The organism is Vibrio profundum (assembly GCF_050337555.1).
GTDB lineage: Bacteria > Pseudomonadota > Gammaproteobacteria > Enterobacterales > Vibrionaceae > Vibrio > Vibrio profundum.
In genome coordinates this window covers 115,344-230,686 of sequence record NZ_JAKJTA010000007.1, presented here as the reverse complement: position 1 = coordinate 230,686, position 115,343 = coordinate 115,344, and the positions used below count along the sequence as shown (strand labels likewise).

Genomic DNA, 115,343 nt, shown 5'->3' with positions numbered 1-115,343 from the left:
GAAATCGAGAAAACGGTTGGATTGAACCAAGTGTTTCAACAACTGACGGATCTCGGTGTACAGGTACTATCGATGAGAAATAAAGCCAACCGTTTGGAAGAACTCTTCGTGGATATTGTGAAACAAAAAGGGGAGGAGGCGTAGTCATGTACCGTTTATATTGGACTGCATTTTGTAGTTTAGTGGCAAAAGAAATCAATCGTTTTACTCGTATCTGGATTCAAACGCTTGTCCCACCTGCCATTACCATGACACTGTATTTCGTGATTTTTGGTAGCTTGATCGGCTCTAGAATAGGCCAAATGCATGGCTTTAGCTACATGCAATATATTGTTCCTGGGCTGATCATGATGTCGGTGATTACCAACTCTTATTCCAATGTTGCCTCTTCTTTCTTTAGCGCAAAATTTCAGCGTAATATTGAAGAATTGCTTGTTGCGCCGGTTCCTACCTATGTAATTATTTTTGGTTATATTATGGGGGGGGTGGTACGCGGCTTGTTAGTGGGAACCATAGTGACTTGCGTGTCGTTATTCTTTGCTCATTTGCATGTGCAGCATTGGGGAATTGTCATTGCGACCGTATTTTTGACTTCGGTGGTGTTTTCTCTGGGTGGTTTAATCAATGCGGTGTTCGCGCGCACTTTTGATGACATCTCTATCGTACCCACTTTCATTTTGACGCCTCTAACTTATTTAGGGGGCGTGTTCTATTCCATCAACTTACTGCCTGAATTTTGGCAGACTGTGTCAAAAATAAATCCTATCGTGTATATGGTGAATGCTTTCCGTTATGGCTTTTTAGGTATTTCCGATGTAGGGATAGGCACATCGTTTGCTATGTTGTTTGCTTTTGTGATTGCTCTTTATTCTTTGGCGCATTATTTGGTCGCTAAAGGGGTAGGACTGCGGACTTAATAGTTTGTTATAGAAAATAAAAATTGTTATAGAAATAAAAAGGCCGACATAATTGTCGGCCTTTTTATTGATAGCTGAGATTCATTTCTAGCGAGTCGTAGACAGCTACTCGATGTTTTCTTTACTGGCAGCTTCGACTGTGTCGGAAGGTTCATCCTTCGCTTCAGTTTGCAGCTCTACCAGTTGGTTGTCTATTAAGCGTGCCTGACCTAAATAGGCCGACATTAATATAACCGCTTGCTCTGAGTCGGCAGTGATCGCTTGCAGCGTTCTTGAATCACGAATATAGATTTCATCTGGCTGCAAACCTGCTGCGCGCAACTGATCGCTGGCATCTTCAACGATAGATGCGTACTCGTCACGGCCACTACGAATTGCACTACTGATCCAGCGCATCGTACGAGCCAATACAGGCGCACGTTGGCGCTCGTCAATCGTTAGCATGTTGTTGCGAGAGCTCATGGCGAGACCGTCCATTTCACGGACAGTCGGTACGCCTATGATGTTGATATCCATCGCAAGGTCTTGCGCCATTTGCTTGATAACGGCCAACTGCTGGAAATCTTTCTCACCAAAACAAGCAACATTCGGTTGTACGATATTGAATAGCTTAGCAACGATAGTCGCCACACCACGGAAATGGCCCGGACGTGAAGCGCCTTCCAAAGTATGTGATAACCCTGGCACTTCGACGAAAGTTTGTTTTTCCAATCCTAGCGGGTACATGATGTCGGGCGTTGGTGTGAACAACACGTCAACGGCTTCGGCTACCAACTTTTGCGAATCTTCTTCCAGAGTACGCGGGTAGTTACTTAGATCTTCTGCTCGCTCGAATTGCATCGGGTTGACAAAAATACTGGCAACTACCACGTCTGCGTTTTCGCGCGCTTTGCGAATCAGAGTCAAGTGACCATCGTGTAAGTTGCCCATGGTTGGGACAAAGCCGATTCTTAGCCCTTCTCGTTTGTATTGCTGGATCCGCTCTCTCAGAGAAGAGATATCAGTAAAAGTTTGCATGGGTCTATCCTCTAAGCAATGGTATGGGCTTCACCAGGGAAGGCACCGCTTTCAACTTCTTCAATATAGAGAGACACAGCTTGACGCATATCACCCGCTTCGTCGAGGAAGTTTTTTGAGAACTTCGGCATGTAATTCGCTGAAATCCCAAACATATCATGCATAACTAGGATTTGACCGTCGGTTGCATTACCGGCACCAATACCAATGACTGGAATGGTTAACGCCTCTGTGATGCGAGCCGCTAATGCTGCAGGTATACACTCGAGTACCAGAAGCTGTGCGCCAGCGGCTTGTAGCGCAAGCGCGTCTTCTAGAATTAAGTCTGCCTTGTCTTGCTCACGACCTTGGACTTTGAAGCCGCCAAATATATTGACTGACTGTGGAGTTAGGCCAAGATGAGCACAAACAGGAACGGCGCGTTCGGTGAGCGCTTTTACTGTCTCAACAAGCCAAGCACCGCCTTCTATTTTGACCATATTTGCGCCAGCTCGCATTAAGGTTGCGGCATTTTCACAAGATTGCTCAATATTGGCAAAGCTCATGAACGGCATATCAGCGAGTAGCAATGCATTTTGGCTACCAGCTCGCACACAGCGAGTGTGGTAAGCAATCTCATCAATCGTCACTGGTAGGGTATCAGAGTGTCCCTGTAGTACCATACCTAGTGAATCCCCAACTAATAGGACAGGCATGTTTTGGTTTTCAAACAATTGAGCAAAGCTGGCGTCATATGCTGTCGCCGACGCAAACTTACGACCTTCTTGTTTCCACTTAACAAGGTCGTTGATCGTGATCTTTTTCATTCAGTGTCCTTAATCGGAGTTGGCTATGGTTGCCAAATATTGAGTCCGTTGCGCTCTATACTTTTCAGTAACTCTTCAAGATGACTTCCATCAGGGAGGCACAAGTTCGGCGCTATTTCGGCTAGAGGGTAGAGCACGAATTCGCGTTCTTTCATCCCATAGTGGGGGATGGTTAGCCTTGGCAGATCAATCGTGTGATCGCCATATAAGATGATGTCTAGGTCGAGTGTCCTCGGCCCCCAACGCTCATCTTTACGGACTCGCCCGTGCGTATTCTCAATCGACTGAGTCTGATCAAGTAGCTCGAGCGGAGTTAATTGAGTCGTGATTTTTACGACGGCATTAATATAATTAGGCTGGTCTTGCGGCCCCATAGGGCTACTCGTATACAGCTTGGAAGCGCGGGCAAACTCAGACTTAGGCAGTTGCTTCAACGCTTCTATGGCCTGCTGCGCTTGAGCAGCAGGATCCGAGAGATTACTACCGACAGCAATGTATGCAGCAATCATTATTCTGCCTTGCTTTTCGTTTTCTTCCGGTAGTTTCTACGACGGCGATAATTTGGTTTTCCTTCATCATCACCTTGCAACGCCATTTCTTGTTTTTTCTCACGGCTAGCTTGTTGGAACGTGTCCCACCACTTGGCTAGCTGTTCGGTCTCGCCTTGTTCGATCTCACCGCGCATGACTAGGAAATCAAACCCAGCACGGAACTTATTCAGTTCCATTAAGCGAAATGCTCGCTTACCGCTGCGGCGTGGCAGGCGAAGTTGCAATTGCCAAATCTCGCGAACTGTCGCAGTGTGGCGTTTAGGAATTGCAATGGTTTTTACTTGCTGATCAAGCACAATGTTGCTGGCTTCCATTACGGCGTCGTAATAAGACAGCTTGCGTTCAGTAACCAATTTATCGGCCAGACCAATCATCGGATACCACAACATCGCAGCAAACATAAACGCAGGATTGATGCGTTTACCTTCTTCTGCGCGAAGATCGGTGGAGTCTAACACAATATCGAGCATTTGTTCTGTGTGGCTCGAATAATCTTCAGTGAAGTGCTCGGAGACTGTCGGGAACAGTTGCTGGAACAGGTCATACTCACGCATTAGGTGATAGGTTTCTAGACCATTACCTGATTGCAGTAGTTTCAACGATTCTTCATAAAGCCTTGCTGCCGGAATGTCTTTTAGCAGGTGTGCTAGATTTTCAATCGGAGCGGCGGTTTCTTCTTCAATGTCAAAATCGAGTTTACAAGCGAAGCGAACGGCTCTTAGCATTCGCACCGGATCTTCACGATAGCGGACGTCAGCATCACCAATCAGGCGGATCAGTTTGTCTTCAAGATCTTCTTTGCCTTCGGCATAATCATGAATGCTGTAGTCGGAAATGTTGTAGTACATCGCATTGATGGTGAAGTCGCGGCGTTCGGCATCTTCGTCGATAGAACCATAGACGTTATCGCGTAATAACATGCCTTCTTTTGATTGGGCTGAAGTATGTTTACTTGGCGTTTGATGGTGGCCACGGAAAGTGGCCACTTCGATGATGTCGCGGCCAAACATAATATGAGCTAAACGAAAACGGCGACCGATCAAGCGGCAGTTACGGAACAAATGTTTGATTTGTTCTGGTGTGGCGTTGGTCGCAATATCGAAATCTTTTGGAGTATGTCCCAACAATAGATCGCGAACACCGCCTCCGACTAGGTAGGCTTCGTAGCCAGCACCAGTTAGGCGATACAACACTTTTAATGCGTTGTCGCTAATATTCTGGCGCGAGATATTATGCTCTTGGCGAGTAATGACGTTTAACGCCAAATCTGTGTATGCATTAGACTCGTAAGGAGTACAGTCGTTTCTATTCATCTGCTCTAAAATTGTAGGTTGAGCCCGCTAAGTGTTCGGCGCTAGGCGACAATTGGGTCAATATTGGCCTAATAATAACTTACGAAAGGCCATTTGAGAATCGTGGCGTGATCTCGATCGCTTCAGGAAGTTGATGTAGATCCCAATGTTGACAGCCCCATGTGACTAATTCTGCCACGCTGGCTTCATACATACTTTGTTCCATGTTGAAACCTAACACCTTCATTGCTCTGATTAAATCCTTTTTTGGATCGTCTAAGCTTATCGCTGTCGCATGGTTTTGTTTCGACAATTTATTGCCATTTTCATCCAAAATTAGCGGCAAGTGAAGATAGCTAACGAGGGGAGCATCGAGGGCCTGGTATAAGCTGATCTGCCTTCCTGTGGGTTCAATCAAGTCAGCGCCGCGCACTACTTCAGTGATACCTTGCTCGATATCATCAATCACAACGGCTAGATTGTAGGCATACAATCCATCTCGACGTTTGACGATAAAATCTTCTTTCGCCTGCGCTTCTGGAATCGGTATCTGGCCGTGTTTTTGATCCAGAAATGCCATCACAGGTGAGTCAACTTTTAATCTCACTGAGCATTGTTTGGGGTTGCTAGGGATTGCCTCTCGGCAGGTTCCTAGATAATAACCGCCAGAGGCTTTAATTTGTTTGCGACTGCATTGACAATAATAGGCGTGCCCAGAGGTAAGCCAGGCATCAATATGTGCTTGATAAAGGGCGTGGCGCTGGCTTTGATACGCGATCTCGCCATCCCATTCAAGTTGATAGGCTGCTAAGGTTTTGAGTATTAATGAGGCGGCACCTGGCATTTCTCTCGGCGGGTCAAGATCTTCAATTCTGACTAGCCATTGGCCTTGTTGGGATTTTGCTTGGAAGTAGCTACCGAGCGCGGCAACAAGCGATCCAAAATGTAGCGGGCCAGAAGGAGAAGGAGCAAAGCGGCCAATGTAACTCATAATTCTCTCGATGCGGTCGTCAAAATAAGCGGTCGTCAAAATAAAAAGGGAGCTTACGCTCCCTTTTTTCGTTTCGCGATTAAACTAGCCTTGTAGCTGCTTCTCTTTGATTTCTGCAAGTGTTTTGCAGTCAATACAAAGGTCTGCGGTTGGTCTAGCTTCTAAACGGCGAATACCGATTTCGACCCCACAAGATTCACAGAAGCCAAAGTCGTCTTCTTCAATCTTGGTTAGTGTTTTCTCAATTTTCTTGATCAAACGACGCTCACGGTCTCGGTTACGTAGCTCTAAGCTAAACTCTTCTTCTTGAGAAGCGCGATCGACCGGATCTGGGAAGTTGGCGGCTTCGTCCTGCATATGGTGCACAGTGCGATCGACTTCTTCCCTAAGCTGGTTGCGCCATGCGTCTAAGATTTTTGTAAAATGAGCCAGTTGCTCTGATGACATGTACTCTTCACCAGCTTGCTCTTGGTATGGCTCAACCCCTGCAATGGCTAGGATGCCTAGCGCTTTTTTCTTTGATTCTGGCATGCAGCATCTCCTACTAACACCTAGTCAACTGTCAAATCACTCGCTAATTTTAGGCGGGTATCTATAACAAAAACACGTTATAGAGGCAATTGCTAACGTATAAACTTGTTGTCACTGTGAAGAATGCAGCACTTTTAATTACTGACAAAATCAACACGTTTGACGAGCTTCATTTCCAAATGCGAAATGTGTGCCAAGTAGCACAACACTTCTACCCCTTGTTCAATAGCGAGATTCAACAAATCTGAATAACTGGCGTCTATATGGTGTGCGGCAGACACTTTTTCAATGCCTGAATGCAAAACTGTGAATAAAAGTACCGCTCTTTTGCCTTCATTCGCCATTTTTGTGAGCTCTCGCAAGTGCTTTTGCCCACGTGTGGTCACTGCATCAGGGAAAAAGCCATGCCCTGTTTGTGGGTCCGGCAGCAAGGTGACGCTTTTCACTTCAATATAGCAGTCAGGGTGTACATCGTCGCTAAGTAAAATGTCAATACGGCTATTTTCGTCGCCATATTTGACTTCGGTTTTTAATTGCTGATAGCCAGTGAGCTCCTCAATTACACCATTTTTAATGGCTTCGACGGCCAGTTGGTTGGCGCGCGCTGTATTGATGCAAATGTGGTGGTTGTGCTGGGTTTCAATAAGCTCCCAGCTATTTGGGTATTTGCGCTTGGGGTTATCGGAGGTAGAAAACCAAATTTTACTCTTTGGTTCGGCGCACCCCGTCATTGATCCAGTGTTAGCGCAGTGAATAGTGCGATTTGTGCCGTCGTTGAGCGTGACGTCGGCTAGAAAACGTTTGTAGCGCTTTATGAGAGTTGCAGACTCAAGTGGGGGATTGAAGTGCATTTCATTACTGTTTTTATGTACAATAGTTTGTCCATTTAAGCATAAGAGGCCACCCTTGTCACAACTGCCTATTGAAGCGGTACTTGCCGATCTGTTGCACGCCGTACGCCAGCAATCACAAATTATTCTGCAAGCGGCTCCCGGCGCTGGTAAGTCAACCCATTTTCCTCTGACTTTGATTAAGGAGGGGATTGTGAGTGGTAAAATTATTTTGCTTGAACCTCGGCGATTGGCGGCAAAATCGATCGCGCACTACCTTGCAAAGCAGCTTGGTGAGTCTGTCGGAGAGACTGTGGGCTATCGTATGCGCGGTGATACTCGGGTGGGTAAACATACACGGCTTGAAATCGTTACCGAAGGCGTGATGACTCGTATGCTCCAGCAAGATCCTATGTTGGATGGGGTGGGTATGCTGATTTTCGATGAGTATCACGAACGCAGTATTCATGCTGATCTTTCTCTAGCACTGGCGCTTGAAATTCAGCAGGCGTTGCGTGAAGAGCTCAAAATTGTCGTGATGTCGGCGACACTGGATGCGCAGGCGCTACAGGCGCTGATGCCTGATGCTGCTTATATTCACAGCCAAGGTCGCCAGTTTCCAGTGGAGACTCGCCACCTGCCTCTTGGACGAAATGAGTATTTAATGACGGCGCTGGTGCGCCATATTCATTCACTGGTGCGCCATGAGTCAGGGTCTATTTTGGTTTTTTTGCCATCAACGGCGATGATAAAGCAATTGGCAGAGCGGCTAGACGACGATTTGCCTTCTGTTGATGTTCGCCCTTTGTATGGTCAGTTACCACTGCTTCAGCAGCAGCGTGCGATTGCCCCCGCCCCTGATGGACGGCGAAAAGTCGTGCTGGCAACCAATATTGCTGAAACATCTCTGACCATTGAGGGTGTCAGGGTGGTACTCGACACGGGATTGGAGCGGGTGGCTAAATTCGACTTGAAAACAGGTATCACCAAATTAGAGCAAGTGAAAATAGCTCAGTCTTCGGCGCAGCAACGAACCGGGCGTGCTGGGCGTACTGAGCCGGGCGTATGTCTGCGTTTATACAGTGAGAGTCAATATTCACAACAGCCGGCAGTACCACCACCAGAGATACTGCGCGTTGATTTGGCGAATTTAGCCATGGAACTCGTTCAGTGGGGTGTCGCTGATGGCAGTGAATTGTGTTGGCTAGACGTACCACCTCAGAAAGGTCTTGAGCAGGCTAGGCAATTGCTTAGTATGCTGGGCCTATTGGATAAACAGAGCCGCTTTACAACACAAGGTTTACAGGCTTACCAACTGGGGCTTGAGCCTAGACTTGCTGCAATGCTGGTGAAATCAAGCGATGAGTTGCTTGGTTGGTATCATACGGCATTAGTCGCGGCAGCTTTACTGGAGCAACAAAATAAGCGTTCAGTTGATTTTGGACAACTACTGTCACTTTTTCTCGATCGCCGTCATCCCCAGCAGAAAATGGTACTCGACCGAATTCATCGCCTTGCCGACAAAATGCAACAAGCATTCGAGATCCGCGAGGTTTCTGCTCACTATTTACCGCTCGTTTTGAGTTTGGCCTATCCTGATAGGATCGCGCAAAAGCGCCATCAACAAGTCGGAAAGTATGTTTTGGCTAACGGGCATGGCGCTGAAGTGCGCGTGGAAGAGCCTTTATCGGATGAAGAGTATCTTATCGCGGTTGATCTGATGCGATCTTCTTCTAATGCTAGCCAAGTGCACCTCGCGGTAGCGTTGGATATGCAAACCTTACGTGCCGAACGCCCTGATTTGCTGAAAAAACAAGAAATCGTGGAGTGGAGTGAACAAAAAGGCCGCTTGCTTGCTGAGTGCCGTGAATGCATTGGTCAGTTAGTCTTATCTCGCTCGCCATTGAAAAAACCTTCTTCTGAGCAGTACCGTCAAGCTCTGTTAAATTATGTGCGAGAGAATGGCTTGGCGAGCTTGAACTGGTCGGTGAGCGCTAGCGCTCTACTATCTCGTATACGCTGCGCGATTGAATGGCTGCCAGAGCTTGAGTGGCCCGCGATGGATGAGGAGAGCCTGCTGGAGGAGTTACCTCTGTGGTTAGATCCTTATTTGAACGGTGTCACCAATTTGAGCCAATTACAGGCGGTCGTGCTGGAAGATCCGCTACTTGCTCGTATAGGCTGGGAATTACAACAAACACTGAATGAACATTTACCAGTGCATTACCTGCTACCGACAGGCAATAAAAAATCGATTCGTTACCAAGAAGGGCAGCAGCCAGTTCTGTCCGTGCGTTTGCAAGAAATGTTCGGCGAACGATGCTCGCCAACGATCGCGAGAGGAAGAAAAATCTTGCAGCTTGAACTCCTGTCTCCGGCGCAGCGCCCACTGCAAGTGACGCAAGATCTTGCCGGCTTTTGGCAAGGAGCCTACAAAGAGGTGAAAAAGGAAATGAAAGGCCGCTATCCAAAGCATGTTTGGCCAGATGATCCTGCTCAGCACCAACCGACCAGTAAAACGAAACGGCAGTTGAACCGATGACAAAAAAGGTAATGCCGAAAAAGACTCCGGCAAAAGGAAAAAGCGCCACAAAGTCTGGCGAAAAAAACAAATCTAGCGCCAAGAAGAAAGCCAAGGCGAGCAACCAAGGGCCGAGTAAAACTTGGCGTCAGCGTTTGTGGAGCGTTGGCTGGAAGCTTGCGGCTGTGGGAGTGGCGGTTCTTGTTGTCTCGGGTATTTATTTAAATAGTTTGGTGAAGCATCGATTTGATGGCCAGTTATTTGATTTGCCGACCGTGGTGTACGCCCGAATCTTGTACTTGAATCCAGGGGATAAGCTCACGATTCAAGCGATGCGTAATGAACTAAACGCATTGAATTATCGCAAAGTTCGCCACCCACGCCACCCAGGGGAATATTCCTCTTCCTCGACCAAAATAGAACTGTATCGTCGTCCATTTGATTTTTCAGACGGGCCAGAAGCCGCTCGTCATGTAATGCTGTACTTTAATAATCAGGGCCTGCAACGCATTCAATCACTAGATGAAGACGCTAACCTTGGCTATTTACGCTTAGATCCTAAAATGCTGGGTATGCTGGAGAAAAATACCGATCAGCAGCGATTATTTTTGCGTAGAGAGCAGTTTCCTGAAGTTTTGGTCGACGCTCTGCTGACCACAGAAGATCGCAATTTCTATAAGCACGAGGGAGTGTCTCCGGTTGCGATATTAAGGGCGATGGCTGCTAACATTCGAGCAGGGCATACCGTGCAGGGCGGAAGTACCTTAACCCAGCAGCTGGCGAAAAATCTCTTTTTATCTCGCGACCGGACTCTCTGGCGTAAGCTGCGCGAGGCTTATATTGCGCTGATTTTGGATTATCGCTACAGCAAAGATAGGATTCTCCAAGCTTACTTAAACGAAGTGTACTTAGGTCAAAGTGGCTCGGAAGCGATTCATGGCTTTGCGCTTGCTTCGCGCTATTACTTTGGCCATCCGATCAATGAATTACGTATTGATCAGCTTGCTATGTTGGTGGGCATGGTGAAAGGACCTTCGTATTACAATCCGGTTCGTTTCCCTGAGCGGGCTCTGCAACGGCGTGATCTAGTGCTGAAATTAATGCTAGAGCACGATATTTTGACGGTGAAGCAGTACAAGCAAGCCGTCAATCGACCACTTGACGTTCAGGCCTCTCCTCATATTGCTCAGCGCCAACCGGCTTATTTTCAGCAGTTAAAGTTAGAGCTTCGAGAGAAACTGGGGCGTCAATTCCAAGCAGAAGCGGGCATTCATGTCTTTACCTCGCTAGACCCTGTTGCTCAGCTGGATTTAGAGAAGGCAGTGGCGAGAACGGTCCCTCGTCTTGGTAAGGTCAAAAGTAAATACTTAGAAGCCGCTGGGGTAGTTGTTGATAGGCACTCTGGTGAAATTCGTGCCATGGTTGGCGGCAAGCGTGTCGGCTATGATGGGTTCAACCGAGCGCTCAACGCCAGTCGCCAAATTGGCTCTTTGGCTAAGCCTGCTGTCTACTTGACCGCTTTGCAGCAGCCCGATAAATACACCTTAGCAAGTACGCTGCACGATCAGCCGATCAGCTTGAAAGATCATAAAGGTGTGGTATGGACACCGCGTAATTTTGATCGCAAATATCGCGGTGATGTGCCGCTTTATGAGGCGTTGGCCCACTCGATAAATGTTCCGACGGTAGAGCTTGGCATGGCGCTAGGCATCGACTCGGTGGTAAAAACATTTGAAAAGTTAGGCGTCGATAAGAAAGAGATCATTGCCGTTCCTTCGATGTTTTTAGGATCGTTTAGTTTAACTCCAGTACAAGTGGCGCAGATGTACCAAACCTTGACCAATTCAGGTAAGAAAGCGCGTCTATCCGCTCTACGTTCAGTGGTCGATTTAGAGGGTAATCTGCTTTATGAATCGATTCCAAGTGTCACTCAAGCTGTGAATACTCAAGCGGCTTGGCTCACGACGTATGCGATGAAAAAAGGCGTGTTAGAAGGTACGGGGCGCTATTTAAATCAGCTATTTCCGAAGGCGGCACTGGCTGGGAAAACTGGCACCAGTAATGATACTCGAGATAGTTGGTTTGTGGGTATCGACGGCCGAGAAGTGACCACTATTTGGGTTGGTCGCGATGACAACAAACCTATCTATTTGACCGGTGCAAGCGGCGCTTTGAGGGTTTATGCCCAATACTTGAAATACCGAGTACCAGAAAAGTTGGAATTACCTTGGCCGAAAGGGATGACCACATTAGGTTATGACCACCAAGCGAATGGCGATCTGAGTTTGGACTGCTCTGCGGACTTTAAGCTGCCCGTGTGGGATGCTAACGGCACAATAAAAAAAGCTTGTCGCCAAGGTGTCACGGGGTGGCTGAAAGGTTTGTTGGATTGGTAGCTAAGGAGTACACCATCTGCATTCACAACTTCGGCATTCATGACTTTCGTATACATGACTTCCGTATGCATAGCTTCCGTGTTCATAACTGAAGAGTGGCGCCTAAATGTACGACAGGGACATATAATGCTTTCTTATTATTAACTTTGTTATCAATTCGCAGTGGATGATTTTAGGTGTCTTAAAACGTAAAAGTCAATACAGTTTAGCGTCAACTTGTTAGCTAGGTCATAGTCGCTTGATTTAATAGTGGCGCTAATTTTGCTATGCTGCGGGCACAGTTTGGCCTCTGTTTACTATCACTTCAGTGAGAGCCACGTTGTTATCCTGATGTTGAGGCAATGGATTAGAGAGCCAAGTTTCCACGGACGTTCACTCCCATATTAATAAGTAGAGGAGGAACCGCAATGAGAGGAAAAAGTCGTGCTAGAAGCCTATCGTAAACATGTTGCCGAACGCGCAGCAGAAGGGGTGGTTGCCAAACCTTTAGATTCAGAGCAAGTCGCTGGACTTGTCGAATTACTAAAATCTCCCCCTCAAGGTGAAGAAGAATACCTACTTAATTTATTAGAAAATCGTATTCCACCCGGTGTGGATGAAGCGGCTTATGTTAAAGCGGGTTTTCTAACGGCGATAACGAAAGGGACGGTTTCGTCACCTATAGTTAGCCGTGAAAAAGCGGCACAGCTTTTAGGCACCATGCAAGGTGGCTACAATATTGAGCCTTTGATTGCCTTGTTAGATGATGCCGACCTTGGTCCCATTGCTGTTAAAGCCCTATCTCATACTTTATTGATGTTCGACGCTTTCTACGATGTTGAAGAGAAAGCGAAAGCGGGCAATGCGTTTGCTAAGCAAGTGATGCAATCTTGGGCCGATGCAGAATGGTTCCTATCGAAACCTGAGTTACAAAAAAAGATCACGTTGACCGTATTTAAAGTTAGCGGTGAGACCAATACTGATGATTTGTCCCCTGCACCCGATGCATGGTCACGTCCCGACATTCCAGTACATGCGCTCGCTATGTTGAAAATCGAACGTGATGGTATTAAACCTGATCAAGCGGGGCAGATTGGTCCAATTAAGCAAATTGACGCGCTGAAAGAAAAAGGCCATCAATTAGTTTATGTTGGTGATGTCGTGGGGACGGGTTCTTCACGTAAATCAGCGACGAACTCAGTACTTTGGTTCATGGGTGATGATATACCTAATGTTCCTAACAAGCGTGCTGGCGGCTATGTCCTTGGCGGTAAAATCGCTCCTATTTTCTTCAACACCATGGAAGATGCTGGCGCGCTACCTATTGAGGTCGATGTCAGCAAGCTGAACATGGGCGACGTGATTGATGTTTACCCATTCGAAGGTAAGGTTTGCGCTCATGATAGCGGCGAAACATTGGCAACATTTGGCCTGAAAACCGATGTGCTGATTGACGAAGTACGTGCTGGTGGACGCATTCCATTGATCGTTGGTCGCGGCCTGACAGACCGTGCACGTGAAGCGCTTGGCTTAGAAGCGTCTGAGGTTTTCCGTCGCCCAGTTGCTGTGGTTGATACAGGTAAAGGCTATACGCTTGCCCAAAAGATGGTTGGTAAAGCTTGTGGCGTAACGGGAATTCGTCCGGGCACTTACTGTGAGCCGAAAATGACCACAGTGGGCTCGCAAGATACCACGGGTCCAATGACTCGAGATGAACTTAAAGATCTCGCTTGCTTGGGTTTCTCGGCTGATTTGGTGATGCAGTCTTTCTGTCATACCTCGGCATATCCTAAGCCAGTGGATGTTAACACACACCACACCCTACCTGACTTTATTATGAACCGCGCTGGTGTTTCGCTTCGTCCGGGCGATGGCGTTATCCACTCTTGGTTAAACCGCATGTTGCTACCTGATACGGTTGGTACTGGCGGTGATTCACATACTCGCTTCCCACTCGGTATCTCTTTCCCTGCGGGCTCTGGCTTAGTTGCCTTTGCTGCAGCGACGGGCGTTATGCCGTTGGATATGCCTGAGTCTATTTTGGTGCGCTTTAAAGGCGAGATGCAGCCGGGTATTACGCTGCGTGACTTGGTTCATGCAATTCCTTACTACGGAATTAAGCAAGGCTTATTAACAGTTGAGAAGTCGGGTAAGATCAATGAATTCTCTGGCCGCGTGTTGGAAATCGAAGGGGTTGAGCATCTAACCGTTGAGCAGGCCTTTGAACTTTCTGATGCGTCTGCTGAGCGCTCCGCTGCTGGTTGTACTGTGAAGCTGTCAGAACAGTCCATTGAAGAATACTTGAAGTCGAATATCACCATGTTGAAATGGATGATTGCTGAAGGTTATGGCGATCGCCGTACAATTGAGCGTCGTGTGAGCAGCATGGAGCAATGGTTGGCTAAGCCTGACTTAATGGAAGCGGATCGCGACGCAGAATATGCGCACGTTATCGAAATCGATCTGGCGGAGATTGATCAACCTATTTTATGTGCACCAAACGATCCGGATGATGCACGTCTACTGTCTGATGTGCAAGGCACTAACATCGATGAAGTGTTCATTGGTTCATGTATGACGAATATCGGCCACTTCCGGGCGGCGGGTAAACTGCTAGAGAAATTTAATGGTCAGTTAGATACTCGTCTATGGGTTGCACCGCCGACTAAGATGGATAAAGATCAGCTCACTGAAGAAGGTTACTATGGCATCTTTGGCCGTGCAGGAGTACGCATTGAAACTCCTGGCTGCTCTTTGTGTATGGGTAACCAAGCACGCGTTGCTGACAAATCCACAGTAATGTCGACCTCAACACGTAACTTTCCGAACCGCTTGGGTACAGGGGCGAATGTTTATCTTGCTTCTGCCGAGTTGTCAGCTGTGGGTGCAATCCTTGGTCGTATTCCGACGAAAGCGGAGTATCTAGAGTACGCGAAACAGATCGATGCCACGGCAGCGGATACTTACCGCTATCTGAATTTCCATCAAATGGCGGAATATACAGAGAAGGCCGATTCGGTTATTTTCCAAGAGCCGGTTTAGTTTAAAACTATTCAATTAGTTATCTAAAGCTCAAGTAGTTAATCAGAACTCCAGTAGATAATGAAAACTAAAATAGATAATGAAAACTAAAATAGTTAATTAGAACTTAAGTAGTTACCTCAAACGCCTCTTCGGAGGCGTTTTTTATTGCCTAAGGCTAAGCATTATTCATACAGACGAAGCTGTAAGAAGCGTTTATACTGTGCGCCTTTTTGGCGAAATGGGCGGCAAGCAATGGAATATGAATTTATCCGTAATACTTTGATGAGAGAGTATTATGTGAAATGCACTATGGGGCATGAAGTGTTAGCCCGATGGCTGCAAGAAGAAATAGGCAAAGACAAGGATAAGATCCAGCAGGTGATTGAGCTGATTGATTTGGCCAAACAAAACCCTGCCCGCCAATATCGTCACCTTGGAAAAGAAACTCATATATTGATTGAAGATCATGAAGTTCACACACAAGAAAACGGCTTAGATCAAGAAGTTGAACTGATCGAAGATTTTAATCTTTATGACAGTGAAAGCTCATCAGTGTGTGGCTTAATTGACTTTGAATCTTTGGTTGTTAATTGGCTTGATTTCATTTCTCAGCGCTAAATTTTATTCTTTCTTCTCCCACCTAAGCCTCCACCCTCCCCATCATAGTGAATTCTAAGAAGTTGCATCAGGATTGTGATTTTTCTGTTCCATTTTGGTGCAACTGACGGCTGTTGAACCCTTATCTTATTTAAAAACTCATTAATATTCAGTGTGTTGTATTTGTGGCACAACCTTTGGATTCTGTTTGTGAAACTGGAACGGGTGACACAAAGGGAATGTGATGAAATTGATTAATGCGATTATTAAGCCTTTTAAGTTAGATGATGTGCGTGAAGCGCTATCGGATGTCGGCATTGAAGGGATGACAGTAACCGAAGTGAAAGGGTTTGGCCGTCAAAAAGGCCACACTGAATTGTACCGCGGTGCTGAGTATCAAGTGGACTTTCTACCAAAGGTTAAACTCGAAATTGCTACACAAGCGGACAATGTCGACCAAGTGATCGAAGCCGTCACCAAGGCTGCACATACTGGAAAAATCGGCGATGGAAAAATATTTGTATACGATTTGAGCCAAGCAGTCAGAATCCGAACAGGCGAGTTAGATTCGGAAGCTTTGTAAGTATTTTAGAGTTATAGGACGAGGATGATTTAAATGGACATTGAACTAACGAAAACAGTGGTAGATTTGCGCTACGCACTGGATACATTTTTCTTTTTGATTTCAGGTGCTTTGGTTATGTGGATGGCAGCGGGATTTGCCATGCTTGAAGCGGGTTTAGTTCGCTCGAAAAATACCACCGAGATATTGACGAAGAACTTTTGCCTATACTGTATTGCTTGTATCACCTATCTAGTGGTGGGTTACAACATTATGTACGTCAATAACGCGGAAGGTGGCTGGTTGCCATCATTTGGTACGCTTATTGGCACGCAGGCGGAAGGTGCCGATCACTCGCTGTCTTCGGATTTCTTTTTCCAAGTCGTGTTCGTTGCGACAGCAATGTCCGTTGTATCGGGTGCTGTGGCTGAGCGAATGAAGCTTTGGTCTTTCTTAGTATTCTCTGTTGTGTTGACCGCCTTTATCTATCCAATAGAAGGGTATTGGACTTGGGGTGGTGGCTTCTTGTCACAAGCGGGCTTCAGCGACTTTGCGGGTTCAGGTATCGTGCATTTAGCCGGGGCAACGGCAGCTTTAGCGGGAGTTCTATTGCTTGGTGCACGTAAAGGTAAGTACGGTAAAAATGGTGAAATTTACCCAATTCCAGGGTCGAATATGCCATTGGCCACACTCGGTACCTTCATTCTTTGGTTTGGCTGGTTTGGTTTCAACGGCGGCTCCCAGCTGATGATTTCAGACTTTGAAAATGCCACCGCCGTGGGCGATATTTTCTTAAACACTAACGCAGCCGCTGCTGCAGGCGCCATCGCGGCCTTGTTTGTTTGTAAGACCACGTGGGGTAAAGCGGATTTAACCATGATCCTCAATGGTGCATTGGCCGGTCTTGTGGCAATCACTGCCGATCCATTGTCTCCGTCTCCGCTATTTGCCGTTGCGATTGGTGCGGTGTCAGGTGTGTTGGTGGTATTTAGTATTGTGCTGCTTGATAAAGTGAAAATCGACGATCCAGTAGGCGCGATTTCAGTCCATGGAGTGTGTGGTCTATTTGGCTTGATGGCAGTGCCATTGACTAACCCAGATGCCACTTTTGGTGCTCAGTTACTTGGCGCTTCGGTAATCTTTGCCTGGGTATTTGGCGCAAGCTTAGTGGTGTGGATGATTATTAAAATGACCATGGGCATCCGCGTTACTGAGGACGAAGAGCTAGAGGGCATGGACATGCATGACTGCGGTGTCGGCGCTTATCCGGAGTTCGTTTCACTGAAGTAACGATTCCACGAATACAATCTTTTATGAAGCCCACTGCAAAAAGTGGGCTTTTTTGTGAATGTTTTTTGGCGAATTTAATGATTGTACTTATACTAATAGAATTGATAAACATTCTCATTAGCATTTAAGGACGAATCCAATGCAGAAATGGCTCCTCATTTTTCTGGCAGTTACTGGCATGCTGACTAGCTCAATCACTTTTGCTGAAGAAGTGAATGTCTACAGTTATCGGCAGCCTTTTTTGGTTAAGCCAATGTTTGATAAATTCACTCAAGAGTCGGGTATAAAGGTCAACGTTAAGTTTGCCAAAAAAGGACTGGCGGAAAAGTTGATTCAAGAAGGCGAGTATAGCCCCGCGGATGTCATTTTGACGGTTGATATTAGTCGTCTTGCTGAACTGACGGATAGAAATCTCGTTCAGCCGGTTGATAGTGAGATACTCGAAATAAACATCCCCGCTCAATATCAAGACACGAAGAACCTTTGGTTTGCGCTGACGACCAGAACCCGTTCTGTTTATTCTTCCCGAGATCGGATAGGAAAGTTGGGTCAAGAGTTTCGCTATGAAGATCTCGCCAGTCCACAATTCAATGGTCGGATTTGCACTCGAAGCGGCAAGCACCCCTATAACGTCTCCTTGGTTTCAGCCATGATTGCGCACAATGGCGAGGCGGCGACGAAGAAGTGGTTGGAAGGCGTTAAGGCTAATTTGGCACGTAAACCACAAGGTAACGACCGTGCTCAAGTGAAAGCGATTAAAGAAGGGTTGTGCGACGTTTCTTTAGGGAACAGTTATTACTTGGGAAAAATGGTGAATGATGACAAGCAAAAAGTTTGGGCGGAAGCGGTATACATCAATTTCCCGAGCCAGACGACCGATGGCACTCATGTAAACATCAGTGGTATGGCATTGGCCAAGTATGCGCCGAATAAAGACAACGCGGTTAAGCTGATGGAGTTTTTATCTGGTGATCAGGCGCAAAAAATGTACGCAGAAATCAACTACGAATACCCTGTGAAGCCTAATGTGCAGCGCTCAGAGCTGGTGGCATCGTGGGGGGATTTTAAAGCGGATGGCATATCTCTCAACGAGATAGCCGCTCATCATAAAGAGGCAATTAAATTGCTCGATGAAGTGCAGTTTGACTTGTAGTCCGTTTTACCAAAAGGAGTGAATTAGTGGTATGAGCCGGATTAGCTTGCCGTGGACATTGGCCAGCGCAGGCACCTGCACCTTGTTGGTGCTGCCTATTTTGGCCATCGGTTATACTGCATTAAGTGGTGGCGACGAGGTGTTTGCACATCTATTCGCGACTGTAATGCCGACTTATATCTCTAATACTGTGTTACTGACTGCTGGTGTGATGATATTGGCAGCTGTGTTCGGCGTGCCTAGTGCTTGGTTGATTGCCAAGTGTCAATTTCCCTCCGATAAGGTATTGCAGTGGCTGCTGGTATTGCCGTTAGCCATGCCGAGTTACATTGTGGCGTATGTTTTCACCGATTGGCTAGATTTTGCAGGCCCAGTTCAAAGCGCACTTAGAGCTTGGTTTGGTTGGCAGGCAAGAGAGTATTGGTTTCCTGATATTCGCTCTCTTTATGGCGCCTGCTGGATACTGGCTTTGGTGCTATATCCTTATGTCTATCTTCTTACCCGCGCGGCATTTTTACAGCAAAGCAGCGCATTGACGCACTCTGCTCGCTTACTCAATTGTAATGCTTGGCAAACCTTCTTTCGAGTTTCTCTGCCGTTGGCACGCCCTGCGATTGCGATTAGCTTAACCCTAGTGGCGATGGAAACCGTGGGTGATTTTGGCACGGTGAGTTACTTTTCACTTAATACGCTAACGACGGCGGTCTATGATACTTGGCTAGGTTATGCCAGCTTAAGCGCCGCAGCCAAAATATCCTTACTCATGTTAATTGTGGTGATATTTTTTATTAGCGCAGAGCGATACAGTCGACGTAGGCAGAGGTTGTTTCAACCTCATATCGAAATTAGCCGCGGACAGAAAGTTCGCCTATCTGGTTGGGCGAAATGGTCAGCATTGTTGTGGTGTTGGGGGCTGGTGATATTGGCATTTTTGCTGCCCTTGATGCAACTTGCCATCTACGCCTATCACTATTTTGTTCAAAGCTGGACTGCGGAATTTCGCCAGTATGCACTCAATAGCCTGACAGTCTCAGTTGTGGCGGCAATCCTGGCCGTTTTTGTGGCACTAATCGTGAACTTTTGTCATCGGCTCCAGCCGAGTGTCGCGAGTCAGATATGGATGCGAGGCGCAGCCATGGGCTATGCAGTTCCCGGGACGGTACTGGCAATCGGTGTCATGATCCCTGTCTTGTTCGTCGATCACGTTCTCAATGATGTGGCCAAATGGATGGAGTGGCAGCGGCCGGGGTTGTTGTTGTCCGGCTCTTTATTTGCGTTGGTGTTTGCCATGGTTGTGCGTTTTTCTGCTGTGGCGATAGGCAGTGTGGAAAGTAACCTTAAACAAATACCGCCATCGCTTGATATGGCCTCAAAAACTTTGGGCTGTAACTCCAATCAGATGCTGTGGCATATTCATTGGCCACTGATTCGGCGTGGTGCCTTGATTGCATTTTTGTTGGTGTTTATCGAATCGATGAAAGAGCTCAATGCTGCATTGCTACTCCGGCCATTTAATTTTGAAACACTGGCGACCTACGTGTTTAATTACGCATCTGATGAGCAATTGGAACTTGCAGCAATGCCTGCAATGCTATTGGTGTTGGTTGGTCTTATCCCTTTAGTGCTGATCAATCGTTCTCTAGAAGGAGGGGTAAAATGACGCAATGTTTGCATATTCAGGATTTGGTTTGCGGTTACGGGCGGCAAGAAGTATTAAAGCAAGTGTCACTGGAGATTAACCATGGCGATATTGTTTGTTTACTGGGTGCCAGTGGATGTGGCAAAACCACATTATTAAAAGCGCTTGCGGGTTTGCTTCCTGCCGCGAGTGGAAAAATTACCTTACAAGGTGAAACAATCACCGATGACCAATGGCAGTTGCCCCCAGACAAGCGCCATATCGGGATGATTTTCCAAGATTACGCTTTGTTTCCTCACCTTACTGTCGCAAAAAACATTGCGTTTGGTTTGCGCCACCTAAGCAAAAGCCTGCAAGGAAACAAAGTGACAGAAATGTTAGAATTGGTTCAATTGAGCGCACTTGCCGAGCGTTATCCTCATCAACTGTCAGGCGGACAACAGCAGAGAGTTGCGATTGCTCGCTCACTGGCTAGTCAACCCGATCTATTATTGCTTGATGAGCCATTTTCTAATATCGACGCTCAAGTTCGGCACCAATTAGTGGTAGAAATGCGTCAACTATTGAAACAACAAGGTGTGACGGCCGTTTTTGTTACGCACAGTAAAGAAGAAGCGTTTGCTTTTGCCGATCAGCTAGCGGTCATGAATCAAGGGGAAATTGAGCAATATGGCCCAGCTTCGCAACTTTATCATCACCCAGCGAGTCGCTTCGTTGCCAATTTTTTGGGCGGTGGAAGTTATCTAGCGGCAACACGTATCTCGGAGCACGAATTTTCGACAGAGCTGGGTAAAGTCACGGCACGGGCACAAACCGATATTGCGATTTCAGCGCCGTGTGAAGTGCTGTTACGTCCGCAGCAGATCCAACTCAATGTACAGCACAATAGTGACATTCGTGTGATAGAACAGCAGTTCATGGGCGATCATTGTCGGTATGTGATCGATATGAAAGGCAATAAAATGCTGGCTAGTGCGTCTGAGTCATTGGGAATAGGTCAAGGCGTGTCGGTATCTCTTGCAGGCCAGCTTGCACTGGCCTTTTAGTCAACAGAGCTAACAGTCAACAGAGTTAAGAGTTAAGAGTTAAGAGTTAAGAGCCAACAGAGCTAAAAGTGAGCTATCATGCTTTGGCTTGGTAGATGGCAAACTTGCTGGTTTTGCTTGGGGTTTGGCACTGGCCAAAAGCCTGTTCGATAATTGGCGGGTATTTCAAAAAACTGTTGGCAACGATATAAAGCTCGCCCCCAGCCTTTAAATACTGAGGTGCACCAGCCAGTAATGTTTCTGTCGCGCTATAGCTAGTATCCAACCCTGAATGAAACGGCGGGTTGCTAATTATATAGTTTAAGCCCGTTGGAATATCGGAGTAGACATCAGATGGGACAACTTGCGCGGACAAGCCATTTGCCGCTAAGGTTTGTTTACTGGACTCAATGGCCAGTGCGCTTACATCGCACATTGTGAGCTCAATGCCCGGGTTCAAACTTACCATCACTGCTCCAATCACGCCGGCACCGCAGCCGAAGTCGAGCACTTTACCTTTGAGTTTGGGTAAGTTGTCTAGTAGCAATTGGCTCCCAATATCAAACTCACCGTGGCTAAATACGCCCGGAAGGCTTTTAACGGTAATCGTGATATCGTTATATTGCACAGAATAGGTTTTGAACCAATCGCTAAGAGAAAACGGCGCAGAAGTTTCACTGCACAGGCCCCAGTAAAATGAGCAGCGACGAGCGGAATCGTATTTTTTGATTTGGCCGTATGGCGCGAACATTTTCTCAATGCTTTTAACGCCCGAACGATTTTCTCCCACCACAACGATTTCAGTACCCGGCCCCAATTTTGCCATCAGCATGGCGAGTAGAAATTGCGCCTCGGCTTTGGCTTTGGGCCAGTACAACAACACTAAATCGGCTTTGCTTTGTGCATCGAATTCAGCGGCAAAGTGACTCGTGACTGAGCTGTTGCTGTTTAGCTGCCGATGGTAGCCATAATGGGTGGTAAAAACGCTGACCGATTGGCAGTGTTTGGCCAACTCAATTGGGAACATGTCTTCCGCTTCACCAGCCACAAGCACGTGTTTATCGGCAAAGTATTCGAGTTGACGTTGAGCGATTTGGCTAGGGGCGGTGTAGGCTGACATATTTGGGCGCATCGTTGCTGAAAAAAGAGGCGTGATTCTCGCACAATCACGCCTGTTGCGCTATACCCTATCGATTGTTCTGATCATCAAGAAAATGGGAAAACTCTTCTTCATACATTTTGAAAATCACCATAGTAATAGCAAAAATCAATGGCCCGTAAATAAGGCCAATCAGGCCAAAGAATTGCAGGCCACCAAGCAAAGAGAAGAAGATCATAATGGTGTTCATTCCTGCGCTGCCTTGCATCAGGTATGGACGCAGTAAATTATCAATAGAACCAACGACGGCCAAACTCCAAACCATTAAGAAAATCGCCCAGCCCGTATCACCTGTGACGTATAAGTAAATTGACGCAGGGATCCAGATTAACGCGGTGCCAGCCACTGGCACAAAAGAAGCAAACGCCAGCATGGTGCCCCAAAAAAGGCCCGGATAACCGGCCATCCACATACCGAAGCCCCCTGCAACGCCTTGCGCTAAGGCGGTGAGAAATGATCCCATTACGGCAGACTTGGAAACGTTTTCGATTTCATCGAGCAGCTTATCTTCTTGAGATCGCGATAAAGGAAGAATATGGCGAATTGCATTGATCACTTGCTCGTGATCTCTCAGCAAAAAGAACAGCACAAATAACATCAGCAAGAAATTAACTAAAAAGCTGGTGGCATCGCCTAACACTTTAGCGCTCATCCCGACAATGTGGGTGCCAAAAGAGGTCGCGAATTGAGCGACTTTCTGTGCAAGTTCTTGCGGTGCAATATTCACTGTGGGTAAGTATTGATTGACCAGAGACAGTACCTTACCCACCAAAGGGTGACTGATCATGGTATTTAAGCCGCCATGTGAACCCCATTGGTAGAGATTTTGCGAAAATATGGCCCCTTGATTGGCGATAGAGCTGAACACGAGCACTAAAGGTAACACTATGATGAAGGTCAGTATGGTGCAGCTAAGAAGAGACGCAATATTTGGATGCTTAGGTAGTTTTGTTTCTATCCAGCCGTGTATCGGTGATATCAGTAGTGAAATAATGAATGCCATTACAATGGCGTTGATATAGGGCTGAACCAACAGGTAGCACGCGAAGGCAGTGGCCAAAAGCGCAATGATAATGACCCATTGAGTGGGAGACATAGTGAGTCTTCTTGGCATTTTACGGAGCCTTGTAGTGAAGTAACTTAAATATATAATGACTGCTAAACAAAGCGTTATCAAACGACTTATTTATATCGATAGGGAGCAGGCGATGGGGTGCTGCAGTCAGAAGGAGTCTTGTTGCAATAAGCGGGGAAGTACACCGCGATCGCTAGGTAGAAAATATTGGCGATGGATACCCCTAGTTTGCTTGGCAATACTGGTTGGCATCTATTGGCACTCACTTTTTGAAATAGAGCTTCCGGCATCAAAAAGGGCTGCGAGGCAGCCCTTTGAACTGAACAATACTGAGGCTTAGCTTTCAGAAGCTAAGAGAGCAAAGCAGTGATCAGCGGCTTCTAAAGTCGCCGCAATCTCTTTTGAACTGTGTGCAAGTGAGGTAAAGCTTGCTTCAAATGCTGATGGCGCTAAATACACACCGTGTTGCAGCATTAGATGGAAGAAACGTTTAAATTGTTCCACATCGCATTTTGCTACGTCTTCATAGCAAGACACTTTCTCTTGGTCAGTAAAGAAGAAACCAAACATCCCGCCCACTTGGTGAACAAGCAGTGGAATGCCGTGCTTATCAGCCAGTGACTTAAACCCATCAGACAGTTGCTTAGTTTTCGCCGCTAAGCGTTTGTGATTGCCTTCTTCCTTTAGCACGTTTAGGCAAGCGTAACCCGCTGCCATTGCTACTGGATTACCAGATAAAGTACCAGCCTGATACACAGGACCCGTTGGCGCAATATACTGCATGACGTCTTTACGACCACCAAACGCGCCGACAGGCATGCCTCCACCAATTACTTTACCTAGTGTGGTTAGGTCTGGTTTGATGTTGTAGTGCTGCTGTGCGCCGCCAAGAGCGACGCGGAATCCAGTCATGACCTCGTCAAAGATCAATAGTGCACCGTGTTGATCGCAAATCTCACGCAATCCTTCATGGAAGCCGTTTAGCGCTGGAATGCAGTTCATGTTACCCGCAACAGGCTCAACGATAATACAGGCGATTTGACCGTCATTAGCCACAAACAGTTCACGCACAGAGTCGAGATCGTTGAAGCGAGCGGTTAAGGTGTGCTTCGCAAAGTCTTCAGGTACACCTGGAGAGCTAGGCTGACCCAGTGTTAGTGCCCCTGAGCCAGCTTTGACTAATAAGCTGTCAGCATGGCCGTGATAGCAACCTTCGAACTTGATGATTTTGTCACGGTTGGTGTAGCCACGAGCTAAGCGAATGGCGCTCATGGTCGCTTCAGTACCTGAGCTGACCATGCGTACTTGTTCCATTGATGGCACAAGCTCTGACACCAATTCTGCCATGTTGATTTCTAGTTCGGTAGGCGCGCCAAAACTTAAACCGCGCTGAGCGGCATCGATAACCGCTTCACGAATGACAGCGTGGTTGTGGCCGAGAATCATTGGTCCCCATGACCCAACGTAGTCAATATACGCTTTACCATCGGCATCAAAAATCAATGGCCCATCAGCACGCTCGACAAAGATAGGTGCGCCGCCGACGCCATTAAAAGCACGTACGGGCGAGTTAACGCCGCCTGGAATAGTTTTCTGTGCTTTTTGATACAGTTCAGATGATTTGGTCATGGAATTATCCTCTGTTGATTGCTCGGACCAAGTGACGGGCATTGTACCCCTGTTACTAGTAACCCAAAAATGTTTTGTGCATGAATGAACGGATTTTTCTGCCCTGAAGACAAATAACTCAGCAGCGAAAAAGATCTTGCCCAATACTTGAGAGAGTCGATTAGTTGTGGTGAATACTTGAACGAAACACTCAGGTATTAGATAATCAGGCCATTCAGATACAGCTAATCCTCCCTTCCGGCCTATTTAAAGTGAAGGGAACACACGAGTGAGAGAGGTCGTCGTGAGTGAAATAAATGTGCCCCTGTCGTTTTCAGACGCAGCAGCAACACGAGTTAAAACCCTGATCGCGGAAGAAGAAAATCCAGCGTTGATGTTAAGGGTGTATATCACAGGAGGCGGTTGCAGTGGCTTCCAATACGGCTTTACTTTTGATGAAAAAACCAATGAAGGCGACAGCACAATTGTAAACAGTGGAGTGACCTTAGTGGTTGACCCAATGAGCTTGCAATATCTCATGGGTGGCAAAGTGGACTATACCGAAGGCTTAGAAGGCGCGCGTTTCTTTGTCGACAACCCAAATGCGACCACGACTTGTGGCTGCGGGGCGTCATTTAGCGTTTAGCCCCACATTGCTCGAGCTTCCACCTAAAGGATGTAGGTGGAGCTGAATGCGATAATTGTTTCGCATCAGCCTTGAAAAGGGATTTTTATGCCAATATCGCATTTCGCACGCAAGCTGTCTTCACGCCCTTGGTTAGTGTCCATTCTGATTGTGTTTGCGTTGGCGATTTGGCTTAGTTTGGGCGAGGTGAACTCGCAGCAAGCCCCATCACCCCCTCCTGCTTCTGTCGTGCCTCTTGCTAAAGTGGCTTACCAAACTTTTCATTCCCAACCGACCCAGAATAGCGTTGAATTATATGGCCGAACTGCGCCAGATAAGCACGCGAATATCGCCGCGCAATACGCTGGACAAATAGTCTCACTCGCCGTACGTAAAGGTGATGCGGTGCAAGACAAACAGCTACTCGCCAAGATCGATACTGGGGACTTGAGTATTCAATTGGCGCAAGCCAAAGCGATGCGCAAGGTGAAAGAACAAGAGTTTCGAGCAGCTAAGTCGTTAAAAAAGCGTGGCCTACAAGGTGAAGTGGCCTTTTTTACCGCTGAAGCGGAGCTAGTCCAAGCGAAAGCTAATGTGCAAAATGCGCTGAAAAACCTCTCTAATACTAAAGTCACCGCTGCATTCAACGGCATTGTCGACAATCTGCATATTGAGCTTGGCGATTATGTCTCGGTGGGCGATCCTATTGCGCACTTGATTGACATTGAAAAGCTGGTGATTGAAGCGGATGTGAGTGAAAGGCAGGTGCAAGCGCTGAAAGTCGGGCAAGTCGCAAAGCTCCTCTTTGTTGATGGCCGCCGCGCGGAAGGCTCGGTGCGATATGTTGCTAAGGTTGCTTCCCCAGCGACCAATACTTTTCCCGTGGAAGTTGAAGTCGATAACCCCAAACAAGCGATCCCCGCAGGGGTGAGTGTGGAAGTAGCGTTGGTGCTTCCTGCTATTCCGGCCATCAAAATCACGCCTGCCATGCTAGCGCTGGATGAAGCCGGCAACCTAGGCGTAAAAACCCTGCAAGGTAGCCGAGTTCAATTTGTACCGATCCAGTTGGTTAAAGCCAGCCAAGATGGTGTCTGGCTTTCTGGGCTCGGTGAGAACGTACAAATTATTACGGTAGGGCAAGGGTTTGTTCGTGATGGCGATGAAGTCACGGCGATAGAAGATCAAGGTTCGGCTGGCAAGTCGGCAAAGTAGCCAGAGGAAAAGTATGTACTCACTTATTGACGCAGCTTTATCTCGCACACGCACTATGCTGACCTTGCTGGTGTTTATTCTCGTTGCAGGTATTGCGACTTACATTACCATCCCGAAAGAATCTAGTCCCGACGTTACCATTCCGATTATTTACGTTTCGCTTACTCACCAAGGCATTTCCCCCAGTGATGCCGAGCGTTTGTTAGTGCGCCCTGTTGAGCAGGAACTGCGTTCTATTGAAGGGGTGAAAGAGATGACCGCCAGTGCGGCCGAAGGCCACGCTTCAGTGACGTTAGAATTTAGCGTTGGGGTCAACCTCGATGAAGCGATGGCCGATGTCCGTGATGCGGTTGATTTAGCCAAACCAAAACTCCCTGCCGATACAGAAGAGCCATCAGTAAACGAAATCACACTGGCTTCGGTAGAGCCCGTCCTATCTGTTGTGCTCTATGGCACAGTACCTGAACGTTCGATAGTTAAAATAGCCCGCAAGCTGCGTGATAAATTAGAGAGCTATCGCCAAGTTTTGGAAGTTGATATCGCGGGCGATCGAGAAGATATTCTCGAAGTTCTGGTCGAACCGCTCAAGATGGAAAGTTACGGTTTAGATCAAAGTGATATCTACAATCTGATTTCGCTCAACAACCGAGTGGTGGCCGCGGGCTTTATTGATACGGGCCATGGCCGATTTTCTGTGAAAGTCCCTTCGGTGTTTGATTCACTGACCGATTTACTGGAGCTGCCCGTTAAAATGGATGGCAAGCAAGTGGTGTCGTTTCGTGATGTGGCCAGCGTGCGGCGCTCTTTTCGCGATGCGAATAGCTTTGCGCGTATGGACGGTAAGCCCGCTATCGTTCTAGATGTGAAAAAGCGTGCGGGTGAAAACATTATAGAAACCGTCGATTTGGTGAAACAAGTTTTGGCCGCTGCCCAGCAGCGAGAGGATTGGCCGAACAACTTGTTGGTCAAATACACTTGGGATCAATCGAAAGACGTCAAAATCATGCTCAATGACCTACAAAATAACATTTTGTCAGCGGTCATTTTGGTGGTGATTGTGATCATTGCGATATTGGGCATGCGTACAGCATTGTTGGTTGGTGTGTCTATACCGGGATCGTTTTTGACTGGGCTTTTGGTGTTGTCGGTCTTCGGTCTTACGGTAAATATAGTGGTGCTGTTTGCGTTGATTATGGCTGTCGGTATGTTAGTGGACGGAGCGATTGTCGTCACCGAGTTTGCCGATCGGCGCATGCAGGAAGGAGTGGAACGCACGCAAGCTTATCGTGACGCCGCCAAACGCATGTCGTGGCCGATTACCGCCTCAACAGCGACGACATTGGCCGCATTTGCGCCGCTGATGTTTTGGCCAGATATTACGGGTGAGTTCATGAAGTACTTGCCGCTGACGCTGATTGCGACCTTGTCAGCATCTTTGATGATGGCGCTGCTGTTTATCCCTGTTTTGGGTAGCATGATTGGACGGCCTCAGCAGGTAAGCGCTGCCAATAGGGAAAGAGTGATTGCCTTGCATGAGGGTGATTTCTCTAAAGCGCAGGGACTGAGTAAGTTCTATTTCCGAGTCTTATCATTTGCGGTGACGCATCCATGGAAAATCTTATTGAGTGCTATCATTTTGGCGGTGTTGGTTGGTGTGGGTTACGTGAAGGCGGGGTTGGGCGCGGAGTTTTTCCCTGAAGTTGATCCACCGTATTTTACCATTAAGGTACGCTCGCACGGCGATCTGTCGATTCAAGAAAAAGATGCCATTATGAGTCAGATTGAAAATATGGTGCTGCATCACAAAGAGTTCGACAGCGTGTATACCAAAACCGGTGGTGATGATGGCATTGGTCAAATTCAAATTACGCCAGTGGATTGGCAGTATCGACGCCGAATTAAAGCCATCATCGAAGAGTTAAAGCAAAGCATCGATCAATTTGCTGGGGTGGAAATTGAGTATAAATTCCCTGACGCTGGGCCGCCTACCGAACATGATATTGAAATCGAGCTGACCTCTAGCCAAGTGAGTAATTTGGATGGCGCTGCGAAGCAAATCCGCCACTGGGCCGATGGTTATCCGGCGTTCACTAACTTGAGTGATACTTCAAACAAAGGCGGCATTGATTGGCAGGTGGATATTCGACGTGACGATGCTTCTCGTTTTCTTGCGGACGCAACGTTGGTGGGCAATACCGTGCAATTTGTCACCAACGGACTGCGTTTGGGAGATTATCTACCCGATGATGCGGATGAAGAAGTTGATATCTTGGTACGTTACCCAGAGCACAAACGCGATATTGGCCGTTTTGATCAGCTGCGAGTGAAAACTCCGGTAGGTTTAGTGCCGATCACTAACTTTTCTCATATCGTACCTAAACCTAAGCAAGACACCATTCAGCGCCGCGATGGCCAGCGAGTGATCAAAGTGGTGGCGGATATGAAAGATGGCTACAACCTTGCTTTGCAGCTACCAAAAATCAAACAAGCCTTGAGTGAGCTCGATTTGCCCGTCGGGGTGTCATATCTGCTGCGGGGACAAAATGAAGAGCAGCAAAACGCGTCGGCGTTTTTACAAAAAGCGTTTTTGATTGCACTGGCCGTGATGGCGCTGATTCTCATCACCCAATTCAATAGTTTCTATCAAGCGCTGTTGATCCTCAGCGCCGTTATTTTCTCGACGATCGGCGTATTTGCTGGCCTGCTTATTTTGCAAAAGCCGTTTGGCATCATTATGTCGGGGATCGGGGTGATCACCTTGGCTGGTATTGTGGTGAACAACAACATCGTTTTGATTGATACCTACAATCAATTGATCAAACGCGGCTTGGATAAACGCGATGCGATTCTTCGCACAGGCATGCAGCGTTTGCGTCCAGTGCTTTTAACCACCGTCACCACGATTTTAGGGTTGATGCCGATGGTGCTGGAGATGAATATTGATGTGATCAACCAGAAAATAGAATTTGGCGCACCGAGCACTCAATGGTGGTCACAATTGGCTTCGGCAGTGGCAGGGGGGCTTGCATTTGCCACCTTGCTGACCTTAGTGTTAACCCCTTGCTTACTGATGCTTGCACGTGATAAACGCAAGTCCGCTGAATCGGTAGACGAAGAAGATACTCAAGAAGAGGCGCCCGCCGATGTGGATCATCCGCAGTGAAGTAGTTGCAGTGGATAAGCAGCAGTAAATCTATACCTGAGGTAGGCCTTGTGAGAGCAAAGTAGAGCCGCTGCCTACCGCTAAAAAACGACTGTTTTAGACTATTTTATTGGTTACGTGAAAACAATAAATGACTGTATTGCTCTAGCTTATCTAAGCGCTGGCGCGCATTGGCGACGAAAGTGCGTTTCGCCTTGCCCGTTAAAGATTTTGATTGAGGCAATCGTACGGTTCTTGGGTTTTTGTGTACGCCATGCACCAAAAATTCATAGTGCAAGTGAGCGCCCGTTACGCGACCAGTGCTGCCGAGTGTGCCTATAGCTTGGCCCTGTTTGACTCTTTGCCCGGTGCGCACTTTACGCCGTTTTAAATGCAGATATTTGGTCACATAGGTATTGCTGTGTTTGATAAACACGTAATTACCGTTGTATTGGCTGTAGCCAGATTTGGTGACGACGCCATCACCAGCGGCCCAAATGGGGGTGCCCACAGGAGCGACATAATCGGTACCGCGATGGGCGCGGACTCTGCCTGTGACTGGGTGCAGACGACGAGGGTTGAAGTTTGAACTGACGCGACGAAAATCGACCGGAGATCGCAGGAAATCTTTGCGCATAGCGCGGCCATTTTCGTCGTAATAATGGCCAGTTTTATCATCAAAAATGGCTTTAAAGGCATCGCCTTGGTTGTTGAATTCGGCGGCGATGATTTTGCCGTGGCCGATGACCTCTCCTTCGACGACTTTCTCTTCATACAAAATTTTAAAGCTGTCGCCCTTACGAATGTCGAGAGCGAAATCGATATCCCAGCCAAAGATCCCAGCCAGCGCCATGATCTGGTTGCCAGTTAAGTCAGCATTGACGCCAGCACTCCAAAAGTTGGAATCAATATTCGCCTCGGCGTAATTGTATTGGTAGTGGAGCTGTTTTTTGTCTAAATCGGCAACAAATCCGTCTTCGCTGCGGGTGAGGCGAAAAGTCTCATAGGGGCTGAGCTGGCGCTTGAGCTGAACTAGTTGCTGTTGGTCGTCGAAGCCAAACTCTAAAATATCACCCGGCATTAAGCGCGATAGTTGTTTCTGGCTTTCTTTGCTGCTGGAGGTGAGCTGATAGAGCAATTTGGCCGATAAGCCAATTCGCTGGAAAAGCCGAGCGGCACTTTCGCCCGATTTGACTCGGTGCTGTTGCCACTGAACCATAGCCAATGGCGGTGTAGAAAGGGTGTGTTTACCGAAACTGGCAGTATCAATGGGCAGTGGGTAATTTTTGCCGACTTTATAGCGGCTGTCGGACGCTTTGGCTTTTTTGCTCTCTGGAACAAGAAGCATCGCCGCTACGATGATAGCGCTAAAAAGGCCAATCAGAATTCGGTGAACGGCGGGTAGCCGAGTAAAAATGGATAGCATCTTAGAAATAGTCGTTCGCACCACAATAAAAAATCCACTTATGTTCAGTCTAACTTGTTTCAAAATACATCGCTATTCAAGTAAGATATGCATCATCAAAATTTTGCCAAATCTGTGGGAGTGAACAAGAATGGCGAGCATTGAACATGCCTTGGCTGAGATCAAGCGCGGCGTAGAAGAGCTAATTCCAGAAGAAGAGTTGATTGCCAAGCTAAAAGAAGGCCGTCCACTGCGTATCAAATTGGGCGCGGATCCAACAGCACCAGATATTCATTTAGGTCACACCGTGATTCTAAACAAGTTGCGTGCGTTTCAAGAGCTAGGCCATGATGTCACATTCTTGATTGGCGACTTCACGGGTATGGTAGGCGACCCAACGGGCAAGAACACCACTCGTCCACCGCTAACACGTGAAGACGTACTGCGTAACGCTGAAACCTACAAGCAGCAAGTATTCAAGATCTTAGACCCAGCGAAGACTAAAATTCAGTTCAATTCTGAGTGGCTATCTGAGCTTGGCGCAGAAGGCATGCTTCGCCTAGCGGCTAACCAAACGGTTGCTCGCATGCTTGAGCGTGATGACTTTAAAAAGCGCTATGCAGGTGGCCAGCCGATTGCGATTCATGAGTTTATGTACCCGCTTCTGCAAGGTTACGACTCAGTGGCAATGGAAACGGACGTAGAGCTTGGCGGTACCGATCAGAAGTTTAATCTGCTGATGGGGCGTGAGCTGCAAAAATCTCACGGTCAAAAACCACAAGTCGTGCTAACGATGCCACTACTTGTTGGCTTAGACGGCGAGAAGAAAATGTCTAAGTCGGCGCACAACTACATTGGTGTAAGCGAAAGCCCAAGCGAAATGTTTGGTAAGATCATGTCGATCTCTGACGTTCTGATGTGGAACTACTACGAGCTATTGTCTTTCCGCCCAATGGAAGAGATTGAAGGCTTTAAAGCGGCGATCGCAGAAGGTAAGAACCCTCGTGATATCAAAGTACTTCTAGCGAAAGAAATCATCGCACGCTTCCACAGTAAAGCGGATGCCGAGGCAGCGGAGCAAGAGTTCGTGAACCGCTTTGCGAAGAATCAGATCCCTGAGGATATGCCAGAATTCACTTTTGAAGCAGGTTTACCAGTGAGTAACCTACTGAAAGAAGCAGCGCTATGTTCTTCAACGTCTGATGCGATGCGTATGGTAAAACAGGGCGCAGCTAAGATGGATGGTGAGAAAGTTGCGGATGCGAAATTTACACCAGAAGCGGGTACGTATGTATTCCAAGTTGGTAAACGTAAATTTGCTCGCATCACTTTGAGCTAACCGTTCTTAGTTAATTTGTTAAATTGACTGAGATAAAAAGCGCCATCAAGGCGCTTTTTTTGTATCTATCTGTTGGGTGCCTGCCTCGGTGGTCAGTTCCGGTTTATGGGTCTTATAGCGCAGAATAAACCAAGTTTCGAAAATCAGCAGACCAGCGATGGCGTATTGCCAGTGGGTGCCATAGGCGACGAAATAAAACACGCTGCCCATCGATAGCCAGATCATCACTAAAGATTGCACTTTCTCTTTTATCGTCAAGCCGCTGTTGTTTTTCAATCGACGAGCAAGTGGCCCTAAGCGTTTGTGGTTAAGCAGCCAATGTTGAAACTTAGGGGAGGCGCAGCCGAAGCAATACAGAGCGAGTAAAATAAAGGGCACAGTTGGGAGCAGCGGGACCGTGACACCAATCGAGCCTAGAATCACACAGGTCCAGCCGACGCAAATATACCCTTTGCGTTTAATGTATGCTTTGGTGAATTTACGTCGCTTTTGCTTGTTACTACAACCAACCATGTGATGCTCCAAGCTTGTATTGAAGAGTCTTTATTTTGCTCAATAAAGTATGGAATAGGTTACGCTCCGTGCGCAACCTTTTCACTTGTTGCCAAACCAACTATGGGCGCTGGATTGGATTCCCATTTTCTTCTGATTTTATCGGTTGGTGTGCGGTTTGAGTCGCGACCGTTTGGCTAAGATTCACCACATCTCGATAAAACAATTTCTCGAAACGAGTAATAGGAGCCTCAATCGGCTTTTCAGACTCGCTCTCTGGCACAAAGTAGTCGGTGATGTATTGCACAAACAGAGTTCTTGGCTGGCCGTGGGCATCGAGTCCAAATCCTGCCATATTGTGGCTACCGTATAATGTGCCACTCTTGGCAATGAGGTTGCCTTCAATCGGTGCTTTGCGCATGCTGCGGCGGTATTGCAGCGTGCCAGACTCACCCGAGACAGGCATCAGTTCAATCAATTTGAGTGTGGCATCGTGCTGCCAGATATAGCGCAGAATGGCCATCAGATCTTTCGGGTGAACTCTGTCATTACGTGATAGACCAGAGCCGTCTACCAGTTGATCGCGCTCTAAGTCGATCCCTGTGTGCATTTTGATGATCGCTTTTATTGCCTCGGTACCATTGGTAAAGCTACCCGCTTGATGAAAGTATCTCGCTCCTAAGGTTTTGGTGAGCGTATCTGCAATCAAGTTATCCGATTTTTTGAGCATCACATCGAGAAGTTCTGGCAATGGCTTTGAGTCGTGCTCGGCAATCACCGCGCCTTGGTGTGGAGGTACACCAACTCTAATTTGTCCGTCCAGCGTGATGCCTTGCTGCTGTAATAATCGAGATAAAACCCGTTGGGTATACAACGCAGGTTGCTGTATAGCGAAATTAAGTGGCATTACTCGTTCGCTTTTTACTAGGCAACCCGCAAGTCGATAGTGATTATTGTCCCCAGTGGTGAGTTCAAGATCGCAATGCAGCGCTTTTTTCTCTTCTTTAGAGACGGCGATGACCTGATTAACCACATGGATTGGCTGATGCTCGGGTACATAGAAGCGAGTCTGACGATGTTTGCCTGATTGAGGTGATGAGGTAGAGATCGATGCTTGAACGCAGTTGTGGTTCAGCACAATGCCCATCGCTGGCGCGCTATAACACACCCCTAAAATATCCCACGGCAAACCCACGGCGCTTTGGTAACCGGTAAAGACGCTGTTATCGAGCCAAATATCGCCGCGAATATGGCGGATGCCTTGTTGTTTCGCCTGTTTCAATAGCTCAGCTAAGTCACCGCTGGTGAGAGTCGGGTCGCCGGAAAAACGCAGCACTAAATCTTGGCCAGCTTGGCTAAGGGTCGTTTGAAAATGAAACTTATCTCCTAATTCCAGTTTGGCAGCCAAAGCAGTAACCAGTTTCAATGTGCTAGCTGGTGGGAAGAAATTACCATCTTGGCCCGAGCGCAGCAGCGTGGTGTCATCTTGCAAATCTTGCACGCGTAAATAGTGGCGTGCGCCTGTGGGTAGCTGTTTGCTAGGAGAATAGCTAGGTGTGTAGGCGAAGGTTAGGCTACTAGTCAGTAAGCTAACAAAACAGAAAACAGTAGAAATAAATGGCAAATGAAGTCGAGAAAAACGGCAGCGGGAAAACAGCATGGGCAACACGGCTAACTAAGAAAATGGAGAGCCAGTATAGCCAGATAAAAAAACGCCTGCTAGAGAGCAGGCGTCAATATCAGTTCAACTTATAATCGAAATTAGAAGTCGTAACGTAGACCTAGCATAGCTTGGTCAGAAGCTTCTGCTTTGGTGACTGTTGACGTAGCGCCAACAGAGCTATCACCTAGTGCGTCACCTTCGTCTAGTAGGTTGAAGTTGTAACCTAAGTAAGTACGGAAGTTTGAAGTAAAGGCATAAGCCGCTTCAACACCGATTAGGTTCATGGCATCTTGGTCGCCAACCTTCGCTTTGTTGTAAGTCGTGGTAAAGCTAGTTTTACCCATAGTGTAAGACGCTGCTAGCTCGTAGGCTTTGTATTCTTCGACGCCAGTGAAGTGGCTTTGGGCAACAAAGCTATCACTGCCTGCTTGCTCACCTGCTGTAGCACCTGTAGTAGGACCGTAGTTTAGGTCACCGTCAGTGTATAGGCCGCCAACGTAGACGTTACCGATGGTGTAACCAGTTGCAAGTGTGTATTTGTGTGACTTGTTTTGGTTCTCGTAGCCAGCACCTACTTTCACGCCAGTTGCGCCAATGTTGTATACGGCACTTGTAGAGTAACCGTCTGCATCGTTGCTAGCAGGAGTAGTACCAGATTGGTCAGCAAAACGGTAGTTAGCTTTGAATGTTAGATCTTTAAATGAGCCAGAGTAAGCTAGGTCGTTTGATGGGCGATCAGAAGCTTCTAGTTTCTGAGATACGTTACCACCAAAGCTCCACATGATATCGGTGAAGTCAGTAACTTGGCTAGCAGAACCGTTAGTTTTACCGTAAACCACTTGACCAAACTTGCCACCTAGACCTGCGTAAGCAAGACGTACAGTTTGAGTTGTTGAGTTGCTGTCTTGAACGCCATCGCTGTCGTTTGCAGTGTATTCTGTTTCGAAGTAACCAAGACCGTATAGTTTGTCATTGATTACAGAAGTGCCACCGAAACCTAGACGAGCACGAGAAGCGTCATTTGATTTGCCGTCAGTTGTTTTTAGGCGCGCTTCAATACGGCCTTTAACACTGATATTGTTGCCGTCTTGGTTGTACAGCGAAGTACCTGCTAGGTTGCTGTCATTTGCTTGTGCAGTTGCTAGAGTGTCTGCGTTCGCGCCAAATGCCGTTAGAGTAGCAGCAGAAACCGCTACAGCAATCAGAGTCTTTTTCATCTTATTAAATCCTAATTTATTGTCCATAAATTGATAGTTGTTTTTATATCCGAGCACTATCGAGTCAGTTGTATCACTGTTATGTCAATTGAGTCTCTGATGGAGCTCCCAATGAGTTCGATGTTCTCTAGCTATTGCACCAACAGCCGCCGCTTTTCAGTTAAGTTTCTGATAAAGCTACAATGTCAGTCAGAGCAATGACTGGGAATGTTTTACCGTTAAAGTTCAGTTGTTTGTTAGTAAAAAGATATAAAGCACTAGCTTGAGCTTGCTTGAGTGTGGGGTAAATTAATATCAAGCTTATGAAATATAATGGAAAATATTGCCTAGTGTGATCTTGGTTAAACTTTTATTTCTTTATGTTTTTTTATTTTGAACGCTGATTTAAACTTCTAAATGCTTGTTAATTTAGCTTGTTTTTTAGGCTTTTGCGGTGTGGTGGGGCAGGAGAGATTTGACCTAGAAAACGATTCCTTGTGCGCAGCAGCAAAACAAATGGAATTAAGATGATTTAGCGAGCAAGTTTGTTTACACTTAATCAAATGTTCTTTATTTCACTACCTAGCTGGCGGCCTAAGAGCCCTAAATAGCTGGGTAGATTTTTTTTGTCCAAAGATTGCTTTGGTGTAGAGGTTATAAAATGGAAAAGGTACCTATGACAGTGCGCGGCGAACAGCAGCTGCGCACCGAACTCGATAAACTACTTAAGCAGCGCCCATTGATTTCCAGTGCGATTGCTGAGGCGCGCGAGCTGGGTGACTTAAAAGAAAACGCAGAATACCATGCCGCTCGTGAAGAGCAGGGCATCTGTGAAGCGCAAATTCGCGATATCGAGTATAAGCTGTCTGTGGCTCAGGTGATTGATGTCACCAAAATCGATAATGCCGGTAAAGTTATCTTTGGCGCGACAGTCACTCTGATCGATTGCGATACCGATGAAGAAAAAACCTACCAAATCGTAGGTGAAGATGAAGCGGATATTAAAGCGGCGCGCATTTCAGTGAGCTCACCGATTGCTCGTGGTTTGATTGGCAAAATGGAAGGTGACGAAGTGATCATCTCTACGCCGGGCGGCGACAAAGATTTCGAGATTGATAAAGTGGTTTATCTCTAGTCACATGAAATGAGCGCTGAGGTTTTCCGCCGTGCTTGATTGTGTGAAATCAATTGGCGTAATGCTAGATTGTGTAAACCAATCTATGAAACGCAAAAAGGTCGCCTAGGCGACCTTTTTTAGTGCGTGCACTTTTGCGTAGTGCTTGTCTTTTCAGAATAATCGCTGCGAGGTAAGTGTTTACTTACGTGGTAGTTCAATTTTCTTCTGTTCAGACTGACGGAATAGTACTAATACTTTACCGATAGTTTGCACTTTTTCCGCTTCTGTTTCGCGTACGATAGCATCAATGATGAGCTGCTTAGTTTCACGATCTTCTGATGCAACTTTGATTTTGACCAGTTCGTGGTGGTTGAGCGCGATCTCAATTTCTGCGATCACGGCTTCAGTGAGTCCGTTGCCACCCATAAGCACAACCGGTTTTAGGTGGTGTGCTAGGCCTTTCAGGTGCTGCTTTTGTTTGGTACTTAGGTTCATTATGCGCCCAATTATTTTTACTTGAAGGGTTGAAAAGCGCTATTTTAACGCCATCTATCCCTGAAGACTATTAATTCTATACAGCTTTATTGGCAAAAGGTTCCAAGTCCGTAATGAGTAAACAAAAACATTCCGCCAGTTCAGGCCGTTGGCTGAAAGAACACTTCGATGATAAATATGTTAACGAGGCGAAAAAGAAAGGCTATCGCTCGCGTGCCATCTTTAAAATTGAAGAAATTCAAAGTAAAGACCAATTGCTAAAACCGGGAATGACAGTGGTTGATTTGGGCGCAGCACCTGGTGGTTGGTCGCAATACGCGGTGAACCAAGTCGGGGATGATGGCCAAGTGATTGCCTGTGATATTTTACCGATGGACTCGATTGCCGGCGTGGCCTTTTTGCAAGGTGATTTTCGTGAAGAATCCGTGCTTGAAGCATTATTAGAAAGAATTCAGCCGGATATGGTGGATGTGGTGATGTCGGACATGGCACCGAATATGGCGGGTAGCCCATCGGTCGACCAACCACGTGCGATGTATCTGGTTGAGCTAGCATTAGATATGTGTCGACAAGTTCTTGCACCTAATGGTAGTTTTGTGGTGAAAGTCTTCCAAGGCGAAGGTTTTGACCAATACGTAAAAGATGTACGTGATATGTTTAAAACAGTGAAGACTCGTAAACCAGATTCCTCAAGAGCACGTTCTCGCGAAGTGTATATTGTGGCAACAGGTTACAAAGGTTAACGATTTTCCTCTTAAACTCTGAGTTCTATAGTATAGCTACGGTTATGAAACTGTAGTACCCTACCTTTAATTACAATTAGTTATCAAGAGGCTGACACCTTGAGTGACATGGCAAAAAATTTAATTCTGTGGCTCGTAATTGCTGTAGTTTTGATGTCGGTGTTCCAGAGCTTTGGTCCTGGCAGCAACGACGGAAAAACGGTCGATTACACCACGTTTGTACACGAAGTTGGCCAAGGCCAGATCCAAGAAGCAACCTTCAAAGGTGAGCAGATCTCATTTACTCGCAGTGGCGGCACCAGTAAGTATGTCACCTACATGCCTGTATATGACCAAAAAATCTTGGATGATTTAATTAATCAAAACGTTAAAGTGAAAGGCACTCCGCCTGAAGAGCAAAGCTTGCTCAGCACTATCTTTATCTCTTGGTTCCCAATGATCTTACTGATCGGTGTATGGATTTTCTTCATGCGTCAGATGCAAGGCGGCGGTGGCAAAGGTGCCATGTCGTTTGGTAAGAGCAAAGCGCGCATGATGAGCGAAGAGCAAATCAAAACGACGTTTGCTGATGTCGCTGGCTGTGATGAAGCGAAAGAAGACGTAAAAGAATTGGTGGATTACTTGCGTGATCCGAGCCGCTTCCAGAAACTTGGCGGTAAGATTCCGACGGGCGTCTTGTTGGTTGGCCCACCGGGTACAGGTAAAACCTTATTGGCAAAAGCCATTGCGGGTGAAGCGAAAGTACCTTTCTTTACTATTTCAGGTTCAGATTTCGTAGAAATGTTCGTGGGTGTTGGTGCGTCTCGTGTCCGTGACATGTTCGAACAAGCGAAAAAAGCCTCACCTTGTATCATCTTTATTGATGAAATCGATGCCGTCGGTCGCCAACGTGGCGCCGGTGTTGGTGGTGGTCACGATGAACGTGAACAAACATTGAACCAAATGCTGGTTGAAATGGATGGCTTTGAAGGTAACGAAGGTATTATCGTTGTCGCTGCAACTAACCGTCCAGATGTTCTTGACCCAGCATTGCTTCGCCCAGGCCGTTTCGACCGCCAAGTCGTCGTTGGTCTTCCGGATGTTCGTGGTCGTGAGCAAATCTTGAAAGTTCACATGCGTAAAGTGCCGCTATCAGGTGATGTTGAACCATCATTGATTGCTCGTGGTACGCCAGGCTTCTCTGGTGCCGACCTTGCCAACTTAGTGAACGAGGCTGCGTTATTTGCCGCTCGCGGTAACAAGCGCAATGTTTCAATGGTTGAATTCGAATTGGCTAAAGACAAAATCATGATGGGTGCCGAGCGCCGTTCTATGGTGATGTCGGAAGATACCAAAGCGTCAACGGCTTATCACGAAGCGGGCCACGCTATTGTAGGTCGCCTAGTGCCAGAGCACGATCCTGTGTACAAGGTTTCAATCATTCCACGTGGCCGAGCTTTAGGTGTGACTATGTATCTACCTGAGCAAGACCGAGTCAGTATGTCTCGTCAGCACCTTGAATCTATGGTTTCGAGTCTTTATGGCGGACGTTTGGCGGAAGAGCTGATTTACGGAGCAGACAAAGTTTCAACAGGCGCATCGAATGATATCGAACGTGCCACTGATATTGCTCGTAAAATGGTCACTCAATGGGGCTTCTCGGAAAAACTGGGCCCGTTGCTTTACGCTGAAGAAGAAGGCGAAGTGTTCCTTGGTCGCAGTGTCACACAGACCAAACACATGTCAGATGATACGGCAAGGCTGATTGATACCGAGATTCGCACTATTATTGATCGCAACTATGTTCGCGCTAAGCAAATCCTAGAAGACAACATGGATATCATGCACGCGATGAAAGATGCGTTGATGAAGTACGAAACCATCGATGCGGGTCAAATTGATGACTTGATGGAACGTAAAACAGATATTCGTGAGCCTGCTGGTTGGGGCGATCAAGCGAATAACTCTTCTGACGACAAGCCAGATGCGAAGGAAAGTAAATCAGAGCCTGCTGTAGAAGCGGAGAAGAAACCGGCTGAAGCAACTGAAGCAGCGTCATCTGAAGCGCCTTCTGACGCTACACCAAGTGAAGCTTCTGAAAAGAAAGATAGTGACTAAGCGAATACGCTAGTTGCAAACCCCGGGTCTCGCTCGGGGTTTTTTGTTTTTGTGTCTATAAACGTGATGTATACTTTGTAGCTGTATGATTTTAAAAAGCAAAACTAAAAAATTAGATTTGAGCAAGCCGCAGGTGATGGGGATCTTGAACGTTACTCCTGATTCGTTTTCCGACGGCGGCCAATTCACTCAGCTTGAAAGTGCCTTGGCTCAAGCCGACGCCATGATAGCGTCAGGTGCCAGTATTATTGATGTGGGCGGAGAGTCCACTCGTCCCGGTGCACCCGATGTTTCGTTGGAAGATGAGCTAGAGCGAGTGATTCCAGCGATTCGTGCGATACGGGCCAAGCATCCGGTGTGGATCTCAGTCGACACCAGTAAAGCAGAAGTTATGAAGCAAGCGGTCGAAGCGGGGGCGGATATCATTAATGACGTACGTGCACTGCAAGAACCCGGCGCGTTAGAGGCCGCCGCACAAGCTGGCGTTCCCGTTTGTTTGATGCACATGCAAGGCCAGCCAAGAAGCATGCAGGCTCAGCCTCAATACCAAGATGTGTTATCTGAGATATCCGAGTTTCTTGATGAGCGTATTCAAGCCTGTGAACACGCGGGTATTGCCCAAGAACAGCTGATCCTAGATCCCGGTTTTGGCTTTGGTAAATCGCTTGAGCACAACTATCACCTACTCTCACATCTAGACAAACTGCATCGATTTAAGCTACCGCTGCTGGCGGGTATGTCGCGTAAAACGATGATATTCAAATTATTAGATAAAACTCCGAACGATGTTTTGTCGGGGAGCGTGGCTTGCGCCACAATTGCTGCGATGAAAGGTGCACAGATTATCCGAGTGCATGACGTCGCCGCTACGGTCGATGCGATGCGTATCGTCTCGTCCACACAAGCCAACGCATAATAGAAAAGAAAGGAAAAACAGATGTCCAATTCAAGACGTTATTTTGGTACAGACGGTGTACGTGGCAAAGTTGGTCAATACCCAATTACTCCAGATTTTATTCTAAAACTAGGCTGGGCGGCAGGACGAGTGCTAGCTAAGCGTGGTACTAAGAAAGTGATCATCGGTAAAGATACCCGTATTTCCGGTTACATGCTGGAATCTGCGCTAGAAGCCGGTTTGGCTGCGGCGGGCTTACAAGCTAGGTTTACCGGCCCTATGCCGACGCCAGCGGTGGCTTATCTGACACAAACCTTCCGTGCAGAGGCTGGAATCGTTATTTCCGCATCACATAATCCTTACTACGATAACGGCATCAAGTTTTTCTCTGCTGAGGGGACAAAACTGCCTGATGAAGTTGAGCTGGCGATTGAAGCTGAACTGGATAAAGAAATCGAGTGTGTTTCGTCAGCTGAATTGGGTAAAGCAAGTCGTATCGTCGATGCTGCAGGTCGTTACATTGAATTTTGTAAAAGTACTTTCCCACATCGTTTGAGCCTGGCTGGCTGCAAGATTGTCGTCGATTGTGCTCATGGCGCGACGTACCATATTGCGCCAAGCGTATTCACTGAACTCGGCGCAGAAGTGATTGCGATGGGTGTTGATCCCGATGGGCTAAACATCAACGATAAAGTGGGTGCAACTGATGTCAAAGCCTTACAAGCGCGTGTATTAGAAGAGAAGGCACACTTGGGCTTAGCGTTCGATGGTGATGGCGATCGCTTGATCATGGTGGACGAGTTCGGCAATAAAGTCGATGGTGACCAGATTGCTTATATTATTGCGCGCGATAAACAGCGCCGCGGTGAGTTAAAGGGTGGCGTAGTTGGCACCTTGATGACTAACCTTGGTATGGAAAAGGGGCTGAAGAAACTCGGTATCCCATTGGTTCGTGCTGCGGTAGGCGATCGCTATGTCATGGCGAAGCTATTGGAAAACAATTGGAGCATTGGCGCTGAGAATTCAGGGCACGTGATCTTGTTAGACAAAGTAACCACTGGCGATGCGATTGTGGCTGCACTGCAAGTGCTGGCATCCATCGTGGATAACGGCGAGTCGTTGAATCAGCTTACCCAAGGCATGAGCCTTTACCCACAGGTTCTCGAAAATGTACGTTTTAGCGGCAAAAGTAATCCTCTGGAAGCAGAAGCGGTGAAACTTGCGGTGAAAGAAGTGGAAGCGGAACTGGCCGATACTGGACGAGTATTGCTACGTAAATCTGGCACTGAGCCTTTGCTACGAGTGATGGTTGAAGGTGAAGATGCGGAGCTCGTACAACGCAGTGCGCTGAAAATTGCGGATTCTGTTGCAGCAAATTGCTAAACGCTAACTGTTCGTTTTTAAAACGTTAATTAGTGCTTTGCTTTTTTTTTAATCGCTTGGCTGTATTCGAGTGATCTTTTTACAACTTTTACTTGTCAGCGCCTCGGCCTTTCGCTAGTATTGCTCCGCCTTCAGCAAAGAAGGACGCTAGCTTTGCTTCCAAGCGATTGGAACAGCGCTGGCTCAACAATTAGGAACATAGGTGGAAAGCATGTATACAGTTCTACTTGTGATTTATCTGTTGGCAGCGCTTGGTGTAATTGGCCTAGTGTTGATTCAGCAAGGTAAAGGCGCAGATATGGGAGCCTCATTCGGTTCTGGAGCATCAAATACAGTATTTGGCTCTGGTGGCTCAGGTAACTTCCTAACCAGAATGACTGCAGTTCTTGCAACAGTATTTTTTATTCTTAGCTTGGTTTTGGGAAATATTTCGACTTCTCATAAAGCTGATTCTAAGTGGGCTGATCCTCTAGCAGGTCAAGTACAAACCACAACAACGAATCAGAACAAAGCTACGGATACTAAGAGTGAAACTCCTGCACCAGTTAAAAGTGACAGCGAGATTCCTCAATAATCATTTAATGCCGAGATGGTGAAATTGGTAGACACGCTAGCATGAGGTGCTAGTGCCTTTGGTGTGAGGGTTCGAGTCCCTCTCTCGGCACCATGATTTACAAACTTGTAAAACACTTGGTTGAGCGTATAATGCTCACAAGTCGGACGCGGGGTGGAGCAGTTTGGTAGCTCGTCGGGCTCATAACCCGAAGGTCGTCGGTTCAAATCCGGCCCCCGCAACCAATCCCTTGGGATACGTGGACAAGTTTGTGCAGTGATGATTCACTGCGGTTAGATACCGAACGTGGTATCTAGCACATCAGGGTCCAGCAACAAAAAACCCCGACGTTCGGGGTTTTTTGTTATCTGAATTTTTCAATGAGAAAATTCAGATAGTTGCTTGGGATTTATAATGGGCTCTGAGCCCTTTTTTTGTTTCTGGAGTGGTTTAAATGACTGGTTTAGAAAGACAACTTACTGAAATGCTTGAAGCTCCTGTCGGAGCATCAGGCTATGAATTAGTTGGTCTAGAATTTATTCGCGCGGGCGAACATTCAACATTGCGTATTTTTATTGATCATGACAATGGCATTAACGTTGACGATTGTGCGGAAGTAAGCCGTCAGGTCAGTGCAGTGTTAGATGTGGAAGATCCTATCTCTGTGGCTTACAGCCTTGAAGTATCTTCACCAGGGCTAGAAAGACCACTTTTTAAAAGCGCACACTATGTACAGTTTATTGGTCATGAGGTCAACATTGTTCTCAAAATGGCTATCGGCAATCGCCGTAAGTGGAAAGGCGAAATCCTCTCAATTGAGGGCGAAACCGTCACTATTAATGTCGATGGGCAAGAAGAACAGTTTGCGCTTAGCAATGTAGCAAAAGCTAACCTGATCCCTAAATTTTAGTTCTCCTAGAGAAAAGAGCTTAAGAGGCTAATTAAATGAGTAAAGAAATTTTAGCGGTAGTAGAGGCAGTTTCGAATGAGAAAGCTATACCGCGTGAAAGTATTTTTGAAGCGCTAGAAATCGCACTGGCGACGTCAACCAAGAAAAAACACGAAATAGAAATTGAAGTTCGTGTTGAAATCGATCGCAAAACGGGCGAATTTGATACTTTCCGTCGTTGGGAAGTGGTTGAAGAAGTTGAATTGCCAACTAAGCAAATTACATTGGAAGCGGCTCGCTATGAAGACGAGACGATGGATGTTGGCGATTTCGTTGAAGATGATATTCAATCAGTTACCTTTGACCGCATCACCACGCAAACGGCTAAACAAGTCATCGTGCAGAAAGTTCGCGAAGCGGAACGCGCACAAATTGTTGAGCAGTTCATTGATAACGAAGGCGACTTGGTTACTGGTGTTGTAAAGAAAGTGAATCGCGAAACTGTGGTTCTTGATCTTGGTAATAACGCCGAAGCAGTTATTCTTCGTGATGATCAATTACCACGTGAAAACTTCCGACCAGGTGACCGTGCACGCGGTCTATTGTATTCTGTAAAACCAGAAGCCCGCGGTTTCCAGCTATTCATCACTCGCTCTAAGCCAGAGATGTTGGTTGAGCTGTTCCGTGTTGAAGTGCCAGAAGTTGGTGAAGAGCTAATTGAACTGAAAGCGGCCGCTCGTGATCCTGGTTCTCGTGCGAAAATCGCAGTGAAAACCAACGATAGACGTATTGACCCTGTTGGTGCGTGTGTCGGTATGCGTGGCGCACGTGTTCAAGCTGTATCGGGTGAACTTGGTGGCGAGCGTATTGATATCGTGTTGTGGGATGATAATCCAGCACAATTCGTGATCAACTCGATGGCTCCTGCAGATGTCGCGTCAATCATCGTTGATGAAGATGCGCACGCGATGGACGTTGCAGTTGAACCAGACAACCTAGCACAAGCTATTGGTCGTAACGGTCAAAATGTTCGCTTGGCATCTCAGCTAACTGGCTGGGAGCTAAACGTGATGACAGTTGAAGACCTACAGAAAAAGCACCAAGAAGAAGAGCAGGCTTCAGTTGAAAACTTCATGAAACACCTAGACATCGAGCAAGATTTTGCTGAAATGTTGGTTGGAGAAGGTTTCTCAACTCTTGAAGAAGTCGCTTACGTACCTGTTAACGAATTACTTTCTGTTGACGGCCTGAACGAAGAACTCGTTGAAGAGCTACGTAATCGTGCGAAAGAATCACTAACGACACTTGCGCTTGCACAAGAAGAGTCATTTGAAGGCCTCAAGCCTGCAGAAGACTTGTTGGCATTGGAAGGTTTGGAACGCGAGCTTGCGTTTAAACTTGCTGCTAAAGGCGTTGTGACGTTAGAAGATCTTGCTGACCAAGGTGTGGATGAGCTCGAAGGAATTGAAGACCTCACTGAAGAGCGTGCCGGCGCATTGATCATGGCAGCACGTAATATCTGTTGGTTCGGTGAAGAAGAATAATTTTCAGCAAGGAGAAAGCGGTATGACACAAGTTACAGTTAAAGCACTGAGTGATGAAATTGGTACGCCAGTTGACCGCTTGTTAGAGCAACTTGCTGATGCTGGCATGGCCAAGTCGAGTTCGGATCAAGTGAGCGAAAATGAGAAGCAGCAATTGCTTGCTCATTTGAAGAAAGAGCACGGTGATGCAGGCAGCGATGCCGAACCTACTCGATTGACATTACAGCGAAAAACACGCAGCACCCTGAGTGTTAATGCAGGTGGCGGCAAGAGTAAAGATGTGCAAATCGAAGTACGTAAAAAGCGTACTTACGTAAAGCGCAGCGCAGTAGAAGATGAAGCGACCCGCGAAGCAGAAGAACAAGCTCAGCGTGAAGCGGAAGAAAAAGCCCAACGTGAAGCAGAAGTTACAGCTCAGCGTGAAGCGGAAGAAAAGGCTAAACGTGAAGCTCAAGCTAAACGTGAAGCGGAAGAGAAAGCTAAACGTGACGCTGAACTAAAAGCAAAACGTGATGCCCAAGACAAAGCTAAAGGTTCTGTGACGGATGATGCAGAGCGTGATGCCGAGAAAATTAAGCAAGATGCAGCAAAATTAGAGGCCGACGAACTTAAACGTCGTCAGGATGAAGAAGCGAAGCGTAAAGCTGAAGAAGAAGGCCTACGCAAGCTTGAAGAAGCTCGCGAAATGGCGGAAAAGAATAAAGAACGTTGGTCTGCTGCAGAAAAGAAAAAGGGTGATATGGAAAATACAGATTACCATGTAACGACTTCAACTTACGCACGTCAAGCTGAAGATGATGCAGATCGTCGTGATGAGCAAAGCCGTCGCAAGAAGAAAAAGAAAGCAACTGGTTCAAACGACCAGAACAGCCGTGGTGGACGTAACAACCAACGCGGTCGTGGTGGCAAAGGCCGCCTTGCTAAACCGACTTCAATGCAACATGGCTTCGATAAAACAGCGACTGTTGCTAAGCAAGACGTTGTGATTGGCGAAACCGTTGTTGTTTCTGAGCTGGCAAACAAAATGTCAGTGAAAGCAACTGAAGTTATCAAAGTGATGATGAAAATGGGCGCAATGGCGACCATTAACCAAGTGATTGACCAAGAAACAGCGTCATTGATTGCTGAAGAAATGGGTCACAAAGTGGTATTGCGTAAAGAGAACGAGCTTGAAGAAGCAGTTCTATCTGATCGTGACAACGATTCAGAAGCAACATCTCGCGCTCCTGTAGTTACTATCATGGGTCACGTTGACCATGGTAAAACTTCAACACTTGATTACATTCGTCGTACTCACGTTGCTTCTGGCGAAGCTGGCGGCATTACGCAGCATATCGGTGCATACCACGTTGAAACAGACAACGGTATGATCACGTTCCTTGATACTCCTGGACACGCTGCGTTTACCGCAATGCGTGCTCGTGGTGCTCAAGCGACAGATATCGTTGTTCTTGTTGTTGCAGCAGACGATGGCGTTATGCCACAAACGGTTGAAGCGGTACAGCACGCGAAAGCGGCTGGCGTACCTTTGATTGTTGCGGTTAACAAGATCGACAAAGAAGGCGCTAACCCTGATAACGTTAAAAATGAGCTAGCTCAGTACGATGTTATCCCAGAGGAGTGGGGCGGTGAGAATATCTTCGTTCACATCTCTGCGAAGCAAGGTACTAACGTTGAAGGCCTACTAGAATCTATCCTGCTACAAGCAGAAGTTCTGGAGCTGTCAGCTGTATCTGAAGGTATGGCATCTGGCGTTGTTGTTGAATCTCGCCTTGATAAAGGTCGTGGTCCAGTTGCAACGGTACTAGTTCAATCTGGTACACTGCGCAAAGGCGATATCGTCTTGTGTGGTCAAGAATACGGCCGTGTTCGTGCTATGCGCGATGAACTTGGTAACGAAATCGTTGAAGCGGGTCCATCTATCCCAGCTGAGATTTTAGGTCTATCAGGCGTACCAGCTTCTGGTGACGAAGCAACTGTTGTTCGTGATGAGCGTAAAGCACGTGAAGTTGCGAACTACCGTCAAGGTAAATTCCGTGACGTGAAACTTGCTCGTCAGCAAAAATCGAAGCTGGAAAACATGTTCTCGAACATGACTGCCGGTGACGTTGCTGAGTTGAACGTAGTACTGAAAGCAGACGTACAAGGCTCTGTTGAAGCTATCTCTGATTCGTTGGTGAAACTATCAACTGAAGAAGTGAAAGTGAACATCGTTGGTTCTGGTGTTGGTGGTATTACTGAAACTGATGCGGTACTTGCTGCAGCATCTAACGCGATTGTTCTTGGTTTCAACGTTCGTGCTGATGCTTCTGCTCGCCGTACTATTGAAAACGAGAGCTTGGATCTGCGCTACTACTCAATCATTTACCAATTGATCGACGAAGTGAAACAGGCGATGGGCGGTATGCTTGCACCTGAATTCAGACAAGAGATCATTGGTCTTGCTGAAGTTCGTGATGTGTTTAAGTCACCGAAACTTGGCGCGATTGCAGGCTGTATGGTAACGGAAGGTCTTATCAAGCGTAATAACCCTATCCGTGTTCTACGTGAAAACGTAGTTATCTACGAAGGTGAGCTTGAGTCACTACGTCGCTTTAAAGACGATGTTCAAGAAGTTAAGAATGGCTACGAGTGTGGTATCGGCGTTAAGAACTACAATGATGTTCGCGTTGGTGACCAAATCGAAGTGTTCGAAATCGTTGAAATAAAACGTACTTTAGACTAATTGACTTAGATAGCTAACCTAAGTTAGTTATTGGTTGTTAAATACGCCATGGGGGCTGGTTTCGACCATCCCCCATTCTTTATATGTGAGAAAAGATATGTCAAAAGAATTTAGCCGTACCCAAAGGGTATCGCAACAACTACAAAAAGAGCTAGCGATGCTATTGCAACGCGAAGTTCGTGATTCACGCATCGGTATGGTGACCATCTCGGATGTTGAAGTGTCTCGTGACCTCGCTTACGCGAAAGTTTTTGTGACTTTCCTATGTGTTGGTGAGCAAACACCAGAAAGCTGCTTGGAAGCCTTGCGTGAGCATGAAGTGCATGTACGCATGATGCTAGGTAAGCGCATTCGTTTACGTTTGACGCCAGAAATTCGCTTCACCTACGACAGTACCTTAGTTGAAGGTATGCGCATGTCTAACTTGGTAAGCGAAGTGCTGACTGAAGACAAGCGTAAGCAGCAAGAAGCCGGTCGTGAAGACGACCAAGCGGCGCAAGAAGGAAACGAATAATGGCTCGCCGTCGTAAAGGTCGCCCAGTCAATGGGGTCGTGTTATTGGATAAGCCGACTGGTATTTCTTCCAATGATGCGCTGCAAAAAGTAAAACGTATTTACTTTGCCGAAAAAGCGGGCCACACCGGCGCGCTTGATCCACTCGCGACGGGCATGTTGCCAATTTGTTTAGGGGAAGCGACTAAGTTTTCTCAGTTTCTGCTTGATTCAGATAAGCGCTATGTTGTGATCGCTAAACTGGGCGAACGTACCAATACGTCGGACTCTGACGGTGAAGTCGTGCAGACTCGTGACGTCAATGTCACCGAAGAGCAGTTACAGCAGGCTATCGAGACCTTTAAAGGGACAACTCAGCAAGTTCCTTCTATGTTCTCAGCGTTGAAGCATCAAGGTCGCCCTTTGTATGAATATGCCCGTGAAGGCATTGAAGTACCGAGAGAAGCGCGCGACATTACGGTATATTCGATAGAATTACTGCGCTTTGAAGGTGATGAAGTTGAAATGGAGATCCACTGTTCAAAAGGGACCTACATTCGCACCATCACTGACGATCTGGGTGAGCTATTGGGTTGTGGCGCGCACGTTACTTACTTGCGCCGTACTGGTGTAGCGAAGTACCCATACGCGAACATGGTAACTCTGGAGCAGCTCAATGAATTGCTTGAGCAAGCAAAAGCCGACGAGATTGAGCCGCGTGAGCTCCTCGATCCTCTGTTGATGCCAATGGATACTGCGGTAGAAGATCTGCCAGAAGTTAATTTGATCCCAGAGTTAGTCGATATGGTTCAACACGGTCAACAAGTACAAGTTTTTGGTGCTCCCACTGAAGGACCTGTGCGTATGACTGGTGGTGAAGAGCGAACTTTCTTAGGTGTTGCTGACATTGATGATGATGGACGAATCGCACCGAAACGATTGGTTGTTTTCCGTTAGTTATCTCATTTTATCTGCATCATAAAGAATAAAAACCAAAGCGTTTGCTTTGGTTTTTTTGTGGCTGCTTGCTAGCGAATTAATTGTTAGGGAGTTAATTGTTAGTGAGTTAATTGCCAGAGATCAGACCATGCGCTAATAATATTGATCTTAGCTGATCGGCACGTTTACGGTTGACGCCAAAATCAGAGCGCCCGACTCGTGATTCTGAGCGGACAATAAGCGTAGTGCCGTTGATTTCCAATTCTAAGTCATCAACGAAGCGCAATATTTTCGAGGTGCATTCGATATGGAGGTAGTTGCCTTCTTGCGCGATGACTTTGCTGCGAGGTATTTGTAAAGCAGCTTTCGCGACTTGCTCAATACTTACATCCCCGACTAACTGATAGGGCGCGAGGTGAAATTTCTGCCGTTCATCTATTGTGGATACGCAGTTGGGTTTATCGCCACAAGGCTGCATCACTCGTTTTTTCATATCAGGTGTCCGTTGGCTGCATGCAGTAATAGTTAGCAAGGTAAGCAACAGCAATCCACTTAGCGCAGGTAATTTCATTGCTCTTACATTCCTTATATAGTGTAGAAGTGTTGATACACATGTCCCGTAAAATTAAACATGGCAGAATGCGTAAGTTCAGCTTAAAAAGGCCGATGATTCGGCCTTTTTAATGGTTAAGCAAAGCCTATACGCTAAAGGTTAAACGTCAAGGTAGTCCAGGATGCCTTCGGCTGCTTTTCGGCCTTCGTCGATAGCGGTGACGACTAAATCAGAGCCTCGTACCGCATCTCCACCTGCAAAGATTTTCTCATTGCTGGTTTGATAGTTGTAGGCCTGATCACTTGGCGCTTTAATGCGTCCCCATTGGTCTAGTTCCACATCGAATGACTCTAACCACGCCATCTTATGTGGCTGGAAGCCAAAGGCCATGATAACCGCATCTGCTGAGAGTAGGTGCTCGCTACCTGCGACTGGCTCTGGCCTACGGCGTCCGGCCTCATCTGGCTCACCGAGTGCCGTTTTTACCACATGCACCCCCGTCACTTGTCCAGCTTTGTTGACCTCGATGGACAAAGGTTGCAAGTTGAACATAAACTCAACGCCTTCTTCTTTGGCGTTTTTCACCTCTCGGCGTGAGCCCGGCATATTGGCTTCGTCGCGGCGATACGCGCAAATCACGTGTTTGGCTTGTTGTCGAATCGAGGTGCGCACACAGTCCATTGCAGTATCTCCGCCTCCCAATACCACGACTTTCTTGCCAGACATATCGATATGAGGTTGTGGCTGATCTAGCTTCATGACTTGGTAGGTATTAGACACTAGGAAGGGTAGTGCATCATAAACACCTGCAGCGTCTTCATTTTCTAGCCCAGCACGCATGTTTTTATACGTCCCTACGCCAAGGAAAACCGCATCGTATTGTTCTATTAGCTCGTTGAAAGGGATATCTTTGCCAACGTTCACATTGAGCTTAAATTCGACGCCCATTTCAGAAAATATTTGGCGGCGCCGCGTCATGACACTTTTTTCCAGCTTGAAGGATGGAATGCCAAAGGTGAGTAGACCGCCAATTTCTGGGTAGCGATCATACACCACTGGCTTTACGCCATTACGCGCTAAAATATCAGCAGCGGCAAGGCCTGCGGGACCAGCTCCAACGATGGCAACTTTTTTGTCGGTCCATTCCACCTTCGACATATCAGGCTTCCAGCCTTGTTTAAACGCTTTATCGGTAATGTATTTCTCTATGTTACCAATAGTAACTGCGCCAAAATCGTCATTTAAGGTGCAGGCACCTTCGCACAAACGGTCTTGTGGGCAAACACGGCCACATACTTCAGGCAAGCTGTTGGTTTGGTGACATAAATCCGCCGCTTCAAAAATTCGCCCTTCATTGGCGAGTTTCAGCCACTGCGGAATATAGTTGTGCACAGGGCACTTCCATTCACAATAAGGGTTACCACAATCGAGGCAGCGGTCAGCTTGAGCGGTGGCCTGTTGTTTAGTAAAGGGCTTATAGATTTCGACAAAATCTATCTTGCGGCTCTTAATTGGCTTTTTCGCTGGGTCAATCCTATTGACGTCAATAAATTGGTATACATTCTGGCTCATTGATTCTGATTCCTTGCAATTCTTATTGAGCTTGAACACGCAGTTCTGCGGCGCTGCGGCTTTGGTGACCAAGTAATGTTTGTAGATCGGCCGATTTCGGTTTCACAAGGTAAAACTGCGGGATCCAGTCATCGAAATTGGCCAAAATGTCTTCTGCGTGGGCGGAGTTGGTTAGCTCTAGGTGTTCAGAGATCAGTCCCCGCAGGTGCTCCTGATGGATAGACAAATCGGATAGCGAAATCGCGTCAACGGATTCATTATTAACTCGGCCGCGGAAATCGTGGTTTTCATCCATAACGTAGGCAAAGCCGCCAGTCATACCGGCGCCAAAGTTGACTCCAGTGCCGCCCAAAATTGCGACGATGCCGCCAGTCATGTATTCGCAGGCATTGTCTCCAGCCCCTTCTACTACCGCGATACAGCCAGAGTTACGCACTGCAAATCGTTCACCTGCTGTACCTGACGCGAACAGCTTGCCGCCAGTTGCGCCGTAAAGACAGGTATTGCCTATGATGGTCGCTTCATTACAACGAAATGCCGTGCCTAGGTGAGGTTTAATCACAATTTTCCCGCCAGCCATACCTTTGCCAACATAATCGTTGGCATCGCCCGTTAAGAATAATTCAACGCCGCCAGCATTCCAGACACCGAAGGATTGTCCTGCGGTACCTTGCAGTTGCAACTTGATTGGTGTCGCTGCCATGCCTTGATTGCCATAACGCTTGGCGATTTCACCTGACAGGCGAGCGCCAATGGAACGGTCGGTATTGAGGACATCGTAAAACAGAGTTTGCGAACGTTTATTTTCGACCGCATCCAAAGCATCATCCAAGATTGTTTGGTTGAGGTGCGCTTTATCAAACGGTGCGTTTGGCTCAGTCCAATAGACAGGGTGGCCTGACTCGCTCTTTGGCACGCTGAGCAAAGGAGATAAATCTAACTTGTTTTGTTTGGCTGTTTTGCCATCGACGACTTCTAATAAGTCGGTTCGGCCAATAAGGTCGGTCAGCTTCTCTACACCGAGTTCTGCGAGGTAGCCTTGCACTTCTTCAGCTAGCGCAGTGAAATAGTTGACCACCATATCCGGCATGCCCTTAAAGTACTCTTTTCTCAAGGTTTCATCTTGAGTAGCAACGCCAGTTGCGCAGTTGTTCAGGTGACAAATGCGTAGGAATTTACAACCTAGTGCGACCATAGGAGCAGTGCCAAATCCAAAACTTTCCGCGCCTAAAATGGCGGCTTTAACCACATCAAGGCCAGTTTTAAGTCCGCCATCAACTTGCAGGCGAATTTTATGGCGCAGGCCATTGGCTACTAAGGCTTGCTGTGTTTCTGCTAGGCCTAACTCCCAAGGGCAACCTGCGTATTTTACTGATGTCAGTGGGCTAGCTGCTGTGCCTCCATCGTAGCCGGATATAGTGATGAGATCAGCATAGGCTTTCGCAACACCCGTTGCGATGGTGCCAACACCGGGCTCGGAAACCAGTTTTACCGAGACCAAAGCTTTTGGGTTCACCTGTTTTAAATCGAAAATAAGCTGAGCCAAATCTTCGATAGAATAAATATCGTGGTGCGGAGGCGGTGAGATTAAGGTAACACCTTGTACTGAATAACGTAGTTTGGCTATCTCTGCAGTTACCTTGTGTCCGGGAAGCTGGCCACCTTCGCCGGGTTTTGCCCCTTGTGCAACTTTAATTTGTAGTACATCGGCGTTGGTGAGGTAGTGCGGTGTTACGCCGAATCGTCCAGAAGCAATTTGTTTGATGCGAGAGTTTTTATTGGTGCCAAAACGGCGTTGATCTTCTCCGCCTTCACCTGAGTTGGAATAGCCGCCTAATCGGTTCATGGCGATTGCCAAGGCTTCATGGGCTTCTGGACTCAGCGCGCCAATCGACATCGCCGCCGTATCAAAGCGTTTGAAAAGCTCCGACTTTTCCTCAATGGCGTTAAGTGCTAGAGGTTTGTCAGCCGTTTTTAAGCGCAGTAAATCTCTTAAAGCCGCAGCAGGGCGTGAGTTTACTTGCTGGGCAAAGCTTTGATAATCTTCGGCTTGTCCTGAGTTTACGGCCTGTTGCAGCTGACTGACTACATCTGGATTGTAGGCATGATATTCGCCGTTGTGGACGTATTTGAGTAGACCGCCGTGTTCAATAGGCTTACGTTTCGCCCATGCTCTACGGGATAGGTTGTAAATATCTTGCTGGAAATCGTCGAAGTTGGCACCTTGAATACGAGTTGTCACACCTTTAAAGCACAGCTCCACAATATCACTATGTAAGCCTACGGCTTCAAATAGTTGAGAGCAGCGATAAGAGGCTATGGTCGAAATTCCCATTTTCGACATGATCTTATAGAGGCCTTTGTTGATGCCATTTTGATAATTTTGCATCACACTACGGTAGTCTTTTTCTAACGTGCCATCATCAATCATCTTGCCGAGTGTTTCATAGGCAAGGTAGGGGTAAACGGCGGTTGCGCCGAAGCCAAGCAATACCGCAAATTGGTGAGGGTCTCGAGCTGTTGCTGTCTCAACGATGATGTTGGCATCGCAGCGTAAATTTGCGGATATCAGTCTAGTTTGCACGGCGCCTACAGCCATCGCGGCAGGAATTGGCAATCGACTTTTGCATAAGGCTCGGTCAGAGAGAACGATTAGCACAGTTCCTTGTTGAACTAATTCTTCAGCTTGATCGCACAGGCGTATAATCGCTTGTTGTAAATCTATTTGGCTTGGGTCGTAGTTAATATCTAATAGGGTATTGCGGTAGTGTTCGTCACTAAGCTCGAGTAGTTGCTGCATATCAGAATAGAGCAGTACTGGGGAATCAAAAGTGACTCGGTTGGCGTGGCCATCGGTCTCACAAAAAACATTCATCTCTTGGCCGACACTGGTTGCCAGTGACATCACGTGTTTTTCACGTAGTGGGTCGATAGGCGGGTTGGTCACTTGAGCAAACTTTTGCCGGAAGTAATCAGTGAGTAGGCGCTCCTTCGATGACAAGACGGCCATTGGTGTGTCGTCGCCCATTGAGCCAACAGCTTCTTGACCTACATCTCCTAATATTCTTAGCACCTGATCGATTTCTTCGTTCGATACCGCAAATTGCTTTTGGAATGTTTTGAGTAAATCTTCATCAAAACTGCGCTCGCCAACCAAATCGTCGGTTAGCTGGGAAAATGGCGTCAGTTTGTGAACGTGCAAGTCCATCCATTCTTTATATGGGTGGCGCGCTTTCAAATCGTTATCAATCTCACTGGACTGCCATAACTTGCCTTCTAGGGTATCGATAACTAATAGCTCGCCGGGCCCGACACGACCTTTTTCAGCAACTTCATCAGGCGCGTAATCCCAGATACCAACTTCGGAAGCAAGTGTAATCAACTTGTCTTTGGTGACCACATATCGCGCCGGGCGTAGGCCATTCCTGTCGAGGTTGCAGGCCGCGTAGCGTCCATCAGAGAGAACGATACCTGCAGGGCCGTCCCACGGTTCCATATGTTTGGAGTTAAAATCGTAAAAGGCGCGTAAATCTGCATCCATATCTGGGTGGTTTTGCCAAGCAGGCGGCACCAACATGCGCATGGCTCGGAAGATATCCATGCCACCAGCAAGAAAGAGGTCGAGCATATTATCTAGGCTAGATGAATCTGAACCAGTTTCATTCACAAATGGCGCGGCGTTGTGCAGATCGGGAAGCAGCGGTGAAGAGAATTTATACGCTCTTGCTCTGGCCCATTGTCGGTTGCCTTCAATGGTATTGATTTCACCGTTGTGCGCCAAATATCTAAATGGTTGGGCGAGTGGCCATCGAGGCTGAGTATTGGTGGAGAATCGCTGATGGAACAAGCAAATAGCCGATTCCATACGTAGATCGGCTAAATCGAGGTAGAAGCGCGGCAAATCAGCAGGCATGCAAAGCCCTTTATACACCATGACTTGTGTCGAAAGGCTACAGATATAAAATTCAGAATCGCAATCGATTGCCTTTTCAATACGGCGGCGGGCAAGATATAAGCGACGCTCAGTGTCCTTTTCTAGCCAGCCAGCAGGTGCAGATATAAACAATTGTTGGATGTCGGGTAATGAGTTTAAAGCAATCGGTCCTAACACATCAGGGTTGACGGGAACGGTACGCCAGCCTGCGATGGTCAGGGTTTCCTTGGTGAGTTCTTGCTGAATGATTTCTTTTGCTTGCTGAGCTTTGATTGGGTCTTTGTTCAAGAAAATCATGCCCACTGCATAGTGCTTGCTGAGCTTGAAGCCTGCTTCATCAGCAACGAGACGTAGGTAGGAGTCGGGCTTTTGAAGTAGTAGACCACAGCCATCCCCCGTTTTTCCATCTGCGGCGATGCCCCCTCGGTGAGTCATACGATCAAGTGCGGAAATAGCCGTGCGAACCAGCTTATGACTTGGCTCGCCTTCCATATGGGCGATTAAACCAAATCCACAGTTGTCTTTTTCAAGATTTGGATCGTAAAGCGACATTGCAATTCTCCCTGTGCTTTTCTGTCTTCCAGACAGTAATTATAATAATTGTGTAATGACTAAATACTCACATTAAACGACTAGATTATTGATTGACGATACGCGGTCGTTTTTAGACCGAAATTACAAGCTAAAGGTTATTGTGAAAAAGGTCAAGGTATGGGGATAAATCTCTGAATCAATATCCTTTCCATGTTATGGCTTTTCTTTTTTATGTAAAACAAACGGATAGATTGTTGAGGTGTCGTTTTTAGTTTAGCTGTAAGGGGAGTTCGTGCGTTGATTTTGGATAAAAGAGGGAGGAAGTAGATAAATCGCTCACCAAAGCTTAACTGCATATTCCCCAATCAGATAACACCTTGTTACTTGTCATGGTTTTTTATTACACCCATCGAAGTAAAGCATGTAAAATAGCCAATAATATAGCCTTAGGCGAGCGAGCCCGCTCTGTGCCAGCAGCCCGACAAGCATTAAAATCGTCTTTGTCACCTTCGCTGAAGTATGCACCTTGAGGTCACTTTAAGTATCAATATTCGAATGTCATTGTAGGTCTTGAAACCTAAGTAATGGCTTGGTGAGGCGCGGATGAAACTAATTAAGAATTTGGCCCAATACTACGTTGACCTGTTGGTTAAGCTGGGTATTTTACGTTTTTCGATTTTGTTGGCGTTGGCATTGGTCGCATTGGCCGTCGTTGTGCAGGTCGGCTTGACCCTTGCGCTAACTGGCCACGTCGATAATATTGATATTATTCGTTCGATATTTTTTGGCATCTTAGTGACACCATGGGCAGTGTACTTCCTCTCGGTGGTGGTCGATCAATTAGAGGAATCCCGTCAGCGATTGTCCAAACTTGTACTTAAGCTAAAAGACATGCGCACTCGCGACCAAGAACTGAATTATGCTCTGCAAAAAAATATTGAGAAGCTCAACTTGGAAATCGAAGAGCGGATCAAAGCTGAAGAGGCACGTAAGTTCGCGATTAAAGATTTAGAAAATGAAGTGTATCAACGCGAGCGGACCCAAGTAGAGCTCGCAGAGCGTACGGTGTTACTGCGCTCATTTATCGATGCCTCTCCTGATCTTATTTACTATCGTAACGCAAAAGGTTTGTTTTCTGGCTGTAATAAAGCCATGGAAGAATTGACGGGGCGCAGCGAAGCTGACTTGGTTGGGCTGACTCCTTGGCAGGTATACAGCAAGGAAATCGCTCAGCAAATAGTTGATACTGACCAAAAAGTGTTTGCTAGTAATCAGTCGTTGACTTACGAACAGTGGTTAGAGTATCCGGATGGCCGTAAAACCTTTTTTGAACTGCGAAAGGTACCTTTTTATAGCAAAGAAGGGCGACATCTTGGTTTAGTCGGCTTTGGCCGCGACATTACTGAGCGCAAGCAGCATGAAGAGTCGTTAGAGCGTGCCAGCCAAGAAAAGACTACCTTTATTTCCACTGTTAGCCATGAGTTGCGTACACCACTTAATGGGATCGTCGGGTTGAGCCGTATGCTACTTGATAGCACACTGTCTGATGAGCAGCGCCGGCATATGCAAACTATCAATGTTAGCGCGATTACTTTAGGTAATATCTTCAATGATATTATCGATATGGATAAGTTTGATCGCCGAAAGCTGGAACTTTTACCCGCGCCCCTACACTTTGAAGATTTTGTGGTGGAAATCGAAAGCATTGCCGCCTTGATGGCTCAGCAAAAAAATCTACGTTTTACTCTCGAACGTTTAAGTACTTTACCTTCTCTTGTCGAAGTGGATGCCACGCGTTTACGTCAAGTGCTATGGAATTTGATTAGCAATGCGATGAAATTCACCAAGGAAGGCGGAGTCGTAGTCTCCGTATGGGCGGATATGACTGATGGCCAAGCACAAATTACCATAGAAGTTGAAGACTCGGGAGTCGGCATTCCCAAAGCGGAGCTCGATAAAATATTTGCCATGTATTACCAAGTTAAATCCGACAAAGACAACTTACATGCGGTCGGCACGGGGATTGGTTTAGCGGTGTCCTCGCAATTAATTAAGATGATGGGCGGAGAAATTCATGTTAGCAGCGAAGAGGGGTTTGGTAGCACCTTTACGGTTGAGCTTAACGTTCCGCTGCTGAAAGAGCCTTCGCCGAAACCATTAGCAGCGCAAAGTCAGCGCAGCTTAAATATCTTCATGGTTGAGGACATCGAATTAAATGTCACGGTAGCGCGTTCTTTATTGGAAAGCTTGGGCCATCAGGTGACCGTGGCGATGACAGGCCAAGATGCGTTGGAGCAGTTTAGCCCCGAACAATTTGATATGGTGCTGCTAGACATTCAATTGCCAGATATGACCGGCTTTGATGTCGCGGCGAGTTATCGCCAACGATTTACCTCACTGCCACCATTGATTGCATTGACAGCAAACGTGATTAACGACCGCAATGAATATTTGCGCCAAGGGATGGACGACGCTTTAAGTAAGCCGCTCTCTATTGGCGCGGTGCAAGATGTCATCGCGAAGCTAGATAAGTTTGAGACGACAGTGCAAGCGCCAGTGACCGCTAGCGTTGAAGACAGTCAAGAGTCTGAGCGCTACAACGCTTTACTGGACTTGGCTATGCTGGACTCTTATATCGATATCGTTGGCCCGCAACCAATGCTAGATAGCGTGAAGATGTTCGAGGAGCTGATGCCCGAATATGTTGAGGTGTTGATTTCGAACCTTACAGCGAAAGATCAAAAAGGAATTGTGTCGGAAGCGCATAAAATTAAGGGAGCAGCGGGCTCGGTAGGCTTAAAGCGCATTCAAAAGGTGGCGCAGAAAGCACAAACACCGGATGCGCCAGCTTGGTGGGAAAATATCGCGGACTGGGTCGAAGAAATTAAAAACGAATATCAGCATGATGTTCAAATATTAAAACAGTGGTTATCAGATAGGTAATAATATGAAAAAGGTTTTATTTGCTTCTTTAGTATTGGTGTTACTAGCTGCATGTGCGTCTTCTCAAAATATCTGGGGAGAAGATAATCAAGCGCAGGTGTCAGGGCAGTCTGTTTCGATGAAAAGCAACTTATGGGTGACGAATGTACCGGCTAGCGTGGAAGGACAAGATCAAACCTTACATGGCACGTTATATTTGGAGTCGAAGCATTCATTGCCAGCCAACCTCGATGTCGTGAAGGTTTCAATTAAACAAGGCACGCATGTTTGGACATTGACAGAAGACCAACTGGCGTTGCAGAGCAATTATGAAAATCAATGGGAAGTGTCGTTTGAGTGGCCAAAAGTGCCAGTCAATTTGGCGAAATCAGTTGATGTAGCGATGAAGCTGGGTAAAGCAGGTCAAGCTCAGTGGCTAGTGGATAAGCATGTTCAAGTGAATGCGATTGATTAGTGCTGTTAAGCAGTTCCATAGACTTAGCCCCATAGGCTTAGTTTCTATAGAGTTAGTTTCTATAGATTTAGTTCAATGCTCTGGGCTATAGACGTAAAAAGGGACGATAGAAATCGTCCCTTTTTTATGCGTATGAGTAAACTGTGCGATATGGCAGAGATTAGCCTTCTAGCTCACCGCAGAAGCGGTAGCCTTCACCGTGAATGGTCGCGATGATCTCTGGAGTGCCAGCGACAGACTCAAAGTGTTTACGGATGCGGCGAATGGTCACATCGACAGTTCTGTCGTGCGGCTTGAGCTCTCGTCCGGTCATTTGCTTTAGTAGATCCGCGCGGGTTTGGATCTTGCCTGGGTTTTCGCAGAAGTGCAGTAAAGCACGGAACTCAGAGCGAGGCAGTTTATAGCCTTCGCCACTTGGGCTTACTAGAGAACGACTGTTGATATCAAGCACCCAACCGTTGAACTGATATTTTTCGACCGAGAGCTTTTCTTCTTGCGGCGCTACAACGTTCATTGAGCGGCTCAGCAAGTTACGCGCACGGATGGTCAGTTCACGTGGGTTAAACGGTTTAGTGATGTAATCGTCTGCGCCAATCTCTAATCCTAGGATTTTGTCTACTTCATTGTCGCGCCCAGTTAGGAACATTAGGGCAACGTTTGCCTGATCACGCAGCTCACGTGCTAGCAACAAGCCATTCTTCCCTGGCAAGTTGATGTCCATAATCACCAAATTAATTGGGTTATTCGACAGCACATGGTGCATTTCTTCACCGTCACTGGCTTCAAAAACAGCGTATCCCTCTGCTTCAAAAATACTCTTAAGAGTGTTACGAGTTACTTGCTCATCTTCGACGATAAGGATCTGCGGGCTTTGCATTGGCGGTACCTAAACTTGTAAAAAAGATTGTTCTAACAGAATAAATCTTAGGCAAAAACATTACATACGGGTAATTTGATGCCGATTTTAAACTAAAGTTTGACAAAAAACACGAACTTTGAGCGTCTGATGTTCCTAGTGTAGTAACAATTGGAGTAGAGACGTAACCCTGAGTGTTGTGACTGACTTCACTATTGAAGGAGATTCTATATTTTTAACAGTGACCTAACAACGTTATGCTGGTCATTGTCGATATTTTATTGATGTATATCAATCGATACAGATCTCATCAATCATCTCAATAGATATACTATGGGTGAGATTGCGTATTGGCTTGTGGGCGCACAATTGTGACCATGACAATCAGTAGTATGAAAACACAAGCTATGCTTTAGCTTAGACGCATTAATGCGCCAACAGGCCGAGACTAGTTAAAAAGCAGTTAAATATGTTTAGGAACGCCTGATACCTATGTCTAAGTTTGACCAGATGGCTAATTTTGACAGGGATCTAAGTCTGGCAGGGATCTAAGCCTGACAGGTGTCTAAGCGTAGGCAGGATGGCATGTAAACTTTCTTGGAGGAAAGATGAACGATATAACGCCGGATATTTGTGATCAACATGGTTCAAAAGTAACAGTGTTAAGCTTGCCGTTATCGAGTTTCGGCAAGAAGCGAGCATTTTGGGGGAAGATAGCCACTGTACGTTGTTATCACGATAATTCCAAAGTTCGTCAGGTGCTCTCTCAGCCGGGTAAAGGTAAAGTCTTATTTGTTGATGGTCATGGCTCGTCTCAACGTGCTTTGCTTGGAGATGAGGTCGCGGCGTTAGCAGTGAAAAATGGTTGGGAAGGGGTGATTATCTACGGGGCGATACGAGATGTGGCTGTCATTGGGACGATGAATATCGCCGTTCAGGCGCTAGGAACATGCCCAATGAAAACAGACAAACGCGACGTGGGAGATGTCGATGTGTCTCTAACCATTAATAACCAGCTGATAGCGCCAGGCGATTATCTGTATGCGGATGACAACGGTATTTTATTGTCCAGTGAAAAATTGCTCTAGTCGTTAGCTCTAAATTAGACAAATCTAAAAACGAAAGCCGATGCCAACTTCAACGCCTTGGCGCAGTTGTTGATAGTCCAGAGTAGCATGCATGTCTAGGTTATCGGTAAGCTGCATTCGGCTGGAGAACTCTGCTGACATAGAGGTGGTGCTGTCTGGATCGTCGTTTTTATTGTGTGAGCGTAGAGTGCTTTGTAACGAGATTTTCTCGTTAAGTTGATAACTAAGCCCACTGAGTAACCCATCGATCATTCGACTCTCTTCAGCGTTCGTTGAGTTTTCTATTCGGGCACCGACGTATAAATCGATTTTGTTGAATAAGGTATACGAGTAACCACTATCGATTTTGAACGAATCGGCATCTTGAGTATGATTTTCGCTTTCAACAAACAATTTGTGTGTGTGTGTGACTCGGTCGGTTCGCAGTTGAGGTAGCTCTGCGGCGGATAAGGAGAAACACAAAAAAAGTGGCAACCAAGATACGATTGTCTTCATCTCCTCCTCCTTCGCATATCATTGCTTATTGTTATTTTTTTCTGCAACTTTAAGTAAAGCACAAGATTTTCATGAGCGCCGATCGTTTATAGAGTATTTAGTTATACCCAAGTGGGTTCGAGGTGCTGGGTCAGCAAGCTAGCTGAACTTTGTATCTACCGTTGATTTCTTTTCGGTGAACGAGTTTTTTGGTTATTTTGGTGCGTTTTAATTAGAGTTTTACGGGATTTGTTACTTTTCCATTGACGGAGCAGGGCAAAGTGCGGTAAAGGTTATAAAGACAGCAAGCAGACGTGACGAAGTAGCACAACCATAATGAAATTTAGCCTCAATGTGATGAATACCACAACCATCATTATTACCGACACTTTGGATGTTGGGGCAGGCTGCTGAGCGAAAGAACTCAAAAAAAGGCCTGTATCTCAACGGATACAGGCCTTTTTTTATACGAAAAATGGAGAAGGGAATGCGAGTATTGAAGTTTGGTGGTTCGTCTTTGGCGGACGCGGAGAGGTTTTTAAGGGCGGCGGAAATTATTCATGACAACGCTCGCCAAGATGAAGTGTCCGTGGTGCTTTCAGCGCCAGGGAAAACCACGAATCAATTGGTTTCTGTGATTTCCAGTGCGCTGAGAAATGGAGACTCTGAGTTGCAGCTTGCCGAGCTGGAGTGCGCGTTTCAGTCACTATTCAATGATATTCAAGCTATTGTCCCTGAAGTTGATGGACGAGGATTTTCTCAGCAAGTAAAGGACTCGCTCTCCCAGTTGAGGCAATGCGTTCATGGGATAGGTTTGTTGGAAACCTGCCCTGATAGCGTCCATGCCAGAGTCATTAGTAAAGGAGAGCGGATCTCGGTTGCTTTAATGCAGGCAGTATTGGCGATAAAAGGACAGCCGGCCAAAGTATTAGATCCGGTGCAATATTTGGTGGCTGAAGGGGATTACTTAGAAGCCATGGTGGACATTGATGCGTCCAGTGAAAATTTCAAACATCAGCCTTTGGAAGCTGGGGTGGTGCATTTGGTACCCGGTTTTACAGCAGGCAATAAGAAAGGTGAGTTGGTGACTTTGGGCCGCAATGGATCTGACTATTCTGCCGCGACCCTTGCTGCGTGTTTAAGGGCTGAACGCTGTGAAATATGGACGGATGTTGATGGCGTTTACAATTGTGACCCTCGCTTAGTTGAGGATGCTCGGTTGCTGAAATCTCTGAGCTATCAGGAAGCGATGGAGCTGTCATATTTCGGTGCATCGGTATTGCACCCCAAGACAATCGCGCCGATTGCTCAATTCCATATTCCTTGCTTTATCCGTAACAGTTTTAATCCAGAGGCTGAAGGTACGTTAATTGGTCCGGAATCCAGCGAAGATCGAGCAGCGGTAAAGGGTATCACCACACTGAATAATCTGACGATGGTGAATGTATCTGGCCCGGGCATGAAAGGGATGGTCGGAATGGCGAGCCGAGTGTTTGGTGCCATGTCATCGGCAGACATTTCTATTGTGTTGATTACTCAGTCGTCATCGGAATACAGCATTAGTTTTTGTATTGACCGTGAGGACAAACAGCAAGCTGAACGGGTGCTACGCAATGAATTTGAACTAGAATCCAAACACGCCTTACTTGAACCTATCGACTTTATCGACAACTTATCCATTATTACCTTGGTCGGAGATGGGATGCGCACGTCGCGTGGCGTTGCTTCGCGCTTTTTTACTTCGTTAGCAGAAATTAACGTCAATATTGTTGCCATTGCTCAAGGCTCTTCCGAACGCGCTATCTCAGCCGTTGTTCCTGAAGATAAAGTCACTAAAGCTATCAAGGTTTGTCATGAGAATTTGTTTAACGCCAAACACTACCTCGATATCTTTGTAGTCGGTGTTGGTGGCGTTGGTGGAGAGTTGGTCGATCAGATCCAACGCCAACAAACCAAGCTAGCGGAGAAAGGTATTGTCATTCGCGTGTGTGGCCTTGCGAACTCGAAAGGGGTTTTGCTTGATGGCGACGGTTTGCCACTGGATCATTGGCGTGATCGAGTCAAAGGGGTCAGTGAAGAGTTCACGGTTTCCCGCTTGGCCGCATTGGTACAGCGTAATCATATTATTAACCCTGTGCTGGTGGATTGCACCGCCAGCGAACAGGTTGCGAATCAATACGCGGACTTTTTGTCTTCAGGTTTTCATGTGGTCACACCAAATAAAAAAGCCAACACAGTCGATATGGCTTACTACCAATTGCTCCGTGAGTCAGCGCAGCGCTCTCGTCGTAAATTCTTATATGAGACAACGGTAGGTGCAGGCCTTCCCGTAATTGAGAACCTGCAAAACTTGTTGTCGGCGGGGGACGAGTTAGAGAAATTTAGCGGTATTTTGTCGGGGTCATTATCGTATATTTTTGGCAAGCTAGATGAAGGCATGACGTTCAGTCAAGCAACTCAAGTGGCTAAAGAAAATGGCTTTACTGAGCCTGATCCTAGAGATGATTTATCGGGATTAGACGTTGCACGTAAATTGCTGATCTTAGCACGAGAAACCGGGATGGAAATTGAACTAGATGATGTACAAATAGAATCGGCCTTACCCCCGGGCTTTGATTGTAGTGGTTCTGTCGCGCAGTTTATGCAGCGTTTGCCCGATGCTGACTCGCAAGTGAAACTGCGAGTAGAACATGCTCGCGCTGAGGGCAAAGTGTTACGTTACGTTGGAGAAATCTCTGATGGTCGTTGCCGAGTCTTTGTGAGTGCGGTGGATGACGACGATCCTATGTTTAAAATCAAAGATGGTGAGAACGCATTGGCGTTTTATAGCCGTTACTACCAGCCGATCCCATTGGTTCTACGAGGCTATGGCGCAGGTTTAGAGGTGACCGCAGCTGGCGTGTTTGCTGATGTCATGCGTACGCTGGGTTGGAAGTTGGGAGTATAACTGATGCAAGAAACAAACAGTGTAGCGGTATACGCGCCTGCGTCCATCGGCAATATCAGTGTTGGATTTGATGTGCTTGGTGCAGCGGTGTCGCCGATTGATGGATCTCTACTCGGCGACCGAGTGTTAGTCGAGTTGGGCTCGGATCCTTTTTCTCTGAGCACGCTAGGCGAGTTTGCGCAGAGGCTGCCAAGTGATCCTAAACAAAATATTGTTTACCACTGCTGGCAAACCTTTGTGACTGAATTGGAAAAAGGTGGTCACCCGATAAAAAATGTCGCGATGACATTGGAAAAGAACATGCCGATTGGCTCTGGGCTAGGCTCGAGCGCTTGCTCGATTGTTGCCGCGCTCGATGCGCTCAATCGCTTCCATGGTCAGCCTCTTGGCGAAAAAGCGCTGCTGACACTCATGGGTGAGATGGAAGGAAGAATTTCCGGAAGCATCCATTACGATAATGTGGCGCCGTGCTATCAGGGAGGCGTTCAGCTGATGTTGGGAGAGCTAGGAATTATTAGCCAGTCAGTTCCTAGCTTTTCGGAATGGTACTGGGTGATGGCATACCCCGGAATCACAGTGTCTACCTCCGAAGCAAGAGATATATTACCAAGGGTATACGCTCGTCAGGACATCGTCGCACACGGCCGACACTTGGCTGGTTTTATTCACGCATGCCATACCAATCAACCTCAACTTGCCTCTACGATGATCAAAGATGTAGTGGCTGAACCATACCGTGAGCAGCTGTTACCTAACTTTGCTCAAGCACGTGCGTTCGCCTCATCTCAAGGGGCATTGGTGACTGGAATTTCTGGTAGTGGCCCCACTTTGTTTAGTATCTGCGATACATTGCCAGTCGCCAATGACGTCGCGGATTGGTTAACCCAGCACTACTTGCAAAATGAAGATGGCTTTGTCCATATTTGTCGTCTCGATACCGAAGGATCTCAAGCAATAGGAACTCAGCTATGAAGCTTTACAATATCAAGGAACACCAGCAGCAAGTCTCATTCTCACAAGCTGTCCGCCAGGGGTTAGGTCGAAATCAAGGTCTATTCTTTCCTAGCCAATTGCCTTCCTTTGACAACATAGATGCCTTGCTGGAGAAAGATTTTATTTCTCGCAGTGGTGAGATTTTGTCTACTTTGATTGGTGATGAATTACCCCCTGAGCAAGTCACGGCCATGGTTGACGCCGCATTTCGCTTCCCCGCGCCAATCAATCAAGTGGAAGATAATGTTTATGCACTCGAGTTGTTTCATGGTCCAACTCTAGCGTTTAAAGATTTCGGTGGTCGCTTTATGGCGCAAGCGCTCGCAGCGGTTTCTGATTCGGGCAAAGTCACTATCCTGACGGCAACCTCGGGAGACACTGGAGCTGCCGTAGCACACGCTTTTTATGGTATGGACAATATAGATGTGGTGATCTTGTATCCTCAAGGAAAAATCAGCCCGCTTCAGGAAAAGCTGTTTTGTACTTTAGGCAAAAATATCCGCACCATCGCGATTAAAGGTGATTTTGACGACTGTCAGTCCTTAGTAAAGCAGGCGTTTGAAGATGAAAGCCTCAAGCAAAAGATCGGCTTAAACTCTGCCAACTCTATTAATATCAGCCGCCTAATGGCGCAGATTTGTTATTACTTTGAAGCGTTTGCTCAGCTGAAAAAATCACAGCGTAGTGATGTGGTGGTGTCGGTGCCAAGCGGCAACTTTGGTAATCTAACCGCAGGGTTGCTGGCTAAAGCGATGGGGCTGCCCATTAAGCGCTTTATTGCTGCGACCAATGAAAATGACACTGTCCCTCGTTATCTAGAGACCGGTGATTGGCAGCCGAAGCCAACGGTTGCCACCATGTCGAATGCGATGGATGTCAGTCAGCCTAATAACTGGCCGCGCGTTGAAGAGCTGTTTAAAACTGAGCAATGGTCGCTCGACGAGTTGGGCAAAGGAGCGCTCAGTGATGAGCAAAGCGCACAAGGAATACGGCATCTGTATCAACTCGGCTATCTGTGTGAACCTCATGGTGCCATTGCGTATCAAGTGTTGAAACAGCAGCTAGCAGAAGGTGAAACCGGCCTGTTTTTATGTACCGCTCACCCTGCTAAATTCAAAGAAGTGGTTGAGGACGTGCTACAAACCGAGATCGACTTACCCGACGCACTGGCCCACCATGCTAAATTGCCGCTGCTTTCTGAGCTAATGGAAAAAGACTTTAATCTACTTAGGGATTACCTGCTGAAGCTATAGCTTGTCCATTATAGCTTTTCTATATTATAGCTGTTTTATTTATAGCTATAGTATTGGATCTGTTTCGTACGGTGCTGCCGCTGTCACTTTTTCTGGGATAAAAATCATTTATGCCCAGAAAAAGCTGGCAAAGATACGTGCCAGCGAATGGCCGCCAATCGGATAGCCAGAACCGTCATGACGCACGCAAGGAAAGCACTCGAGCTATCATAACCCAGCGCCAAAACGGCAACGTGAACGCCGCCGCCGGCGATACAGGCGGTGGCATAAATTTCACTACGGAAAATCATCGGCACTTCGCGTGCGAGCACATCGCGAATAATCCCACCGCCACACCCTGTAATCATCCCCATAATGATGGCAATAAGGCCTGAATGTTGATACATAAGTGATTTTTCTACGCCGATACCCACAAATGCCGCGAGGCCAATCGCATCACAAACGGGCAGCAGCCACCACGCGACTCGTTTTGGTCGGCGTACCAGTAAGATCGTCAGAAAGCACGTCAGCAAAATATCCCAAATATAAGTGGTGTCTTTGATCCAAAATACTGGCGTGGCACCCAAAGATATATCACGAATAGTTCCGCCGCCAATGGCGGTAACGGTCGCTAGTACCACGGCACCGAATGGGTCCATTTTGAGCCTACCGGCAAGGAGGACGCCTGAAACTGCAAAGACAGCGGTTCCAAATAAATCAACCATGTACAGAAGTGAGGTGTCCAAAGCTAGTCTTCCCATTCGCTCGTAAAAATAGTGGCAGGAATTGTACGCAACTTTATCCGGCAAGTGTTAATGATTTTGCCGTATCGCCTCCAACTTTTGACACACGTCTTGGACCACTTTTAACGTGCGTAGCGTGGGGCGGTTTAGCCAGTCGGCATTGAGCTGTGTTACGTGATGCTGGTTTATCGCGGGAACGAATGCCTGCCAAGTTCTCCACATCGCATACACATTCTTTGGAGAGTCGGTGCTAAAGATGGCTTGTGGCTGCGCGATTAGCACCTGCTCGACGCTAATTTCAGGATAAGGCGCTTCGCTGTCAGCAAAGGTATTTTTTCCACCGCAAAATTGAAATACTGGGCTAGGCCAGCTTGATTTCGCCATTGTCATCATGGGTTTGCTGCCCATTAAATAGAGATATGGGACAAGTTGTTTGGTGTGATAATGCTGGGACAGCTTGGTTAGTTGTTCGGAGAAAGCTTGCGCCGCTTGCTGACCTTTTTTCGGATCTGCGCTGTATTGGCTTAAGTCGCGAATCGTGGTGGCGATATCGGGCAATGTTTGAATGCGTAGGTAGTAAATGTGTACCCCAAGTTGCTTAAGCTTAATGAGCTGTTTATCGGGATTAGCGGCTCGCCAAGCGATAACTAAGTCGGGCTTTAGGGCGAGAATTCGTTCAATATTGATGCTTTGGTAGTTGGCAACACGCTCGATATTTTTAGCCTGTTTCGGGTAATCACTATAATCGCTGACACCGACAATTTCCGGGCCTAGGCCAGCAGAGAAAGCCAGCTCTGTCGCGTTTGGGGTGAGGGTGATGACTCGTTTGGCTGGTGAGGCGGCGTACGTAGTTGCGATACAAAAAAGCGACAGTAGCGCCGTCAATATTTTCAATTCTAGATACCTTGATAAATCACGCCCAGTAAGCAGCTTTGGAGCACTATCCAGATAATGATACGCCATGCTAATAACTGCTTTATTTGAGCTAAGTGGATAGCGGAAGGTGCGATGCGACCGCCGATTTTACTTCTTATTCTTTTTTTGCCGCGATACATCGCTGGGCCGCCGAGTGATAATTGTAGCTTGCCGCCAACTGCAATCAGCAGCCAAGAAGGTCCGGGGAGAGGCCAGCTACTGGCTTGCTGGCGAATTAAGCTCAGCGCATAGCCTGCGCGTTGCCCAATACTGACTAAACTGGCGAACAGCCGCATCGGCACAAAATCTAGCACCGCTAATATTTTAATGGCGGGCAGGCCGAAGGGAGAAAACTCATCGCGCGACGGTGACCAAGTGCGTGCCAACTCTACCATCATACGATAGAGAAAAGCCCCAATCCCACCTAGTAGTGCATACCAAAAAAGGACACCGATTACGTTGCGGCCATAACCCATCACCAGAGTTTCTGCGCCAGCCTTGCCTAGCCCTAGTTGAGATAAAGGGCTGGTATCTCGGTTAACGAAGGGCTGAAGAGCGAGTCGTGCTTTCGGTTTGCTATCTTGTGCGAGCGCTGAAATTAAGGCTTTTGCCAGTTTATCGTTGTTACGCCAGTCTAATGCCAGCATCAATAAAGCCAGTTGAAAGAGCTGTGGGTGCCAGACTAACGGTTGCAGGGCGATAAATAATGCGGCCGCGGGCAGGCACATGAGCATCCAAGCTAGCGTGCCAGAGAGAAGTTGCTGCGAGTAGTGTGTACTCGTATTAACCTTATCTGACAGAATAAGGGCAAATTTTTGCCAAATCAGCATAGGGTGAACTGCACGGGGAAGAGGCAGAAAAAAATTGGCAATCAGAGCACCCCACAATACAAGTAGAGTGCCATTTGAATACCAATGAGATAAAAAATCGTCCATGATTATGTTTCGCTACCTTACCTAATTTATCGACTTAAGCATGCACTGAGCAGGAGGCTCAATGACTGTTTATGCGCGCCGTTTTTTTATTTACGACGTTTATGCGCGTAATAAGTCCAGCATTTTGAGCACCATTTCTGACGAGCTTTGTGCCGCTAGTGGTAAAAACTCATCGAAGCTCATTGGTGATTCTTTATCGGCAACATCAGAAATAGCACGTACCACAACAAATGGTACATTGAATTGGTGACAAGCTTGGGCGATCGCTGAGGCTTCCATTTCTACGGCAATCACGCTAGGGAAATGCTTGCGGATAAATTGCTGGCGCTCTGGAGTGCAAACAAAGGTATCGCCTGTACAGATTAAGCCGCGTACCGCATGCTTGTCTTTCATTAGAGTTAGCGCTTGCTCTGCCACGTCCATTAATTTGTTGTCTGCGACAAACGCAGCCGGTTGGCTGGCCATTTGGCCAATTTCATAACCAAAAGCAGTGACGTCAGCATCGTGGTGACGAACTTCTGTTGAAATAACCACATCACCTAGATTTAGGCTGGCATCAAATCCACCCGCTGAACCTGTATTAATGACACAGTCTGGTTGGTGTTGTGCAAGCAATAGACTCGTGCCGATAGCGGCAGCCACTTTGCCTATTCCAGATTGTAGCAAGACAACATCAACGCCGTTAATGGTACCAGTGTAGAAAGTACAACCTGCTTTTACTTCTTCTATGCAGTTTTCGATCTGTGGTTTTAGAATGGCGACTTCTTGTTCCATTGCGCCAATAATGCCGATTTTCATAGTGACTCTTTAATAAATTTAAAAGGAAAAAGTGCCTAAAGTGTATCACGTTACACTTTGCATCTGCCACGCTCGGCATTGGAGGTAAAATAGATATTGCGAAATGCAGACGCTTTTTTTATAATCCGCGCTTCGCGTAGCGGCTGAATCAGAGATTGGCTGTTACATTTTTACTTATTACTCTTACTTAGGAGAGATTTATGTCTCTGAATGCAGAAACTAAAGCAGCAATCGTAGCGGAATACGCTCAATCTGAAGGCGACACTGGTTCACCAGAAGTTCAAGTAGCACTACTTACAGCTTCTATCAACCACCTACAAGGTCACTTCAAAGCGCACAAAGGCGATCACCACAGCCGTCGTGGTCTACTACGCATGGTTTCTAGCCGTCGTAAGCTTCTTGACTACTTGAAAGGTAAAAACCTTTCTCGTTACCAAGATCTAATCAAACGTCTAGGCCTACGTCGCTAAGATTAGTTTGTACAAAAAAGGGGCTATATGCCCCTTTTTTGTTGCCTATATTTTCCCAAATACCGGATAACTAGTTTATACTACGTCCGGCAATTGTCGCTGTGCGACGATCTAAATTTAACCTCTTGGCATTGCAGTCACCGAAGACGACCGGAAGGTCGCGACTATTAAAAGCAGTCTAATTAGTAGTGTGCTTTCACTAGTCGCGATTTGTAGTGCTCTGAGTCAGTAATTAATTCAATCTAAGTGTTACTTAGAGCAAGGAAATACAATGTTCGAAAAACCAGTTGTAAAAACATTCCAGTACGGTAACCACACGGTTACTCTAGAGACTGGTGTTATCGCTCGTCAAGCAACCGCTGCTGTGATGGTCACTATGGATGATACGGCTGTATTTGTTTCAGTCGTTGGTAAGAAAGAAGCCGTTGAAGGTCAAGATTTCTTCCCGCTAACAGTAAACTACCAAGAGCGTACTTACGCTGCAGGTAAAATCCCTGGTGGTTTCTTCAAGCGTGAAGGCCGTCCTTCAGAAGGCGAAACACTAACGGCACGTCTAATCGACCGTCCAATTCGTCCTCTTTTCCCTGATTCATTTAAAAATGAAGTACAAGTTATTGCAACGGTAATGTCAGTAAACCCTGACGTTCAACCTGATATGGTAACAATGATCGGTACTTCTGCAGCTCTTGCTATCTCTGGTATTCCATTCAATGGTCCTATCGGTGCTGCACGTGTTGGTCACATTGATGGTCAGCTTGTTCTTAACCCAAGCAAGACAGAACTAGAAGCATCAAAACTTGATCTTGTGGTTGCTGGTACTGATAACGCAGTACTAATGGTTGAATCTGAAGCAGACAACCTAACTGAAGAAGAAATGCTATCAGCAGTTATCTTCGGTCACGACCAACAGCAAGTTGTTGTTAATGCAATTAACGAGTTTGCGGCTGAAGTTGCAACTCCAGCATGGGAATGGCAAGCACCAGAAGTTAACGTTGAACTTAAAGCTCGCGTTGCTGAACTAGCAGAAACTCGCCTTTCAGATGCATACCAAATCACTGAAAAAATGGCTCGTTACGAGCAAGTTGGCGCAATCAAGAGCGATGTTGTTGAAGCGCTACTAGCACAAGACGAAGAGCTAAACGAACGCGAAATTCGCGGCATGCTAGGTTCTCTTGAGAAAAACGTAGTACGTAGCCGTATCATTGCAGGCAACCCTCGTATCGACGGTCGTGAAAAAGACATGGTTCGTGCTCTAGACGTACGTACTGGTGTTCTTCCACGTACTCACGGAAGCGCGCTTTTCACTCGTGGTGAAACTCAGGCGATTGTAACTGCGACTCTTGGTACGCAGCGTGATGCTCAAATCATTGACGAGCTAACGGGTGAACGTAAAGATAACTTCCTACTTCACTACAACTTCCCTCCATACTGTGTGGGCGAAACTGGTTTTGTTGGTTCTCCTAAGCGTCGTGAAATCGGCCACGGTAAACTAGCAAAACGTGGTATTGCAGCAGTAATGCCATCGGCAGATGAATTCCCATACACAGTACGCGTAGTATCAGAAATCACTGAATCAAACGGTTCATCTTCAATGGCTTCTGTATGTGGTACTTCTCTTGCTCTTATGGATGCAGGTGTGCCAATCAAGTCTTCTGTTGCGGGTATCGCAATGGGTCTGGTTAAAGAAGGCGACGACTTTGTTGTTCTTTCTGACATCTTGGGCGACGAAGATCACCTAGGTGACATGGACTTTAAAGTAGCAGGTACTAACGAAGGTATCACAGCTCTTCAAATGGACATCAAGATCGAAGGTATCACTAAAGAGATCATGCAAATTGCGCTTAACCAAGCTCAAGGCGCACGTAAGCACATCTTATCTGTAATGGATCAAGCGCTTTCTGGTTCTCGTGATGATATCTCTGAATTTGCTCCTCGTATCCACACAATGAAGATCAGTTCTGAGAAGATCAAAGACGTGATCGGTAAAGGTGGTGCGGTAATTCGTGCGCTGACTGAAGAGACTGGCACGACTATCGAGATCGAAGACGATGGCACAATTAAGATTGCTGCAACAGAAGGTACTGCTGCGCAAGAAGCAATCCGTCGTATCGAAGAAATCACAGCTGAAGTTGAAGTAGGCACTATCTACACGGGTAAAGTTGCTCGCCTAGCTGACTTTGGTGCGTTTGTTACGATTCTTCCTGGTAAAGATGGTCTAGTACACATCTCTCAAATCGCTGAAAAACGCGTTGAGAAAGTGTCTGATTACCTAACTGAAGGTCAAGAAGTTCAAGTTAAAGTACTTGAAATTGACCGCCAGGGACGTGTTCGTCTAAGCATGAAAGAAGCGGTTAAGCCAGCTGAAGTTGACGGTAACGTAGCTTCTGACGCTGAGTAAGTGTCTTTAGTTCACATGACGTAGTTGGGTTTTCCCCGCTATGCTTAAAGCATGTTATAAATGGGAGCGTAATCGCTCCCTTTTTTATGCGGGTCAACCCAGTGTTTTAGCTGGAGTATAGGAGTATGACGGTGAAAAGGATTCTAACCGTAATCGCAAGTGTGGCTATGTTGAGCACACTGAGTGGCTGCGCGACTCAAAAAAGCCAGTGGCTTTCTCCGCCAATGGCTATCCCTCTACAAGTTAGTGCAAAAAAAGAGATCCAAATTGCTCAGCTTTCTCAACTCATCCAACGCAAAAATTTAGACGATCGTGTACGCGCTAAAATGTTGTTCGAACGCGGTAGTTACTATGACAGTGTCGGTTTGCGCCTGCTTGCCAGACTCGATTTTGATCAATCTTTAGCCATCGATCCCGCACAGTCAGATGTTTATAATTTGCTCGGCGTTAATTTTACTGAGGAACAGCAATACGATGATGCGTATGAGTCTTTTGATTCGGCACTAGAGCTTAATCCCAAGAACCTTTATGCCCTGCGTAATCGCGCTATTGCCCTGTATTACGGTGGCCGCTATGAACTCGCGCTGGCAGATTTGCAGAGTTTAACCAAAGACGGTGAAGCCGATCCATTCATCAGCTTGTGGCGCTATATCGTGGAGTACCAGTTGAATCCAGTCAAGGCACGGCAAGAACTGTCACAAGCGTATGATGTTAAACATCAAGGTTGGGGATGGTTTTTGGTTGCGTTGATGCTAGATAAAGTCAGCAATGAAGAAGCCCTAAAGATGATTGTGACGACTTCTCCAGATAACGCAGTATTGGCAGAGCGATTAACCGAGACCTATTTCTATATCGCTAAACGTTACCAATTGTCAGGCGATCTCAAAACGGCTTACAGCTTGTATAAAATCGTATTGGCGTCCAATGTCTACGACTATATTGAACACAAATACGCATACATTGAGCTTGATCGGATTAAGCAAGAAGTGACGAAGAAAAAGCAGGCCGAAGTTAGCGCGAAACCCGTTCATTAATTCAGGCGGTTTAATCTTTGTAAAATTAAACTATTTCAGCAGAACAACCAAGCTTAGTCCTATGTCCTTGAAATATCCAAGCTGCGTAAAGTTGCTTGGATATTTTACTCTCTAACGTCGTTTTCGCTGGGCGGCAAAGAGTTTTTCTGCTGCGTGGCGAGGCTGCGGAGTATGAAAATAGAAACCTTGCAGGATATCACAGTTCAATTTTTTCAATAGGCGAGCTTGAGGCTCTGATTCAATTCCTTCTGCAACAACTTTAAGATCAAGGGCTTGGCCCAGGTTGATTATGTTCTCAACCACCGTTACCTGACGAGGTAGCGAGTCGAGATCATCAATAAAGGCTTTGTCTATCTTGACTTCATCTACTGGGAAGTGGGCGAGGTAAGAGAGTGAAGAATAGCCAGTACCAAAGTCATCAATAGACAAAGAAAATCCAAGTGCTTTGATTGCCTTGAGCATCTTAAGAGTATGCATACTTTCACTCATGATGGTACTTTCGGTAATTTCAAAAGCGATGAACTTAGGATCGACATGAGTGTCACTAAGTAACTTTTCCATAAAGCTAAGGAGCTGGGTATTATGGAACTGCTCCGGGGAGAGGTTAATTGCAATTTTACCGGGTAAAATACCTTGTTTTATCCATTGCTGAGCGGCTTGGAATACTTCACGCATCACGACTTGACCTATGCTTTCAACCAGACCAGCACGTTCAGCGATAGGGATGAACTCTCCAGGGCTTACGTAGCCCTCAACAGGATGTTTCCATCGAACCAAGGCTTCAGCACCGACTATCCCTCGATTTTGGCTATCGACTTTAGGTTGATACCAGACTTCTAGCCCAGACTGCTGTAGTGCCTTCTGCAGTTCAATTTCTACCCAAAGCCGCTTTCTGGCGTCTTTATTCATTTGTTCATGGAATTGCACGAGTCGGTTGCGACCCGAGCTTTTGGCTTCATACATTGCGGAGTCGGCGTTTTGCAGCAATATTCGAGCAGTATCTCCGTCTTTTGGAAACCCTACACTGCCGATAGAGCAGGCGAGTCGTTTACGAAAGTATTGAAGGTCAAAGGGCTGGTTGATGGCATTTATAATTGCTGAACTAGTGCTGCTGACCAAATCCACAGCGTATCCTTGTGGAAGGATCACACCAAATTCGTCACCTCCCAAATGTCCGATGACGGCGGGAGGGCGAAACAGATCTTGCAGCCTGACCGCGACTTCTTTTAGCACCATGTCGCCAATCTGGTGGCCGAGTGAATCGTTAATATTTTTAAAATTATCAATATCTAGATACAGTAAGCAAAACTGGCTATGTAATTCAACGAGTTGATCGAGTTGCTGGCTAAAACCGACGCGATTATATAAAGAAGTGAGCGGGTCTATATGCTCCACTTGAACCTGTTTCTCAGCATTCGTGTCGCAGCGTTCATGGAGCAGAATCAGTTGCGCATCGCTTCCGAACAAGGGGATTTGCGCCGCTTGTAGTGTTATTTCTCTAGCATGCTTGCGCGTGTAACAGTTGAGTGGTCCAGAATTAAGCTGAGCACAAATGTCTTGCGTAAATGTATCGTGTGTTAAAGCTGAAACTAATAAATGTCGCAGAGTATTACCAAGCAGTTCATTTGGATGACGGAAGCCAAGTAGTGTTGCTGCCGTTTGATTAGCTGAAAGGATGCAGTCGTCCTCTGCCGTTAAAATAGCAGACTCTCCAAAAGAAGCTAAAGCATGGAATGTTTGTTCGCTTTCAAATAAGCGTTCTTTCAGTAGTTGTTTGTCGGCAATGTTAACGGCTTGAAGTGCAATATATTGGGAGTTATCTGGAAGATAAATTGGGGTTAGTGCGACCTGTAAGTGGATGAGCTGTTTCGGGCCCTGAAAGCAAATCTCGGTGAGTTGCGGCTCACCTTGCAGGGCTTGCTGGCAGTAGGGAGAGAGTGAGGTATAAGCGGTATGCCCAATTGTTTGGTTCAGATGTCGGCCGCTCAGTTGCGAGGCGAACTCTCCGACTAGCGCGGCGTAGCCCTGATTAACCATGAGATGACGAAATTCTTGGTCTAAGATTGAGAATATGAAAGGGCTGTTCCCAACGACAGTATCAAACCAATGTTGCAGCTTTGAATAATCCATAGTGTATTACTTGTCTTCCCTTTGACGAATGCATGCCCCCACACCGCATAGATTGCTGGCGTATACCGTCAATTAGCGTATACCATCAAATATAAGCCTTGTATTGATTGCGCGCGATTGTTTTTTTCCGCTGTTATAGCTGTAAGTGGAAATCTCCTTCAGTTAATCTCGTGCCCTAGTAGCCCAAAGCTTATGATAAAGCGTACAATAGTTCCGTTCTCCCTTGCTTCTTTAATATGGTGGCTCCGCTGCTTTTTGGGAAGTGGACTAGTGGAAGTACATACATCAAGATAAATCAACGTACACCACTCATATAATGAGGTCAGTTATGCTTATTCGAACCGAGTCACCCGCTGATATTTTGGTGATCGATCAATTACTCAAACGTATTTTCCCAACTGAGGCTGAGGCTAACTTAGTTATGCAACTTAGGGAAAACTCACATTTGACCTTATCTCTGATTGCTTGCAGTGAAGAGGGAGAAATAGTAGGTCATGTTATGTTTAGCCCTGTCATGCTGGATGAGGAAGATCACTACTGGCAAGGGCTTGCTCCGTTGGCGGTAGCGGCCGAATACCGACAGCAAGGGATAGCGTCGTCATTGGTCACAGAGGGATTGTGTTCTTTGAATGAACTAGGATATCCAGCTTGTGTTGTTTTAGGGGATCGTAGATTTTACGAGAAGTTTGGTTTTATTCCAGCACATCCTAAAGGCTACCGAAACCAATGGGTACAGGATGGCGATGCATTTCAAATTGTAGAGTTACATACAGGGGCGTTAGACAATAAATCTGGGCTCGTTCGCTATTGCGCCGAATTCGATACGCTGTAATAAATGGACTGGCGTCTGGCGTTTAGCGGCAAAAATTCTTGAACTGAGGTTAGAGGTTGTTGTGATAAAACGAAGTTTGTTAAACTGCGCGAAACCAGACAGGAATGCTCCATGAGTCAAATCACACCGAATCTGCATCATCAGCAATTTTTAACCGAAATGGGGATCACCTCATGGCAGTTAATGCATCCTGATCGTCTAGAAAAAGGCTCAACAGAGGCTTTGCTGTTACCGCTGGATTGTCAGCTTTTATTTGTTTCTTCTGAGCCTCCGTATGGAGCTCTGGCTACTATGTTTGGTAAGATTCTTAAGAGTTTTCACCTTGAACTTAGTCAGGCACGCCATATTCTGCCCGAGCACCTTAGCTATTTATCGCAGCATCAGCTGGAATGGATATGGTTTGCGGGATGTGATGTACAGCATGATACCAAGTTGAAAGTGCTTTCTAGCCCCACATTAAGTAAAATTGAAGGAAATCCCCAGCTAAAGCGACAGCTTTGGCAGCAAATCTGTGCTTATGAATCAAAATAATCAGTTTACCTTAGAGCCGTTATCTTCTTGTCATTTGAAGGAGATTCAGCGAATTGAAACACTCGCTCACTCGCACCCGTGGCCGGAATCTTTACTTAGCGATGTCAACTCAAGAGGTGCGTGTCACCATGTGTTATTGGCTGGAAACCAGTTGGTGGGTTATTTTTACGCGCAGAGCATTGTCGGAGAAGTCACTCTATTGAACATTGCCGTGGACCCTAACCAGCAAGGCCAAGGTTATGGTAAACAGCTATTGGAAGGCTTTTTGTCTACCTGTGAAGAAAAAAAAGCCGAAAGTGCGTGGTTAGAAGTGCGACAAAGTAATGAGCGGGCTTTTCAGTTATATCAGACGTGTGGCTTCAACGAAGTCGACCGACGGGTAAATTATTACCCCACAGCCTCAGGACGAGAAGATGCGGTTATTATGAGTTACATGTTTTGGTAATTCGTCTTATTAGCTAGTAAGGCGCTCTGTTGCAGGCGGCTCCGGCTGATAAACAAGTGGCTCAACTTGGTATTGATTAACCGCAAACCGTTTGACCAGCTCTTCAGCCGCAAGAGGTTTGTCGAAACCAAATCCTTGGAATTGATGACAACCGAGTTGCTGCAACGCGTGCAGTTCAAATCCGTCTTCTACCCCTTCTGCAATGATCTCGAGATTTAATCTGTGCGCGGTCATGATGATAGTATCAACGATGGCTTGGTCGCTTTCATTGATATGTAACTGAGTGACAAAGGATCGATCGATTTTGAGCATATCGACGGACAGGTGCTTCAAGTAACGCAGAGAAGAATAACCAGTACCAAAATCGTCGATGGATATTTTTAGTTTGTGTTCTTTTAATTCGGCCATTTTTTTGACTGCTTTTTCGATGTTTTCCAATAATAAGTTTTCGGTGATCTCGAGCTCGATGTGTTCGCCGCTGATCCCCGCTTGAGCGAGACAATCGGTAATATGTTCAACAAATGAGTCTTGAGCAAATTGCAGCGGACTAATATTGATCGCGAGACGATCAAAGCTTTCAGGTAGAACGCCTTCTTTACTCCATTGGGCATATTGGTAACAAGCCTGCTCAATAATCCAATCACCAATCGGTAATATCTGCCCCGTTTCTTCCGCAATAGGCATGAAGGCACCGGGAGGAAGTAATCCTTTTTGTGGATGATTCCAACGTATTAGCGCCTCAACTCCGACAATTTTCTGCTCGCTATTCACCTGAGGTTGATAGTAGAGCTCTAATTGACCTTTGTTAATTGCTTCGTGTAGTCCTTTTTCCGTTTCTAAGAAAGACTCTACCTGAGCGTGCATTCTTGGTTCATAGAGTACGTGGTTATTACGTCCATCAACTTTGGCGCGATACAGGGCCGTATCAGCTTGGCGAAGGACTTCGATATTGGTGTTGCTGGTGACTGGAAACTTTGAAATACCAATACTGACAGTACAGTAGAGCTGGTGATCATCAACGGAGTATGGGTTTGAAATCAGCGCAAGGAGCTGCTGGGCAATATCATTGGTATCAACGTTTTCCAGATTAGGCACAAGCACAGCGAACTCATCTCCGCCAATACGAGCAGCGACATAGCCGGGCTGGAGCCAAGCCTTAATTCGCATTGAGATAGCTTTGATCAAGTTGTCGCCAATGTCGTGGCCGAGAGAGTCGTTAATCGTTTTGAAGCGATCAAGGTCTAGATAGAACAAAGCGCCGGTTGTTTTGCTTTCAAGCGAGAGTTCAATGGATTCTTCTACAGTTTGCAATAGTAGGCTTCGATTCGCTAAGCCTGTGAGTGAATCGTAATAAGCCAGTTGGTTTAACTTTTCCTCAGCAATCTCTCTTTCCTTCCACATATCATGGAAGGTTTCAGCCAGCTCTTTCAGTTCATTTTCTAGATGCTGAGTTGGAGGAGGAGGCACTTCTTTTTTCGTTTCTAATGATCTCACCCAACGACTTAAAGTCATTAACGGCTTAGATAACTTGTAGTAGAAAAAGAACAAGAGAATGGACGTTAGGATAATATTTCGTAGCAGGTCAAATAGAATGATTTTGTTAGTAGTGACGATGAACTTGCGCGCAATACTAGATCCGTCTACGGAGAAGGTGAGTTGACCGACCACAATATTAGAATGGGGTTGGTGAAGATCTGCTTGATAAATAGGGTTGCTAGGGGTTAAAAACTGCGACAAAGCGGCGATAAAGCTATTTTGCTTCGGTAAAATTTTGTCTTTTTCGCTGAGAATGTCACCGAAGTCATCGGTAATTTTGACATGAAATATCGCAGGGTCGGTCATGAGGCGGGTGGTTACTTGCTCTGCCAATAGGTGATTTAAGTGGTATGCCGCCTGACTCGCATTGGAATAGTTTTGTAACAGTTCAAAGCGATACTCTTCAGACACTCTCAATTGCTCTTGATGAAGGTCGAGTAAAATCTGATAAAAGCTAAAGCATAGCCCTAGTGCGACAGAGACTAGGAACACGGTTTTTGCTTGCTTAAAGGCCAACGAATTGAATCGATTTCTCTTGGTCATAACTGGCTCAGCTTATTTCTACTCCTTTTATTTATAGCGCAGTTTGTTGATAAGTTATAAGGACTGGGATTTTATTATTCATTTTTCTTAGACATAACAGCAATTTTCTGTGTTGTGGCGCTACTATGCCTACTCAAGTGGAGGGTTAAAGTCGTTGGGAAGGGGAAATTACTGCATGAGGTATAGCCACATGCTGGGATCTTTAGCAACTCATTGCCGTAATTTATTGCTGAAATAGGCATCTTAAGGTTGCTAGGGTATATAAGATCGGCGAAAATGACGGCCAATTAGGATTAACTGAACGAATTGGTTGAATGGCGCTCAAGTAGAGGCGCAAAGTTGGATACCAATTCGTCTCGCAACTGAAGAGTATCCATGGCAGATCAGACTTTCCTCGATGAGGTTAATAAACGCAGAACGTTTGCAATCATTTCCCACCCTGATGCGGGTAAAACCACCATCACTGAAAAGGTGCTGTTATTCGGGCGCGCGATTCAGTCGGCGGGAACGGTAAAAGGTCGTGGTTCAAACCAGCATGCAAAATCAGACTGGATGGAGATGGAAAAAGAGCGTGGTATCTCGGTAACAACCTCCGTGATGCAGTTTCCGTTCAATGATTGCCTCGTTAACTTGCTTGATACTCCTGGACACGAAGACTTCTCAGAAGATACGTACCGTACTTTAACGGCAGTGGACTCGTGCTTGATGGTGATCGACGCGGCGAAAGGTGTTGAAGACCGTACGCGCAAACTAATGGAAGTCACTCGTCTGCGTGATACGCCTATCGTTACCTTTATGAACAAACTTGACCGTGATATCCGTGATCCAATGGAGCTGTTGGATGAAGTGGAAAGCGAGCTGAACATCGCGTGTGCGCCAATCTCTTGGCCTATCGGTTGTGGTAAAGAGTTCAAAGGTGTGTATCACATTCACCGTGATGAAGCGATTTTATACAGCACAGGTCAAGGCCATACGATTCAAGAAGAGAGCATCATTAAAGGGCTCGATAACCCTGAATTGGATGTAGCTGTGGGTGAAGAATTAGCTGAGCAACTGCGTGAAGAGTTAGAGCTCGTGCTCGGTGCATCGCATGAATTCGACCGAGAGCTATTCTTGGAAGGTGAATTGACGCCAGTATTTTTTGGTACTGCACTGGGTAACTTTGGTGTGGATCATATGCTGAATGGCTTGACTGAATGGGCACCAGTCCCTCAAGCGCGTAAAGCAAATGAGCGCGGCGTGGAAGCGGAAGAAGAGAAGTTTTCTGGCTTCGTATTTAAGATCCAAGCCAACATGGATCCAAAACACCGTGACCGTATTGCCTTTATGCGTATTGTATCGGGTACATATAAGCAGGGCATGAAGATGAACCATGTCCGTCTTGGTAAGCAGATCAATATTTCTGACGCTGTGACCTTTATGGCGGGTGACCGCTCTCGCGCAGAAAATGCCTATGCAGGTGATATTATCGGCTTGCACAACCATGGCACTATCCAAATCGGTGACACCTTTACTCAAGGTGAAGCACTCAAATTTGCAGGTATTCCAAACTTTGCCCCTGAGCTTTTCCGTCGAATCCGCCTGCGCGATCCACTAAAGCAAAAGCAGCTGTTAAAAGGCTTGGTTCAGTTATCGGAAGAAGGCGCGGTGCAGGTATTCCGTCCAATGCAAAACAATGATTTGATTGTGGGCGCGGTAGGTGTGCTTCAGTTTGATGTGGTGGTTGCTCGTCTTAAATCAGAATATAACGTTGAAGCGATTTATGAAAGTGTCAACGTAGCAACCGCTCGCTGGGTTGAATGTGACGACGAGAAAAAACTAGAAGAGTTTAAGCGTAAGAACCAAGCTAACTTGGCGTTAGATGGCGGCGATAACTTGTCTTATGTCGCCCCAACGATGGTGAACTTGAATCTAGCGAAAGAACGTTTTCCTGACGTGCAGTTCCGTGCAACTCGCGAACACTAATCTGATTCGTTTCGCCAGTGAATAGGTGGAGTCAGTACAATTAAAAATGCCGCTCAATGTGAGCGGCATTTTTGTTTTTTGTGTTTGAAAGAGCTGAAAGGCGCGCTAATTCATTCCTTTATTTGTTTTTCTTAGAGGATTTCTTTTTGCCTTTCTTCGCCGTTTTCTTGTTGGCGTCTTTTTTCTTTTTCTTAACTACCGTTTTTTTGTGTTGCGGGCGAAGCTCTTTAATAAAGCGTTCTTTAATTTCTTCTTTGATATATCTGGCAACACGCTCAAGCATTGCCTGGTCGTGCGCTTCGACTAAAGAAATCGCGTTGCCTTTTTTACCTGCACGTGCGGTACGGCCGATACGGTGCAGGTAAACGTCAGCTGTTCTTGGCATGTCGTAGTTAATCACATGGCTAACATCGGGCAAGTCGATACCACGCGCTGCTACGTCAGTTGCTAGTAATACGTTCACAGTACCGTCACGGAAGCGAGTGATGGCATTGTTGCGTCGATCTTGTGGCATTTCCCCTTGAATCCAAGAACAAGGAATTTGGGCTTGCTCTAGCTCGACTCTCAATTCAGCTAAACGCTCGCGGGTTTTGAGGAATATAATGCTGCGTTCAGCTTGATTAGTCAGTATATGCTTTAGCATATCCAGTTTGTGCGGCATGGAGTCAGCACGATGATACCACTGCGAGATTTTTTTGCGTTCACGCCTTGGCGGCTCCGCTTCTACCTTCGCGGGATCTTTAAGCAGATCGGCAGTAAACCCTTCCACGCCTCGGCCTTCCAAAGTAGCCGAGAACAATAGCGTTTGCTTACGCCAGCGACATTCTGTCGACAAACGATTGACTGCTGGGGCAAAACCCATGTCCAGCATACGATCCGCTTCGTCAAGGATTAGCCATTCAATAGCGCGGCAGTCAAAGCGTTCTGATTGAATATATTCCTGTAAGCGACCTGGTGTCGCGACAACGATATCTTGCGATGTGGCTAAGATGTCTGCATGTTCTTGGTATTGCACGCCGCCCGTAATAGTAAAAACTTTAAGGTTAGTATGCTCAGCCAATTGCTTTGTGTGTTCTGCAACTTGCATGGCAAGCTCACGCGTTGGGGTCAAGATCAATATACGAGCTGGCCCTGATTTTTTACGCGGGAAGTCGAGTAGATATTGCAATGCTGGGATGGCAAAAGCTGCGGTTTTTCCTGTCCCCGTTGGCGCGGAAGCAAGAATATCTTTACCTTCCAGTGCTTGTGGGATCGCTTGAGTTTGGATTTGTGTTGGCCGTTCATAGCCCATCCCTTCTATGGATTTCAGTAGGGTAGGGTCTAGATCAAGGTCAGCAAAAGTTTTGATCACTGTAGTTCTCCACACATGGATAATAAAGAGAAAAATTAAGGTCGCACATTATAAATCGATTAGTGATGAGGATCACAGGGTATTTCTACATTTTAAGATAAAAATCTTGAGTGAGCTGGATGAAGTCTTCGCTATAGCCCTGTTTTTCATGGATAGTTAGCTCTGTGAGCTGGCTATTTGATTTTTGGTGGCATAGTTCAAACAGCACTCGGTGTGGCGGTTTGCTCATGCTTGGTCTGACTTCGCAAAATCGGCTCAGGTGCCAACCCGTTGTCTTAGCGGTCTCGATAAAGGTCTTTCCTTCCACTGAAGGTAAAATAAAACTCGCTTTCCCATTCGGAGAAAGAAGAGATTGGCATTGAGCGAGCAGGGCATCATGGCTGAGAGTATCGGTATGACGAGCAATCGCTCTTGATTGATTATCGGATACTTTTCCTGAATTGAAGTAAGGCGGGTTACAAATAATGATATCGAATGTTTGGTTGGGCGAATAAGCTAAAATATCGCCAAGTTGAATATGAAGTCGGTTCGACCAAGGCGACTGAGAGGCGTTGAGTTTTGCGGTATGAAATGCGTCGTCATTGATATCCATCGCGGTGATATCTAGCTCAGCGCTTCTTTGCGCGCACATTAACGCGAGTAAACCCGTCCCAGTGCCAATATCAAGTAAATTGGCCGCACTGCTGAGGTCAGCCCAGGCGCCGAGCATCACCCCATCTGTGCTCACTGGCATACCAACACTGCCACCTTGGACAGTAAATTGCTTAAAATGAAAGCTTTTGCCAATATTATTAATGGGTTCGCTCCTGTGCATGTTTGCTCCATTATTGCGCTTTATTTTCAACAAATTAAATGTTGCGTAAGTGTTAACTTTAGATTTGAACCCGATCGCATTTTTTGTTTTGTATCTTATTTGGTTTATAACACTAGGTTTTCTTTTTAACTTGGTGTTTATAACTGTTATTTGGTTTTATTTGCAACTTATTGTGGCGTTTTTTTCTTTTCTCTTGATAACTATCTCTGCTTTGGTCATTATCTGTTACTTGAAATTTTTAGAATGTGTGGCGCATTAAGCGTCATTAGATATAAATTGTTATGGTTTTTAATTATTCATGTGTATTTTGAATAATTAAGAAGCTAGCGTGATAGACAAAGGGTTCGCAGTGAATCAGACTTTAAAACTTTCCGACATTATAGCTGTCGGTTTTACACTGTTCGCATTTTTCCTCGGAGCAGGTAACATCATCTTTCCACCATTGGCCGGTCAGTCTGCAGGTGACCACCTGCTGCCAGCCATGTTTGGTTTCTTAATAACGGCGGTCGGTTTACCTTTGTCTACGATTATTGCGGTCGCGGTATCGGGTGGCTCATGGGATCAGCTGACGAAAGATCTACCGAAAAAAGTGTCGGTATTGATGGCGGTACTGATTTTTGTAATTATCGGCCCTGCGTTTGCGGCGCCAAGAACGGGTTTGGTTGCCTATGAGATGGCGGTGAAACCTTTCTTCTCTCACCCAACTCAGATTGACCTGACATTGTTCTCAATTTTGTTTTTCACTGTCGCAATGGCTTTTGCATGGTCACAAGGCAAACTGATTGATTTGATTGGTAAGGTGCTCACGCCGCTGCTTATCCTTGGCCTAGTGACTTTGGGTTTAGCGGTAGTACTTGATCCACAAGGCCAAATCCTAGCCGCGCACGGTGACTATGTTGCACAGCCTCTAACGAAAGGTTTCTTAGAAGGCTACAATACGATGGATACCTTGGCTGCGCTAATGTTTGGTATGTTAATGGTCGACACTCTTCGTGGTCGAGGCATTACAGAACCAAAAGCGACAACCAAGTATCTAATTCGAGCAGCGTTTATTGCCGCTGGCGGTTTAGCATTTGTTTACGTGTCTTTGTTCTACCTTGGCGCAACCAGCGCGACGTTGGCGCCTAACTCAGCCAATGGCGGTACTATCTTAAGTATCTACGTACAAGCCTTGTTTGGCCCTTATGGTCAGTTCGCGCTGTCAATGATTGTATTGCTGGCATGCTTTACGACCACGATTGGTTTGATTTCTTCCTGTTCTGATTACTTTAGCTCGCTGACACGTATCCCATACCGAGCTTGGGTGGTGTTACTCGGTGTTGTAAGTGCCATCGTTGCCAATGTCGGGTTAACTCAGCTAATTGCTTTGTCTGTACCTGTGCTTTATGCCTTGTATCCAGTTGCCATCGTGTTGGTTCTGCTGACGTTCATTCGTGACCGTTTACCTAACCCTAAATTGGCCTACCGTGTCTCTTTGTCTGTAGCCTTTATCTTTTCGGCACTAGATGCATTGAAAGCGACGGGAATGGATGTGTCGGCACTCAATGTGATTCCACTATTTAACATTGATATGGGCTGGGCGCTACCTTCAGCGATCGCCGTAATTGTGATGTTTTTTGTCGGTGAGTCAAATAAAGAAAGCGACCGAGAGCCAGAACAAGCGATGTAACTCCGTTGTTCCTAGCTTGAATTAAGCAGGATAGTATTGACGAAGCCGACACTAGTTGTCGGCTTTTTTGTACCTCAACTTTGTATCTCAAAGGTCTGGCTCCATATTTTAGAGGGGCGCTTCAATATCAACCTATCAACCTGAACTCACCTTACAATTTTCAGGAGTACATCTGCGTTCTGCACATTGGAGCCGGCAGTGTGATGCCGTTTTTTCGATGATATGAGTCGGTGAACTATATTTCATTCACTTCTTTGTATTCTGTTTGCTGCACCTCGCCAACTAAGTAAAATGACTAGGTCGAAAATCAAATCGAATAGACAGTACTGTCTATTTAAAGTATTTGTCATACAACTTTTGAGTTTCTCCGCTTTCCTGCATCTGTTTTAGCGCTTGTGAAAATCGGTAGGCCATGGAATCTTCTGAGATCACTGTGGGGAAGTTGCTAATGGTGACGGCTTCTGACGTTTTGAAATTTGGGTTTGGTGTTTCAGCAAATAACTCAGACTTTCTCGAAAACCCTAAATTCATCGGGACGGGATTTTTATTGATTGTAAAACGATGTATTTTGATTCCGATATCATTATAGGATTTTATGTTGTTTACTTTCTTGTAGTAATCAATAACCTCAATATCTGCAATGTAGAAATCCCCTCGACCTCCCTTTAGCGCTTTGATAACGGTATCCATAGGTAGGCGATTTATTTGTGTGGTCTTTAAGCCCGGATACTTCCACTCGGCTTTACTACTGCCGATTTCTACTAATAGCTTACCTTTCATGTCTGAGATTGAATTCAATTCAGGTCGGTCGGCTAACGTCACAACAACCTCTTTTGTGGTGAGGCCGTTCGGCAGATAGTAAAGGTATTTACCTCGTTTGGTTGAAAAAGACGCCCCTGGATAGAAATCGATAGTGCCGTCTTTTAGCCCTTTATGCACCCTTGCCTTCGGAATGCGGATTATTTTCAGTTCGTAACCGATCTTTTCGGCGGCTCGACTAAATAATTCTTTATAGAGTCCTGAGTCATCAGTTTTATCAGCAATGAGAGGTAATTTGCTCTTATCCTTATATCCCATAATTATCGTGTTGCTGCTTGCTGAGATACTAAATGTTGAGCTAAAGATAGCGAGGGTTAAGGAGACGATAATCTTATTCATATTGAAGATTCTCTGATTGCTAGCTGTTACTTTGTACAGTGTAGTGTATTTTAGATGTTAGAGAGTCCGTATTGCGAGTCTGAGTGGGGTGGGATGACGAAAATGGGAAGGTTTTTATGTGCTAGCCAAGAGGCGATGGATAAGAAAGGCAGTAGAGTTAAATTCATCAGGCATAAAAAAACCACCATTAAAGGTGGTTTTTTTATGCGATCAGCGAGTTGGCTAGTCGAGCTAGTTCAAGAGGGTTTACTTGAGAAGAGCTTCGTTGCCGTTTTCGCGGATGTGCTTAAGAATATTTTTAACAGCGCGTGCGCTTGCACCAACGATGTTGCCAGACTTCATGTATTCAGTTCCGCCAGCAAAGTCAGTTAGGATTGCGCCAGCTTCGCGAGCGATGAGCTCACCAGCAGCCATGTCCCAAGGTTTTAGGCCAAGTTCGAAGTAGCCATCTACACGACCGCTTGCAAGGTAGCAAAGGTCAAGAGCTGCAGAGCCTGTACGACGGAAATCAGCACAATCAACAAATAAAGCTGAAACGATCTTCATGAATGATTCAGAGTGTTGCTTTTGCTTGAATGGGAAACCAGTCGCAAGCACAGCACCTTGAAGATCTTTAAGTTGCTTAACGCGCAGACGAGAGTTGTTAAGTTGAGCGCCAGAACCACGTTGTGCTGTGAACAACTCATTTAGCATAGGGTCGTAAACACAAGCGACTTCAGTTTTGCCTTTAATGCGAACAGCAATAGAGACAGCGAAGTGAGGCAGGCCTTTTATGAAGTTTGTTGTACCATCCAGTGGGTCAATAACCCATTGTACATCGCTATCTTTACCTTCGATAGAGCCGCTTTCTTCAGCAACAATAGAGTGCTCAGGATAAGAGCTTTTGATGATATCAATAATGATAGCTTCTGCTTCTGTATCAACATTACTAACGAAGTCGTTGAAACCTTTTTGGCTAGTTTCAATGTTATCAGTGTTTTCTAGTGATTTAGCAATGTGATTGCCCGCTTTTCGCGCAGCGCGAATAGCAATATTTAGCATAGGATGCATATGGGTTTCCCAACGGATGTTAAAGAACAAAAAAGCGGGGCGCAGTATATCAAAGATGAAACAAAAAGGAAGTGATGTTTTTTTGTACTTCAGAGGTTCTTCAACGATAAAGGGTCTGACCATTTTCCATCTAACTGTGATATTATCTGCGCGCATTCGGTTTATCGTGGTTATTGGGTATGTTAGATAATGTCAAAATAGTGTTGGTGGGTACTTCTCATCCAGGTAATGTGGGCTCAGCTGCTCGTGCTATGAAAGTGATGGGAATGAGCCAGTTAGTCTTGGTCGACCCTCAATGTGAAATAGATGAACAAGCGCTTGCTCTTGCAGCAGGTGCCAGTGACGTTGTTGAAAATGCCAAAATTGTTAAAAGCTTAGAAGAAGCCGTTGACGATTGTGTGTTGGTCGTTGGCTCAAGCGCTCGTTCAAGAACCTTAAACTGGCCTATGTTAGAGCCTCGCAGCTGCGGTGAAAAAATGGCAATTGAGGGCGCCTCTGCCCCTGTTGCTTTAGTCTTTGGCCGTGAACGAACTGGGCTAACCAATGAAGAGCTGCAAAAGTGTCACTATCACGCGTGTATTCCTGCGAATCCAGAATACAGCTCATTGAATCTGGCGATGGCCGTGCAAACGTTTAGCTATGAAGTTCGAATGGCACACCTGAATAATGAACGTAGTCAATTTGCGCCGGCAGCCGACGCCGATTACCCGCGTCATAAAGAACTCGAACTCTTCTATCAACACCTTGAAAAGGTCATGATAGACAGTCAATTTATCTCTCAGCAGCAGCCAGGCCAAGTGCTGAACAAGCTGCGTCGTTTGTTTAGCCGAGCAAGACCAGAAGCGCAAGAACTGAATATTTTGCGCGGTATGTTTAGCGCCATTGAAAAGCGTAAACAATAGAAATACAGACGATTCAACACGCTCTTTAATACTTGACTAAATTGGTCAAATAAATACTTGACCAATTTAGTCGGGTATGAAAAACTTTATAGTATAGAAGTCGTGTGGAATGGTGCGATATGAAGCTTACATCGAAAGGAAGGTATGCGGTTACAGCTATGTTAGACGTAGCTTTACACTCGCAGGAAAACCCAGTCCCCTTAGCGGATATATCTGAACGTCAAGGGATCTCGCTGTCGTATTTAGAACAGTTGTTTTCAAAGTTACGTAAATCTGGCTTGGTCACGAGTGTCCGAGGCCCAGGTGGTGGATATCGCCTTGCGAGCGAGGCCCGAGCAATAGCGGTAGGTACTGTTATTGCTGCAGTGGACGAATCTGTTGATGCCACCAAGTGTCAAGGAAAAGCGGATTGCCAAGGCGGAAATCGATGCCTAACACATGCACTGTGGCGTGATTTAAGTTCACGTATTAGTGACTTCTTAGATGGTATCACTCTGGGTGAGTTGATGCAGGATAACGAAGTTCTCGAAACGTCCGATCGACAAGATATGAATCTTGCGGTCAGCCAAGGGATGAGCAAAAAAAATCAGAATCTCGTTCCCATTGGTGCCAATGGTCGCTCATAGAGAGCGATGTTTTACACTGGAGTAAGAAATGAAACTGCCAATTTATCTTGATTATTCAGCGACGTGCCCAGTCGATCCGCGTGTGGCTGAGAAAATGGTTCAGTATATGACAATGGATGGTACATTTGGTAATCCAGCGTCACGTTCGCACCGTTATGGCTGGCAGGCAGAAGAAGCAGTCGATACCGCTCGTGAGCAAATTGCGGATCTACTGAATGCCGATCCCCGTGAAGTGGTTTTCACTTCTGGCGCAACAGAATCAGATAACCTAGCAATCAAAGGTGCTGCGAACTTTTACCAGAAAAAAGGTAAGCACATCATCACGTGCAAAACTGAGCATAAAGCGGTTCTCGACCCATGCCGTCAGCTTGAACGTGAAGGCTTTGAAGTCACATACCTAGCGCCTGAAGCAAATGGTATTATTGACTTGAACAAGCTTGCTGATGCAATGCGCGAAGACACGATTTTAGTGTCTATCATGCACGTTAACAACGAAATCGGCGTGATTCAGGATATCTCAGCGATCGGTGAGTTGTGCCGTGAGCGCAAAATCGTATTCCACGTTGATGCGGCTCAGTCGGCAGGTAAATTACCTATCGATGTGCAAGAAATGAAAGTTGATTTGATCTCTCTTACTTCACATAAGATTTATGGCCCGAAAGGTATTGGCGCTTTATACGTGCGTCGTAAGCCTCGTATTCGCCTAGAAACTCAAATGCATGGCGGCGGTCATGAGCGTGGTTTCCGTTCAGGAACATTACCAACGCACCAAATCGTCGGTATGGGTGAAGCTTTCCATCTTGCTAAACAAGAAATGCAGGCCGATTTTGATCACGCTAAGAAGCTGCGTGACCGTCTGCTTAATGGCATTAAAGATATGGAAGCGGTGACCATCAATGGTGATTTAGAACAGCGCTTACCAAATAACCTGAACATCAGCTTTGCTTTTGTTGAGGGTGAATCGCTTCTAATGTCGCTTAAAGATTTAGCAGTGTCTTCTGGCAGTGCATGTACATCAGCAAGCTTAGAGCCTTCGTACGTATTACGTGCGTTGGGTTTAAATGATGAACTAGCTCATAGCTCGATCCGTTTTTCTTTTGGTCGCTTTACGACTGAAGAAGACATCGACTATGCAGTCGAACAAATTCGTGTCGCAGTAAATAAGTTACGTGACATGTCTCCTCTTTGGGATATGTACAAGGAAGGGGTGGATTTGAATACGGTTGAGTGGGCTCACCACTAATCACCCCACAGTTTCATATTTAAAGAATTTGAGGTAAATATTATGGCTTATAGCGAAAAAGTAATTGATCATTACGAAAACCCACGCAACGTTGGTTCGTTCGATAAAGAAGATCCAGCAGTAGGCAGTGGTATGGTCGGCGCGCCAGCATGTGGCGATGTGATGAAACTACAAATCAAAGTGACGCCTGACGGCATCATTGAAGACGCGAAGTTCAAAACTTATGGTTGTGGTAGTGCAATCGCTTCAAGCTCTCTTGTGACAGAGTGGGTGAAAGGCAAAAGCATCGACGAAGCTGCAAGCATTAAGAACGCAGAAATCGCAGAAGAGTTGGAGCTTCCACCAGTTAAGATTCACTGCTCGATTCTAGCGGAAGACGCGATCAAAGCAGCAGTTGCTGACTATAAAAAGAAAAAAGACCAATAATAATCAGCGTGGTAGGGAGTTTGCTCTCTACCACGACTTTATAGAGCAATATAAGATTAAGGTGCAGTATGGCCATTACAATGACTGAAGCAGCGGCGAGCCGTGTTCATGCATTTCTAGATAACCGTGGTAAAGGTCTCGGTTTACGTCTGGGGGTCAAGACAACGGGCTGTTCAGGAATGGCGTATGTTCTTGAGTTTGTTGATGAGACATCTGAAGGCGACCAAGTCTTTGAACATATGGGTATCAAGGTAATTATTGATGCTAAGAGCTTTGTTTACCTAGACGGAACTGAGCTTGATTATGTAAAAGAAGGGCTCAATGAAGGTTTTGAATTTAACAACCCTAATGCCAAAGGCGAATGTGGTTGTGGCGAGAGTTTTAACGTTTAACGTATCTCTGGCCCACTGAACAAGGTGAAATTAGGACCTATCATTATGAACCATTTTGAACTTTTTGGGCTACCTAGCCAGTTTCAACTGGATGGTAGCCTTCTTTCTTCGCAGTTTCGTACGCTACAAAAACGCTTCCACCCAGATAACTTCGCGACGGCTTCAGAGAGAGATCGTCTCCTTTCTGTACAAAAAGCCGCTCAGATTAATGATGCCTATCAGGTACTCAAAAATCCTATCTCACGTGCTGAATACTTGCTTTCTGAGCAAGGTATTGAGCTACGCGGTGAACAGCAAACGCTACAAGATCCTGAGTTTCTCATGGAACAAATGGAACTGCGCGAAGAGCTGGAAGTTATCTGCGATCTTGACGACAGCCAAGACGCTTTGTTTGCCTTTGAACAAAAGGTGAGCACTATGTTTAAGCTACATCTCCGTACTCTTGAAGAGGCATTGTCTAAGAGCCAATGGCTTGATGCGGCAGATCTCGTGCGCAAACTAAAATTTATTGCCAAATTAACTCATGAAATAGAGCAAGCTGAAGAGCGATTGCTAGGTTAGCTTGTTAGTAAAAGGATCATCTCCCATGGCGTTACTTCAAATAGCAGAGCCAGGACAAAGCAGTGTCCCTCACGAACATAAACTGGCTGTGGGTATCGATTTAGGTACGACCAATTCTTTAGTTGCTTCAGTAAGAAGCGGCGAAGCAACGACGTTACCTGATGATAAAGGGCGTTCAGTGCTGCCTTCTGTCGTGCACTATACCTCTGAAGGTTTCAGTGTCGGTGATGAAGCGCGTTCTCAGGCACAAACAGACCCGAAAAATACGATTATTTCGATTAAGCGTCTGATTGGCCGTTCATTGACGGATATTCAAACACGCTACCCATCTCTGCCGTATCAATTTGTAGAATCAGATAACGGATTGCCTCGGCTTAATACAGCCCAAGGGCAGAAGAACCCAATTCAAGTCTCGTCTGATATTCTAAATAGCTTAAAGCAACGAGCAGAAGCGACGCTAGGTGGCGATCTGTCAGGTGCAGTGATCACCGTTCCTGCTTACTTTGATGATGCCCAGCGTGCTGGCACCAAAGATGCGGCGAAACTGGCTGGCCTGCATGTGCTGCGACTACTGAACGAGCCAACGGCTGCTGCAATTGCATACGGTTTAGATTCAGGCCAAGAAGGCGTGATTGCCGTATACGATCTTGGTGGCGGTACTTTCGATATTTCCATTTTACGTCTGACTAAAGGCGTATTTGAAGTACTTGCAACCGGCGGTGACTCGGCACTGGGCGGTGATGATTTTGACCACTTACTGGCTGAACACTTCCAAGAACAAATGGGCTTATCAGGCACGTTATCAGCTGAGCAAAACCGCGCTCTGTTAGATGCGGCGACGCAGGCTAAAATCGCCTTGTCTAGCGCCGATGACACTGATGTTTCGGTGTTGGGCTGGTCTGGTAATCTGAGCCGAACCAAGCTTGATGAATTGATTCGTCCACTCGTTAAGAGAACACTTCTTTCTTGTCGCCGCGCGATGAAAGATTCCGGCCTTGATGCCGGTGATGTCATGGAAGTTGTCATGGTCGGCGGTTCGACCCGTACTTTATTAGTGCGTGATATGGTCGGTGACTTTTTTGGTCGCACGCCGCTAACTAGCATTAATCCGGACGAAGTCGTCGCGATTGGGGCATCGATTCAAGCTGACATTTTAGTGGGTAACAAGCCAGATGCAGAAATGCTACTTCTGGACGTGATTCCGCTGTCATTGGGTATTGAAACCATGGGTGGTTTGGTGGAAAAAATCATTTCACGCAATACCACGATTCCTGTTGCTAAAGCGCAGGAGTTCACCACCTTTAAAGACGGCCAAACGGCGATGACGGTGCACACTGTGCAAGGCGAACGTGAAATGGTTGCCGATTGCCGTTCTCTCGCGCGTTTTTCATTGAAAGGTATTCCACCAATGGCCGCTGGCGCAGCGCACATCCGCGTAACTTACCAAGTGGATGCCGACGGTCTGTTATCTGTCACTGCGATGGAAAAAAGCACCGGCGTGCAAGCGGAAATCCAAGTGAAGCCATCGTATGGCCTGTCAGATGATGAAGTCGCGAACATGTTGAAAGATTCGATGGCTCATGCCAAAGATGACATGTTAGCCCGAGCGTTAGCTGAGCAAAAAGTCGAAGCCGATCGTGTGATTGAAGGTTTGATTGTCGCACTAGACGCAGACGGTGATGAGTTACTTTCAGAACCAGAGCGCCAAGAATTACTCAAAGCGATTGAAGCTTTGATTGAAGTACGCAATGGCGAGGATGCCGCAGCGATTGAGCATGGAATAAAACTCACTGATAAAGCGAGTGAAGAATTTGCCTCTCGTCGTATGGATAAATCAATTCGAGCGGCGCTGTCCGGTCAATCCGTTGACGATATTTAGTAGTTAGAGATTAAAAAATTATGCCTAAGATTATCGTATTACCGCATGACGAACTTTGCCCAGAAGGTGCAGTGTTAGAAGCCAAAACAGGTGATACTGTGCTGGATGTTGCCCTAAAAAATGGGATTGGAATCGAGCATGCGTGTGAAAAATCATGTGCATGCACCACATGTCACATTGTTGTTCGAGAAGGGTTTGATTCGCTTGAAGAAAGCGATGAACTCGAAGATGATATGTTGGATAAGGCGTGGGGGTTAGAACCAGAGTCGCGTTTAGGTTGCCAAGCGATCATCCGTGATGAAGATTTGGTTGTCGAGATCCCTAAATATACGCTCAACCATGCGTCTGAAGATCACTAAGATTTTTGCTGTCAAAGGAGATGAATGATGCAGTGGGTAGATTCTAGAGATATTGCGATTGAATTATGCGAACTATACCCAGAGGTTGATCCTAAGCAGGTCCGTTTTATGGACCTTCGCGATTGGATCTTAGATTTAGACGGCTTTGATGACGATCCTAAGCATTGCAACGAAAAAATCTTAGAAGCGGTTATCTTGTGCTGGATGGATGAAATGGACTGACAGCAGTAACGAACTGACAGCCAGTCTGCATTACTTTGATGACTGATATTGTAAAGCGAGCTACTTAGCTCGCTTTTTTATGTTTGTTAGCCAGGTATCTTTTCGGCCAATTTATGTTTTAAACGTTGAGAATACGCCCTTGAGAATGTATTTAACTGTTAGCGCCTGTTTCACCTCACTACTCTAGGATTTACCCTTGTTTTTCTTTTTGAAACGAGTAACGTGAGCAAGTCAAAATTTTATCAAGGCAAGGAGAGAAAATGTCTCAACAAATGTCCGTATTTATTAGTCAAGACAGTGCGCAACCTCAATGGGGAGACAAAGCGATTTTGTCTTTCAATGAAGATGGAGCGACTGTTCACCTTGCTAACGAAACCGATTACCTAACAGTGCAACGCGCAGCGCGTAAATTAGACTCTCAAGGTATCAAATCAGTCTTTTTATCCGGTGAAGGTTGGGATCTGGAAAGCATTTGGGCGTTTCAGCAAGGCTATCGTGATTCAAAGAAAAAGAACTGCCTTGAGTGGGTCGCTTTAGAAGCTGAAGCACAAGAAGAGCTAGAAGCTCGCATCACGTCGACCGATTGGGCGCGTGATATTATCAATAAGACTGCGGAAGAAGTCGCGCCTCGTCAATTGGCAACAATGGCTGCTGAATTTATTCGTTCTGTCGCGCCAAGCGGTACAGTGAAAGCCAAAGTAGTGAAAGACAAAGATCTTCTTACCGAAGGTTGGGAAGGTATCTACGCAGTTGGTCGCGGTTCAGAACGTACCTCTGCAATGCTGCAATTGGACTTCAACCCAACTGGCGACGAAAATGCACCCGTTTACGCTTGCCTAGTCGGTAAGGGCATCACCTTTGATTCAGGTGGTTACAGCATTAAAGCATCAGGCTTTATGAACTCAATGAAAGCCGACATGGGTGGTGCTGGTACGATTACTGCGGGCCTTGGTTTAGCTATTTCACGTGGTTTGAACAAACGCGTTAAATTGATTCTATGCTGTGCAGAAAACATGATTTCAGGTCGCGCACTTAAGCTTGGTGACATCATTACCTATAAGAATGGTAAAACAGTAGAGATCATGAACACTGATGCGGAAGGTCGCTTAGTGTTGGCTGATGGTCTGCTTTACGCATGCGAACATAATCCAGAGCTAATCATCGACTGCGCAACCTTAACGGGCGCGGCGAAAAATGCACTAGGTAATGATTATCATGCGTTAATGAGCTTCGACGATGAACTTTCTCGCTCAGCGCTAGAAGCGGCTAAGCAAGAAAACGAAGGGCTATGGCCACTGCCGTTAGCTGATTTTCACCGTAACATGCTGCCGTCAAACTTCGCTGACTTGTCTAACATCAGTAATGGTGATTATGTACCAGGTGCCAGCACAGCTGCTGCGTTCCTGTCTTATTTTGTCGACGACTACAAAAAAGGTTGGTTGCATTTCGATTGTGCTGCGACTTACCGTAAAACGCCGAACGATAAGTGGTCGGCAGGCGCAACTGGCCACGGTGTGCGTACACTCGCACGCGTATTGCTAGAAAACGCAGAGTAATGTGTAAGCAGCTTATTCGCTGCTTCATCAATAAGTATACAGAGAGAAAGGGTCAAACATGGCTTTAGAAAGAACATTTTCCATCATCAAGCCGGACGCCGTTGAGCGTAACTTGATTGGTGAAATTTACCGTCGCATGGAAAAAGCAGGGCTAGTGATTGTTGCTGCGAAAATGGTTCACTTGAACGAAGAGCAGGCGAGCGCATTTTACGCTGAGCATGAAGGCAAAGAGTTCTTCGCGCCACTCAAAGAGTTCATGACATCAGGTCCTTGTATGGTGCAAGTTCTTGAAGGTGAAAACGCAATTGCTCGTTACCGTGAACTGATGGGTAAAACCAACCCAGAAGAAGCGGCGTGTGGCACGCTGCGCGCAGACTATGCCGTTAGCATGCGTTATAACTCGGTACATGGTTCCGATAGTGTTGAGTCGGCGCAAAGAGAGATCGAGTTCTTTTTCCCACCGGCTGAAGTCTATTCGCGTTAATTGCGAATCGTAATTACAAAAAACCTTGGGTTACTACCAAGGTTTTTTTATATCTAATTGTTAGCAAGTAAGATTGGCTATTTTTTAATCTTTTCCATATTAACCTCTTAGGCATCACAAAGGGTTACAAGGCTTGTTGACACCCAATAAACACTGTACAATTCGCGCCCTTAACTTCCCATTTGTCATTGAGAGGCAGCATGACCAACACAAAAATCAATCTACTCGATTTTGATCGTGAAGGCTTACGCAAGTATTTTGCAGATGAGCTCGCGGAGAAAGCATTTCGCGCAGATCAAGTAATGAAGTGGATTTACCATTTTGGTTGTGATGACTTCGATAAAATGAACAACTTAAATAAGAAGTTGCGCGAGAAATTACAGACAAATTGTGAAATAAAAGCGCCAGTGGTTTCCACTGCCCAGCATTCGTCTGACGGCACCATTAAGTGGGCCATGCGTGTTGGCGACCAAGATGTGGAAACTGTGTATATTCCAGACGGCGACCGCGCGACCTTGTGTATTTCGTCGCAAGTTGGTTGTGCTCTCGAATGTAAGTTTTGCTCAACCGGAACGCAAGGGTTTAATCGTAACCTGAAAGTGTCTGAGATTATTGGCCAGTTATGGCGTGCGGCACGCGAAATTGGTTTAGAAAAAGAAACGGGTCGCCGTCCTATCACTAACGTGGTGATGATGGGGATGGGTGAGCCGCTGCTGAATATGAAAAACTTGCTGCCATCCCTTCGTTTGATGTTGGATGATTTAGCATTCGGTTTGTCTAAGCGACGTGTAACCGTGTCGACTTCTGGCGTAGTTTCTGGTCTAGATCAGATGACAGACAACATTGATGTAGCTTTGGCGATTTCTTTGCACGCACCGAACGATGAATTGCGTAGCCAGATTATGCCAATCAACGATCGCTGGGATATCGAAGACTTTTTGGCCTCGGTTCGACGCTATATTGCGTCATCAAATGCTAACCGTGGCAAAGTAACGGTTGAGTATATTCTGCTGGATCATGTCAATGATGATATGGATCACGCTCGCGAGTTAGCAGAATTGATGAAAGATACTCCGTGTAAGATTAACTTGATTCCATTTAACCCATATCCGGGGTCACCGTATAAAAAGCCAAGCAACTCTCGTATTGATCGCTTTATGAAAACGTTGATGCAATACGATTACACCGTCACAGTCCGTAAAACTCGTGGTGATGATATTGATGCAGCATGTGGTCAGTTGGTGGGTGATGTTATTGATCGAACCAAGCGGACCAAGCAAAAATTGCAAGCCGCAGGGGATATACCTGTTAAGGCCATCTAGCCGAATACTTGTCTAGCTGCACACGTGAATTATTGGCGGTTAGATTAAAGAGCTTATAGAGCCGAGCTTATACTAGTAGGTATAACTCGGCTTTATTGTATTTGACGAGATTGATAAGAGTGGCAGTCGAATCGTTGCGAAAGATTAACAGGTGCTAGAAATAGCCTGCTATGACCAGTATATTGGCTATTTTGTCACTTAACTTATAGTAGCCTTTTGATTCCTCTGATCATCCTGAATTGTAAAATTTAGGAAAAACCTTAAGCAGTAGGTGACTTCTATTTCGTCATTCTGTTGTTTAACGGCTATTATCTATTAGAATTGCTAATTAATTGTTGTGAAGTGTTTCGGGGGTAATATGGTTAAAGTGAGCCCGAGACCGCCAGAATGTAGGCGAGGACTGTTTTCCTCAATGTTTATCTGTCCGTGATTGGTTTTGTAAGCGACGAGTCAACGAGAAATCACAAATAACGCGTGAATCACGGACCAAATAAGAGATGTACACCTCTCATGAGTACCAAACAAAACATATTAGTTGAAGAGATTGTAGAAGAAGAAAAGATATTACCGGGCACAGTGCTAAAAAATAAGCGCGAGGAGCTTGGGCTTTCGCAAAAGCAAGTGGCCGACCGTTTGCGTTTAAAATTATCGCTGATTCGAGATATTGAAGAAAATAATTTTGCCACGGGCCAAGTAGCCACTTTTACTCGAGGTTATTTACGTTCTTATGCCAAAGTCGTTGGGCTGGAAGAGTCCGTCGTATTAGGTGCGCTAGATGACCAAGGTACTGGCAAACCACAGACCCAAAATATGACGAGCTTTTCACGCAAAACAAAACGTGACAAGCATGACAACCGAATTATGAATATCACTTGGGTCATTTTGTTGGTCATTGTCGGTATATCGTCTATTTGGTGGTGGCAGAACCAGCAGAGAGATACGCTGTCCCCGTTGCATAAAGGGACTGAGGAAGTGGCTAAACCATCACTTGAAGCTCCAAACCAATCGGCGCCTGCAGACAAAACCAACTTTACTACGCTAGAGTCTGGTCAACTGAGCTCACAGCCTCAGGGCGAAGTAAGTTCATCTGATGAAAAATCGGCACCTAAAGCGGCAACATCGGACACGTCTTCAACGAAAGCTGCGGTTGAGCTCACCACTGAAGCGAGTTCTTCTCCGGTCACAGATGTGGCAGAAACGACTTCTCCTAGTGCACAAAGCCCAGACAACACCAATAAAACGATCGATATGGTCTTTAAAGCTGATTGCTGGCTGCAAGTACGCGATGATACTGGCAAGGTGTTGATCTCCGGAATTAAAAAAGGCGGCCAGAGTCTGAAATTGGAGGGCCAAGCCCCATTTAATGTGATTCTTGGCGCACCTGAAAATGTTTCAATGACATTTGCGAGTGAACCTGTCGACCTTTCTCGGTATACTGCGGGTAAAGTAGCAAGATTTTCCTTACCCTAGAAACTATTATGCAACACGAATCTCCGATTAAACGTCGCCCGTCGACAAGAATTTATGTGGGTAATGTACCCATTGGTGACGGCGCACCAATTGCTGTCCAATCTATGACCAATACGCGCACCACGGATGTGGCGGCGACGGTTGCTCAGATCAAAGCTCTAGAAAGTGTAGGCGCGGATATCGTTCGGGTTTCCGTGCCGACGATGGACGCGGCAGAAGCGTTCAGGCAGATCAAGCAACAAGTCTCCATTCCCTTGGTTGCCGATATTCATTTCGATTATCGCATCGCGCTCAAAGTCGCCGAATATGGCGTAGACTGCTTGCGAATTAACCCAGGCAACATTGGTAATGAAGCCCGCATCCGCTCCGTGGTGGACTGTGCGCGAGATAACAACATTCCAATCCGAATTGGGGTTAATGGTGGTTCTCTGGAAAAAGATATCCAGATGAAATATGGCGAGCCGACACCAGCAGCTTTGGTTGAATCCGCGATGCGTCATGTCGATATTCTCGATCGTCTTAACTTTGATCAGTTCAAAGTGAGCGTGAAAGCATCGGATGTATTTTTAGCGGTGGACTCCTATCGTCTATTAGCCAATAAAATCGATCAGCCTTTGCACCTTGGTATTACGGAAGCAGGCGGTGCTCGCGCCGGGGCGGTGAAGTCATCGGTTGGTTTGGGTATGCTCTTGGCAGAAGGCATTGGCGATACGCTACGTATTTCCCTAGCGGCAAACCCTATTGAAGAGATCAAAGTTGGTTTTGATATCTTAAAGTCGTTAAGAATTCGTTCCCGTGGGATCAACTTTATTGCTTGCCCAACCTGTTCACGTCAAGAGTTTGATGTGATTGGGACGGTGAATGCGCTAGAAGAACGCCTTGAAGATGTGGTGACACCAATGGATGTCTCTATTATTGGCTGTGTTGTGAATGGACCTGGTGAAGCGGAAGTTTCGCATCTTGGCTTGGCTGGCAGTAATAAGAAAAGTGCTTTCTACGAAGATGGAAAACGTCAAAAAGAGCGCTTTGATAACGATAATATCGTTGACCAGCTGGAAGCTAAGATCCGTGCGAAAGCGTCGATGCTCGACGAAAGCAAGCGCATCAGTATCAACTCCATCGATTCAGAATAATCTCAACCTAATTTACGGTACCTATTGTGGCGAAAACTATTCAAGCAATTCGAGGCATGAACGACTGCCTCCCGACTCAGTCACCACTGTGGCAGAAAGTAGAAAGCACACTCAGAGAAGTCGTCGCGTCATATGGCTACGACGAAATTCGTACTCCTATCGTTGAAATGACTCATTTGTTTAGCCGAGCGATAGGCGAAGTGACTGATGTGGTTGAAAAAGAGATGTATACCTTTGACGATCGTAATGGAGATAGCCTAACTCTTCGTCCTGAAGGGACGGCGAGCTGTGTTCGCGCGGGTATTGAAAATGGTTTGTTGTACAACCAAGAACAAAGATTGTGGTACATGGGGCCTATGTTCCGCCATGAAAGACCGCAAAAAGGGCGTTACCGCCAGTTCCATCAGTTTGGGGTTGAAGTCTTTGGTCTTGCGACGCCAGATACCGATGCAGAAGTTATTCTGCTAAGTGCTAAAGTTTGGCGAGATTTAGGCGTGGATAAGCATGTACGCCTTGAGCTTAATTCCATTGGTTCTTCAGAGGAGCGTAAAGAGTATCGCACCGCGTTGGTGGCGTTCTTAGAGCAACATATAGATGTACTCGACGACGATTGCAAACGCCGTATGCACACTAATCCTCTTCGCGTATTGGATAGCAAAAACCCAGAAGTTCAGGCTATTTTATCTGATGCACCACGATTGTCTGAATATCTTAATGAAGAATCAAAGCAACATTTTTCACAAGTATGTGAACTTCTTGATGCCGCTGGTATCGAATACACGTTAAATGAGCGTTTGGTTCGTGGTCTTGATTACTACAACCGTACAGTATTTGAGTGGATAACAGATAGCTTAGGTGCTCAAGGAACCGTTTGTGCTGGTGGCCGTTATGATGGGCTTGTTGAACAGTTAGGCGGTAAAGCGACTTCAGGCTTTGGTTTTGGCCTTGGTATTGAGCGCTTGGTGTTGTTGTTAGAGGCATTGGACCTAGCTAATGTTCGTCGCGGTGTTGACGTATACATTGTCACAGCAGGCGAAGGCACCACAATGGCTGGCATGAAATTGGCTGAACAGTTGCGTGATCAAATACCAGGCATTCGAGTGATGAAGCACTTGGGCGGCGGGAATTTTAAAAAGCAATTTAAACGTGCTGATAAAGTGGGCGCAATAGCCGCTTTAGTTTTAGGCGAGAACGAAGTCGCTGACAACACGGTCGTATTGAAAGACTTGGTTGGCGGTGAGCAAGAGACATACTCTCAGGACGATATTGTCGCCAAACTGTCTAAGCTTCTCTAAGTTTATCGACGACTCAAACAGATTTAACCTCGGTATATACACAGAGACTAAGCCAGCATGATATTCGTCTGCTGGCTTAGTCGATTAACCCAGATTTAAAGAGGACAGGAAGTGGAACTCTATAATAGCGAAGATGAACAAGTAGAAGCGATCAAAGCATGGTTACGCCAATATGGTGTCGCTATTGTGGTTGGTGCTGTGATTGCAATCGGTGGCCTTGTAGGCTGGCACTACTACCAAAAGTCTGAAAGTGCATCGAAAGAATCGGTTTCCGCTCGCTACACTGAGGTGATGACCTCGCTTAGCTCCAAGAACTCTAAAGCTGAGAGCCAAGTTGAAACTTTCATCAAAAACAACGCTTCTAGCGAATATTCAGTGCTTGCGGCACTGCAATTGGCAAAAGTACAAGCTGAAGCTGGTGATTTAGAGAAAGCACTAGGTCAATTGGAAATTGCACAAAAAGCAACGAAAGATGAAGCGCTGAAAGCGATTTCTACTTACCGCATAGCTAAAATTCAAGAAGAGCAAGGCCATTTCGGTGTCGCTCTGACTAGCCTTTCGGGGCTGAAAAGTGCCGCTTGGGCTGGTCGTGTATCTGAATTGAAAGGTGATATTTTCTTACGTCAAGGCAAACTCGATCTTGCATACAAGTCTTATGTTGAAGCTCAGCAATCTGGTGATACTAGTCAAGCGCTGAAGATGAAACTGGATGATTTAGCCAAGCAAGGGCGCTAGTCGATGAGAACATTGAATAAAGCCTTGATGCTGGCGATTGCGATTGCTGGCCTTTCTGGTTGTGCCAGTGATGATGCTATCGTTATGTCGCCTGTGCCTAAGGTGGAGAACCAATTTACCCCAGAAAAAGATTGGAGCACCTCTGTCGGCTCAGGGGTTGGGCAGTTTTATTCGAAACTGACACCGACCTACGCATACAACAAATTGTTTGTTGCCAGCCGAGAGGGGGAAGTGAAAGCGCTTGATCCAAGCAATGGTGATACGGTTTGGAGCACAGACTTAGAGAAAGATTCGACGGCTCGTCTCGCAGGAGGTATCAGTGCCGCCTACGGTAAAGTTTACATCGGCAGTGAAAATGGCTTTGTGACGGCGCTGAACGCTGAAACGGGTAAAGTCGAGTGGCGTGCTGACGTGGATGGCGAAGTTTTGACTCCCGTGGCAACAGACAGTAACTTGGTCTTTGTCCATACCAGTAGAGGTATGTTGATAGCGCTTAATCAAACGACAGGGAAAGAGAAATGGTCGGTGAGCACTGACGTTCCAACTCTGACGATGCGTGGCGATAGCGCACCAGTGGCGGAATCTGGCGCAGTATTTTGGGGTACAGCCAATGGACGACTTGCCGCAGCATTGATTGCACAAGGTCAGCTTGCTTGGCAAATCCCTATCGGTAGCCCACAAGGAGCCACTGAAATTGATCGTTTAGTTGACGTGGATGCATCGCCATTGATCTTGGGTAACATGCTCTACACCGTTGGGATACACGGTAACTTGACGGCGATAGATTTAAGCTCTGGAAAAGCGGCATGGAAGAGAAAATATTCTTCAGCCAACGATCTTGCTACAGACGGTAGCCGTATTTTCTTAGTGACGGATCAAGATCACGTTGTGGCAGTTGATGCTCGAAGTGGTACTCGCTTGTGGAGCAACGATCAGCTTCAGCATCGATTGGTGACAGCGCCTGTTGTGATAGGTAATTACCTTGTCGTGGGTGACGGTGAAGGCTATTTATATTGGTTGGATCGTTCAAGCGGTGATTTTGTCGCAGAGCAAGAAGTGAATAGCAGTGGTATCACAGTTCCGCCTGTTGCTTTGCCTGACGGCTATGTCGTGATTAGTCGCGACGGCGATATTAAGAAATTAACGCTTCCAAATTAATATCGTGATATAATTCACATTCGGCTCCTTGCTGGTGACAGTTAGGAGCCGTTTTATTGAGTGCAATGTAATAATGTGGTTATAGGTAACAAAGGCGTTTGAAGCTTGCTGTTACCTATAGCCACATCGAAATAATATTTTTTGAGGTTTCTATGGTTCCTGTTGTTGCGTTAGTGGGGCGCCCAAATGTGGGTAAGTCTACGCTATTTAACCGCTTAACTCGTACGCGAGATGCATTGGTTGCGGATTTTCCCGGCTTAACGCGTGATCGTAAGTACGGCCGAGCTAAGTTGGGCGAGCACGAATTCATCGTGATTGATACCGGCGGTATCGATGGCACTGAAGAAGGCGTAGAGACTAAAATGGCCGAACAGTCGCTAGCTGCGATTGAAGAAGCCGACGTTGTGCTGTTTATGGTTGATGGCCGAGCTGGCCTGACTGTTTCCGATGAAGCGATTGCTCAGCATTTACGTAAGACTGAGAAAACCGCCATGTTAGTGGTTAACAAGGTTGATGGTATTGATGCTGATGCTGCTAGCTCTGAGTTTTGGCAACTTGGCATGGAGAACATGTATCAAATTGCCGCATCTCATGGCCGTGGCGTGAGTGCGTTAATCGACCTCGCATTAAACCCATTAGCAGAAGAGCTACTAGAGCAAAGTAAGGGTGAGGTTGCTGATCTAACTGAGTTTGAAGATACTGAGGAAGAAAAGCTCGATTACACTGAAGAAGAAGCCGAACAAGAATTTACTCGCCTGCAAGATCAGCCGATTAAACTGGCGATCATTGGCCGACCAAACGTTGGTAAATCAACGCTGACTAACCGTATTCTCGGTGAAGAGCGTGTGGTGGTTTATGATATGCCGGGCACGACACGTGACTCTATCTACATCCCGATGCAGCGTGATGAGCGTGAATATGTCTTGATTGATACAGCAGGTGTTCGCCGTAGAAAGCGTATCAATGAAACCGTTGAAAAATTCTCTGTAGTTAAGACGCTAAAAGCGATTGAAGATGCCAACGTAGTACTTTTGGTCATCGATGCTCGTGAAAATATTTCCGATCAAGATCTTAGCTTACTTGGTTTTGCTCTCAATGCTGGCCGCTCGATCGTGATTGCGGTTAACAAATGGGATGGCTTGGATACTGACGTGAAAGCGCACGTTAAAAAAGAGCTGGATCGCCGTTTAGGTTTCGTTGATTTTGCTCGTATTCACTTTATTTCTGCATTGCACGGCACTGGCGTTGGTCACTTGTTCGAGTCGGTACAGGAAGCGTATAAGTCTGCGACTACACGTGTTGGTACTTCAGTACTGACTCGTATTATGAAGATGGCAACAGACGACCACCAACCACCTATGGTACGTAGCCGTCGTGTGAAACTGAAATACGCACACGCTGGTGGATATAACCCGCCAATCGTGGTGATTCATGGTAACTTGGTCAATGAACTGCCTGACTCTTACAAGCGTTACTTGATGAACTATTATCGTAAATCGCTGGAAATTATGGGTACACCTATTCGAATTCAATTCCAAAGCAGCGATAACCCATTTGAAGGGAAAACGAATAAGATGACCCTTTCAGAAGAGCGTAAACGTAAACGCTTGATGGGCATGATGAAACATCGTCGCAAGTAGTACATAATAAGTAGTAAATAATCGTATTTTGATACCCAAACAGTTATGTTTGGGTATTTTTTTGTCTTGAATATAGAGAGCCAGAGTCATGCAAATCAGCCCAACGGTTGTCACCTTCTGTGATCAAATTTACACACTGGAGACTAAAGTACAGCTAACCGTAAATGGAAAGGACGCGTTTTACTTAGTAACAGAAGAGACTCCGTTTCATCCCGTTAGCCATATCTGGCCAGATCATCCTGCCGATAAAGGTGTGATTATTTTAGCGGATGGCACTCAGATTGAAGTACAAGATTGTGTGATGGGTGCGATTGATCTCAGCAGCACTACTTTACATATTGGTGAGCAGATCCCCGTTAAGCGTGATACGCAAGGGTGGGTATTTGTTGTCGTGCATTGCATAGCTAAAGGTGCAGAGAAGACTAAGAGCCTAGAGACTATTTCTGATGTCAGTATGATTACCTTACAAGTCGATCAAAACTATCAACAAGCGCTGAGCCGAGGACATTCGGCGGGGCACCTCGCGAGTTTTGCTCTGAACAAAGTGCTCAATGATGATTATTGGCGTAAGGACGCAGACAGAAAAGACTCACATGGGTACTATGATTTTAATAGCTACGCTCAGGTGAGCAGTTTTGTCACCCCTGATACGTGTAAAGATACCTACCGCTTAGGTAAAACGTTAAGAAAACGTGGTCTTAATAGTGCGGCGATGATTGAGAATTTGACAACGATTGAACGGGCGGTGAACGATGAATTATTGAGTTGGCTATCGCTGGGATCACCTGTCACGATGCAATGTGCAGGATCAGCGCTGACCGACTCTCGTTATTGGCGCTGCGATCTTGGTGAATCGAAAATCGCCGAAATGCCTTGCGGTGGAACGCATGTAAGATCGTTGACTGAGTTCCATCAGATTACGGCACATATCAACCAGCTAGATGAACAGCATATTGAAATGCACACTTTGTCTCAATCTTCGGTCTGATTTGGTTTAACTTTTATTATTATCTGTCAATCATATATATAGACCATTATTGCAATATTTAGTCCTTTTAAAAATCCATATACAGGATATGTAACTTATGCTTTCGGGATGTGGTTATATAAATGTTCTTTTTAGGCCTGATCGCTGATCAAACCAAATAAGCTAAAAGATCCGACAAGATCCCCATAAGGAGCGATAGGTTGTTTGGGGAGATTAATGTGGGGATTTAGTGACAAAAAAAGCGCTCGCAGCAGGCGAGCGCTTAGTCAGGTTACTTGACGATCGAGTGAACTTGGCCGTCACTCAATTGGCTGATCAGGGTGTCGCCAGACTGGATCTGTTTCGAGCTGGTAATCACTTTACCCGTTTGAGTTTGCGTGATTGAGTAGCCGCGCTTGAGCGTTGCCAAGGGACTGACGGCTTCTAGCGTCTCGGCGGCAAGTGCGAGCTGATGGCCTTGTTTAAGGAGGCGCTTGTCCATGCTATCTGTCAGCTGCTGATAATACTTATCGAGCTGAGCTTTTTGGTTCGCTAGGGAGGTTGCAGGGGAGTGCAATTGCAGTTGGTAAGATTGCTTTTGCAATCGCTGCTGGGTATTAGACAAATAGCTGTGTATGGCGCGTTGCAAGCGCATGTCGAGTTCATCGAGTTGCTGGGACTGCAATCTCAATTGGGTGTTTGGGTGCAGTTTATCTAACCGATGATGAAGCTCTAGCAACTTCTGCTTTTGCAGAATTAAATGCTGGCGGTGGCTATCCTTCAATCGCTGAATGCGAGCGGTTAGCGTCTGTTGTTGATGACCAGAATCTTGGCTGACTAATTCAGCGGCTGCGGATGGCGTCGGCGCGCGAACGTCCGCGACAAAGTCGGCTATGGTGACATCGACTTCATGCCCTACCGCACTCACTATGGGAATTTGGCTAGCGGCAATTGTTCGCGCTACTATTTCATTATTGAAACACCATAGATCTTCCAGTGAGCCACCACCTCGGCCGACGATCAACACATCACACTCTTGTCGCGCGTTGGCGTGGCCAATTGCTTGCGCAATTTGGATTGCTGCACTGTCACCTTGCACCATGCTTGGGTAAATGATCACGTTTAGGTTAGGGGAGCGACGTCGTAACACATCGAGAATGTCGTGCAGCGCTGCACCGGTTTTTGATGTGATCACACCAACAGTACGTGGGTGCTCGGGCAGTGGAGATTTGTTGGCTTGCGAAAATAACCCTTCACCGGCTAACCGCATTTTGAGTTCGTCAAACTGCTGCTGCAGTAAGCCATCTCCTTCCGGCTGCATGCTGTCAATAATCAGTTGGTAATCGCCTCTAGGCTCGTAGAGAGAAAGGCGCGCTTTGACTAATACCTGATTACCATTCTGAGGTTTAAATCGCACATGACGATTATTACCGCGGAACATGGCGCATTTTACTTGGGCGCGAGAGTCTTTCAGCGTCAAGTACCAATGGCCAGAAACAGGAGCGGAGAAGTTGGATATTTCGCCCAATAGCCAGACGATGCCCATCTCATTTTCGAGCAATAAGCGGACTTCAGAGTTTAAGCGAGACACAGTATAGATATTTTGATTGGATTGGGATATCACAGCGAATCTCACGCAGACGTGGGTATGCAAGATAGCGGCAATATAATACATATCAAGGCTAAAAATGCAAATAAATTTCAAAAAAAATCTAGTCAAACGTTTGCGCTGGGCGTATAATCCCTCCGCAATATCTGATCCAAATCACTTTGTAGCGCCGTTATAAAGTTTGGGTTTGTTCATTCTACTATCCTAATTGTGAGATATTGCAAATGCTAAGAATTGCCAAAGAAGCGCTGACGTTCGACGACGTTCTCCTCGTACCAGCACACTCCACCGTTCTCCCAAATACAGCTGAACTGCGTACTCGGCTTACTAAAAACATCACGTTAAATATTCCGATGTTATCAGCGTCTATGGATACGGTAACTGAGGCTCGCCTCGCTATCGCACTAGCCCAGGAAGGCGGTATTGGGTTTATTCATAAGAACATGTCTATCGAGCAGCAAGCCGAGCAAGTTCGTCTTGTTAAAATCTTCGAAGCAGGTGTGGTTACTCATCCAGTAACGGTTCGCCCTGATGCAACGATTTCTGACGTGAGAGCTCTAACGGATCAGCACGGTTTTGCAGGCTTCCCTGTTGTAACTGAAAGCAAAGAATTGGTTGGTATCATTACGGGACGCGATGTACGTTTTGTTACTGATCTATCCAAAACGGTTGAATCAGTGATGACACCGAAAGATCGACTTGCGACAGTGAAAGAAGGCGCTTCTCCTGAAGACGTGCAAGAAGAAATGCACAAATCTCGCGTTGAAAAAGTATTGGTAGTGAACAATGAGTTTAAACTAACCGGTATGATCACTGCAAAAGACTTCCATAAAGCCGAGCGTAAGCCAAATGCATGTAAAGATGACCAAGGTCGTCTACGCGTAGGCGCAGCGGTAGGTGCAGGTGAAGGGAATGAAGAACGCGTAGCCGCATTAGTTGAAGCGGGTGTCGACGTCTTGCTGATTGATTCTTCACACGGCCATTCTGAAGGCGTACTAAAGCGTATCCGCGAAACTCGCGCAGCACATCCAAACCTAGAAATTGTTGGTGGTAACGTTGCAACAGCAGCTGGCGCGAAAGCACTGATTGAAGCGGGCGTAAGCGCAGTGAAAGTAGGCATCGGCCCAGGTTCTATCTGTACGACACGTATCGTAACTGGCGTTGGTGTTCCTCAAATTACAGCAATCTCAGACGCAGCAGAAGTTGCGAATGAATACGGCGTTCCTGTTATTGCAGATGGCGGTATCCGTTTCTCTGGCGATATTTGTAAAGCAATCGTAGCGGGCGCATCTTGTGTTATGGTCGGTTCTATGTTCGCCGGAACGGAAGAAGCACCGGGCGAAGTTATCCTATATCAAGGTCGTTCTTATAAAGCGTATCGTGGCATGGGTTCATTAGGCGCGATGTCTCAAGGTTCATCTGACCGTTACTTCCAGTCAGATAACGCCGCAGACAAGCTTGTTCCTGAAGGTATCGAAGGCCGTATCGCTTATAAAGGTCGCCTAAAAGAGATCGTGCACCAGCAAATGGGCGGTCTACGCTCAAGCATGGGCCTAACAGGTTCCGCAACAATTGAAGACATGCGAACTAAAGCAGAGTTTGTTCGTATCTCTGGCGCTGGCATGAAAGAGTCACACGTTCACGACGTGCAAATTACTAAAGAAGCACCTAACTACCGTTTAGGTCAGTAATTGTAATTCTCTTACGCCCATATAAGTGATCATCTGATGATCACTTATTATTTAAATGGGAGGTGACGAGCTTGCCTCCCGTTGTGATAACGTTATTTATAAGATTGCCCCAATGACTAAAAATATTCATGACCAACGTATTCTAATTCTTGATTTCGGTTCTCAATACACTCAACTTGTTGCTCGTCGCGTCCGTGAAATCGGCGTGTACTGTGAGCTATGGAGCTGGGATGTAGAAGAAGCGGACATTCGCGAATTTAACCCTGACGGCATCATCCTTTCTGGTGGCCCAGAAAGCGTGACGGAAAACAACTCGCCACGCGCACCTCAATATGTCTTTGACTCTGGTGTACCCGTACTAGGTGTTTGTTACGGCATGCAAACAATGGCTGAACAGCTGGGCGGCAAAGTATCAGGCTCAGATGAGCGTGAATTTGGTTATGCGCAAGTTCAAGTGTCTGGTGAATCTCAACTGTTTGAAGGCATTCAAGACGCCCTCGACGAAAATGGCAATTCATTGCTTGATGTTTGGATGAGTCACGGCGACAAAGTCGTTGAAATTCCATCAGATTTCAAACGCATTGGCCAAACGGATACCTGCCCATACGCGGCAATGTCTAACGAAGACAAAAAATATTACGGCGTACAGTTCCACCCAGAAGTTACGCACACCAAACAAGGTCTGAAGTTGCTTGAAAACTTCGTATTGGGTGCTTGTGGCTGTGAGCGTCTATGGACTTCTGAATCAATCATTGAAGACGCGATTGCTCGCATTAAAGAGCAAGTGGGTGACGATGAAGTGATTCTTGGCCTATCTGGCGGTGTGGATTCATCTGTTGTGGCTATGCTGGTCCATCGCGCAATTGGCGATAAATTGACCTGTGTGTTCGTTGATAATGGTCTATTGCGTTTGAACGAAGCCGATCAAGTTATGGACATGTTTGGTGATAAATTTGGCCTGAAAATTGTTCACGTTAAAGCGGAAGATCGCTTCTTGAAAGCGCTAGAGGGTCAATCTGATCCTGAAGTGAAACGTAAGACAATTGGCCATGTGTTCATTGACGTGTTTGATGAAGAATCGAAGAAGCTGGAAAATGCTAAGTGGTTGGCGCAAGGTACGATTTACCCAGACGTGATCGAATCAGCGGCGTCGAAAACGGGTAAAGCACACGTGATCAAATCGCACCACAACGTGGGCGGCCTTCCTGATGACATGGAAATGGGTCTAGTTGAACCACTACGTGAATTGTTTAAAGATGAAGTTCGCAAGATTGGTCTAGAGCTTGGCCTACCATACAACATGCTTTACCGTCACCCATTCCCGGGTCCAGGTTTAGGTGTTCGTGTACTAGGTGAAATCAAGAAAGAATATTGTGACTTACTTCGTCGCGCAGATGCTATCTTCATCGAAGAGTTGCATGCTGCTGACTTGTACAACAAAGTATCACAAGCATTTACAGTATTCTTGCCAGTTCGCTCTGTTGGTGTGATGGGCGATGGCCGTAAATACGATTGGGTTGTTTCACTACGTGCTGTAGAAACGATCGATTTCATGACGGCGCATTGGGCTCACTTGCCATACGACTTCTTAGGTAAGGTGTCTAACCGAATCATCAACGAGGTAGACGGAATTTCTCGCGTTGTTTACGATATTTCAGGTAAGCCACCGGCAACGATTGAGTGGGAATAACTCTCTAGATCGCTGATCCATATTAATAAATCAAAGCCAGCATTATGCTGGCTTTGTTGTTTTTTACCTTGTCTTGAATCAAGTTTCCTCCCTTTATATCGATAAAGTTACGGATTAAAAATGAAATCTTATTTTCTGCAAACGCAATTTTAGTTTTATCAATAGGTCGATTAAAATCTGCGCTCATTTTTGAAATTCTTTTAAGGTAAGTGCAATGTCGACAAAACTAGCGAACCCAGCCCCTCTTGGTCTTTTGGGATTTGGTATGACAACCGTTTTACTCAACTTGTGTAACGCTGGCTTAATGCCGCTTACATCTATCGTGTTAGCGATGGGTATTTTTTACGGTGGCATCGGGCAGGTTATCGCTGGGATCATGTGTTACAAGCGTGGTGATACGTTTGGTACAACTGCATTTACTTCTTACGGTTTATTTTGGTTGAGCCTAGTGGGTTTGATTGTGATGCCTAACATGGGACTGACGGGCCCAACGGCAGCAGGCATGGGTTGGTTCCTAGCACTATGGGGCATTTTCACAGGCTTCATGTTTATAGGTTCATTGCGCTACCCCGTGGCTAAGCAAGTAGTATTTGCTTCACTGACTATCTTGTTCGCACTATTGTCTATCCACGAATTTACAGGCAACGCACAAATCGGCCTTCTTGCAGGTTACGAAGGTATCTTCTGTGGTCTAAGTGCAATCTACTTCGCAGTCGCTCAAGTACTGAACAATGAATACGGCCGCACAGTGTTACCTGTGGGCGAAAAATGTGCACTAAAATCGGCACAACGCGCAGCGGCTTAACTGCCTAAGCGACCTACTTGGTAGGGCACCAAAATTGAAAAGGTTGGCATTGCCAACCTTTTTTTATATCACTGCTTTTTCGGCGAGATACAGAATGCGACCTAAATATAGAAGGCGACCTAAGCTGGCCGTAATTCTGCTTACCCGTTACTTATACACTTCACCAGTTTCCAAATCGTGAGAGGCTGTGCCTTCACTTCCGGATTGCTTCATCTGTTGTTTGTATTTATTTTCCCAATAGTCAGCGCCTTTGATACCGAGTGCAATTGGGTTAAAGGTGTAGTTTTTCACCCCTTGTTTTTGTTGCGCCTCGTAATCTTTGAGGGTCTTGAGGGTTGGCTTAGCAAGGAAGCAAATAATTAAGATACCGACAATATTGAGCCAAGCCATAACGCCGACCCCGATATCACCCAGTGCCCACGCAAGGCTGGCGGTTTTGATTGTGCCGTAGAAGGTTGCCGCGACCAAAACAAACTTAAGCACCGACATTAATCCTTTCACCTTCACTGTACGTCGGATGTAGGCGACGTTTGTTTCTGCGATGTAGTAGTAGGCGAGAATTGTAGTAAAGGCGAAGAAGAACAGGGCGCAAGCAATGAAAGGCTTACCAATCCCAGGCATTGTGCTGTCGACAGCCATTTGAGTAAAGACTGGGCCATTAGCACTGATATTGGCGGGAATATTTTGAATCAAGTAACTGCCTTCTGCTGCGCCATGCACATTAAATGTTCCTGTGATCAAAATCATAAATGCAGTCGCTGAACATACGAGCAACGTATCAATGTACACTGAGAAGGCTTGAACAAGGCCTTGCTGAGCTGGGTGGTCTACATTGGCAGCCGCTGCAGCGTGAGGCCCAGTACCTTGACCAGCTTCGTTGGAGTAAACGCCACGTTTGACCCCCCAGCCAATGGCCGCCCCGACCCCCGCCATTGGGCTGAATGCGTCACCTAGGATCATTGAGAAGACGTGTGGGACTTGGTGAATATTTAGGATAATGATAATCACGGCCGTCACAATATAAGCAAGCGCCATGAACGGCACCACGATTTGGGTAAAGTTTGCGATCCGCTTTACGCCGCCAAAAATGATGAACGCAAGCAGAATAGAAATCACGGTGCCCGTTAGAATCTTCGCTAGACTGATGGTGCCTAGTGATGTTGCGATGAGTGGACCCGAACCAAATGCGGCCTCTACGGCATTACCAATGCTGTTTGATTGCACACCAGGCAGTAAAATACCGGTCGCAATAATGGTTGCGATAGCAAAAATCCACGCATACCATTTTTGCCCCATTGCTTTCTCAATGTAGTAAGCAGGACCGCCGCGATATTCATCCCCGTCTTCTTCTTTGTATAACTGACCAAGTGTGGATTCGGCATATGCGGTAGAAGCGCCTAAAAAAGCCACCGTCCACATCCAGAAGACCGCCCCTGGGCCGCCAAAGCCGATGGCAGCGGCTACGCCTGCAATATTACCTGTTCCTACACGGCCAGATAGCGAGACAGCCAGTGCTTGGAATGATGAGATACCTTTTGTTGAAGATTTACCAGAAAAGAGTAAACGCCACATTTCAAAAAATTGTCGTACTTGTACGAAACGGGTGCGAAATGAATAGAAAAGTCCGGCCCCTAAACACAAATAGATAAGTGCAGGGCTCCAAATAATTCCGTTTAGAAAGTCAACCACTGACTGCATAGATGTATTCCTATATCGAATGATGAGTTGTACGTCTTATTAGATGGACTTTCACATTACACATTTGATGACTAGATGTTAAATGTATGTGTAATTCAGTTTGTGTTGCGCAGTATTATTATGATTCAACTCGCATTTCACTTGGCAATCTAGGCGCTGTTTGCGAATTACCTTGACTGAGATAAGAGTTCTGAGAATTGGCCGGTATTTGGCGGTTAACAGGTTGTTGAACTTAAACGATAGTCATTCATCTGGGGTTAGAGTTGCTCTCATGGGATATTCCTCTGGAGTTGCCTCGTTTGGTTATAATAAGGACCAAGAAGTTATCGCTCAGAAAGACGTTTTCGATCTGACACTTTATATGCTGCCACCTACACTTAAGAGTGATTTTGGGGGCGTGTGTATGAAGTCAGAAGGACGTTGCGGCTATACAAATCCCGACGGTTGGAGTTGTGAAGAGCCTTGTGGAGAATCAGGGTTGTGTTATTGGCATGATCCTAAAGCAGATAAAAGTGATGAGAAATTAAAACATAAGATGGAAGCTTGGGCTGCGTCAGGCAGGCCACTCGATGGCTTCCAATTAGCCAAAGCGGATTTGACCGACTTGAACTTAGTCAATCGGGGGGGGAAAGCAGGCTACAAATGCCGCGATGCGGATTTTTACCGGGCTGACT

General features: G+C 46.3%; 97 protein-coding genes, 2 tRNA genes and 1 other annotated feature (2 of these 100 cut by a window edge). Of the genes, 65 read left to right on the top strand and 34 right to left on the bottom strand.

What is annotated here, in order from left to right; genetic code table 11:
* Positions 1 to 144, top strand: the final stretch of a protein-coding gene (locus L4C34_RS08575; protein ID WP_428788922.1) for an ABC transporter ATP-binding protein. Its footprint begins 780 nt before the window's first position; the window shows 144 of its 924 coding nt (coding positions 781–924); its start codon lies beyond the left edge, outside the window; its stop codon occupies positions 142 to 144.
* Between the two features lie 2 nt (positions 145 to 146).
* Positions 147 to 917, top strand: coding sequence for an ABC transporter permease (locus L4C34_RS08570; protein ID WP_428788921.1), 771 nt, complete (start codon positions 147 to 149; stop codon positions 915 to 917).
* A gap of 105 nt (positions 918 to 1,022) precedes the next feature.
* Here L4C34_RS08570 and panC read toward each other — a convergent pair whose 3' ends face one another.
* From panC to sfsA, 7 genes are all read right to left on the bottom strand, one after another.
* Positions 1,023 to 1,934 carry a pantoate--beta-alanine ligase gene (gene panC, locus L4C34_RS08565; RefSeq protein ID WP_428788920.1) on the bottom strand — a complete coding sequence of 304 codons (912 nt, stop codon included), beginning with the start codon at positions 1,932 to 1,934 and terminating at the stop codon, positions 1,023 to 1,025.
* Between the two features lie 11 nt (positions 1,935 to 1,945).
* Positions 1,946 to 2,740, bottom strand: coding sequence for a 3-methyl-2-oxobutanoate hydroxymethyltransferase (gene panB, locus L4C34_RS08560; protein ID WP_428788919.1), 795 nt, complete (start codon positions 2,738 to 2,740; stop codon positions 1,946 to 1,948).
* 23 nt (positions 2,741 to 2,763) lie between these two features.
* Entirely contained in the window at positions 2,764 to 3,249 is a 486-nt protein-coding gene (gene folK / locus L4C34_RS08555) for a 2-amino-4-hydroxy-6-hydroxymethyldihydropteridine diphosphokinase (RefSeq protein WP_428788918.1), read from the bottom strand.
* Positions 3,249 to 4,604 carry a polynucleotide adenylyltransferase PcnB gene (gene pcnB, locus L4C34_RS08550; RefSeq protein WP_428788917.1) on the bottom strand — a complete coding sequence of 452 codons (1,356 nt, stop codon included), beginning with the start codon at positions 4,602 to 4,604 and terminating at the stop codon, positions 3,249 to 3,251. The genes folK and pcnB overlap by 1 nt, the downstream gene beginning before the upstream one ends.
* 79 nt (positions 4,605 to 4,683) lie before the next feature.
* A complete protein-coding gene (gene gluQRS, locus L4C34_RS08545) occupies positions 4,684 to 5,574 on the bottom strand; it encodes a tRNA glutamyl-Q(34) synthetase GluQRS (protein ID WP_428788916.1) in 891 nt (296 codons plus the stop codon).
* Between the two features lie 84 nt (positions 5,575 to 5,658).
* Entirely contained in the window at positions 5,659 to 6,105 is a 447-nt protein-coding gene (gene dksA, locus L4C34_RS08540) for an RNA polymerase-binding protein DksA (RefSeq protein ID WP_428788915.1), read from the bottom strand.
* Positions 6,106 to 6,239: 134 nt separating this feature from the next.
* Positions 6,240 to 6,956 (bottom strand): DNA/RNA nuclease SfsA, encoded by a 717-nt coding sequence (sfsA, locus tag L4C34_RS08535; RefSeq protein WP_428788914.1) that lies wholly within the window; start codon positions 6,954 to 6,956, stop codon positions 6,240 to 6,242.
* Between the two features lie 22 nt (positions 6,957 to 6,978).
* On the opposite strand from sfsA, the gene hrpB reads away from it, so the two are divergent.
* From hrpB to L4C34_RS08490, 9 genes are all read left to right on the top strand, one after another.
* Positions 6,979 to 9,477 carry an ATP-dependent helicase HrpB gene (gene hrpB / locus L4C34_RS08530; RefSeq protein ID WP_428788967.1) on the top strand — a complete coding sequence of 833 codons (2,499 nt, stop codon included), beginning with the start codon at positions 6,979 to 6,981 and terminating at the stop codon, positions 9,475 to 9,477.
* Positions 9,474 to 11,852, top strand: a complete 2,379-nt coding sequence (mrcB, locus tag L4C34_RS08525) for a penicillin-binding protein 1B (protein ID WP_428788913.1) — start codon at positions 9,474 to 9,476, stop codon at positions 11,850 to 11,852. Before hrpB ends, mrcB begins: the two co-directional genes overlap by 4 nt.
* Positions 11,853 to 12,275: 423 nt before the next feature.
* The gene (gene acnB / locus L4C34_RS08520; RefSeq protein ID WP_428788912.1) at positions 12,276 to 14,873 is read left to right on the top strand and encodes a bifunctional aconitate hydratase 2/2-methylisocitrate dehydratase; all 2,598 of its coding nucleotides are present in this window, start codon (positions 12,276 to 12,278) and stop codon (positions 14,871 to 14,873) included.
* 234 nt (positions 14,874 to 15,107) lie between these two features.
* On the top strand, positions 15,108 to 15,473 hold the full coding sequence (locus tag L4C34_RS08515; RefSeq protein WP_428788911.1) for a YacL family protein: 366 nt from the start codon (positions 15,108 to 15,110) through the stop codon (positions 15,471 to 15,473).
* Positions 15,474 to 15,696: 223 nt separating this feature from the next.
* Complete coding sequence (gene glnK, locus L4C34_RS08510; protein ID WP_428788910.1) at positions 15,697 to 16,035, top strand: P-II family nitrogen regulator; 339 nt, start codon at positions 15,697 to 15,699, stop codon at positions 16,033 to 16,035.
* Positions 16,036 to 16,074: 39 nt separating this feature from the next.
* The gene (locus L4C34_RS08505; protein WP_428788966.1) at positions 16,075 to 17,304 is read left to right on the top strand and encodes an ammonium transporter; all 1,230 of its coding nucleotides are present in this window, start codon (positions 16,075 to 16,077) and stop codon (positions 17,302 to 17,304) included.
* Between the two features lie 139 nt (positions 17,305 to 17,443).
* Positions 17,444 to 18,457, top strand: a complete 1,014-nt coding sequence (locus L4C34_RS08500; RefSeq protein WP_428788909.1) for a Fe(3+) ABC transporter substrate-binding protein — start codon at positions 17,444 to 17,446, stop codon at positions 18,455 to 18,457.
* Positions 18,458 to 18,488: 31 nt separating this feature from the next.
* The gene (locus tag L4C34_RS08495) at positions 18,489 to 20,117 is read left to right on the top strand and encodes an ABC transporter permease (RefSeq protein ID WP_428788908.1); all 1,629 of its coding nucleotides are present in this window, start codon (positions 18,489 to 18,491) and stop codon (positions 20,115 to 20,117) included.
* Entirely contained in the window at positions 20,114 to 21,142 is a 1,029-nt protein-coding gene (locus tag L4C34_RS08490) for an ABC transporter ATP-binding protein (RefSeq protein ID WP_428788907.1), read from the top strand. Before L4C34_RS08495 ends, L4C34_RS08490 begins: the two co-directional genes overlap by 4 nt.
* A gap of 76 nt (positions 21,143 to 21,218) precedes the next feature.
* On the opposite strand, the gene rsmC is transcribed toward L4C34_RS08490, so the two are convergent.
* The 4 genes from rsmC to hemL all read right to left on the bottom strand — a co-directional run bounded on the left by rsmC (position 21,219) and on the right by hemL (position 24,984).
* Complete coding sequence (rsmC, locus tag L4C34_RS08485; protein WP_428788906.1) at positions 21,219 to 22,241, bottom strand: 16S rRNA (guanine(1207)-N(2))-methyltransferase RsmC; 1,023 nt, start codon at positions 22,239 to 22,241, stop codon at positions 21,219 to 21,221.
* 67 nt (positions 22,242 to 22,308) lie between these two features.
* Positions 22,309 to 23,394 (bottom strand): AI-2E family transporter, encoded by a 1,086-nt coding sequence (locus L4C34_RS08480; protein WP_428788905.1) that lies wholly within the window; start codon positions 23,392 to 23,394, stop codon positions 22,309 to 22,311.
* A gap of 68 nt (positions 23,395 to 23,462) precedes the next feature.
* On the bottom strand, positions 23,463 to 23,645 hold the full coding sequence (locus L4C34_RS08475; protein WP_428788904.1) for a hypothetical protein: 183 nt from the start codon (positions 23,643 to 23,645) through the stop codon (positions 23,463 to 23,465).
* 46 nt (positions 23,646 to 23,691) lie between these two features.
* Positions 23,692 to 24,984, bottom strand: coding sequence for a glutamate-1-semialdehyde 2,1-aminomutase (gene hemL, locus L4C34_RS08470; RefSeq protein ID WP_428788903.1), 1,293 nt, complete (start codon positions 24,982 to 24,984; stop codon positions 23,692 to 23,694).
* Positions 24,985 to 25,267: 283 nt separating this feature from the next.
* Between hemL and erpA the strand changes: the two genes are divergently transcribed.
* The 3 genes from erpA (at position 25,268) to L4C34_RS08455 (ending at position 29,963) form a co-directional block, all read left to right on the top strand.
* Positions 25,268 to 25,609 (top strand): iron-sulfur cluster insertion protein ErpA, encoded by a 342-nt coding sequence (gene erpA / locus L4C34_RS08465; RefSeq protein WP_428788902.1) that lies wholly within the window; start codon positions 25,268 to 25,270, stop codon positions 25,607 to 25,609.
* An 87-nt stretch (positions 25,610 to 25,696) separates the two neighbouring features.
* On the top strand, positions 25,697 to 26,800 hold the full coding sequence (locus L4C34_RS08460; RefSeq protein WP_428788901.1) for an efflux RND transporter periplasmic adaptor subunit: 1,104 nt from the start codon (positions 25,697 to 25,699) through the stop codon (positions 26,798 to 26,800).
* A gap of 13 nt (positions 26,801 to 26,813) precedes the next feature.
* Positions 26,814 to 29,963: an efflux RND transporter permease subunit gene (locus L4C34_RS08455; protein ID WP_428788900.1), complete on the top strand. Its 3,150-nt coding sequence runs from the start codon at positions 26,814 to 26,816 to the stop codon at positions 29,961 to 29,963.
* A gap of 106 nt (positions 29,964 to 30,069) precedes the next feature.
* Here the strand turns inward: L4C34_RS08455 and shyC are convergent, their stop codons facing one another.
* A complete protein-coding gene (shyC, locus tag L4C34_RS08450; RefSeq protein WP_428788965.1) occupies positions 30,070 to 31,368 on the bottom strand; it encodes a peptidoglycan DD-endopeptidase ShyC in 1,299 nt (432 codons plus the stop codon).
* Positions 31,369 to 31,498: 130 nt separating this feature from the next.
* On the opposite strand from shyC, the gene tyrS reads away from it, so the two are divergent.
* A complete protein-coding gene (gene tyrS, locus L4C34_RS08445; RefSeq protein WP_428788899.1) occupies positions 31,499 to 32,686 on the top strand; it encodes a tyrosine--tRNA ligase in 1,188 nt (395 codons plus the stop codon).
* A 45-nt stretch (positions 32,687 to 32,731) separates the two neighbouring features.
* On the opposite strand, the gene L4C34_RS08440 is transcribed toward tyrS, so the two are convergent.
* The 3 genes from L4C34_RS08440 to L4C34_RS08430 form a co-directional block, all read right to left on the bottom strand.
* Positions 32,732 to 33,199 (bottom strand): YbaN family protein, encoded by a 468-nt coding sequence (locus L4C34_RS08440; protein WP_428788898.1) that lies wholly within the window; start codon positions 33,197 to 33,199, stop codon positions 32,732 to 32,734.
* 100 nt (positions 33,200 to 33,299) lie between these two features.
* A complete protein-coding gene (gene dacB / locus L4C34_RS08435) occupies positions 33,300 to 34,838 on the bottom strand; it encodes a serine-type D-Ala-D-Ala carboxypeptidase (protein ID WP_428788897.1) in 1,539 nt (512 codons plus the stop codon).
* A gap of 101 nt (positions 34,839 to 34,939) precedes the next feature.
* Positions 34,940 to 36,058, bottom strand: coding sequence for a porin (locus L4C34_RS08430; RefSeq protein WP_428788896.1), 1,119 nt, complete (start codon positions 36,056 to 36,058; stop codon positions 34,940 to 34,942).
* A gap of 640 nt (positions 36,059 to 36,698) precedes the next feature.
* Here L4C34_RS08430 and greA point away from each other — a divergent pair.
* Positions 36,699 to 37,172 carry a transcription elongation factor GreA gene (gene greA / locus L4C34_RS08425; protein ID WP_428788895.1) on the top strand — a complete coding sequence of 158 codons (474 nt, stop codon included), beginning with the start codon at positions 36,699 to 36,701 and terminating at the stop codon, positions 37,170 to 37,172.
* A gap of 180 nt (positions 37,173 to 37,352) precedes the next feature.
* On the opposite strand, the gene yhbY is transcribed toward greA, so the two are convergent.
* Positions 37,353 to 37,649: a ribosome assembly RNA-binding protein YhbY gene (gene yhbY, locus L4C34_RS08420; RefSeq protein ID WP_428788894.1), complete on the bottom strand. Its 297-nt coding sequence runs from the start codon at positions 37,647 to 37,649 to the stop codon at positions 37,353 to 37,355.
* Positions 37,650 to 37,762: 113 nt separating this feature from the next.
* Between yhbY and rlmE the strand changes: the two genes are divergently transcribed.
* From rlmE to truB, 12 genes are all read left to right on the top strand, one after another.
* Positions 37,763 to 38,392, top strand: coding sequence for a 23S rRNA (uridine(2552)-2'-O)-methyltransferase RlmE (gene rlmE, locus L4C34_RS08415; protein ID WP_428788893.1), 630 nt, complete (start codon positions 37,763 to 37,765; stop codon positions 38,390 to 38,392).
* 108 nt (positions 38,393 to 38,500) lie between these two features.
* Positions 38,501 to 40,489, top strand: a complete 1,989-nt coding sequence (gene ftsH, locus L4C34_RS08410) for an ATP-dependent zinc metalloprotease FtsH (RefSeq protein WP_428788892.1) — start codon at positions 38,501 to 38,503, stop codon at positions 40,487 to 40,489.
* A gap of 85 nt (positions 40,490 to 40,574) precedes the next feature.
* On the top strand, positions 40,575 to 41,405 hold the full coding sequence (gene folP, locus L4C34_RS08405; RefSeq protein WP_428788891.1) for a dihydropteroate synthase: 831 nt from the start codon (positions 40,575 to 40,577) through the stop codon (positions 41,403 to 41,405).
* 21 nt (positions 41,406 to 41,426) lie between these two features.
* Positions 41,427 to 42,767 carry a phosphoglucosamine mutase gene (gene glmM / locus L4C34_RS08400; protein ID WP_428788890.1) on the top strand — a complete coding sequence of 447 codons (1,341 nt, stop codon included), beginning with the start codon at positions 41,427 to 41,429 and terminating at the stop codon, positions 42,765 to 42,767.
* A 211-nt stretch (positions 42,768 to 42,978) separates the two neighbouring features.
* Positions 42,979 to 43,341 (top strand): preprotein translocase subunit SecG, encoded by a 363-nt coding sequence (gene secG / locus L4C34_RS08395; protein WP_428788889.1) that lies wholly within the window; start codon positions 42,979 to 42,981, stop codon positions 43,339 to 43,341.
* Between the two features lie 9 nt (positions 43,342 to 43,350).
* Positions 43,351 to 43,434, top strand: a tRNA-Leu gene (locus tag L4C34_RS08390).
* Between the two features lie 54 nt (positions 43,435 to 43,488).
* Positions 43,489 to 43,565: transfer RNA gene (locus L4C34_RS08385), tRNA-Met, on the top strand.
* A 209-nt stretch (positions 43,566 to 43,774) separates the two neighbouring features.
* Positions 43,775 to 44,230 carry a ribosome maturation factor RimP gene (rimP, locus tag L4C34_RS08380; protein ID WP_428788888.1) on the top strand — a complete coding sequence of 152 codons (456 nt, stop codon included), beginning with the start codon at positions 43,775 to 43,777 and terminating at the stop codon, positions 44,228 to 44,230.
* A 35-nt stretch (positions 44,231 to 44,265) separates the two neighbouring features.
* On the top strand, positions 44,266 to 45,753 hold the full coding sequence (gene nusA, locus L4C34_RS08375) for a transcription termination factor NusA (protein ID WP_428788887.1): 1,488 nt from the start codon (positions 44,266 to 44,268) through the stop codon (positions 45,751 to 45,753).
* 22 nt (positions 45,754 to 45,775) lie between these two features.
* The gene (infB, locus tag L4C34_RS08370; RefSeq protein WP_428788886.1) at positions 45,776 to 48,478 is read left to right on the top strand and encodes a translation initiation factor IF-2; all 2,703 of its coding nucleotides are present in this window, start codon (positions 45,776 to 45,778) and stop codon (positions 48,476 to 48,478) included.
* Between the two features lie 97 nt (positions 48,479 to 48,575).
* Positions 48,576 to 48,992 carry a 30S ribosome-binding factor RbfA gene (gene rbfA, locus L4C34_RS08365; RefSeq protein ID WP_428788885.1) on the top strand — a complete coding sequence of 139 codons (417 nt, stop codon included), beginning with the start codon at positions 48,576 to 48,578 and terminating at the stop codon, positions 48,990 to 48,992.
* Positions 48,992 to 49,927 (top strand): tRNA pseudouridine(55) synthase TruB, encoded by a 936-nt coding sequence (gene truB, locus L4C34_RS08360; RefSeq protein ID WP_428788884.1) that lies wholly within the window; start codon positions 48,992 to 48,994, stop codon positions 49,925 to 49,927. The genes rbfA and truB overlap by 1 nt, the downstream gene beginning before the upstream one ends.
* A gap of 109 nt (positions 49,928 to 50,036) precedes the next feature.
* Here the strand turns inward: truB and L4C34_RS08355 are convergent, their stop codons facing one another.
* The 3 genes from L4C34_RS08355 to gltB form a co-directional block, all read right to left on the bottom strand.
* Positions 50,037 to 50,480 carry a DUF1499 domain-containing protein gene (locus L4C34_RS08355; protein ID WP_428788883.1) on the bottom strand — a complete coding sequence of 148 codons (444 nt, stop codon included), beginning with the start codon at positions 50,478 to 50,480 and terminating at the stop codon, positions 50,037 to 50,039.
* 141 nt (positions 50,481 to 50,621) lie between these two features.
* Positions 50,622 to 52,034 (bottom strand): FAD-dependent oxidoreductase, encoded by a 1,413-nt coding sequence (locus tag L4C34_RS08350; protein WP_428788882.1) that lies wholly within the window; start codon positions 52,032 to 52,034, stop codon positions 50,622 to 50,624.
* Positions 52,035 to 52,056: 22 nt separating this feature from the next.
* A complete protein-coding gene (gene gltB / locus L4C34_RS08345; protein ID WP_428788881.1) occupies positions 52,057 to 56,520 on the bottom strand; it encodes a glutamate synthase large subunit in 4,464 nt (1,487 codons plus the stop codon).
* 585 nt (positions 56,521 to 57,105) lie between these two features.
* Here gltB and arcB point away from each other — a divergent pair.
* Entirely contained in the window at positions 57,106 to 59,445 is a 2,340-nt protein-coding gene (gene arcB / locus L4C34_RS08340) for an aerobic respiration two-component sensor histidine kinase ArcB (RefSeq protein WP_428788880.1), read from the top strand.
* A gap of 4 nt (positions 59,446 to 59,449) precedes the next feature.
* Positions 59,450 to 59,899 (top strand): hypothetical protein, encoded by a 450-nt coding sequence (locus L4C34_RS08335; protein WP_428788879.1) that lies wholly within the window; start codon positions 59,450 to 59,452, stop codon positions 59,897 to 59,899.
* Between the two features lie 160 nt (positions 59,900 to 60,059).
* Here the strand turns inward: L4C34_RS08335 and arcA are convergent, their stop codons facing one another.
* Complete coding sequence (gene arcA, locus L4C34_RS08330; protein ID WP_428788878.1) at positions 60,060 to 60,776, bottom strand: two-component system response regulator ArcA; 717 nt, start codon at positions 60,774 to 60,776, stop codon at positions 60,060 to 60,062.
* A 587-nt stretch (positions 60,777 to 61,363) separates the two neighbouring features.
* Between arcA and L4C34_RS08325 the strand changes: the two genes are divergently transcribed.
* Complete coding sequence (locus L4C34_RS08325; protein ID WP_428788877.1) at positions 61,364 to 61,843, top strand: putative 4-hydroxy-4-methyl-2-oxoglutarate aldolase; 480 nt, start codon at positions 61,364 to 61,366, stop codon at positions 61,841 to 61,843.
* 24 nt (positions 61,844 to 61,867) lie between these two features.
* On the opposite strand, the gene L4C34_RS08320 is transcribed toward L4C34_RS08325, so the two are convergent.
* Positions 61,868 to 62,338: a hypothetical protein gene (locus tag L4C34_RS08320; protein ID WP_428788876.1), complete on the bottom strand. Its 471-nt coding sequence runs from the start codon at positions 62,336 to 62,338 to the stop codon at positions 61,868 to 61,870.
* A 328-nt stretch (positions 62,339 to 62,666) separates the two neighbouring features.
* Positions 62,667 to 62,784: a sequence feature (Thr leader region), on the top strand.
* Positions 62,785 to 62,804: 20 nt separating this feature from the next.
* On the opposite strand from L4C34_RS08320, the gene thrA reads away from it, so the two are divergent.
* The 3 genes from thrA to thrC are packed head-to-tail and all read left to right on the top strand — an operon-like array spanning position 62,805 to position 67,510.
* Complete coding sequence (thrA, locus tag L4C34_RS08315) at positions 62,805 to 65,264, top strand: bifunctional aspartate kinase/homoserine dehydrogenase I (protein WP_428788875.1); 2,460 nt, start codon at positions 62,805 to 62,807, stop codon at positions 65,262 to 65,264.
* 3 nt (positions 65,265 to 65,267) lie between these two features.
* Positions 65,268 to 66,236 carry a homoserine kinase gene (thrB, locus tag L4C34_RS08310; RefSeq protein WP_428788874.1) on the top strand — a complete coding sequence of 323 codons (969 nt, stop codon included), beginning with the start codon at positions 65,268 to 65,270 and terminating at the stop codon, positions 66,234 to 66,236.
* A complete protein-coding gene (gene thrC, locus L4C34_RS08305) occupies positions 66,233 to 67,510 on the top strand; it encodes a threonine synthase (RefSeq protein ID WP_428788873.1) in 1,278 nt (425 codons plus the stop codon). The genes thrB and thrC overlap by 4 nt, the downstream gene beginning before the upstream one ends.
* 104 nt (positions 67,511 to 67,614) lie before the next feature.
* Here the strand turns inward: thrC and L4C34_RS08300 are convergent, their stop codons facing one another.
* The 4 genes from L4C34_RS08300 to mtnN all read right to left on the bottom strand — a co-directional run bounded on the left by L4C34_RS08300 (position 67,615) and on the right by mtnN (position 70,880).
* Positions 67,615 to 68,235: a trimeric intracellular cation channel family protein gene (locus L4C34_RS08300; protein ID WP_428788872.1), complete on the bottom strand. Its 621-nt coding sequence runs from the start codon at positions 68,233 to 68,235 to the stop codon at positions 67,615 to 67,617.
* Positions 68,236 to 68,301: 66 nt separating this feature from the next.
* Positions 68,302 to 69,126, bottom strand: coding sequence for a vitamin B12 ABC transporter substrate-binding protein BtuF (btuF, locus tag L4C34_RS08295; protein WP_428788871.1), 825 nt, complete (start codon positions 69,124 to 69,126; stop codon positions 68,302 to 68,304).
* Between the two features lie 2 nt (positions 69,127 to 69,128).
* The gene (locus L4C34_RS08290) at positions 69,129 to 70,082 is read right to left on the bottom strand and encodes a cobalamin biosynthesis family protein (RefSeq protein ID WP_428788870.1); all 954 of its coding nucleotides are present in this window, start codon (positions 70,080 to 70,082) and stop codon (positions 69,129 to 69,131) included.
* 99 nt (positions 70,083 to 70,181) lie between these two features.
* Positions 70,182 to 70,880 carry a 5'-methylthioadenosine/S-adenosylhomocysteine nucleosidase gene (gene mtnN / locus L4C34_RS08285; RefSeq protein WP_428788869.1) on the bottom strand — a complete coding sequence of 233 codons (699 nt, stop codon included), beginning with the start codon at positions 70,878 to 70,880 and terminating at the stop codon, positions 70,182 to 70,184.
* A 200-nt stretch (positions 70,881 to 71,080) separates the two neighbouring features.
* Between mtnN and rpsO the strand changes: the two genes are divergently transcribed.
* From rpsO to nlpI, 3 genes are all read left to right on the top strand, one after another.
* The gene (gene rpsO / locus L4C34_RS08280; RefSeq protein ID WP_428788868.1) at positions 71,081 to 71,350 is read left to right on the top strand and encodes a 30S ribosomal protein S15; all 270 of its coding nucleotides are present in this window, start codon (positions 71,081 to 71,083) and stop codon (positions 71,348 to 71,350) included.
* A gap of 271 nt (positions 71,351 to 71,621) precedes the next feature.
* Positions 71,622 to 73,748, top strand: a complete 2,127-nt coding sequence (gene pnp, locus L4C34_RS08275; RefSeq protein ID WP_428788867.1) for a polyribonucleotide nucleotidyltransferase — start codon at positions 71,622 to 71,624, stop codon at positions 73,746 to 73,748.
* A 131-nt stretch (positions 73,749 to 73,879) separates the two neighbouring features.
* Positions 73,880 to 74,782, top strand: a complete 903-nt coding sequence (gene nlpI, locus L4C34_RS08270; protein WP_428788866.1) for a lipoprotein NlpI — start codon at positions 73,880 to 73,882, stop codon at positions 74,780 to 74,782.
* Positions 74,783 to 74,893: 111 nt separating this feature from the next.
* On the opposite strand, the gene L4C34_RS08265 is transcribed toward nlpI, so the two are convergent.
* On the bottom strand, positions 74,894 to 76,912 hold the full coding sequence (locus L4C34_RS08265; RefSeq protein ID WP_428788865.1) for a sensor domain-containing protein: 2,019 nt from the start codon (positions 76,910 to 76,912) through the stop codon (positions 74,894 to 74,896).
* Between the two features lie 328 nt (positions 76,913 to 77,240).
* Between L4C34_RS08265 and L4C34_RS08260 the strand changes: the two genes are divergently transcribed.
* The 3 genes from L4C34_RS08260 to rimI all read left to right on the top strand — a co-directional run bounded on the left by L4C34_RS08260 (position 77,241) and on the right by rimI (position 78,720).
* Positions 77,241 to 77,744, top strand: a complete 504-nt coding sequence (locus L4C34_RS08260) for a GNAT family N-acetyltransferase (RefSeq protein ID WP_428788864.1) — start codon at positions 77,241 to 77,243, stop codon at positions 77,742 to 77,744.
* A 111-nt stretch (positions 77,745 to 77,855) separates the two neighbouring features.
* The gene (locus L4C34_RS08255) at positions 77,856 to 78,275 is read left to right on the top strand and encodes a DNA polymerase III subunit psi (protein WP_428788863.1); all 420 of its coding nucleotides are present in this window, start codon (positions 77,856 to 77,858) and stop codon (positions 78,273 to 78,275) included.
* On the top strand, positions 78,262 to 78,720 hold the full coding sequence (gene rimI, locus L4C34_RS08250; protein WP_428788862.1) for a ribosomal protein S18-alanine N-acetyltransferase: 459 nt from the start codon (positions 78,262 to 78,264) through the stop codon (positions 78,718 to 78,720). Before L4C34_RS08255 ends, rimI begins: the two co-directional genes overlap by 14 nt.
* A gap of 9 nt (positions 78,721 to 78,729) precedes the next feature.
* Here rimI and L4C34_RS08245 read toward each other — a convergent pair whose 3' ends face one another.
* Positions 78,730 to 80,799: an EAL domain-containing protein gene (locus L4C34_RS08245; protein WP_428788861.1), complete on the bottom strand. Its 2,070-nt coding sequence runs from the start codon at positions 80,797 to 80,799 to the stop codon at positions 78,730 to 78,732.
* 375 nt (positions 80,800 to 81,174) lie between these two features.
* Between L4C34_RS08245 and prfC the strand changes: the two genes are divergently transcribed.
* Positions 81,175 to 82,764 (top strand): peptide chain release factor 3, encoded by a 1,590-nt coding sequence (prfC, locus tag L4C34_RS08240; RefSeq protein WP_428788860.1) that lies wholly within the window; start codon positions 81,175 to 81,177, stop codon positions 82,762 to 82,764.
* Between the two features lie 118 nt (positions 82,765 to 82,882).
* On the opposite strand, the gene srmB is transcribed toward prfC, so the two are convergent.
* Complete coding sequence (srmB, locus tag L4C34_RS08235) at positions 82,883 to 84,115, bottom strand: ATP-dependent RNA helicase SrmB (protein ID WP_428788859.1); 1,233 nt, start codon at positions 84,113 to 84,115, stop codon at positions 82,883 to 82,885.
* An 85-nt stretch (positions 84,116 to 84,200) separates the two neighbouring features.
* Positions 84,201 to 84,929, bottom strand: a complete 729-nt coding sequence (locus L4C34_RS08230) for a tRNA1(Val) (adenine(37)-N6)-methyltransferase (RefSeq protein WP_428788858.1) — start codon at positions 84,927 to 84,929, stop codon at positions 84,201 to 84,203.
* A gap of 349 nt (positions 84,930 to 85,278) precedes the next feature.
* Here L4C34_RS08230 and brnQ point away from each other — a divergent pair, with 349 nt between their 5' ends.
* On the top strand, positions 85,279 to 86,598 hold the full coding sequence (brnQ, locus tag L4C34_RS08225) for a branched-chain amino acid transport system II carrier protein (protein WP_428788857.1): 1,320 nt from the start codon (positions 85,279 to 85,281) through the stop codon (positions 86,596 to 86,598).
* Between the two features lie 330 nt (positions 86,599 to 86,928).
* Here brnQ and L4C34_RS08220 read toward each other — a convergent pair whose 3' ends face one another.
* Complete coding sequence (locus tag L4C34_RS08220) at positions 86,929 to 87,756, bottom strand: substrate-binding periplasmic protein (protein WP_428788856.1); 828 nt, start codon at positions 87,754 to 87,756, stop codon at positions 86,929 to 86,931.
* Positions 87,757 to 88,002: 246 nt separating this feature from the next.
* Positions 88,003 to 88,806 carry an inositol-1-monophosphatase gene (suhB, locus tag L4C34_RS08215; RefSeq protein ID WP_428788855.1) on the bottom strand — a complete coding sequence of 268 codons (804 nt, stop codon included), beginning with the start codon at positions 88,804 to 88,806 and terminating at the stop codon, positions 88,003 to 88,005.
* Positions 88,807 to 88,985: 179 nt separating this feature from the next.
* Here suhB and trmJ point away from each other — a divergent pair, with 179 nt between their 5' ends.
* The 19 genes from trmJ to L4C34_RS08120 all read left to right on the top strand — a co-directional run bounded on the left by trmJ (position 88,986) and on the right by L4C34_RS08120 (position 107,197).
* The gene (trmJ, locus tag L4C34_RS08210; protein WP_428788854.1) at positions 88,986 to 89,708 is read left to right on the top strand and encodes a tRNA (cytosine(32)/uridine(32)-2'-O)-methyltransferase TrmJ; all 723 of its coding nucleotides are present in this window, start codon (positions 88,986 to 88,988) and stop codon (positions 89,706 to 89,708) included.
* Positions 89,709 to 89,827: 119 nt separating this feature from the next.
* Positions 89,828 to 90,334 carry a Fe-S cluster assembly transcriptional regulator IscR gene (iscR, locus tag L4C34_RS08205; RefSeq protein ID WP_428788853.1) on the top strand — a complete coding sequence of 169 codons (507 nt, stop codon included), beginning with the start codon at positions 89,828 to 89,830 and terminating at the stop codon, positions 90,332 to 90,334.
* Between the two features lie 28 nt (positions 90,335 to 90,362).
* Positions 90,363 to 91,577, top strand: a complete 1,215-nt coding sequence (locus L4C34_RS08200; protein WP_428788852.1) for an IscS subfamily cysteine desulfurase — start codon at positions 90,363 to 90,365, stop codon at positions 91,575 to 91,577.
* Between the two features lie 42 nt (positions 91,578 to 91,619).
* Entirely contained in the window at positions 91,620 to 92,003 is a 384-nt protein-coding gene (gene iscU / locus L4C34_RS08195; RefSeq protein WP_428788851.1) for a Fe-S cluster assembly scaffold IscU, read from the top strand.
* A 68-nt stretch (positions 92,004 to 92,071) separates the two neighbouring features.
* Positions 92,072 to 92,395 carry an iron-sulfur cluster assembly protein IscA gene (gene iscA / locus L4C34_RS08190; protein WP_428788850.1) on the top strand — a complete coding sequence of 108 codons (324 nt, stop codon included), beginning with the start codon at positions 92,072 to 92,074 and terminating at the stop codon, positions 92,393 to 92,395.
* A gap of 45 nt (positions 92,396 to 92,440) precedes the next feature.
* Complete coding sequence (gene hscB / locus L4C34_RS08185; RefSeq protein ID WP_428788849.1) at positions 92,441 to 92,956, top strand: co-chaperone HscB; 516 nt, start codon at positions 92,441 to 92,443, stop codon at positions 92,954 to 92,956.
* Positions 92,957 to 92,981: 25 nt separating this feature from the next.
* Positions 92,982 to 94,835: a Fe-S protein assembly chaperone HscA gene (gene hscA, locus L4C34_RS08180; protein ID WP_428788848.1), complete on the top strand. Its 1,854-nt coding sequence runs from the start codon at positions 92,982 to 92,984 to the stop codon at positions 94,833 to 94,835.
* 20 nt (positions 94,836 to 94,855) lie between these two features.
* Positions 94,856 to 95,194, top strand: a complete 339-nt coding sequence (gene fdx / locus L4C34_RS08175) for an ISC system 2Fe-2S type ferredoxin (protein WP_428788847.1) — start codon at positions 94,856 to 94,858, stop codon at positions 95,192 to 95,194.
* Between the two features lie 27 nt (positions 95,195 to 95,221).
* Positions 95,222 to 95,416 (top strand): Fe-S cluster assembly protein IscX, encoded by a 195-nt coding sequence (gene iscX / locus L4C34_RS08170; RefSeq protein ID WP_428788964.1) that lies wholly within the window; start codon positions 95,222 to 95,224, stop codon positions 95,414 to 95,416.
* A gap of 260 nt (positions 95,417 to 95,676) precedes the next feature.
* A complete protein-coding gene (gene pepB / locus L4C34_RS08165; RefSeq protein ID WP_428788846.1) occupies positions 95,677 to 96,972 on the top strand; it encodes an aminopeptidase PepB in 1,296 nt (431 codons plus the stop codon).
* Between the two features lie 58 nt (positions 96,973 to 97,030).
* Positions 97,031 to 97,456, top strand: a complete 426-nt coding sequence (ndk, locus tag L4C34_RS08160; protein ID WP_428788845.1) for a nucleoside-diphosphate kinase — start codon at positions 97,031 to 97,033, stop codon at positions 97,454 to 97,456.
* A 200-nt stretch (positions 97,457 to 97,656) separates the two neighbouring features.
* The gene (gene rlmN, locus L4C34_RS08155) at positions 97,657 to 98,778 is read left to right on the top strand and encodes a dual-specificity RNA methyltransferase RlmN (protein ID WP_428788844.1); all 1,122 of its coding nucleotides are present in this window, start codon (positions 97,657 to 97,659) and stop codon (positions 98,776 to 98,778) included.
* A 510-nt stretch (positions 98,779 to 99,288) separates the two neighbouring features.
* Positions 99,289 to 100,248, top strand: a complete 960-nt coding sequence (gene rodZ / locus L4C34_RS08150; protein WP_428788843.1) for a cytoskeleton protein RodZ — start codon at positions 99,289 to 99,291, stop codon at positions 100,246 to 100,248.
* An 8-nt stretch (positions 100,249 to 100,256) separates the two neighbouring features.
* The gene (gene ispG / locus L4C34_RS08145; RefSeq protein WP_428788842.1) at positions 100,257 to 101,381 is read left to right on the top strand and encodes a flavodoxin-dependent (E)-4-hydroxy-3-methylbut-2-enyl-diphosphate synthase; all 1,125 of its coding nucleotides are present in this window, start codon (positions 100,257 to 100,259) and stop codon (positions 101,379 to 101,381) included.
* A 26-nt stretch (positions 101,382 to 101,407) separates the two neighbouring features.
* Positions 101,408 to 102,676: a histidine--tRNA ligase gene (gene hisS, locus L4C34_RS08140; protein ID WP_428788841.1), complete on the top strand. Its 1,269-nt coding sequence runs from the start codon at positions 101,408 to 101,410 to the stop codon at positions 102,674 to 102,676.
* Between the two features lie 111 nt (positions 102,677 to 102,787).
* Complete coding sequence (locus L4C34_RS08135; RefSeq protein ID WP_428788840.1) at positions 102,788 to 103,411, top strand: YfgM family protein; 624 nt, start codon at positions 102,788 to 102,790, stop codon at positions 103,409 to 103,411.
* A gap of 3 nt (positions 103,412 to 103,414) precedes the next feature.
* Positions 103,415 to 104,569, top strand: coding sequence for an outer membrane protein assembly factor BamB (gene bamB, locus L4C34_RS08130; protein WP_428788839.1), 1,155 nt, complete (start codon positions 103,415 to 103,417; stop codon positions 104,567 to 104,569).
* Positions 104,570 to 104,721: 152 nt separating this feature from the next.
* Positions 104,722 to 106,209, top strand: coding sequence for a ribosome biogenesis GTPase Der (gene der, locus L4C34_RS08125; protein WP_428788838.1), 1,488 nt, complete (start codon positions 104,722 to 104,724; stop codon positions 106,207 to 106,209).
* A gap of 88 nt (positions 106,210 to 106,297) precedes the next feature.
* Complete coding sequence (locus L4C34_RS08120; RefSeq protein ID WP_428788837.1) at positions 106,298 to 107,197, top strand: alanyl-tRNA editing protein; 900 nt, start codon at positions 106,298 to 106,300, stop codon at positions 107,195 to 107,197.
* A 271-nt stretch (positions 107,198 to 107,468) separates the two neighbouring features.
* Here the strand turns inward: L4C34_RS08120 and xseA are convergent, their stop codons facing one another.
* Positions 107,469 to 108,800 carry an exodeoxyribonuclease VII large subunit gene (gene xseA, locus L4C34_RS08115; protein ID WP_428788836.1) on the bottom strand — a complete coding sequence of 444 codons (1,332 nt, stop codon included), beginning with the start codon at positions 108,798 to 108,800 and terminating at the stop codon, positions 107,469 to 107,471.
* Between the two features lie 209 nt (positions 108,801 to 109,009).
* On the opposite strand from xseA, the gene guaB reads away from it, so the two are divergent.
* Together guaB and guaA are read left to right on the top strand one after the other, a co-directional pair.
* Positions 109,010 to 110,476, top strand: a complete 1,467-nt coding sequence (gene guaB / locus L4C34_RS08110; RefSeq protein WP_428788835.1) for an IMP dehydrogenase — start codon at positions 109,010 to 109,012, stop codon at positions 110,474 to 110,476.
* A gap of 112 nt (positions 110,477 to 110,588) precedes the next feature.
* Positions 110,589 to 112,166, top strand: a complete 1,578-nt coding sequence (gene guaA, locus L4C34_RS08105; RefSeq protein ID WP_428788834.1) for a glutamine-hydrolyzing GMP synthase — start codon at positions 110,589 to 110,591, stop codon at positions 112,164 to 112,166.
* Between the two features lie 22 nt (positions 112,167 to 112,188).
* Here the strand turns inward: guaA and L4C34_RS08100 are convergent, their stop codons facing one another.
* Positions 112,189 to 112,353 carry a hypothetical protein gene (locus tag L4C34_RS08100; RefSeq protein ID WP_428788833.1) on the bottom strand — a complete coding sequence of 55 codons (165 nt, stop codon included), beginning with the start codon at positions 112,351 to 112,353 and terminating at the stop codon, positions 112,189 to 112,191.
* 27 nt (positions 112,354 to 112,380) lie between these two features.
* Between L4C34_RS08100 and L4C34_RS08095 the strand changes: the two genes are divergently transcribed.
* A complete protein-coding gene (locus L4C34_RS08095) occupies positions 112,381 to 112,971 on the top strand; it encodes an acetate uptake transporter (protein WP_428788832.1) in 591 nt (196 codons plus the stop codon).
* Between the two features lie 147 nt (positions 112,972 to 113,118).
* On the opposite strand, the gene L4C34_RS08090 is transcribed toward L4C34_RS08095, so the two are convergent.
* Complete coding sequence (locus L4C34_RS08090) at positions 113,119 to 114,669, bottom strand: alanine/glycine:cation symporter family protein (RefSeq protein WP_428788831.1); 1,551 nt, start codon at positions 114,667 to 114,669, stop codon at positions 113,119 to 113,121.
* Positions 114,670 to 115,072: 403 nt separating this feature from the next.
* On the opposite strand from L4C34_RS08090, the gene L4C34_RS08085 reads away from it, so the two are divergent.
* Positions 115,073 to 115,343 carry the start of an ion channel gene (locus L4C34_RS08085; protein ID WP_428788830.1) on the top strand. 704 nt of this gene lie beyond the right edge of the window, so the window shows 271 of its 975 coding nt (coding positions 1–271); its start codon is at positions 115,073 to 115,075; its stop codon lies beyond the right edge, outside the window.

Coding starts and splice junctions, on each gene's coding strand:
- L4C34_RS08570 (WP_428788921.1), top strand. CDS start 147: ATGTACCGTTTATATTGGACTGCATTTTGTAGTTTAGTGGCAAAAGAA.
- panC (WP_428788920.1), bottom strand. CDS start 1,934: ATGCAAACTTTTACTGATATCTCTTCTCTGAGAGAGCGGATCCAGCAA.
- panB (WP_428788919.1), bottom strand. CDS start 2,740: ATGAAAAAGATCACGATCAACGACCTTGTTAAGTGGAAACAAGAAGGT.
- folK (WP_428788918.1), bottom strand. CDS start 3,249: ATGATTGCTGCATACATTGCTGTCGGTAGTAATCTCTCGGATCCTGCT.
- pcnB (WP_428788917.1), bottom strand. CDS start 4,604: ATGAATAGAAACGACTGTACTCCTTACGAGTCTAATGCATACACAGAT.
- gluQRS (WP_428788916.1), bottom strand. CDS start 5,574: ATGAGTTACATTGGCCGCTTTGCTCCTTCTCCTTCTGGCCCGCTACAT.
- dksA (WP_428788915.1), bottom strand. CDS start 6,105: ATGCCAGAATCAAAGAAAAAAGCGCTAGGCATCCTAGCCATTGCAGGG.
- sfsA (WP_428788914.1), bottom strand. CDS start 6,956: ATGCACTTCAATCCCCCACTTGAGTCTGCAACTCTCATAAAGCGCTAC.
- mrcB (WP_428788913.1), top strand. CDS start 9,474: ATGACAAAAAAGGTAATGCCGAAAAAGACTCCGGCAAAAGGAAAAAGC.
- L4C34_RS08515 (WP_428788911.1), top strand. CDS start 15,108: ATGGAATATGAATTTATCCGTAATACTTTGATGAGAGAGTATTATGTG.
- glnK (WP_428788910.1), top strand. CDS start 15,697: ATGAAATTGATTAATGCGATTATTAAGCCTTTTAAGTTAGATGATGTG.
- L4C34_RS08500 (WP_428788909.1), top strand. CDS start 17,444: ATGCAGAAATGGCTCCTCATTTTTCTGGCAGTTACTGGCATGCTGACT.
- L4C34_RS08495 (WP_428788908.1), top strand. CDS start 18,489: ATGAGCCGGATTAGCTTGCCGTGGACATTGGCCAGCGCAGGCACCTGC.
- L4C34_RS08490 (WP_428788907.1), top strand. CDS start 20,114: ATGACGCAATGTTTGCATATTCAGGATTTGGTTTGCGGTTACGGGCGG.
- rsmC (WP_428788906.1), bottom strand. CDS start 22,241: ATGTCAGCCTACACCGCCCCTAGCCAAATCGCTCAACGTCAACTCGAA.
- L4C34_RS08480 (WP_428788905.1), bottom strand. CDS start 23,394: ATGCCAAGAAGACTCACTATGTCTCCCACTCAATGGGTCATTATCATT.
- L4C34_RS08475 (WP_428788904.1), bottom strand. CDS start 23,645: ATGCCGGAAGCTCTATTTCAAAAAGTGAGTGCCAATAGATGCCAACCA.
- hemL (WP_428788903.1), bottom strand. CDS start 24,984: ATGACCAAATCATCTGAACTGTATCAAAAAGCACAGAAAACTATTCCA.
- L4C34_RS08460 (WP_428788901.1), top strand. CDS start 25,697: ATGCCAATATCGCATTTCGCACGCAAGCTGTCTTCACGCCCTTGGTTA.
- L4C34_RS08455 (WP_428788900.1), top strand. CDS start 26,814: ATGTACTCACTTATTGACGCAGCTTTATCTCGCACACGCACTATGCTG.
- shyC (WP_428788965.1), bottom strand. CDS start 31,368: ATGCTATCCATTTTTACTCGGCTACCCGCCGTTCACCGAATTCTGATT.
- tyrS (WP_428788899.1), top strand. CDS start 31,499: ATGGCGAGCATTGAACATGCCTTGGCTGAGATCAAGCGCGGCGTAGAA.
- L4C34_RS08440 (WP_428788898.1), bottom strand. CDS start 33,199: ATGGTTGGTTGTAGTAACAAGCAAAAGCGACGTAAATTCACCAAAGCA.
- dacB (WP_428788897.1), bottom strand. CDS start 34,838: ATGCTGTTTTCCCGCTGCCGTTTTTCTCGACTTCATTTGCCATTTATT.
- L4C34_RS08430 (WP_428788896.1), bottom strand. CDS start 36,058: ATGAAAAAGACTCTGATTGCTGTAGCGGTTTCTGCTGCTACTCTAACG.
- greA (WP_428788895.1), top strand. CDS start 36,699: ATGGAAAAGGTACCTATGACAGTGCGCGGCGAACAGCAGCTGCGCACC.
- yhbY (WP_428788894.1), bottom strand. CDS start 37,649: ATGAACCTAAGTACCAAACAAAAGCAGCACCTGAAAGGCCTAGCACAC.
- rlmE (WP_428788893.1), top strand. CDS start 37,763: ATGAGTAAACAAAAACATTCCGCCAGTTCAGGCCGTTGGCTGAAAGAA.
- ftsH (WP_428788892.1), top strand. CDS start 38,501: ATGGCAAAAAATTTAATTCTGTGGCTCGTAATTGCTGTAGTTTTGATG.
- folP (WP_428788891.1), top strand. CDS start 40,575: ATGATTTTAAAAAGCAAAACTAAAAAATTAGATTTGAGCAAGCCGCAG.
- glmM (WP_428788890.1), top strand. CDS start 41,427: ATGTCCAATTCAAGACGTTATTTTGGTACAGACGGTGTACGTGGCAAA.
- secG (WP_428788889.1), top strand. CDS start 42,979: ATGTATACAGTTCTACTTGTGATTTATCTGTTGGCAGCGCTTGGTGTA.
- rimP (WP_428788888.1), top strand. CDS start 43,775: ATGACTGGTTTAGAAAGACAACTTACTGAAATGCTTGAAGCTCCTGTC.
- nusA (WP_428788887.1), top strand. CDS start 44,266: ATGAGTAAAGAAATTTTAGCGGTAGTAGAGGCAGTTTCGAATGAGAAA.
- infB (WP_428788886.1), top strand. CDS start 45,776: ATGACACAAGTTACAGTTAAAGCACTGAGTGATGAAATTGGTACGCCA.
- rbfA (WP_428788885.1), top strand. CDS start 48,576: ATGTCAAAAGAATTTAGCCGTACCCAAAGGGTATCGCAACAACTACAA.
- truB (WP_428788884.1), top strand. CDS start 48,992: ATGGCTCGCCGTCGTAAAGGTCGCCCAGTCAATGGGGTCGTGTTATTG.
- L4C34_RS08355 (WP_428788883.1), bottom strand. CDS start 50,480: ATGAAATTACCTGCGCTAAGTGGATTGCTGTTGCTTACCTTGCTAACT.
- L4C34_RS08350 (WP_428788882.1), bottom strand. CDS start 52,034: ATGAGCCAGAATGTATACCAATTTATTGACGTCAATAGGATTGACCCA.
- gltB (WP_428788881.1), bottom strand. CDS start 56,520: ATGTCGCTTTACGATCCAAATCTTGAAAAAGACAACTGTGGATTTGGT.
- arcB (WP_428788880.1), top strand. CDS start 57,106: ATGAAACTAATTAAGAATTTGGCCCAATACTACGTTGACCTGTTGGTT.
- L4C34_RS08335 (WP_428788879.1), top strand. CDS start 59,450: ATGAAAAAGGTTTTATTTGCTTCTTTAGTATTGGTGTTACTAGCTGCA.
- arcA (WP_428788878.1), bottom strand. CDS start 60,776: ATGCAAAGCCCGCAGATCCTTATCGTCGAAGATGAGCAAGTAACTCGT.
- L4C34_RS08325 (WP_428788877.1), top strand. CDS start 61,364: ATGAACGATATAACGCCGGATATTTGTGATCAACATGGTTCAAAAGTA.
- L4C34_RS08320 (WP_428788876.1), bottom strand. CDS start 62,338: ATGAAGACAATCGTATCTTGGTTGCCACTTTTTTTGTGTTTCTCCTTA.
- thrA (WP_428788875.1), top strand. CDS start 62,805: ATGCGAGTATTGAAGTTTGGTGGTTCGTCTTTGGCGGACGCGGAGAGG.
- thrB (WP_428788874.1), top strand. CDS start 65,268: ATGCAAGAAACAAACAGTGTAGCGGTATACGCGCCTGCGTCCATCGGC.
- thrC (WP_428788873.1), top strand. CDS start 66,233: ATGAAGCTTTACAATATCAAGGAACACCAGCAGCAAGTCTCATTCTCA.
- L4C34_RS08290 (WP_428788870.1), bottom strand. CDS start 70,082: ATGGACGATTTTTTATCTCATTGGTATTCAAATGGCACTCTACTTGTA.
- mtnN (WP_428788869.1), bottom strand. CDS start 70,880: ATGAAAATCGGCATTATTGGCGCAATGGAACAAGAAGTCGCCATTCTA.
- rpsO (WP_428788868.1), top strand. CDS start 71,081: ATGTCTCTGAATGCAGAAACTAAAGCAGCAATCGTAGCGGAATACGCT.
- pnp (WP_428788867.1), top strand. CDS start 71,622: ATGTTCGAAAAACCAGTTGTAAAAACATTCCAGTACGGTAACCACACG.
- L4C34_RS08265 (WP_428788865.1), bottom strand. CDS start 76,912: ATGGATTATTCAAAGCTGCAACATTGGTTTGATACTGTCGTTGGGAAC.
- L4C34_RS08260 (WP_428788864.1), top strand. CDS start 77,241: ATGCTTATTCGAACCGAGTCACCCGCTGATATTTTGGTGATCGATCAA.
- L4C34_RS08255 (WP_428788863.1), top strand. CDS start 77,856: ATGAGTCAAATCACACCGAATCTGCATCATCAGCAATTTTTAACCGAA.
- rimI (WP_428788862.1), top strand. CDS start 78,262: ATGAATCAAAATAATCAGTTTACCTTAGAGCCGTTATCTTCTTGTCAT.
- L4C34_RS08245 (WP_428788861.1), bottom strand. CDS start 80,799: ATGACCAAGAGAAATCGATTCAATTCGTTGGCCTTTAAGCAAGCAAAA.
- prfC (WP_428788860.1), top strand. CDS start 81,175: ATGGCAGATCAGACTTTCCTCGATGAGGTTAATAAACGCAGAACGTTT.
- L4C34_RS08230 (WP_428788858.1), bottom strand. CDS start 84,929: ATGCACAGGAGCGAACCCATTAATAATATTGGCAAAAGCTTTCATTTT.
- L4C34_RS08220 (WP_428788856.1), bottom strand. CDS start 87,756: ATGAATAAGATTATCGTCTCCTTAACCCTCGCTATCTTTAGCTCAACA.
- suhB (WP_428788855.1), bottom strand. CDS start 88,806: ATGCATCCTATGCTAAATATTGCTATTCGCGCTGCGCGAAAAGCGGGC.
- trmJ (WP_428788854.1), top strand. CDS start 88,986: ATGTTAGATAATGTCAAAATAGTGTTGGTGGGTACTTCTCATCCAGGT.
- iscR (WP_428788853.1), top strand. CDS start 89,828: ATGAAGCTTACATCGAAAGGAAGGTATGCGGTTACAGCTATGTTAGAC.
- L4C34_RS08200 (WP_428788852.1), top strand. CDS start 90,363: ATGAAACTGCCAATTTATCTTGATTATTCAGCGACGTGCCCAGTCGAT.
- iscU (WP_428788851.1), top strand. CDS start 91,620: ATGGCTTATAGCGAAAAAGTAATTGATCATTACGAAAACCCACGCAAC.
- iscA (WP_428788850.1), top strand. CDS start 92,072: ATGGCCATTACAATGACTGAAGCAGCGGCGAGCCGTGTTCATGCATTT.
- hscB (WP_428788849.1), top strand. CDS start 92,441: ATGAACCATTTTGAACTTTTTGGGCTACCTAGCCAGTTTCAACTGGAT.
- hscA (WP_428788848.1), top strand. CDS start 92,982: ATGGCGTTACTTCAAATAGCAGAGCCAGGACAAAGCAGTGTCCCTCAC.
- fdx (WP_428788847.1), top strand. CDS start 94,856: ATGCCTAAGATTATCGTATTACCGCATGACGAACTTTGCCCAGAAGGT.
- iscX (WP_428788964.1), top strand. CDS start 95,222: ATGCAGTGGGTAGATTCTAGAGATATTGCGATTGAATTATGCGAACTA.
- pepB (WP_428788846.1), top strand. CDS start 95,677: ATGTCTCAACAAATGTCCGTATTTATTAGTCAAGACAGTGCGCAACCT.
- ndk (WP_428788845.1), top strand. CDS start 97,031: ATGGCTTTAGAAAGAACATTTTCCATCATCAAGCCGGACGCCGTTGAG.
- rlmN (WP_428788844.1), top strand. CDS start 97,657: ATGACCAACACAAAAATCAATCTACTCGATTTTGATCGTGAAGGCTTA.
- rodZ (WP_428788843.1), top strand. CDS start 99,289: ATGAGTACCAAACAAAACATATTAGTTGAAGAGATTGTAGAAGAAGAA.
- ispG (WP_428788842.1), top strand. CDS start 100,257: ATGCAACACGAATCTCCGATTAAACGTCGCCCGTCGACAAGAATTTAT.
- bamB (WP_428788839.1), top strand. CDS start 103,415: ATGAGAACATTGAATAAAGCCTTGATGCTGGCGATTGCGATTGCTGGC.
- der (WP_428788838.1), top strand. CDS start 104,722: ATGGTTCCTGTTGTTGCGTTAGTGGGGCGCCCAAATGTGGGTAAGTCT.
- L4C34_RS08120 (WP_428788837.1), top strand. CDS start 106,298: ATGCAAATCAGCCCAACGGTTGTCACCTTCTGTGATCAAATTTACACA.
- guaB (WP_428788835.1), top strand. CDS start 109,010: ATGCTAAGAATTGCCAAAGAAGCGCTGACGTTCGACGACGTTCTCCTC.
- guaA (WP_428788834.1), top strand. CDS start 110,589: ATGACTAAAAATATTCATGACCAACGTATTCTAATTCTTGATTTCGGT.
- L4C34_RS08100 (WP_428788833.1), bottom strand. CDS start 112,353: ATGAGCGCAGATTTTAATCGACCTATTGATAAAACTAAAATTGCGTTT.
- L4C34_RS08095 (WP_428788832.1), top strand. CDS start 112,381: ATGTCGACAAAACTAGCGAACCCAGCCCCTCTTGGTCTTTTGGGATTT.
- L4C34_RS08090 (WP_428788831.1), bottom strand. CDS start 114,669: ATGCAGTCAGTGGTTGACTTTCTAAACGGAATTATTTGGAGCCCTGCA.